This is a genomic window from Paenibacillus sp. 453mf (assembly GCF_900116105.1).
In the GTDB taxonomy this organism is placed as follows: Bacteria; Bacillota; Bacilli; order Paenibacillales; family Paenibacillaceae; genus Paenibacillus; species Paenibacillus provencensis.
In genome coordinates, this window is sequence record NZ_FPAC01000001.1 from 176,862 (window position 1) to 292,204 (window position 115,343).

Annotated in this window: 105 protein-coding genes, 1 pseudogene and 1 riboswitch (1 of these 107 only partly in view); of the genes and pseudogenes, 73 read left to right on the forward strand and 33 right to left on the reverse strand. The window is 44.7% G+C overall.

Going from position 1 to position 115,343, the window contains the following annotated elements; all coding sequences use genetic code 11:
* The 5 genes from BM415_RS24915 to BM415_RS00770 all read right to left on the reverse strand — a co-directional run.
* On the reverse strand, window positions 1-269 hold a 269-nt coding region (locus BM415_RS24915; RefSeq protein WP_211753644.1), incomplete at its 3' end, for a hypothetical protein.
* Window positions 270-356: 87 nt separating this feature from the next.
* Complete coding sequence (locus BM415_RS00755) at window positions 357-1,280, reverse strand: proline dehydrogenase family protein (RefSeq protein ID WP_091153548.1); 924 nt, start codon at window positions 1,278-1,280, stop codon at window positions 357-359.
* Between the two features lie 161 nt (window positions 1,281-1,441).
* Window positions 1,442-2,863 (reverse strand): aspartate ammonia-lyase, encoded by a 1,422-nt coding sequence (locus tag BM415_RS00760; protein ID WP_244533105.1) that lies wholly within the window; start codon window positions 2,861-2,863, stop codon window positions 1,442-1,444.
* Window positions 2,864-3,229: 366 nt separating this feature from the next.
* Window positions 3,230-4,216, reverse strand: coding sequence for a ring-cleaving dioxygenase (locus BM415_RS00765; RefSeq protein ID WP_091153551.1), 987 nt, complete (start codon window positions 4,214-4,216; stop codon window positions 3,230-3,232).
* Between the two features lie 61 nt (window positions 4,217-4,277).
* Window positions 4,278-4,724, reverse strand: coding sequence for a MarR family winged helix-turn-helix transcriptional regulator (locus tag BM415_RS00770; protein ID WP_091153552.1), 447 nt, complete (start codon window positions 4,722-4,724; stop codon window positions 4,278-4,280).
* A gap of 219 nt (window positions 4,725-4,943) precedes the next feature.
* Here BM415_RS00770 and BM415_RS00775 point away from each other — a divergent pair, with 219 nt between their 5' ends.
* From BM415_RS00775 to BM415_RS00840, 14 genes are all read left to right on the forward strand, one after another.
* Window positions 4,944-5,714 (forward strand): YwaF family protein, encoded by a 771-nt coding sequence (locus tag BM415_RS00775; RefSeq protein ID WP_244533106.1) that lies wholly within the window; start codon window positions 4,944-4,946, stop codon window positions 5,712-5,714.
* Between the two features lie 199 nt (window positions 5,715-5,913).
* Window positions 5,914-6,783 (forward strand): PHP domain-containing protein, encoded by an 870-nt coding sequence (locus BM415_RS00780; RefSeq protein WP_091153555.1) that lies wholly within the window; start codon window positions 5,914-5,916, stop codon window positions 6,781-6,783.
* 29 nt (window positions 6,784-6,812) lie between these two features.
* Window positions 6,813-7,514: a GntR family transcriptional regulator gene (locus BM415_RS00785; protein WP_091153557.1), complete on the forward strand. Its 702-nt coding sequence runs from the start codon at window positions 6,813-6,815 to the stop codon at window positions 7,512-7,514.
* A gap of 39 nt (window positions 7,515-7,553) precedes the next feature.
* Window positions 7,554-7,979, forward strand: coding sequence for a phosphonate C-P lyase system protein PhnG (phnG, locus tag BM415_RS00790; protein WP_091153560.1), 426 nt, complete (start codon window positions 7,554-7,556; stop codon window positions 7,977-7,979).
* Between the two features lie 12 nt (window positions 7,980-7,991).
* Window positions 7,992-8,588, forward strand: coding sequence for a phosphonate C-P lyase system protein PhnH (gene phnH, locus BM415_RS00795; protein WP_091153561.1), 597 nt, complete (start codon window positions 7,992-7,994; stop codon window positions 8,586-8,588).
* Entirely contained in the window at window positions 8,589-9,740 is a 1,152-nt protein-coding gene (locus BM415_RS00800) for a carbon-phosphorus lyase complex subunit PhnI (RefSeq protein ID WP_091153564.1), read from the forward strand.
* Window positions 9,733-10,593, forward strand: coding sequence for an alpha-D-ribose 1-methylphosphonate 5-phosphate C-P-lyase PhnJ (locus tag BM415_RS00805; RefSeq protein WP_091153566.1), 861 nt, complete (start codon window positions 9,733-9,735; stop codon window positions 10,591-10,593). The genes BM415_RS00800 and BM415_RS00805 overlap by 8 nt, the downstream gene beginning before the upstream one ends.
* A gap of 18 nt (window positions 10,594-10,611) precedes the next feature.
* The gene (locus tag BM415_RS00810) at window positions 10,612-11,457 is read left to right on the forward strand and encodes an ATP-binding cassette domain-containing protein (protein ID WP_091153568.1); all 846 of its coding nucleotides are present in this window, start codon (window positions 10,612-10,614) and stop codon (window positions 11,455-11,457) included.
* Window positions 11,458-11,511: 54 nt separating this feature from the next.
* The gene (gene phnM / locus BM415_RS00815; protein ID WP_091153570.1) at window positions 11,512-12,693 is read left to right on the forward strand and encodes a phosphonate metabolism protein PhnM; all 1,182 of its coding nucleotides are present in this window, start codon (window positions 11,512-11,514) and stop codon (window positions 12,691-12,693) included.
* An 80-nt stretch (window positions 12,694-12,773) separates the two neighbouring features.
* Window positions 12,774-13,484 (forward strand): phosphonate C-P lyase system protein PhnL, encoded by a 711-nt coding sequence (locus BM415_RS00820; RefSeq protein ID WP_091153572.1) that lies wholly within the window; start codon window positions 12,774-12,776, stop codon window positions 13,482-13,484.
* Window positions 13,485-13,651: 167 nt separating this feature from the next.
* Window positions 13,652-14,698: a PhnD/SsuA/transferrin family substrate-binding protein gene (locus tag BM415_RS00825; RefSeq protein WP_091153574.1), complete on the forward strand. Its 1,047-nt coding sequence runs from the start codon at window positions 13,652-13,654 to the stop codon at window positions 14,696-14,698.
* Window positions 14,699-14,744: 46 nt separating this feature from the next.
* Window positions 14,745-15,536, forward strand: coding sequence for a phosphonate ABC transporter ATP-binding protein (gene phnC / locus BM415_RS00830; protein ID WP_091153576.1), 792 nt, complete (start codon window positions 14,745-14,747; stop codon window positions 15,534-15,536).
* Window positions 15,526-16,311 carry a PhnE/PtxC family ABC transporter permease gene (locus BM415_RS00835; protein WP_091153578.1) on the forward strand — a complete coding sequence of 262 codons (786 nt, stop codon included), beginning with the start codon at window positions 15,526-15,528 and terminating at the stop codon, window positions 16,309-16,311. The genes phnC and BM415_RS00835 overlap by 11 nt, the downstream gene beginning before the upstream one ends.
* Window positions 16,312-16,313: 2 nt before the next feature.
* A complete protein-coding gene (locus BM415_RS00840) occupies window positions 16,314-17,168 on the forward strand; it encodes a PhnE/PtxC family ABC transporter permease (protein ID WP_091153581.1) in 855 nt (284 codons plus the stop codon).
* Between the two features lie 100 nt (window positions 17,169-17,268).
* On the opposite strand, the gene BM415_RS00845 is transcribed toward BM415_RS00840, so the two are convergent.
* From BM415_RS00845 to BM415_RS24920, 5 genes are all read right to left on the reverse strand, one after another.
* Window positions 17,269-18,060, reverse strand: coding sequence for an SDR family oxidoreductase (locus tag BM415_RS00845; protein WP_091153584.1), 792 nt, complete (start codon window positions 18,058-18,060; stop codon window positions 17,269-17,271).
* A 168-nt stretch (window positions 18,061-18,228) separates the two neighbouring features.
* On the reverse strand, window positions 18,229-18,504 hold the full coding sequence (locus BM415_RS00850; RefSeq protein WP_091153586.1) for a YqkE family protein: 276 nt from the start codon (window positions 18,502-18,504) through the stop codon (window positions 18,229-18,231).
* Window positions 18,505-18,896: 392 nt separating this feature from the next.
* Window positions 18,897-19,553: a peptidylprolyl isomerase gene (locus tag BM415_RS00855; RefSeq protein ID WP_091153589.1), complete on the reverse strand. Its 657-nt coding sequence runs from the start codon at window positions 19,551-19,553 to the stop codon at window positions 18,897-18,899.
* Window positions 19,554-19,740: 187 nt separating this feature from the next.
* Window positions 19,741-20,151 carry a hypothetical protein gene (locus BM415_RS00860; protein ID WP_091153591.1) on the reverse strand — a complete coding sequence of 137 codons (411 nt, stop codon included), beginning with the start codon at window positions 20,149-20,151 and terminating at the stop codon, window positions 19,741-19,743.
* Window positions 20,152-20,237: 86 nt separating this feature from the next.
* Entirely contained in the window at window positions 20,238-20,399 is a 162-nt protein-coding gene (locus BM415_RS24920; protein WP_170862326.1) for a hypothetical protein, read from the reverse strand.
* 161 nt (window positions 20,400-20,560) lie between these two features.
* On the opposite strand from BM415_RS24920, the gene BM415_RS00865 reads away from it, so the two are divergent.
* From BM415_RS00865 to BM415_RS00875, 3 genes are all read left to right on the forward strand, one after another.
* Window positions 20,561-20,914, forward strand: coding sequence for a hypothetical protein (locus tag BM415_RS00865; RefSeq protein ID WP_244533107.1), 354 nt, complete (start codon window positions 20,561-20,563; stop codon window positions 20,912-20,914).
* Window positions 20,915-20,944: 30 nt separating this feature from the next.
* Entirely contained in the window at window positions 20,945-22,834 is a 1,890-nt protein-coding gene (locus tag BM415_RS00870; RefSeq protein WP_091153593.1) for a sensor histidine kinase, read from the forward strand.
* A gap of 95 nt (window positions 22,835-22,929) precedes the next feature.
* Window positions 22,930-23,625, forward strand: a complete 696-nt coding sequence (locus tag BM415_RS00875; protein WP_091153595.1) for a hypothetical protein — start codon at window positions 22,930-22,932, stop codon at window positions 23,623-23,625.
* 141 nt (window positions 23,626-23,766) lie between these two features.
* Here the strand turns inward: BM415_RS00875 and BM415_RS00880 are convergent, their stop codons facing one another.
* Window positions 23,767-24,966: an acyltransferase gene (locus tag BM415_RS00880; RefSeq protein ID WP_091153598.1), complete on the reverse strand. Its 1,200-nt coding sequence runs from the start codon at window positions 24,964-24,966 to the stop codon at window positions 23,767-23,769.
* A 221-nt stretch (window positions 24,967-25,187) separates the two neighbouring features.
* Between BM415_RS00880 and BM415_RS00885 the strand changes: the two genes are divergently transcribed.
* The 8 genes from BM415_RS00885 to BM415_RS00920 all read left to right on the forward strand — a co-directional run bounded on the left by BM415_RS00885 (window position 25,188) and on the right by BM415_RS00920 (window position 35,356).
* Window positions 25,188-25,865 (forward strand): nitroreductase, encoded by a 678-nt coding sequence (locus BM415_RS00885; RefSeq protein ID WP_170862327.1) that lies wholly within the window; start codon window positions 25,188-25,190, stop codon window positions 25,863-25,865.
* Between the two features lie 146 nt (window positions 25,866-26,011).
* A complete protein-coding gene (locus BM415_RS00890; protein WP_091153602.1) occupies window positions 26,012-27,013 on the forward strand; it encodes a substrate-binding domain-containing protein in 1,002 nt (333 codons plus the stop codon).
* On the forward strand, window positions 27,003-28,862 hold the full coding sequence (locus tag BM415_RS00895; protein ID WP_244533108.1) for a cache domain-containing sensor histidine kinase: 1,860 nt from the start codon (window positions 27,003-27,005) through the stop codon (window positions 28,860-28,862). The genes BM415_RS00890 and BM415_RS00895 overlap by 11 nt, the downstream gene beginning before the upstream one ends.
* Window positions 28,859-30,064 (forward strand): response regulator transcription factor, encoded by a 1,206-nt coding sequence (locus BM415_RS00900; protein ID WP_091153605.1) that lies wholly within the window; start codon window positions 28,859-28,861, stop codon window positions 30,062-30,064. Before BM415_RS00895 ends, BM415_RS00900 begins: the two co-directional genes overlap by 4 nt.
* A 254-nt stretch (window positions 30,065-30,318) precedes the next feature.
* Window positions 30,319-31,404, forward strand: a complete 1,086-nt coding sequence (chvE, locus tag BM415_RS00905) for a multiple monosaccharide ABC transporter substrate-binding protein (protein ID WP_091153606.1) — start codon at window positions 30,319-30,321, stop codon at window positions 31,402-31,404.
* 36 nt (window positions 31,405-31,440) lie between these two features.
* Complete coding sequence (gene mmsA, locus BM415_RS00910) at window positions 31,441-32,991, forward strand: multiple monosaccharide ABC transporter ATP-binding protein (protein WP_091153608.1); 1,551 nt, start codon at window positions 31,441-31,443, stop codon at window positions 32,989-32,991.
* Window positions 32,984-34,147: a multiple monosaccharide ABC transporter permease gene (gene mmsB, locus BM415_RS00915; RefSeq protein WP_091153609.1), complete on the forward strand. Its 1,164-nt coding sequence runs from the start codon at window positions 32,984-32,986 to the stop codon at window positions 34,145-34,147. Before mmsA ends, mmsB begins: the two co-directional genes overlap by 8 nt.
* Before the next feature lie 405 nt (window positions 34,148-34,552).
* A complete protein-coding gene (locus BM415_RS00920) occupies window positions 34,553-35,356 on the forward strand; it encodes a C40 family peptidase (protein WP_091153612.1) in 804 nt (267 codons plus the stop codon).
* Window positions 35,357-35,408: 52 nt separating this feature from the next.
* Here BM415_RS00920 and BM415_RS00925 read toward each other — a convergent pair whose 3' ends face one another.
* Window positions 35,409-36,314 (reverse strand): ArsR/SmtB family transcription factor, encoded by a 906-nt coding sequence (locus tag BM415_RS00925; RefSeq protein ID WP_091153613.1) that lies wholly within the window; start codon window positions 36,312-36,314, stop codon window positions 35,409-35,411.
* Between the two features lie 198 nt (window positions 36,315-36,512).
* Here BM415_RS00925 and BM415_RS00930 point away from each other — a divergent pair, with 198 nt between their 5' ends.
* The 3 genes and pseudogenes from BM415_RS00930 to BM415_RS25390 form a co-directional block, all read left to right on the forward strand.
* The gene (locus tag BM415_RS00930) at window positions 36,513-38,027 is read left to right on the forward strand and encodes an arabinosylfuranosidase ArfA (RefSeq protein ID WP_091153616.1); all 1,515 of its coding nucleotides are present in this window, start codon (window positions 36,513-36,515) and stop codon (window positions 38,025-38,027) included.
* An 86-nt stretch (window positions 38,028-38,113) separates the two neighbouring features.
* Complete coding sequence (locus BM415_RS24615; RefSeq protein WP_139236932.1) at window positions 38,114-38,350, forward strand: hypothetical protein; 237 nt, start codon at window positions 38,114-38,116, stop codon at window positions 38,348-38,350.
* Window positions 38,351-38,495: 145 nt separating this feature from the next.
* Window positions 38,496-38,633: pseudogene (locus BM415_RS25390) on the forward strand (ABC transporter permease); the annotation flags it as partial.
* Between the two features lie 86 nt (window positions 38,634-38,719).
* On the opposite strand, the gene BM415_RS00940 reads toward BM415_RS25390, so the two are convergent.
* The 6 genes from BM415_RS00940 to BM415_RS00965 form a co-directional block, all read right to left on the reverse strand.
* Window positions 38,720-38,893 (reverse strand): hypothetical protein, encoded by a 174-nt coding sequence (locus BM415_RS00940; RefSeq protein WP_170862328.1) that lies wholly within the window; start codon window positions 38,891-38,893, stop codon window positions 38,720-38,722.
* 96 nt (window positions 38,894-38,989) lie between these two features.
* Window positions 38,990-39,814 (reverse strand): hypothetical protein, encoded by an 825-nt coding sequence (locus tag BM415_RS00945; RefSeq protein WP_091153617.1) that lies wholly within the window; start codon window positions 39,812-39,814, stop codon window positions 38,990-38,992.
* 217 nt (window positions 39,815-40,031) lie between these two features.
* Window positions 40,032-40,499: a hypothetical protein gene (locus BM415_RS00950; RefSeq protein WP_091153620.1), complete on the reverse strand. Its 468-nt coding sequence runs from the start codon at window positions 40,497-40,499 to the stop codon at window positions 40,032-40,034.
* A gap of 284 nt (window positions 40,500-40,783) precedes the next feature.
* Window positions 40,784-41,848: a WXG100 family type VII secretion target gene (locus BM415_RS00955; protein ID WP_091153622.1), complete on the reverse strand. Its 1,065-nt coding sequence runs from the start codon at window positions 41,846-41,848 to the stop codon at window positions 40,784-40,786.
* Between the two features lie 246 nt (window positions 41,849-42,094).
* The gene (locus BM415_RS00960; RefSeq protein ID WP_091153625.1) at window positions 42,095-43,891 is read right to left on the reverse strand and encodes an ABC transporter ATP-binding protein; all 1,797 of its coding nucleotides are present in this window, start codon (window positions 43,889-43,891) and stop codon (window positions 42,095-42,097) included.
* Window positions 43,881-45,626 (reverse strand): ABC transporter ATP-binding protein, encoded by a 1,746-nt coding sequence (locus BM415_RS00965; protein WP_091153627.1) that lies wholly within the window; start codon window positions 45,624-45,626, stop codon window positions 43,881-43,883. Before BM415_RS00965 ends, BM415_RS00960 begins: the two co-directional genes overlap by 11 nt.
* Window positions 45,627-46,031: 405 nt before the next feature.
* Here BM415_RS00965 and BM415_RS00970 point away from each other — a divergent pair, with 405 nt between their 5' ends.
* Window positions 46,032-46,949 carry an S-layer homology domain-containing protein gene (locus BM415_RS00970; RefSeq protein WP_091153629.1) on the forward strand — a complete coding sequence of 306 codons (918 nt, stop codon included), beginning with the start codon at window positions 46,032-46,034 and terminating at the stop codon, window positions 46,947-46,949.
* A gap of 189 nt (window positions 46,950-47,138) precedes the next feature.
* Complete coding sequence (locus BM415_RS00975) at window positions 47,139-48,080, forward strand: EcsC family protein (RefSeq protein ID WP_170862459.1); 942 nt, start codon at window positions 47,139-47,141, stop codon at window positions 48,078-48,080.
* A 126-nt stretch (window positions 48,081-48,206) separates the two neighbouring features.
* Here BM415_RS00975 and BM415_RS00980 read toward each other — a convergent pair whose 3' ends face one another.
* Complete coding sequence (locus BM415_RS00980; RefSeq protein WP_091153631.1) at window positions 48,207-48,800, reverse strand: NAD(P)H-dependent oxidoreductase; 594 nt, start codon at window positions 48,798-48,800, stop codon at window positions 48,207-48,209.
* A 126-nt stretch (window positions 48,801-48,926) separates the two neighbouring features.
* Here BM415_RS00980 and BM415_RS00985 point away from each other — a divergent pair, with 126 nt between their 5' ends.
* Complete coding sequence (locus BM415_RS00985; RefSeq protein ID WP_139236933.1) at window positions 48,927-49,946, forward strand: AraC family transcriptional regulator; 1,020 nt, start codon at window positions 48,927-48,929, stop codon at window positions 49,944-49,946.
* A gap of 84 nt (window positions 49,947-50,030) precedes the next feature.
* Window positions 50,031-50,204 (forward strand): hypothetical protein, encoded by a 174-nt coding sequence (locus BM415_RS24925; protein ID WP_170862329.1) that lies wholly within the window; start codon window positions 50,031-50,033, stop codon window positions 50,202-50,204.
* 100 nt (window positions 50,205-50,304) lie between these two features.
* Here BM415_RS24925 and BM415_RS00990 read toward each other — a convergent pair whose 3' ends face one another.
* The 7 genes from BM415_RS00990 to BM415_RS01020 all read right to left on the reverse strand — a co-directional run bounded on the left by BM415_RS00990 (window position 50,305) and on the right by BM415_RS01020 (window position 56,093).
* Window positions 50,305-51,570, reverse strand: a complete 1,266-nt coding sequence (locus tag BM415_RS00990) for an MFS transporter (RefSeq protein ID WP_091153635.1) — start codon at window positions 51,568-51,570, stop codon at window positions 50,305-50,307.
* 246 nt (window positions 51,571-51,816) lie between these two features.
* The gene (queF, locus tag BM415_RS00995) at window positions 51,817-52,314 is read right to left on the reverse strand and encodes a preQ(1) synthase (protein WP_090726156.1); all 498 of its coding nucleotides are present in this window, start codon (window positions 52,312-52,314) and stop codon (window positions 51,817-51,819) included.
* Window positions 52,315-52,525: 211 nt separating this feature from the next.
* Window positions 52,526-53,302 carry a 7-carboxy-7-deazaguanine synthase QueE gene (gene queE / locus BM415_RS01000; protein WP_091153638.1) on the reverse strand — a complete coding sequence of 259 codons (777 nt, stop codon included), beginning with the start codon at window positions 53,300-53,302 and terminating at the stop codon, window positions 52,526-52,528.
* On the reverse strand, window positions 53,295-53,789 hold the full coding sequence (queD, locus tag BM415_RS01005; protein ID WP_091153641.1) for a 6-carboxytetrahydropterin synthase QueD: 495 nt from the start codon (window positions 53,787-53,789) through the stop codon (window positions 53,295-53,297). Before queD ends, queE begins: the two co-directional genes overlap by 8 nt.
* Window positions 53,789-54,451 (reverse strand): 7-cyano-7-deazaguanine synthase QueC, encoded by a 663-nt coding sequence (queC, locus tag BM415_RS01010; protein ID WP_091153644.1) that lies wholly within the window; start codon window positions 54,449-54,451, stop codon window positions 53,789-53,791. Before queC ends, queD begins: the two co-directional genes overlap by 1 nt.
* A gap of 256 nt (window positions 54,452-54,707) precedes the next feature.
* Window positions 54,708-54,751, reverse strand: a riboswitch (PreQ1 riboswitch).
* A 133-nt stretch (window positions 54,752-54,884) separates the two neighbouring features.
* A complete protein-coding gene (locus BM415_RS01015) occupies window positions 54,885-55,589 on the reverse strand; it encodes an AIM24 family protein (RefSeq protein ID WP_091153646.1) in 705 nt (234 codons plus the stop codon).
* 63 nt (window positions 55,590-55,652) lie between these two features.
* Window positions 55,653-56,093, reverse strand: a complete 441-nt coding sequence (locus BM415_RS01020; protein ID WP_091153648.1) for an MreC domain-containing protein — start codon at window positions 56,091-56,093, stop codon at window positions 55,653-55,655.
* Window positions 56,094-56,390: 297 nt separating this feature from the next.
* Between BM415_RS01020 and BM415_RS24930 the strand changes: the two genes are divergently transcribed.
* From BM415_RS24930 to BM415_RS01030, 3 genes are all read left to right on the forward strand, one after another.
* On the forward strand, window positions 56,391-56,546 hold the full coding sequence (locus BM415_RS24930) for a hypothetical protein (RefSeq protein ID WP_170862330.1): 156 nt from the start codon (window positions 56,391-56,393) through the stop codon (window positions 56,544-56,546).
* 245 nt (window positions 56,547-56,791) lie between these two features.
* Window positions 56,792-57,556, forward strand: coding sequence for a hypothetical protein (locus BM415_RS01025; RefSeq protein WP_139236934.1), 765 nt, complete (start codon window positions 56,792-56,794; stop codon window positions 57,554-57,556).
* A gap of 233 nt (window positions 57,557-57,789) precedes the next feature.
* Window positions 57,790-58,794: a helix-turn-helix transcriptional regulator gene (locus tag BM415_RS01030; protein WP_091153652.1), complete on the forward strand. Its 1,005-nt coding sequence runs from the start codon at window positions 57,790-57,792 to the stop codon at window positions 58,792-58,794.
* 2 nt (window positions 58,795-58,796) lie between these two features.
* On the opposite strand, the gene BM415_RS01035 is transcribed toward BM415_RS01030, so the two are convergent.
* Window positions 58,797-59,468 carry a 3'-5' exonuclease gene (locus BM415_RS01035; RefSeq protein WP_091158962.1) on the reverse strand — a complete coding sequence of 224 codons (672 nt, stop codon included), beginning with the start codon at window positions 59,466-59,468 and terminating at the stop codon, window positions 58,797-58,799.
* Between the two features lie 490 nt (window positions 59,469-59,958).
* Between BM415_RS01035 and BM415_RS01045 the strand changes: the two genes are divergently transcribed.
* On the forward strand, window positions 59,959-61,701 hold the full coding sequence (locus BM415_RS01045) for a proline--tRNA ligase (protein WP_091153657.1): 1,743 nt from the start codon (window positions 59,959-59,961) through the stop codon (window positions 61,699-61,701).
* A gap of 444 nt (window positions 61,702-62,145) precedes the next feature.
* Here BM415_RS01045 and BM415_RS01050 read toward each other — a convergent pair whose 3' ends face one another.
* Window positions 62,146-63,975 carry a 5'-nucleotidase C-terminal domain-containing protein gene (locus BM415_RS01050; RefSeq protein ID WP_091153660.1) on the reverse strand — a complete coding sequence of 610 codons (1,830 nt, stop codon included), beginning with the start codon at window positions 63,973-63,975 and terminating at the stop codon, window positions 62,146-62,148.
* A 1,173-nt stretch (window positions 63,976-65,148) separates the two neighbouring features.
* On the opposite strand from BM415_RS01050, the gene BM415_RS01055 reads away from it, so the two are divergent.
* The 8 genes from BM415_RS01055 to BM415_RS01090 all read left to right on the forward strand — a co-directional run bounded on the left by BM415_RS01055 (window position 65,149) and on the right by BM415_RS01090 (window position 74,236).
* A complete protein-coding gene (locus BM415_RS01055) occupies window positions 65,149-66,138 on the forward strand; it encodes an ABC transporter ATP-binding protein (RefSeq protein ID WP_091153662.1) in 990 nt (329 codons plus the stop codon).
* Window positions 66,135-67,127, forward strand: coding sequence for an ABC transporter ATP-binding protein (locus BM415_RS01060; RefSeq protein ID WP_091153665.1), 993 nt, complete (start codon window positions 66,135-66,137; stop codon window positions 67,125-67,127). The genes BM415_RS01055 and BM415_RS01060 overlap by 4 nt, the downstream gene beginning before the upstream one ends.
* 19 nt (window positions 67,128-67,146) lie before the next feature.
* A complete protein-coding gene (locus tag BM415_RS01065; protein ID WP_091153667.1) occupies window positions 67,147-68,802 on the forward strand; it encodes an ABC transporter substrate-binding protein in 1,656 nt (551 codons plus the stop codon).
* 144 nt (window positions 68,803-68,946) lie between these two features.
* The gene (locus BM415_RS01070; protein WP_091158964.1) at window positions 68,947-69,951 is read left to right on the forward strand and encodes an ABC transporter permease; all 1,005 of its coding nucleotides are present in this window, start codon (window positions 68,947-68,949) and stop codon (window positions 69,949-69,951) included.
* A gap of 11 nt (window positions 69,952-69,962) precedes the next feature.
* Window positions 69,963-70,859 (forward strand): nickel transporter permease, encoded by an 897-nt coding sequence (gene nikC, locus BM415_RS01075; RefSeq protein ID WP_091153669.1) that lies wholly within the window; start codon window positions 69,963-69,965, stop codon window positions 70,857-70,859.
* Window positions 70,860-71,301: 442 nt separating this feature from the next.
* Complete coding sequence (gene dgt, locus BM415_RS01080; protein ID WP_091153671.1) at window positions 71,302-72,714, forward strand: deoxyguanosinetriphosphate triphosphohydrolase family protein; 1,413 nt, start codon at window positions 71,302-71,304, stop codon at window positions 72,712-72,714.
* A gap of 20 nt (window positions 72,715-72,734) precedes the next feature.
* The gene (locus tag BM415_RS01085) at window positions 72,735-73,676 is read left to right on the forward strand and encodes an MsnO8 family LLM class oxidoreductase (protein WP_170862331.1); all 942 of its coding nucleotides are present in this window, start codon (window positions 72,735-72,737) and stop codon (window positions 73,674-73,676) included.
* Between the two features lie 161 nt (window positions 73,677-73,837).
* Window positions 73,838-74,236 carry a hypothetical protein gene (locus tag BM415_RS01090; protein WP_091153674.1) on the forward strand — a complete coding sequence of 133 codons (399 nt, stop codon included), beginning with the start codon at window positions 73,838-73,840 and terminating at the stop codon, window positions 74,234-74,236.
* Here BM415_RS01090 and BM415_RS01095 read toward each other — a convergent pair.
* Together BM415_RS01095 and BM415_RS01100 are read right to left on the reverse strand one after the other, a co-directional pair.
* Window positions 74,224-75,279, reverse strand: coding sequence for a glycosyltransferase WbsX family protein (locus BM415_RS01095; protein WP_091153676.1), 1,056 nt, complete (start codon window positions 75,277-75,279; stop codon window positions 74,224-74,226). The genes BM415_RS01090 and BM415_RS01095 overlap by 13 nt on opposite strands.
* A 33-nt stretch (window positions 75,280-75,312) precedes the next feature.
* Complete coding sequence (locus BM415_RS01100) at window positions 75,313-76,527, reverse strand: glycosyltransferase family protein (RefSeq protein WP_091153678.1); 1,215 nt, start codon at window positions 76,525-76,527, stop codon at window positions 75,313-75,315.
* A 257-nt stretch (window positions 76,528-76,784) separates the two neighbouring features.
* Between BM415_RS01100 and BM415_RS01105 the strand changes: the two genes are divergently transcribed.
* On the forward strand, window positions 76,785-78,497 hold the full coding sequence (locus BM415_RS01105; protein WP_091153680.1) for a methyl-accepting chemotaxis protein: 1,713 nt from the start codon (window positions 76,785-76,787) through the stop codon (window positions 78,495-78,497).
* Between the two features lie 96 nt (window positions 78,498-78,593).
* A complete protein-coding gene (locus BM415_RS01110) occupies window positions 78,594-79,565 on the forward strand; it encodes a TRM11 family SAM-dependent methyltransferase (protein ID WP_091153682.1) in 972 nt (323 codons plus the stop codon).
* A 151-nt stretch (window positions 79,566-79,716) separates the two neighbouring features.
* Here BM415_RS01110 and BM415_RS01115 read toward each other — a convergent pair whose 3' ends face one another.
* The gene (locus BM415_RS01115; RefSeq protein WP_091153684.1) at window positions 79,717-80,673 is read right to left on the reverse strand and encodes a D-2-hydroxyacid dehydrogenase; all 957 of its coding nucleotides are present in this window, start codon (window positions 80,671-80,673) and stop codon (window positions 79,717-79,719) included.
* A 610-nt stretch (window positions 80,674-81,283) separates the two neighbouring features.
* Between BM415_RS01115 and thpR the strand changes: the two genes are divergently transcribed.
* The 3 genes from thpR (at window position 81,284) to BM415_RS01130 (ending at window position 83,875) form a co-directional block, all read left to right on the forward strand.
* Window positions 81,284-81,847 (forward strand): RNA 2',3'-cyclic phosphodiesterase, encoded by a 564-nt coding sequence (thpR, locus tag BM415_RS01120; protein WP_091153686.1) that lies wholly within the window; start codon window positions 81,284-81,286, stop codon window positions 81,845-81,847.
* 314 nt (window positions 81,848-82,161) lie between these two features.
* Window positions 82,162-83,061, forward strand: a complete 900-nt coding sequence (locus BM415_RS01125; protein ID WP_091153689.1) for a cell wall hydrolase — start codon at window positions 82,162-82,164, stop codon at window positions 83,059-83,061.
* 121 nt (window positions 83,062-83,182) lie between these two features.
* Window positions 83,183-83,875 (forward strand): metal-dependent hydrolase, encoded by a 693-nt coding sequence (locus BM415_RS01130; RefSeq protein ID WP_091153691.1) that lies wholly within the window; start codon window positions 83,183-83,185, stop codon window positions 83,873-83,875.
* 123 nt (window positions 83,876-83,998) lie between these two features.
* Here the strand turns inward: BM415_RS01130 and BM415_RS01135 are convergent, their stop codons facing one another.
* On the reverse strand, window positions 83,999-85,156 hold the full coding sequence (locus BM415_RS01135; RefSeq protein WP_091153697.1) for an MGDG synthase family glycosyltransferase: 1,158 nt from the start codon (window positions 85,154-85,156) through the stop codon (window positions 83,999-84,001).
* 242 nt (window positions 85,157-85,398) lie between these two features.
* Between BM415_RS01135 and BM415_RS01140 the strand changes: the two genes are divergently transcribed.
* The 4 genes from BM415_RS01140 to BM415_RS24935 all read left to right on the forward strand — a co-directional run bounded on the left by BM415_RS01140 (window position 85,399) and on the right by BM415_RS24935 (window position 93,979).
* Window positions 85,399-85,986 (forward strand): TetR/AcrR family transcriptional regulator, encoded by a 588-nt coding sequence (locus BM415_RS01140; protein ID WP_170862460.1) that lies wholly within the window; start codon window positions 85,399-85,401, stop codon window positions 85,984-85,986.
* A 169-nt stretch (window positions 85,987-86,155) separates the two neighbouring features.
* A complete protein-coding gene (locus BM415_RS01145) occupies window positions 86,156-88,447 on the forward strand; it encodes a YhgE/Pip domain-containing protein (protein ID WP_091153701.1) in 2,292 nt (763 codons plus the stop codon).
* 585 nt (window positions 88,448-89,032) lie between these two features.
* Window positions 89,033-93,628 carry a glutamate synthase large subunit gene (gene gltB / locus BM415_RS01150; RefSeq protein WP_091153704.1) on the forward strand — a complete coding sequence of 1,532 codons (4,596 nt, stop codon included), beginning with the start codon at window positions 89,033-89,035 and terminating at the stop codon, window positions 93,626-93,628.
* A gap of 204 nt (window positions 93,629-93,832) precedes the next feature.
* On the forward strand, window positions 93,833-93,979 hold the full coding sequence (locus tag BM415_RS24935; RefSeq protein ID WP_170862332.1) for a hypothetical protein: 147 nt from the start codon (window positions 93,833-93,835) through the stop codon (window positions 93,977-93,979).
* 243 nt (window positions 93,980-94,222) lie between these two features.
* Here the strand turns inward: BM415_RS24935 and BM415_RS01155 are convergent, their stop codons facing one another.
* On the reverse strand, window positions 94,223-94,594 hold the full coding sequence (locus BM415_RS01155; RefSeq protein ID WP_091153707.1) for a helix-turn-helix domain-containing protein: 372 nt from the start codon (window positions 94,592-94,594) through the stop codon (window positions 94,223-94,225).
* A gap of 222 nt (window positions 94,595-94,816) precedes the next feature.
* On the opposite strand from BM415_RS01155, the gene BM415_RS01160 reads away from it, so the two are divergent.
* From BM415_RS01160 to BM415_RS01260, 20 genes are all read left to right on the forward strand, one after another.
* Window positions 94,817-95,248, forward strand: coding sequence for a hypothetical protein (locus BM415_RS01160; RefSeq protein WP_091153709.1), 432 nt, complete (start codon window positions 94,817-94,819; stop codon window positions 95,246-95,248).
* A gap of 118 nt (window positions 95,249-95,366) precedes the next feature.
* Window positions 95,367-96,125, forward strand: coding sequence for a tyrosine-protein phosphatase (locus BM415_RS01165; RefSeq protein WP_091153712.1), 759 nt, complete (start codon window positions 95,367-95,369; stop codon window positions 96,123-96,125).
* Window positions 96,126-96,163: 38 nt separating this feature from the next.
* Complete coding sequence (locus tag BM415_RS01170) at window positions 96,164-96,913, forward strand: YveK family protein (protein ID WP_091153714.1); 750 nt, start codon at window positions 96,164-96,166, stop codon at window positions 96,911-96,913.
* Entirely contained in the window at window positions 96,894-97,583 is a 690-nt protein-coding gene (locus tag BM415_RS01175; protein WP_091153716.1) for a CpsD/CapB family tyrosine-protein kinase, read from the forward strand. The genes BM415_RS01170 and BM415_RS01175 overlap by 20 nt, the downstream gene beginning before the upstream one ends.
* 256 nt (window positions 97,584-97,839) lie before the next feature.
* Entirely contained in the window at window positions 97,840-98,748 is a 909-nt protein-coding gene (gene galU, locus BM415_RS01180) for a UTP--glucose-1-phosphate uridylyltransferase GalU (RefSeq protein WP_091153718.1), read from the forward strand.
* Window positions 98,749-98,792: 44 nt separating this feature from the next.
* A complete protein-coding gene (locus tag BM415_RS01185) occupies window positions 98,793-99,440 on the forward strand; it encodes a sugar transferase (RefSeq protein ID WP_244533241.1) in 648 nt (215 codons plus the stop codon).
* A 22-nt stretch (window positions 99,441-99,462) separates the two neighbouring features.
* Window positions 99,463-100,560 carry a glycosyltransferase family 4 protein gene (locus tag BM415_RS01190; protein ID WP_091153720.1) on the forward strand — a complete coding sequence of 366 codons (1,098 nt, stop codon included), beginning with the start codon at window positions 99,463-99,465 and terminating at the stop codon, window positions 100,558-100,560.
* A 40-nt stretch (window positions 100,561-100,600) separates the two neighbouring features.
* Window positions 100,601-102,706, forward strand: a complete 2,106-nt coding sequence (locus tag BM415_RS01195) for a DUF1972 domain-containing protein (protein ID WP_170862333.1) — start codon at window positions 100,601-100,603, stop codon at window positions 102,704-102,706.
* 3 nt (window positions 102,707-102,709) lie between these two features.
* Window positions 102,710-104,005, forward strand: a complete 1,296-nt coding sequence (locus BM415_RS01200) for an O-antigen ligase family protein (protein WP_091153725.1) — start codon at window positions 102,710-102,712, stop codon at window positions 104,003-104,005.
* Window positions 104,006-105,130 (forward strand): glycosyltransferase family 4 protein, encoded by a 1,125-nt coding sequence (locus BM415_RS01205; RefSeq protein ID WP_091153727.1) that lies wholly within the window; start codon window positions 104,006-104,008, stop codon window positions 105,128-105,130.
* A 2-nt stretch (window positions 105,131-105,132) separates the two neighbouring features.
* Entirely contained in the window at window positions 105,133-106,593 is a 1,461-nt protein-coding gene (locus tag BM415_RS01210; protein ID WP_091153730.1) for an MOP flippase family protein, read from the forward strand.
* A gap of 17 nt (window positions 106,594-106,610) precedes the next feature.
* On the forward strand, window positions 106,611-107,363 hold the full coding sequence (locus BM415_RS01215) for a sugar phosphate nucleotidyltransferase (protein ID WP_091153732.1): 753 nt from the start codon (window positions 106,611-106,613) through the stop codon (window positions 107,361-107,363).
* Between the two features lie 22 nt (window positions 107,364-107,385).
* Window positions 107,386-107,934 (forward strand): dTDP-4-dehydrorhamnose 3,5-epimerase, encoded by a 549-nt coding sequence (gene rfbC, locus BM415_RS01220; RefSeq protein WP_170862461.1) that lies wholly within the window; start codon window positions 107,386-107,388, stop codon window positions 107,932-107,934.
* Window positions 107,935-107,958: 24 nt separating this feature from the next.
* Window positions 107,959-108,972 (forward strand): dTDP-glucose 4,6-dehydratase, encoded by a 1,014-nt coding sequence (gene rfbB, locus BM415_RS01225; protein ID WP_091153737.1) that lies wholly within the window; start codon window positions 107,959-107,961, stop codon window positions 108,970-108,972.
* A gap of 31 nt (window positions 108,973-109,003) precedes the next feature.
* Window positions 109,004-110,374 carry a sugar phosphate nucleotidyltransferase gene (locus BM415_RS01230; RefSeq protein ID WP_091153739.1) on the forward strand — a complete coding sequence of 457 codons (1,371 nt, stop codon included), beginning with the start codon at window positions 109,004-109,006 and terminating at the stop codon, window positions 110,372-110,374.
* A gap of 18 nt (window positions 110,375-110,392) precedes the next feature.
* Window positions 110,393-111,727, forward strand: a complete 1,335-nt coding sequence (locus tag BM415_RS01235; protein WP_091153742.1) for a UDP-glucose dehydrogenase family protein — start codon at window positions 110,393-110,395, stop codon at window positions 111,725-111,727.
* A gap of 52 nt (window positions 111,728-111,779) precedes the next feature.
* Window positions 111,780-112,724, forward strand: a complete 945-nt coding sequence (locus BM415_RS01240; RefSeq protein ID WP_091153744.1) for an LCP family glycopolymer transferase — start codon at window positions 111,780-111,782, stop codon at window positions 112,722-112,724.
* A 577-nt stretch (window positions 112,725-113,301) separates the two neighbouring features.
* The gene (locus BM415_RS01250) at window positions 113,302-113,793 is read left to right on the forward strand and encodes a hypothetical protein (RefSeq protein ID WP_091153748.1); all 492 of its coding nucleotides are present in this window, start codon (window positions 113,302-113,304) and stop codon (window positions 113,791-113,793) included.
* 443 nt (window positions 113,794-114,236) lie between these two features.
* Window positions 114,237-114,614 (forward strand): hypothetical protein, encoded by a 378-nt coding sequence (locus BM415_RS01255; RefSeq protein WP_139236936.1) that lies wholly within the window; start codon window positions 114,237-114,239, stop codon window positions 114,612-114,614.
* Window positions 114,615-114,687: 73 nt separating this feature from the next.
* Window positions 114,688-115,343: the 5' portion of an ABC transporter ATP-binding protein gene (locus tag BM415_RS01260; RefSeq protein WP_091153752.1), read on the forward strand. 250 nt of this gene lie beyond the right edge of the window; 656 of the gene's 906 nt are visible here — the first part of the coding sequence; its start codon is at window positions 114,688-114,690; the stop codon falls past the right edge of the window.

Sequence of the window (115,343 nt, forward strand, 5' to 3'; positions counted from 1 at the left end):
CCAAGAACGATCGGACGAACATTCGCATACAGAGCCCTCCATGGCCAGCCGAACCAATCTTTCCACCTACAGAGCAGTCCCAGCAAGCCGTTCACATCAAAGAGTCCGATGAAGAAAGGCCATCGGACACCTAACGAGCCCTTCCCCCAAGAGAAGAATAGGGGAAGGGCTCTCAAATGCTGGCCAAAAGGCTCAGTAAGCGAAATGATTCGGTAGAAGCGCCAGCGTTCGTATTTGGATTGGAAAGAATACTGCATAGACAAATTCAAAAGCTTTCCAATCCAAGAACGATCGGACGAACATTCGCATACAGAGCCCCCACGGGCCAGCAAAATATAAGGTTTTCGCAATTATTCTCACCTGACCATATTCTTCAACACCAGCATTAAGTTGCCCGGCTTCTCCGCAAGTCTCCTCGTATAATACGGGTACCACATTGTCCCATATGGCACATAGCATCTCACCCGGTAACCTTCGGCAGCAAGCCGTTCTTGCTCCTGCATCCTCAGCCCGTAGAGCATCTGGAACTCAAATTTTTCCTTGGAAATTCCATGCTCCTCTGCATATCTCTTTGTAAATTGAATGATCCGATCATCATGCGAAGCAATTGCCGTATAAACGTCCTGATCCAAATGTAACTGAATGATGCGCTCAAACTGGTGGCGTACATCCTTTGCATTCTGATAAGCAATCGAAGCATCTTCCTTGTATGCACCTTTCACCAGACGTAGTGAAATATGACTCTGGATACAATCCAGTACATCTTGTTCTGTGCGAAATAGATAAGCCTGCACGACAGTGCCGACGTTGGTGAGTCCCGCTTGGTGGAGCCTTTTCACCATCTGAAGAGTGGCTTCGGTGTAAGGAGAATCCTCCATATCGATTCTGACAAAATTACGATGATACTTGGCCTCGCGAGCGACGGCCCGAATATTCTGGTAGCATGCTTCCGGATCAAGGGCGAGCCCCATTTGGGTTGGTTTCAAAGATACGTTGGATTTGACTTTCGCCTTAGATATCCCTTCGATTAGACGAAGGTACTCATCGCGGTAGACCGTCGCCTGATCCAGCTCCTTGATGCCCTCACCAAGATGATCCAGAGTAGCCATGATTCCAATCTCATTGAGTTTCTGTACTTCCGCAAGAGCCCCATTCAAATGCTCACTAGCAATAAATCGTCTTGCGAGCGATTGTCCGTATTTTATGGTAAGCCGTTCAACCCTTCTATTGCCGGCGATCGTAAGTAACGTTTTTCGATACAGCTCGTTCATGTTTAACATGGGCAATATCTCCCTTCTCTCCTTTCATATGTATGGAGAGAAGGGAGGTTAAATAACAATCCAATACGGAAAATAAGCCGTATTCTCGCAAGTGAGAACACGGCTTGTTCAATCTTGTCGTCCAATTCGTAGATCGTAGGAAGACGAGGCAAAGACTTGAATTAATTCATATGCAGGAAACGCTCTCCGGCAATACCCGGTGTCGTCATTTGTTCAGGATGTAGAATCTCATCCAGTTCCTCTAGCGTCAGCAGCCCGCGTTCCAGAATAATGGCCGTAATGGTTGAGCCTGTACGCAGAGCTTCCTTAATAACACCGGCAGCAACATCATAGCCGAGGTGTGGATTCAGTGCAGTAATCATGCTGAAGCTTTGATCCAGAACCTCTTTGATCCGTTTGCGGTTTGCCTCTAAATCCTTCACCAGGAAATCATGGAATGCACTCATCCCGTTATTCATTATTTTCAAGGATTGAAGCAGATTAAAGGCGATGACCGGTCCCATTACATTCAGCTCGAATTGCCCTGCTTCACAGGCCAGCGCAATGGTATGATCGTTACCGATGATTTGGAACGAAATCTGGTTCATTACCTCGGCCATGACTGGGTTCACCTTGCCAGGCATAATGGAGGAGCCTGGTTGTCGCGGCGGCAGGAGCAGCTCGGAGAATCCTGCTCTTGGTCCGGAAGCCATGAGGCGAATATCATTACAGATCTTGGACATGTTCACAGCGCATACCTTGAGTGCTGCCGAGAGTTCAAGATAACTGTCCGTATTTTGGGTTGCATCCACCAAATCTTCTGCTGTATAGAGGGGGAGTCCGGTGATTTGCGATAGATGGCTGGTTACCTTCTCTATATATTCCACTTTGGCGTTAAGACCTGTACCGACAGCGGTCGCTCCAAGGTTGATGGAGAGGAGGCGTTTGGTTGCATGATCCAACCGTTCAATATCACGGGAGAGGACTCTTGCATAAGCACCAAATTCTTGTCCAAGCTTAATCGGAACAGCATCCTGCAGATGAGTACGCCCGACTTTGACGACATCATCGAATTCCTTCTCTTTGCGTTTGAATCCCTCTGCAAGCTCCTTCATCGTACCCAGCAGATGCTCACTTAAGCGATACGCTGCGATTCGGAGGGCCGTAGGAATGGCATCATTGGTCGACTGGGACATATTTACATGATTGTTAGGATTGCAATGGAAGTAGTCGCCTTTGTTTTGATTAAGCAGCTCCAGGCCGCGGTTTGCGAGAACTTCATTCATATTCATATTGATCGAGGTGCCAGCACCGCCCTGAATGGAATCAACGATGAAATGATCAAGATGCTGGCCTTGCATGACTTCTTCCGCAGCGGTAATGATGGCACTGCCGATCGGCTGAGGAAGCATCTTCAAGTCCATGTTGGCAGCGGCGGCGGCTTTTTTGACAGCGGCTAATGCAGTGATCAATTCCTTTTCAATAGGAACTCCTGTGATCGGAAAATTCTCGACGGCGCGCATCGTTTGGATGCCATAGTAGGCATTTTCGGGGATGGCTTTTTCGCCGATAAAATCTTTTTCAGTTCTAATTAATCCTGACACTTTTATTCCCTCCAATAGGAAACGGTTATGATGTGCTTGTCGAGTGTACATCGCTGTTTTGCAAACAAGCACTACTAGTATACCTCAAAGCATCCAAGATTTTCACAAAAAAGCAATAGGGTTATATCTTTCCCCTATGTAGTATATGCAGATAAAGAGGAAATGGACAGGGGAGGCGTTTATCCGATTCGTGCAATTTGTCTACAGAGGGGAGACAGTTAAAATTAAGAAAAAAGGTGGAATCAACCACAGAACACATATGGTTAATTCCACCTAGTTAGAATCAACCATAGAACACATATGGTTAATTCCACCTAGTTAGAATCAACCATAGAACACATATGGTTAATTCCACCGGATAATATATTACGATTGTTTGGTATCGAGCGGTTTCAGCATACTCTCAATTACATTGCGTCTGTCCTCAAGGAAAGGGGGGAGGGCCAAAGATTCTCCCAGATGAAGAATGTCCTCATCCGTATCAAAGCCTGGGCCGTCCGTAGCCAGCTCAAACAGGATACGATTGCCTTCACGGAAATAGAGGGATCTGAAATAGAAACGATCAACAAATCCGGAATTCGGAAAGCCATAGCTGTTGATCCGCGGTATCCACGCCTTCAGCTGCTCTTCATTCTCTACGCGCAGAGCCACATGGTGGACACTTCCACGTCCTGGACGTTCAACAGGCAGATCCGTTCTTTCTTCAATATGAATCTCAGTACCGCTGCCCCCTTCACCAACCTCGTACACCTCAATATCCGGCTGCCCCGGAGTCGTGGAAGGATAGCTGCCTTTATGGCGGAAGCCCAGCACTTCAATCAGCACAGCTGCTGTATGCTCACCTTGCTCTACCGTCAGCTGTACCGGACCGAGCCCGACAATGGCATGCTCCTGAGGAATTACACTTTTCTCCCAAGGGACTCCACCGGCAACTCCTTCATTATGCTCATCGGAGACGAGAATGAGGCGCTGCTGTTCAAAATCGCGAAAAGCCAGTGTCTTGCGTCCAGCGCGCTCCACAATATCATCATGATCGACGTTGAGCTCCTCAAAACGCTGCTTCCAATAATCAAGGGAGGCATCGCTCGGCACCCGAAGGGAAGTAGCGGAAATACTGTTTGTCCCTGTGCGGGTCTGTCCCGCATTTGGCATTTCGAAGAAGGTCAGCTCCGTGCCCGGATTTCCTTTTTCATCACCGTAAAATAGATGGTACATCGAATTGTCGTCTTGATTTACCGTTTTTTTGATAAGGCGAAGGCCCAGGGTTTTGGTGTAAAATTCGAAATTCTCTGGTGCTTTGGCTGTAAGTGCAGATACGTGATGGATTCCTTTAATTGCAGCGAGTTCAGTCATAATAAGATAACCTCCTCATAATGGATATAAATTATACTAATGGATACATGCGAATTATCAGTTAGTCTTGCAGCTTCTTGAGCAGCTTAAGCAGCTCCTTGCGCTCGTCCTTGCTTAGTTTGCTGAATTGGGATGCTTGGAATTGCTCTTGTGCAGGTACAACCTCGTCATATAGTGTTCTTCCTTGATCAGTAAGCGATACATATTTTGTCTTCCATTCGGTTTCCCGCTGAATCAGACCTATTTCCTCCATTTTACTCAGCAGCTGAGTAATATTGCCTTTGGTGACAAGCAGCTTGTTTGCCAGCTCTTGCTGTGATAACCGTTCCTCGGTGCCCACCTGAACTAGGACGTCAAATTGAGCAGCTGATAAATTCCATGCCTTCAGATGCTGGTTATTCTCCCTGATGTTATGGTTATAGATACGGGATAGCCGGAACCATAGCAGCAGACCGAGCCGTTCCTCCGGTTTGGACAGGTGGGGAGGAGTGAAGTGTGCTTCATTCATCCGAGTTCCTCCTTCAAAGAAATTTGAGTTTAGAACTAAACTTATTAAGATCAGTTTATGATTAAACTGATAGAATGTCAACTGCTATTTTGCTGTGAACTTTAACTGGGACTTCAATGTCTATTTCAGTGATTGTCTTCTAATATCATGGCTTTTCATTCCCATAGAGATCCATTATGATCAAATAAACTCTATTCTCGAAAGAAAGAGGAGAGATCCTTGCATCGTGTTATTGCGAATTTATCCATCTTCAATCCTTATGATGCACCGAGGTTTGAATTCTTGTCCCTTGCTCATATAGGAGCGGTGACTTTCATAATGGTTCTGCTGCTTGTTATGCTTCTGTATCGACAGAAGCTGAAGCACTCCGAGTCGGCTCGAAAAAAGCTGCGCTATACGTTACTGGCCGTGCTGGTCCTGTCACAGCTGATGCTTGAAGCATGGTATCAGTTCTATGATCTGTGGGACCCTGTTTATACACTGCCACTGGAGCTATGCAGCATTACGCTTCTCCTATCTTGTGTTATGCTGGTGACCCGAAATCGAATGCTGTATATCCTTGTGTTCTATGCCGGAATCTGCGGTGCTCTGGCTGCACTAATGACACCTGATTTGATATACACGTTTCCTCATTTTCGTTTCATACAGTTCTTCATCGCCCATGGTGCAATTATCGCTGCTGCATTATACATGACCTGGATTGAGCAGATTAGACTGACAATAACCTCGGTTCCGCTCTCCATGCTGCTGCTTAACGTCATCGCGGGTATCGTGTGGTGCTTCAATCAATTGTTCGGGGCGAATTATATGTTCCTGTCGCACAAGCCGGAGTCACCTTCCATATTAGATATGCTTGGGCCTTATCCCTACTATATTCTCGTCGAAGAGCTGGTCGCGTTCGTGTTATTTGCCATGATGTACACCTTCTTCTTCTATATACCGTCACGAGCCACAAGCAAGACGGTAAGCGAGGATCAAGTAACTCTCTAAAAAAACAGGAAAACAATTCAATCCAAGGAAAACCCTGCTGATTTTAATGAAATCAGCAGGGTTTTTTGCTTGAAAATCCACAAAACTAACAAAACTTAACCTGCAGTTTACACTGCTTTGACCATGTGCACTTGGCATCAAGTTAGACTAGGTCCGTAGAGAGGTACAGAGAGATCATTAACAAATGGAGGTTCGCTTAATGAAGGTGGAACTGCACTGCCACACCCGGATTTCGGACGGATCCTGTACTTTTGAGGAAGTACTTGAGCTGGCTGAGCAAGAGCATGTCACATGCCTTGCAATAACGAATCATGACACAACGTCAGGCCTCAGTGAAATGGTCCTTCAAGGCACAGAAAAAGGAATAGAAATCATACCTGGCATTGAAATATCGGCCTACGATTTTACAAGAAATCGCCGGGTTCACATTTTGGGATACATGATTGATCCGGCTGACAGGGGCATCGCCGAGCTCTGCAATCCGCTGATAGAGCGGAGACATGAAGGCTGCAGGCGGGCAGTAAATCTTCTGGCGGCTAACGGATATCACATTACTTGGGAACAGGTGAAGGAGTATGCAGCAGGTGGAACCGGTGTCTATAAGCAGCATATCATGCATGCATTAATCGATGCGGGCTACACAGAATCCATATATGGCGGGCTGTACAAAACGTTGTTCTCCCGTGGAAGCAGCGGGGAAGCTCCCGGTCTTGCCTACATGCCGATGGAATATGTCAGCGCGAAGGATGCGGTAAGCACAATTCTGCAGGCAGGGGGAGTTCCGGTATTAGCTCATCCGGGTCAATATGACAGCTATGATATCGTTCCTGAGCTCGTATCTTACGGACTGCAAGGAATTGAAAGGCTGCATCCGCTGCATGGTCCAGAAGACGAGAAGCGAGTCATGATGCTTGCAGAAGAGCATGGACTATTTATGTCAGGCGGATCTGATTTTCATGGATTTTACGGCGAGAAGGAAGTACGACTTGGCAGCAAAAGTCCAGGGATGAATGCAGTAACGGCAATCAAGGCCAGCCAAAGGCATCTTCACAACTCAAGCTTGACCTGACTTTACGATGAACGGGAGGGAATGTCGGGATGTCTGATGAGATGGAAATTATGGATTATTTCGTTTCAAGCATACAGTCAGGAAGGTATGAGCCGCATGATAAGCTCCCGTCGGAGAATGAGATCGCAGACAGGATGAAGGTTCCCCGGATCACGGCTCGCAAAGCTTATCAGAGACTGCAGGAGCTGGGATATATCTACTCTATGCAAGGCAAGGGCAGCTTTGTCAGGGACAGGCATCAGCAGATTCCTCTTGTACTGAATTCGGATAAGAGCTTCAGTCAGAAGATGATCGAGATGGGCTTCGATTATGAGTCAAGAAATATACGATGCGAAAAAATTGTATTCAATCACAAAATCTATGAAATGCTTCAAGCCTCGGAGCAAGAGAATGTCTATAGAATAGACCGGCTCCGATTGATCGAGGGTCAACCGCTCGCCTTGCACAGCTCATACGTATCGGAGACCCGGTTTCCTGATATCGGACATGCCGGCAGAGAGCTCGGCTCCATCTTTCAATACTACAAGAGCAAAGGATATACAGCGTTTCAATCCCATCAGACACAATTAAGGCTGACTTATCCGAACAAGCAGGAGCGTGAGCTCTTGGAATGCTCCAGTCTGATCCCTTTGCTGGTGCTGGAATCTGCTTGCGCAGACAAGGAATCGGGACAAACGCTTGAATACAGCAAAATTATGTACAGGGGAGATTCATTTACTTATGTCATCTAATTCAGCCATGGCCGGCTTGAAGAGATTGGAGGCTTATATATGAAACGGAAGCAGAGGACAGAGATACTCATTAGCAGACCGCCTGTACTCATGAAGTCAATGGCGGATGAAATTGTAGGCAAATATGAGACAAGCATCATTGAAGAGCCGAACCCGGGACTTGTGATGGTGAAGGTGAGGGAGACAGCGAAGCAAAGTCTTTTTTACCTTGGTGAAGTACTGGTAACGGAATGTAAGGTTAAGGTAGGCGAATCCATCGGAATCGGACTCGTCAGAGGCGAGGAGAGCGAGGCGGCATATCATCTAGCAGTGATCGATGCCGCATATTCGGCAGGGCTGGATGAAACGGCGCATTGGGAAGCACTGCTACTGAAGGAACAGGAAATGCTTATCGAAGAGCGGGCCGAGAAGCGCCGTAGGCTGCTCACTACCAAGGTCGATTTTGACACAATGGATCAGGATTAAGGGGGAGCAGATATGCTGAATCAAGTTCATGACATACAACAAGCTTATCGAAAAGTAGTAGATGCATTATCGAGACCAGGTACAGTCCAGGATCTATCTGATGCTGCTCTTAAATTGGATCATAGAACAGACTGCTATGCTGTAACACTCGTGCTTGCGAGGATGCTTCTGGATACGGAAGTAACCTTTAAGATCATTGGTGAGGACGAGGAAGAGCTGACACAGTATATCAGCCGGTTAACCTATGCGAAACGTGCAGAAGTACACGATGCTGATTATATATTCGTTACACATACCGCAGCCCCCGGCAGCGTGTCTGAGGCACTGAAGCTCGCGAGAATTGGAGAAATGAATGATCCGCATTTATCGGCAACACTCATCGCCGAGCTGCCCAGCGTCGTCAGCGGCGAGCGGCGTTTACTTCGAGGGCCTGGAATCGATCAATATACGGTGTGCGAAATGCAGACCCTGACCATGGGGAACTGGGAGATGGTTCGGGCAGAACGAAATGCAGAGTTCCCACTTGGTGTCGATATGATATTCGCAGATGCTTCTCATCGCGTATTAGCTTTGCCAAGAACGACTCAAATGGAGCAGGAGGTGCATTAAATGGGTTACGTTGCAGTCAAGGGGGGCACGAAGGCAATTGAGGAGTCGCTTCGGCGCCTTCAATACGAACGAGTGAAGCGAGAACAGACGCTGTCCACCTCACATATTGAGGCCGGAATGCGGGGGCTCATAGATCAAGTGATGTCCGAGAGCAGCATGTACAGTGAATCCCTTGCAGCACTTGCCATTAAGCAGGCGGAGGGCAATCCCGAGGAGGCTGTATTTCTGCTCAGAGCTTACCGCTCGACACTGCCTCGCAAAGCCTACTCCCAGGTGGTCACATCAGATCAAATGCGGGTAGAGCGGAGAATATCGGCATCATTTAAGGACATTCCAGGGGGGCAGATTCTTGGAGCGACGACGGATTACTCCCACCGACTGCTCGACTTCGAATTGCGGGAAGAGACGGAAACCGACATTCGCGAATGGCTGGCTGCTTATTCTAAACAAGACGACGCTGATGGAGATGCTGTAGGAGCTTCAAAAAACATGGAGAGCGGTGCGCTTCCCAAAGTACTTGATTACCTTCGCCGGGAAGGTCTGATTCCGGAATGCCCGCTGGATCACACAGAGCCGGATGATGTGACACGGACCAGCCTGGCTTTTCCGGCAAGCCGCAGTGAGAAGCTGCAGATCTTATCACGGGGACAGACGGGGGCGGTAACTTCTCTTGCTTACGCGGTTATACGGGGCTACGGCATGGTACATCCAACCGTGGGCGAGCTGCGAGTAGGGTATCTCCCTGTTTATGTAAATAGTCCATTTGAGAGTGATGGAGACGAGGAGGATGCTTATTACATCGGAGATATCCAAGTTACAGAGGTTGAGATGCTCGTTCCGAGCACTGTAGATAAGGAGCACGGGAAGAAGGAGCTGGAGTTCGACTTTGGTTACGGATTATGCTACGGCCAGAACGAGACGAAGGCTATTGCGATGAGTATTTTGGACAAGAGTCTGGAGGCGGGTGACAAGTCCATTCCAACACAGAATGAAGAGTTCGTGCTCTATCATATCGATTCGGTAGAGTCAACCGGATTTATCTCTCATTTGAAAATGCCGCATTACGTCACATTCCAGTCCAAACTGAATGATGTGCGCAAGATCAGAAAGGCAGCTGAACCTAGCGCCGCAGAGGAGAATCAATATGCATAATGCCTATAATTTCGCCTTCCTAGATGAAGGATCCAAACGGGAAATTCGCCGGGCAACCTTGAAGGCGATTGCCATTCCGGGGTATCAGGTTCCATTTGCTTCAAGAGAGATGCCCATCGGACGGGGATGGGGAACCGGCGGATTACAGCTTACACTATCGCTTGTCGGTCAAGACGATAAGCTTAAAGTCATTGACCAAGGCTCGGATGAATCGGTCAACGCGGTCAGTATCAAGAAGCTGATTCAGAAGACGACCGGAATCCAGACTGTTGATGATACGGAAGATGCAACGTTGATACAATCACGTCACCGGGTACCAGAGGTGCCGCTTCAGGAAGGACAAATTCTTGTACTGCAGGTGCCTATGCCAGAACCGCTTCGTGCATACGAGTCTAGTGAGCTGCAAACGAAACGGCTTCACGGAGAGAAGGAGTACAGCGGAGCCTGGCTGATGTTGTTCGAGCAGATTATGAAGTATGGAGGTATATCAACCGGTGCCGATCATCCGGTTATGGTGCAGGATCGCTATGTGATGGCACCAAGCCCGATCCCTAAGTTCGATAATCCCAAGCTGAACAGCTCTGAGGCGCTCATCCTTCTCGGAGCGGGCAGAGAGAAGAAGATTTACGCCGTACCGCCTTACACTAGAGTGGAATCTCTGGATTTCGAAGATGTGCCGTTCGCTCCAGAGAGCTTCAGCGGTATCCAATGTGCTCAGTGCGGAGCTGAGCATGTGTTTATGGATGAGCTGTACGATGCGGAGGCAGAGACGACTTATTACCAGTGTAACGATACCAGTTACTGCATGGCTAGAGTAAATGAGCAGAGCTCATCTATGGAAGAAAAACGCTAATGAAGAGGGGTGAGAGTTATGCATGCTTCAGATGAGCCTATTTTGAAAATACGAGATTTGAACAAGCAGTTTGGTACAGGATGCCCAAGATGCAGTAATCCGGCTGACAGACAGCTGGACCGAAACTATTGCCCCGTCTGCGGGACCGTGTATTCCTGCCGGGACGTAAGCTTTGATCTGTATCCAGGAGAAGTGCTGGGGATCGTTGGGGAGAGCGGCAGCGGGAAATCGACGCTGATGAAATGTCTGTACTTTGATCAGGACGTCACCAGCGGGGAAGCCATACTAAACGTGTACAAGGACGGTTCGATTAATTTGTTCGAGGAGTCTTCCCAGCAAAAAAGATACATTCGCAACCAGCTGATGGGCAAGGTGTACCAGAACCCGGTGCTGGGGCTGCGCCTGCGGTTCTCTTCAATCGGCAACATTGCCGAGAAGATGATTGCGGCAGGAAGCCGCCATGTGCAGGCGATGGAAGAACGCGGGAGCGAGCTGCTCACGAAGGTTCATATTCCTGTATATCGCATGAAGGAAGCACCGGAGAACTTCTCTGGTGGAATGCAGCAGAGAGTCCAGATTGCGAAGGCATTGTCAAACAATCCACCGATACTTCTGCTTGATGAAGTGACTACCGGTCTTGATTTGTCCGTGCAGGCAAGTGTGCTTGATCTGATCAAGCATTTGCAGAGAGAGCTGAATATCAGCATCCTGCTGGTATCCCATGATCTTGGAGTCATTCGCATGCTGGCCGACCGCACCCTCGTTATGCTGGATGGGCAGATTATTGAACAGGGCTTAACGGATCAAATTCTGGAGGATCCTCAGCATGCTTATACACAGCAGCTTGTTCACTCGTTATTGTAAGGATCGTAAGGAGATTAAGAATCGTGATGAAAAATGGGGAAGGGAGTCGTTCCTATGTATGTGATTACAGGTGGAATTATTGTGACAGAGGAGGCTCTTCTGGAGGGCTATGACCTTCTGATCGAACACGGGCGGATTGCAGGAATGGTTCCTGCGGGGGAGGAAGCACACCGATCCGATGCGGAGATTATTGATGCGAAGGGCGGTTATGTCACACCGGGCATGATTGACATTCATTCCGATTACATTGAGCATATGACAGCACCGCGCCCAACGTCGCTGATCCATTTTGGCCTGAGCCTGAGGGAAACAGAGAAGGAGCTTATCTCGCATGGCATCACGACGATGTATCATTCACTCTCTATCTTCAAATCGGCGGATTACAAGTACCGCCCGATCCGTGAGCCGGAGAATGTGCGCAAGCTGCTCGAGCTGATTAATCAGACCCACTATGAGAAGCATTTGATTCGGCATCGGTTCCACGCCCGCTTTGAGATCGATAATCTCAACCAGGTAGATAATCTAAAAACCTACATTAAAGAGGATAAAGTACATCTGGTCTCCTTTATGGATCACACACCTGGTCAAGGACAATACAGGGACCTGGAGGTATATAAGACAACGATTCGCGGCTACGATGATGTGACGGACGAAGGACTGAGCGTGCTGATTGCCAATCATCAGACGAAGGAGAAATTAACGGTTGAGAGTATTAGAGAGATTGCAGAACTAGCGGCCTCGCGAGGCATTGCTATTGCGTCACATGACGACGACTCGCTGGACAAGCTGGAGCTGGTACAGAGCTTCGGAACGACCATCAGTGAATTCCCGATCACGCTTGAAATTGCACGTGAGGCAAAGAACAGGGGAATGTTCACTATCGCTGGTGCACCCAATGTCATATTGGGCGGATCTCACAGCGGAAATCTGTCAGCACAGGAGGCAATAAGCGAAGGGGTTATTGATGTACTATGCAGCGACTATTATCCGGCTTCAATGCTGCATGCGGTCTTCCAATTGGCGAGTGAGCTGGACCGGGATCTTGCAGAGATGTTTAAGCTTGTCACCCTTAATCCCGCCAAGGCGGTTCATATTGATGAAGAGGTCGGCTCCATCAAGATTGGTAAAAAAGCGGACCTTCTTATCGTCGAACGTCTTGAGCCGGATCAGTTCCCAGTGATTACGACAGTCTTCGTCGATGGCAAGCTGATTCAGCAGACAAACTACAGAATTTAAATAGACGGCGAAAGGTATCACGAAAGACCTGGGTTTCAGGTCCATCGGATCTATTGCAAGTGAACAAGGAGGATGAAGAGATGACACAACACCTGCTGTCTATTGAAGGAATGTCAAAATCCTTTACGCTGCATCATATGAACCAGCAGATTACAGCACTTCATAACATTAACCTGCATGTGAAGGAAGGGGAATTCGTTGGCATTACCGGAAAAAGCGGAAGCGGGAAATCGACGATTCTAAGATGTATCTACAGAACCTATCTGCCTGGGACAGGAGAAATCTGGTATGATTCAGCCCAATTTGGCAGGATCAACCTGGCTTCCGTATCCGAAAGAATGATCAGCCAGCTTCGCCGATCCGAGATCGGCTATGTGTCCCAGTTCCTGAACGTGATGCCCCGAACCTCTGCGAAGCAGCTAGTTCGTGAGGCAGTGCTTGAGATGGGACATGATTCGGAGTATGCCGAAGCAGAAGCAGTGAAGATGCTGACGCACTTCGAGCTGGATGAGGGGCTCTGGAACAGCTATCCGGCAACCTTCTCCGGAGGTGAGAAGCTGAGACTGAACATCGCAAGAGCGATGGTAAAGCGCCCCCGGCTTCTGCTCTTGGATGAGCCGACGGCAAGTCTCGATGAAGCCTCAAAGCTTAGAGTGAAGATGCTGATTGAGCAGCTGATGCAGGAAGGGACGACGATGCTGGGTATTTTTCATGACCTGGAATTTATGGACAGTCTTTGCACCAGGGAGTACAGAATTACAGATGGCACCTTCCAAGACGCCTTGAATTAATCCATTGTTTAACACGGGGTTGATAAACATCCTATGTTAAATCCCTATCATATTAATCTGATGGAAAAAATCGAGATTTGTTTTAAAATTGCCCGAACATTCTCAAAATATATGACTTTTATACTAGATTGTGTATGGCTATAGTATTTATTCCGGGAGGGTATAAGATGAAGAAATCGTTAGCTATTGTATTGATTCTATCACTGATCGTAGTCTTGGCAGGATGCGGAAACGGGGGAGAGGGTGCTTCTGCAGATTCCAAGGACACGCTGACTTTTGTGTGGTATCCCAATGAATCCGGCGCTGATCTTAAGGATGCCAGGGAAGAGTTCGGAAGAATTATAGAGGAAGCAACCGGCAAGAAAGTAGAGCATCAAACGACAACAGACTATATCATTGCCATCGAGGCGATCACGAATGGAAATGCGGATCTTGGTTTTATGGGGCCTCAAGGCTATATCGAGGCTCACACCAAGAATGAAAAGGTACTGCCTTTAGTCGTTCCAAGCGGAGAGTCGGGTACGCTAGAGGATGCTGTGTACTACAGCTGGCTGAGTGTCAAAAAAGGACAAGAAGAAGCTTATAAGAGCGGCGATCAATTCACTATTGATGGAATTGCCGGCAAGAAGTTTTCCTTCGTATCCAATTCTTCAACTTCCGGATTCAAAGTTCCATCCTCTGGCATTATTACGTATTTCAGCGGCCAGGAACAATATAAGGATTTGACCGAGGAAGATTTGCTGATGGGTGGAGATGATCAGTTTTTCCAAGAAGTTCTGTTTGGCGGCTCCCATCAGGGCTCAGCAGTGAACTTGCTTACAGGAAAAGCAGATGTAGCTGCGTTCTGTGATACATGTGTGTCCAACTACGTGGAGCTTACGGAAGGTGAAGCGAATAAGCCAGGTGCCGTATATACCGTAAAAGACGATGCAGCTGAGCCGTTCAATACACTTCCAGGAGAGCAATTTTCACTAATTTCTGTAACGCCAGTCCTTAATTCGCCTTTTGTGGTGAATACAGATACGGTTAGTGAAGAGGATATTGCCAAGCTTGAGGAGCTCTTTACTTCAGATGAAGTGACGAACAATGAGAAGATATTCCTTCCTGTGGAATCTGAAGCTTCCGGTTTGTTCAAGAAGAAGTCAGGGGATGAGAAATTCCTGCCAGTGGAAGATGAGTGGTTTAATCCAATTCGGGAGCTGTCAGGTCTGTAATTGATAATCAAGGAATGCAAGTTGAGGGTTAGGAGGCAGCACAGCTATGACGAAGTTACTTCAGCTGAATGAGGTGCACAAGCAATATGGCCAAGATACCAAAGCACTGACCGATGTGAATTTCACCGTGAATACCGGAGAATTCGTATCGATTATCGGTCCTTCTGGAGCAGGGAAATCGACTCTTCTTCGATGTATTAATCGAATGATCGATTCAAGCAGTGGAGAGATTATGTTTGATGGGCAGAATGTAAACCGTCTTAAGAAGAGTGAATTAAAACAGCTTAGAACCCGAATCGGCATGATTTTTCAGCATTATAATCTTGTGGAACGTTTAAGCGTCATTGAGAATGTGCTGCATGGCAGGCTTGGCTATAAGTCAACTTTCGCAGGTATTCTAGGAATTTATTCTGAGGAAGAGAAGAGACAGGCGTATGCCATATTGAAGATGCTTGGATTGGAACAACAAATCTACAAGCGCTGCGATCAGCTAAGCGGCGGGCAGAAGCAGAGAGTAGGCATCGCACGTGCACTCATTCAGGACCCAAAACTGTTGTTATGTGATGAACCGATTGCTTCACTTGATCCGAATGCATCCCAGACTATTATGGAGCATCTTCGCAGTATTTGTTCTTCAATGGGGATTACGGTGCTTGTCAATCTTCACCAGGTAGATGTCGCTCTGAAATATTCGGACCGAATCATCGGGGTCAACAAGGGTGAGATCGTATATGATGGCTTACCTGCTGGAGTTGGAACTGCAGAGCTTCAACTCATATATGGATCAAGGCTTACGGAGTATATGTCGGCTGACGGAGGAAGTCAGCATGCAGGCTAATTTCTTTGCCCGAAAAAGAAGAAACTCCCTATTCTACTGTGCCTTGATTCTTGTCCTTACCATTTGCGCGATCGTCATCACCGAATATGATGTGGTCAAAGGCTTCACCTCGGTGCCTAAGGCAGCAGAATGGGCAGTATCCAACTTCTATCCAAACGCGGAAGCGATGGACAAGCTGCCCGACATTATTGCCTCACTGCTTGAGACACTGCTCGTGTCTATCGCGGCAACGACCATTGCTGCAGGCTTTGCTCTGTTCTTCGCGATCATGGGGTCGCAGACAACCGGAGGGGACGGTGTACTCAGCTTCATCGGCCGCTCAGTTGCCACTTTGTTTCGGAATATTGATGTCGCAGCTTGGTCGATGATCCTGCTTCTATCCTTTGGTCAGAGTGTGCTTACTGGATATTTCGCCTTGTTCTTCGGTTCCTTCGGGTTCTTGACGAGGGCTTTTATCGAATCCATTGATGAAGTCAGCAACAGCTCTGTTGAGGCACTGCGTGCAACGGGGGCCAGTTTTTTATGTATCATTTTCAAATCGGTGATTCCCTCCAGCATACCGCAAATGATCAGCTGGATTCTGTTTACCGTCGAGACGAATATTCGAAATGCAACACTTATCGGTATTCTGACAGGAACAGGGATCGGCTTCTTGTTCAGTCTATATTACAAGAGTCTGAATTACAGCTCCGCCTCACTCGTCGTCCTGGTCATCGTTGCAACGATCCTACTGATTGAGACGATATCGAATTATGTGAGGAGGGTTATTCTGTAATCATGGAACATTCTTCTTATGAGCTTGGAAAAGGCACAGATTCGGTACCTCAGAAGCGAATCAAGGCGAAGCCCTTCAACAAATCGTCCTTTGTCATATCAACAACACTTGTTATGCTGCTGATTCTTACCATTTACGGATTTCTGACGTTTGATTATAAGGATCTTCAGTTCTGGGATGCGGTTCTCTCGACAGGGGAGACGATCAGAACGATGTTCCTGGAACCGCAGATGAATCATTTTACATTTGGCGAAGCACTGAAGCAGGTCAGCATCACGCTCGGACTCGCCTTCCTGACGACGATCTTTGGCGGAGTTATCGCCTTGTTCCTGGCACTGCTTGCAGCAAGAAATTTAAGCACGAAGACGGCATCTGTTGTGGTAAAGGCCATCGTATCTTTTATCCGGGCAGTTCCGACCGTGTTGTGGGTATTAATATTTGCTGTCGCTGCAGGGCTTGGAGGGGTTGCTGCTGTAATCGGGATGACGTTCCACTCCGTCAGCTACTTGGTCAAGGCCTTCTCAGAGTCGTTTGAGGAGCTGGATAAAGGGGTAATAGAAGCCCTGAAGGCGAGTGGGGCCGGCTGGTGGAAGATCGTATTTCAGGCGGTTATTCCTTCCTCCATGTCGTACTTGATCTCTTGGACCTTTATGCGCTTCGAGATTAATTTTGCTGTTGCTGTCGCAATGGGCGCAGCCGCTGGGGCTGGTGGTATTGGCTTCGACATGTTTATGGCCAGCAGCTTCTATTATGATGTGAGAGAGGTCGGATTTATTACGTATCTAATTCTGGCATTCGCGATCATACTTGAACTCGTTGCAACACAGATTAAAAAGAGATTGAAGGTTCGTACTTGAGATACTCAAAAGCTTAAGATGCAAGTCTTATATCAAACAAGAACCTCCATATTCGTTCCTACTTGAGGAGCATGGAGGTTCTTTCATATGCCTTGCCTTGTTATCCGCGAAGCAGAGATTCTGCTCCATCGATATAGACCTCGGTACCGGAAATGTGGGAGGCTTCATCTGAAGCAAGGAACAAGACCAGGGAAGCGACTTGGTCAGGCTTGCCTGACTTGCCGGCCAACGGCTGATCTCCTTCAGGGAATTCGACCGGAATTTGAACCTGATCGAGATCCTCAGAGCGCTCCGTCTTGGAATCGATATTCGTGTCAATAGCCCCCGGGTGAACGGAGTTGACCCGAATTTTATATCTAGCCAGCTCTAGTGCGGCCATTTTCATAAATGCAGTCTGACCGGCCTTGGTTGATGCATAAGCGGAGAAGCCGATATTAGAGAATACGCGGTTACCATTGATGGAACTGTTAATAATGATGCTTCCGCCATTCTCCTTCATGTGAGGTATTGCATATTTTACCGTGGCGAACGTACCTCTCATGTTAATGCACATCGTTTGGTCCCAATCTTCAATTTCCATCGTTTCAATCGGCGCCATTTTTCCGTTTACACCGGCGTTGGCGAAGACAACATCAACTCGTCCTGCTCGTTCTGCAACGGTGTTAATCGCGTGCTTCACCATCTCGGGCTTCGCGATGTCGCATTCAATAACATCAGCAGTTCCGCCGTTTTGCTCAATCATGCTTTTGGTTTCTTCTGCTCTTTCGACGGTACGATCCAGCATAAACACGTGAGCGCCTTCCTCTGCTAAGCGAATTGCAGCTGCTTGCCCTATGCCGGAACCTCCCCCGGTCACAATGGCAATCTTATTCTCAAATCGAAGATTCGGCATAACGATTCCTCCCTAATCCATAATCTATTATTCGTGAAGCTTTCTAACGTAGAAATACCCCTGCCAGAGGTAGGTTGAATCATGGGGAAGAGGGGGAGTGCAATATTATGCAGAATCCCCAAGTACAGGACTTGTCTTTACAGGTCAGTACTTGGGGATTCTGTCATTTTATTTATATTTGTGCCAATCGAGTTTGCTGTTCTCTAGAAGATATTCAAAATTGTTATCGAGTTTTTTTTGCTCCGCTTTTTTCTTCTCTTCTGCTATACGGCGAGCTTCTTCCTGGCGTGCAGCATCGGCTGCCTTAATCTCCTTGGCCTGTGCCTTGAGCTTACCGAGCACTTCATCGCTCAGTATGTCCTTTAGCGTCGCTGCTCCGGATTCTTCACGGCTCGAAGTACGGTTAGACGACTGCCTGGACTGTGTGTTTCTTTTTTTGACCATGATGATCCCTCCGTTTCATCGTAGCAAAATTATAACAGGTAAACATGGTCCATTGGAAGTATAAGTCGCATTAATGTTGAATAGGAATAAATTAATGATAGCGCTTTCTAAAAATTGGTGTAATATAAAGTAGAGGAAGAAATAAGCGAACTAGAGTATATAGCTCATTTTGAACACCGATACTACGACTAATTAAACAGTGAAGGGGTCGTTGCTATTGGAACTAAACACGCAGCTATTAAAAGGGTTAATGTGGGGCATCCTGCTCAGTGTTCCGCTCTGGATTTCGATAATGGGATGGATTAGATTAATATGGTAATTGTTTTGCACAATAAATGGCGTACGTAATAAAGACCGGACAATCGAAGGAGTCCGGTCTTTTGCTGTTGCTTCTATTCAATCTTCTCCGGTTCCGGGTAATCGACACCCAGCGTGTCTACAGTAACCTTAGTCATCACGGGCGGATCTGCCGGCCGGTCGTTCTGGTCTCGTTCAAGATTGGCAATTTCATCGACGACGTCCAGCCCTTCGGTCACTTTACCGAAAGCGGCATAAAGATTATCCAGATGCTCTGAATCAGCTTGTACAATAAAAAATTGGGATCCAGCGGAATCAAGGTCATTCGACCGGGCCATGGATACGACACCGCGGACATGCAGCAGATGGTTCTTCACCCCGTTGCTTGTAAACTCGCCTTTGATGCTGTAACCAGGACCGCCGGTCCCTGTTCCTTCAGGATCGCCGCCCTGTATCATAAAGTTCGGGATAACCCGATGAAAGATCGTTCCATCGTAAAAGCCGCTGTTTGCAAGGGAAATGAAATTGTTCACCGTATTCGGAGCAATTTCCGGGTAGAGTTCCATTACGATCTGCTTGCCATTTGACAGCTCAAGGGTAGCAACCGGATGAGACTTCTCAGGGTCAGGAACACCAATCCCTCCAAACTCAAGCTCGTCATTCTCTGCAGTATCCTTTCCACATCCTGTCAGAATTACGACAAGCGCAGTCAGGAGAAAGAGGAATTTGAAGCCTTTGGATCTGAACAACATGCTGTTTCCTCCTTGATATAGTTTGAATATGTTCTCATCATACCTTTTTTTTATCCGTTTAGAAATATTCAGACGAAATGACACGAAAATGTCATAGCTCAACGTGGCTCAAATGTGTACACAAAAAAACAAGCTGCTGCAATAAGACAAGGCAACAACTTGTTAGTCTAATCTATTGGTTTAACATTCATTTCTCCGAATCGCCGCCGGCTCCATTAATGAGATCAGTGCCATGCATGGCATCAGGGTCTGGAGCAGCGGGATCAACCGGGCTGTTTGCTTCGATATCATCTGCATCAGGTACGGACGTGAGGTCGGGCTCGCTGGAACGGACAATCACATCCTGCCTGTCCATGAAATCCTCATCGGCTGCAAACTCAATGGAGGAGGAGCTGCGCACATCCTGCATCGTTTCCTTTTGAACAGTTTCGGCATCAAGCGGTGTCGTATCTTCATCAAGGCTTATGGTTTGTTCTGTATACGTGTTTACATAATCTAAATCATCTTCAGGTACGGTATTCAGCGGGTCCGGCTCCTGCAGGGATCTGTAACGGTCATAGGCAAAATCCGCTTCACTAGTATGAGGCTTATTATCCATTCCTTATCTCTCCTTTAAGTCTTATATAACTTTATAGTAATTCATAGCAGTTCGTAGCAGATCATAATTACAGATAGAGTGTCCAATTAGAACATGGGGAATACAAATTTAACGAGAAAGTATAGGAATCCAAAAAATAGGATGATGTAGGCTGCATATTTTATAAATGTAGATGCGACTAAGCTGGAATCGGATTTTTTCTGGACATCCTTGTGCTCGACTTCCACATTTCGTTGCGAGTTATTCATTTTTTATATCCTCCTTCATAAATGTGATGGGAGTCAATCGTACTTGCCTATTTCTTAAACCCGGCTTTCGATCTCGAATCAATTGGGTAGAAGGAATATGGTTTCGAAAACTGCTTTTTCGCTATAAAATATAGAGAGTCAGTAGGAATGGAGGAAGACAGGTGATGGAATGGTTTACATTCTCGAATATGATCGCATCTATTAAGGTCGGTCAAAAAGCATCTACACCTGGTTACTCACGGACAGTCATTCGTAAACCTGATGGGCTATATTGGTCTTCAGGCTTATGGAAGGGCAGGGTTGTGGAGATCAAGGACTACCTATTCTCAGATATATGGACCATTTACGAGGATGAGGAGAGTCTGATCTGGCTTGAATATCGGGAGGAAGTAGAACAGAAAGAACAAGAAATGATCAAGAATCAGTATGAAGCAGAGCAGGAGCGACTTCGGGATGAGCGCGAGAATAGTATTGTAGATAACAATAAAGTGTGGAAAAATAAGGATGTGTATTAATTTTATTTTATCGAGTCTTGAGGTGTTCTAATGAGGATCGGGCCCAGAGTATCGGCGGCTATCATCTTGTGTTTACTAGGGGTACTCTTCATCCTGCCGCAAGCAGTCTTGCACGCAGAGGAGAAGGATATACAGAAATTGTCGCGGGACATGCTCTGGTTTAATGACAGTGTGAACGTCAGCTATGAGGAGCTGATGGGGGGAGATTATAAGTGGACAACGATTGACGACGGCTATTTACCCGATGATAAGGATCCATCTATAGCTCACGCGGCATGGACCCGAATCAAGCTGCCAGCCGATCTGGATGAGAGTTCGGGAATTCTGTTTGAATATATTTATGGACAGCAGATTGATATTTATATCGATGAAGAGCTTGTATTAAGACAAACCAATCATTATCCGTTTGATCGAAATCATCTTCTGCTGCCTCTGGATCAAGAGGATTCAGGCAAGACCGTGTACATCTGGACACACAGCAGCGATCGAACTGTAGGATTAAGCGAGGACGCATGGGCAGGATATTATAAGGATTTAATCGGCATGTATCTGAGGGATGGTATATCTTCTGCCCTAATTGGAGGTATCTTGCTCCTGCTTGCGATCATTATTGTGGTAACCTGCATCTTTATGACCCGGGTCAACACCAGACAGTGGTCCTCAATGACGGGAGTCATCATATGCTTCGGGCTGGTTATCTTGTTGTATTCACCGGCTTTATACACGCTGTATCCTGACTATAGCGGTATTCTGGTCACTAGCTTCGAAGCCAGCTTAATTCTGCTGCTGCCACTGCTAGCCTATTGTTTTGAACAGATGATCGGCCCTGGACCTGGCGGACTAATTAACAAACTGTGGAAATCCATGCTGATATACATAGTATTTTGTATGCTTGTTAATGTCGTCAATGCGTTAACGGGAGATGTCATATATCCGTTTTATGAATTTCTGACCCGGCCTGTGTTTGGCGTTGCGTTTATTGTTGAGCTTATTTTGCTGACCTATTTTACAATTCAGGAGGCGCTTAAGGGGAATCGTAAAGCCCATTTGCTATCATACGGGTCTGGAATACTTACAGTCACTGCCGTTGTCGAATGGATTCTATATTATACCTTGAATTGGTATGACTTCTGGATGATCAAGTGGGGAATGCTGGCATTCACGGTCTCTCTTGTGATCATCAAGACGAATCCCTTATGGGACAAGCATGAGCAAGTGGAGCTGTATACGAAAGAGCTTGAAGTATTCAATAACGAGCTGCAGCGCTCGGAAAAGATCAAGATAATAAGCGAATTAGCCGCTTCTGTCGCACATGAGGTGCGAAATCCCCTTCAGGTAACCCGCGGATTTCTGCAGCTGATGAGCAAGCAGGAGAATTTGAGGAATCGAAGATATGTCAGTATCGCTATTGAGGAGCTTGATCGGGCATCCGAGATTATCAATGATTTTCTAACCTTCGCGAAACCGGAATTTGATCAGATCAGGCTTATTAATCTCGCGGAAGAATTTAATCACATTGAAGGTGTGCTGATCCCGATGGCGAATCTAGAGGGCTGTGTCATTACGATGGATGTACCTGAGAACCTATGGGTTCGGGGGAACACCTCCAAGTTTAAGCAAGCGTTTATTAATATTCTCAAGAACAGCATAGAGGCCATTCAAGGCAATGGCGAGGTTAGAGTCAAGGCTTATTCCAGAGGCAAGGAAATTTTTATTCATGTACAGGATACCGGAATAGGCATGGATGAGCAGGAGCTGATGAGACTTGGTGAACCCTATTTCTCCAATAAAACGAAGGGCACAGGGCTTGGCATGATGGTGACGTTCCGGATTATTGAGGCAATGGATGGAAATATAGAATATAGCAGCGAGAAGGGGATTGGAACAGAGGCCGTTATTCGTTTTCCTTCGGGTACTTGAGCTTGAAGTTCAAGTGTAATGGATAAAAAAGGGTGTGTTCGTCCACACTAACGAAGTGCATACAATTCATTGCAGCTAGAAAGGTGGACAAACACATGAACAAATATATTTCGCGCATCGCTTCTGCCGCACTCCTGATTTCGATCATGATGGGCTATGGAGAACAGGCTGGGGCACAGGAAACGAAGACGCCGGATCCGGTATTTACCGAGTTTGAGGTAGATGCCAATTGCGGGCAAGGTCATCGCCTCTATTTCATGGATGAGACAGCCAAGATTCTGAATATGGATCTCAAGGAACTGGCATCCCAAATGGAACAAGGCAAGACCATTGCAAGCATTGCCCGGTCGAAGGGAATGACAGACAAGCAGCTCGAGAAGAAGCTTATTCCTGCAATTGATAAGCGGGTGGATGCCGCGGTAAAAGAAGGCTGTCTGACGAAAGAACAAGGCGCGTCTATGAAATCGAATATTCATGCACGGCTCACCAAAGTCATCAATACACCGCTTAGTGAGCTTCGTAAACGGCATGCACATCATGGTAAAGGACATTCCCGCCTAAATCGCGAGGAAATTGCCAAATTCCTCGGACTGACGCCGGATCAGCTCAATCAAGAGCTTCGGAAAGGTAAGTCGCTCGCTGAAATCGCCAAATCAAAAGGCGTATCGGAGAAGCAGCTGGTGGATAAATTGAAGGAAGAATTAACACCTGATTTGGAGAAGTTTATCCATCAGAAGATCCAGATCGATGGGGCGCCGGGAAAAGAAGCCCTCAAGCATGATCAGAGCTAGAAGCGGACCGATGTCGCCGCTATAGCTGCGAATTTAGAGAATTCAATCGTTGTGCATACTAAAAAATCCCCTTCGAGCAGAGCTTGTCCATTATGACAAGCTGCAGCTTGAAGGGGTTTTTATATATGAAAGATCTTTACGTCAGAGTACAGCACCTTCTGCCGGGACCGTATTGTTCTTGTCCTTAGCGGTCTTGTTCTTTGGTCTGCGCGCAAGACCTACCAGATATCTTGATCCAGGCAGCTTGGATAAACCGAAGCTGATGAGCAGCGAGACGATGACGGTAAGCAGGAAAGTAATCATCGTTACCGGCAAATGATAACCGGACAGCTCCATCGGTCTAGTGAAGTATGCGATGCCGTAGATGACCATGGCATGGACGAGATAACCGCCGTATGAATATCTTCCGATCCACGTAAACAGCTTGCGGAAACGGCTCTGCGGCGAGATCACGAGCATGAATCCATACAGCAGAAACATCTGCGTCAGAATCAGAGCAAAGGTCTGGGGCTTCAGATAAGTTGATATGTTCAAGTTCATAACATCGGATGAACCTCGAAGCACATCGTATGCCAGCAAGGTGAATAATGCGATGGACAAGAGAGCCGTCCAGGGCATGATTTTGAGTATCCATCTTCGAAACGATTCAAGCATGAAGGCAACCAAAGCACCCAGTATAAAATAAAAGAAATACATAATAAATGAATAGGATCTGTACCCAAGCAGTGTTTGTGTTAGTCCGCCTGCTTCTGACGCCCAGGTTCCCATCTCGTAATATGACAGGTATAACAGATAAGCGTAGGCGACGCCAGTGAGTACGATAATGGTGATAACCGTACGTTTCTGCCTCTTCGGATCAAGAGGCGCCAGTTTGCTCTGTAGAAACAGAGCGGCTTTCCGGAATAGTGGAAACAGCAGGTAGAACTGGAACACCATGATAACGAACCACAGCTGATAACCGGCTTGAGGAACAAACCATTCACTTACAAGGCTTGTCCATGTGTCTGCACTCAGCCAGTTTGTACCAGCCGTCAGTCTAACACTCAGCCAGTATAGAACCGTCCATAACAGGAACGGCACATAAATATCTCCGAATCTTTTGCGGATAAAGCTCGGATATTGCAGCTTCTTCTCATAATTATAGAACAGCAATACAGCGGACAGGAACACAAACGTCGGCGTTCCGAACCTTGTCAAATGATACACAAACATCAGCATGGTGGAATCAGGTGCCAATATATCTGCCCGGTATATATATTCCGCGAGGCTGTGCTGCATGACAATCGCCAGGAAGGCCAGTCCCCGTAGGGGTGTCAGCTCCTCGATTCTAGTTTTTTTCAAAGGTAGATAACCTCCTATAGTTGTTTTACGATGATAAGAGGGCAAGCGATAATGTCATATTGTAACGAATCAACATTAAGAATTGATGAAATGACGAACAACATGAGCAAGTATACTACAACTCGTGCCTGCGTGTGCTTGTAATTATTGTCTCTATATATTATCGTTCATGAAGAATCGTAATTCCAGATATATAGAATAGGAATGGAGGAGAATCAATAGTGAATCACCCTGTAGAGAGTAAGAACCTGTTCCAGAGACGGAAGTCTCACCGCAAATTTGACAAGAATCTGCCTATTCCGCAAACGACGCTTGAGAATATATTAACGGATGCACTGCGTGCTCCATCCTGGTCGAATACCCAGCCTTGGGAAGTATTTGTTGCTGCAGGCAGCACATTGGAAGAGATCAGGGAAGCATATTTAGCTGCATTTGATCGTTCTGAGCCATATAATACAGATGTTCCTGTACCGAAGGAATGGCCTGAATATATGCAGGAACGCAGCATCCGTAACAGCATACATATGTTTGAGTGCATGGGGATCGATCGTGAGGATGAGAAGGCAAGAGAATTGAATCGGCGCAATAACATTTCGTTTTTTGATGGAACAGCCCTTGTCATCATCTGCCAGGAACGATCGCTTACGGATTGGTCCACCATGGATCTGGGCACCTTTGCCGGATATCTTGTACTCGCCGCTGAGCATCATGAGGTTCAAAGCGTTCCAGCCTTCAACTCGATTGCTTATCCACAAATTCTTAGAGAGAAGCTATCGATTCCGGATCATCTGATTCTGCGCTCTGGTGTCGTTCTTGGCTATGCTGTCGAGGACAGTCCCTATAATGAGCATACATCAGAGAGAGAAGCGCTTCACCAAATGGTTCATTTCTTGAACTAGGTTCGTGAGTATGTTTCGTAGTAAAAGACCCTCAGCGATGGGGGTCTTTTGTCAAGAAGTTCACAGTAGTGACACTTCGTTTTATAATGATTATTGAAAGCGGTTTATATGCTGGCAGTGGAAGGGATAGGGGAGGCGTAGCTACATTGAAGAAGATGATGCTGATCTATACGCTTTTAATATTCGCATTTTTGGTTTATATATTTCAATATATGACTGAGGACAACGGCAATAGCGGATTTGAAAGTAATGGACTTCGAGGGGAAACGTCAGAGCGTTATGTGATGGTCACCTTCCAATCCGGATCTGAGTACTGGAAGAGTGTGCTTAAGGGCTTTGAGGATGCAGCAGATGCTTTGAATGTGTCTATTGAATATAGAGGCGCAACCGAATACGACCTTGAGGAGCAGATTATGGTGCTGGACCAGGTGATTGCCAAGAAACCGGCAGGCATTGCCATCTCTGCTATAGATACGGATGGGCTAGATGGTGCTATCGACCGCGCGATTGATGAGAACATCCCGGTGGTGCTGTTTGATTCAGGCGCACCGAACAGTAAAGCCTACTCGTTCCTGGCAACGAATAATTACAACGCAGGAGCGACAGCAGCAGCTCAGATGGCGAAGCTGACGGGAAGAGAGGGACAGGTAGCGATCGTGACTGTGCCGGGACAGCACAATCATACGGAGCGGATTCAAGGCTTCAAGGATACGCTGGAGAGCACCTATCCGATGATGGAGGTTGTCGAAACGGTCAATGGAAAAGGGAATGCGGAGGATTCGGAGCTAGAGACGCAGGCGTTGCTTAAGAAGTACCCGGATCTTGCTGGAGTATTTGTTAGCGAGGCAGCAAGCGGTGTTGGTGTCGCTGAGGCGGTTCAGCATCATGCGAGCCCGGTTCAGATCGTGAGCTTTGATACGAATAAAGCAACGCTTGATCTGATCAAGGAAGGTGTCATTGCCGCCAGCATCGCGCAGGGAACATGGAATATGGGCTACTGGTCCTTACAATATTTATTTCATCTTCATCATGATCTGACGATTCCGGCACCTTCTGCGACAGAAGAGGTGTCACCGGTTCCAGTCCAGGTCGATACAGGCATCAATGTCGTTACCAGACAAAATGTGGAGCAGTATTATGCGAAATGAGCGCAGGTCTATACGGTTATGGAACCGGCTTCAATTCAGTCAAATGCCTCTGCGTTATCAGCTCTCCATTCTTTTTGTACTGATTGGTATCGTTCCTGCACTTGGTCTCGGACTGATCGTCAATTGGACAGTGGATCGAATTGTGGAAAGGCAGGTCGAAGATAATACACTGCAGCTGATCGGCAAAGTGAATCAGTCGCTCGACAAGTCCATCGAGAATTTGCAGAACATCACCTATCTCACCGAATTTGATGAGGATGTTCAGCAGTTTATTGATGGTGATCCCGAAGCAAGAGAGCGAGTGAAGAGCTCAGGAAGTATTCAAGCTTTTTTGCAGGGGTTTACGACCCTTCATCCCGATATTGCAGGTATTATGATTATTAATAAAGAAGGCGAATATATAAGCAACGAAATGTACGCTGTAGAAGATACAGATCTGACAGAAGAGAGATGGTATCAGGATGCCGTGGATCAGAAAGGGATATTTACGGTCATCGGGCATCCTGGAGAGCGGAGAGTGACTACACATGTGAACTATACGCCGGATGAAGTAGTTTCAGTATCCAGAGCTTTGGTTGATCCGGAGACGAGGGAGAATAGAGGTGTTATTCTGATTGACCTGAAGCTATTCTCGATCTCTGGCATTGCAAGGGATGTCACTCTTGGTAAAGATGGATATTTAATGATCCAGGATCAGGAGGGGAATAAAATTTACGCACCGGATCAGTCGATCATTACTCAGCTGGAGAGCTCCTGGTTTGAGGATGCTTCGTATGGAACCTTTACGAAACAAGTCGGAGATCAGAACTTTCAGTTTCAATACCAGACCTCTTCTTACACAGGCTGGCGTACCATCGGAGTATTTAATACAGGAGATTCGGCATTTGCCGTAAGAGAAATTCATTTTTATGTGATTTGCTATTTATTTATTGTGTGCATGTTTGGATTAACGGCAGCCTACATGCTGTCACAGTCGATCTCAAGACCGATTCATCACCTGATGAGCCTGATGCAAAAAGCGGAAAAAGGCGATATGACGCTGCGTAATCTCGGGAACCGGGGGGATGAGGTCGGGATGCTCGGTGTCAGCTTCAACCGTATGCTGCAGGAGATCAAGAAGCTGATGGCGATAAACCGGAGAAAAGAAAAACAGAAGCAGGCAGCCGAGCTGCGCAGTCTTACCGCACACATCAAGCCGCACTTTTTGTATAACACATTGGATACCATCCACTGGATGGCGCGTAAGCAGGGAGCGGAGGATGTGTCCGAAATGGTGAAATCGTTATCCCGATTATTTCGGATCGGACTCAGCAAGGGAAGCAGCATGATCCCGGTGTCGGAAGAGATGGATCATATCAGCAGCTATTTGCAGATCCAGAAGACCCGCTATCGGGACCGGCTGAACTGCCAGATTGAGCTGCAGGAGGAGGCCAGAAGATTCTATGTGGTCAAGCTGATCATGCAGCCGATCGTTGAGAATGCGATCTATCATGGCATTAAGGCTAGGCGCGGTGCAGGCATCATTCGAATTCAGGTGGAACAGCAAACCGATTATCTTCTGATTACGATCACAGATAATGGTGCGGGCATGGACGAGGATCGGCTTCAGCAGATGAGAGAGAAGCTTGCAAGTCCCTTGATCACCATAGATAAGCAGCATGAAGAGGTGGAGTCACAGAAGAGCTACGGACTGTTAAATGTGCAGGCCCGGATTCAGCTCGCATTCGGAACAGACTATGGCGTGCAGCTGGACAGCACGCTGGGAGAAGGAACGACGGTCACGATTAGACATCCATTGTTGACCGAGCCGCAAGTCATGGCTGACCACGAACAGGAGGAGGAGCTATGAACAATCCATATCAAGTATTGATTGCGGATGATGAGCCCATCATTCGTGAAGGAATCAGCGAGTCGGTAGACTGGGCTTCTCTTGGAATGGAAGTAATCGGACTTGCAGAAGACGGAGCAGAAGCGCTGGAGCTTGCCTTAGAGCGAGGAGCCGATCTTGTGCTTGTGGATATGAATATGCCGATCATGAACGGCATCTCATTTATTCAGGCGCTTCGAGAGCAGAAGCAGGAATGCAGATGCATTATCATTACAGGATATGATGAATTCAGTTATGCCCAGCAAGCGATTCGGCTGGGTGTTGAGGAATATATATTGAAGCCGGTTGAACCTGAAGAGCTTATGAAGGTGCTGCAGCGAATCAAGACCTCACTGGATGATGAACAGCTAGAGAAGGAAAAACAGGAATCTGCCAGGGAGCATCTTCGTAAGAGAAGAGAGGTGCTGCGAGAGCAGCTGGGACAGGAATGGGTGCAGGGCAGACTGAATGAAGACGAAATTAGAATACAGCTCAGCTTGCTCTCGCTTCCTGCTGCTTCTCCCGCAAGCTGTGTTGTGATCCGTTGGCCGGAGGCAAGCATGCCGAATACAATATTAAAGGAAGGCGATCGTCAGCTGTATCTCTATGCGGTCAAGAACATTGTTGAAGAGCTGATTGGCACCTCTGAAGCGCTTGTGTTTAGAAATGCAGCAGATCTGGTCGTGGGCATCAGCTGGAGCAGGTTCACCCCAGAGCTGCTTATTAAAATCGAGGAGGCGGCAAAGGAGAATCTGGGCGTAACGATTCACACAGCTTACGAAGAGGTTGGAGCGAAGACGGAACTACTGCAAGCATATAACCTGTGCAAGGAATGCATTTATCAGGAGGCTTCGCTATCTCCGCTCGTGCGAAGAGCCCGGCAATACTTGCAGGAGCATTATCATAATCACTCTTTGACACTGGAGCTGGTTGCTTCTGAGCTGGGAGTTTCGCCTGTGTACTTGAGTCGCATGCTGAAGAAGGAGCTCGGAGATTCATTTATTTCCTTACTGACAGGGATACGAATTCACAAAGCGATACAACTGCTGAATAGCAGCAGTCTTGCCATACATGAGATTGCAGATCATATCGGATATGAGAGTCAGCATTACTTCAGTACTGCATTCAAGAAGGTCATTGGCATTTCCCCGAATAAATATCGCAAGGGTGGGGGCTTTGTTTAGAAGATAATTAGCGCATTTATTATAGTTCCTATCCTTAAAAAGCGCCGCAAGGCGTTTTTTTGCTGTCTGGAGACTCATGTCGGTATATTGCCAAGAAAGGTTTGATTTTTATAAAAACGGTTGGAAATGTGCAAAGACGTTTCAAGAAGGGATGAGATATCATTATAGAAGAAACAAGGGATCAATGGATATGAAAGCGCTCACTATAGAAGCTTTAATCCAGGCACAATCGTACAAGCGAAAGGGTGGAACCGATGAAGAAAGCATTAACCTATCTTCTTCTCTTCGTGCTCGTTATCTCTTTGAGTGCATGTAATCTTGCGGAGACGACAAGCGGCAGTGAGAGTCAGGGCTATGTCGGCATAGCAATGCCAACGAAATCGGCGGAGAGATGGGTAGCCGATGGAAATAACATGGTGAAGCTGTTTGAAGAGAAAGGCTTCAAGACCGATCTGCAATACGCAGAGGATGTGGTGGAGAATCAGATTGCACAAATCGAGAACATGATTACTAAAGGCGTGGATGTGATTGTAATTGCATCCGTTGACGGGAATACATTGACTGATGTGATCAGCAAGGCTCATGACCAAGGCATTCGTGTCATAGCTTATGACCGATTAATTCGTAATACGGAGCATCTGTCCTATTATGCTACGTTTGATAATTTCCAAGTGGGTGTACTTCAGGGTTCTTATATAGAAGAGAAGCTGGGTCTGAAGGAAGGCGAGGGACCGTTTAATATCGAGCTGTTTGGCGGATCACCGGACGATAACAATGCTTACTTCTTCTTTGACGGCGCCATGTCGATCCTGCAGCCGTATATTGACTCCGGTCAGCTGGTTATACGAAGCAATCAGAATTCAATGAGTCAAATCGCTACGCTGAGATGGGATGGAGCGGAAGCACAGAAGCGGATGGATAATTTGATCAGTGCGCACTACTCGAATGAGCGGATTGATGCAATTCTGGCTCCTGCCGATTCGATAAGCCTTGGCATCATTTCTTCCCTGAAAGGTGTAGGGTACGGAAGCTCGAATAATCCAATGCCTGTGATTACCGGGCAGGATGCAGAGCTGTCCTCCATTAAATCTATCGTCAGAGGAGAGCAGACACAAACCATTTTTAAGGATACTCGCCAGCTGGCGAAGCGAACGGTCGCAATGGTTGAAAGCGTTCTCTCTGGAACGGAAGCAGAAGTGAATGATACGGAGAGCTACGATAATGGAAAAATCGTCGTGCCATCTTACCTGCTTGAGCCGGTATCTGTGGATGCGACAAATCTGGAGGAAGTGGTTATTGATTCCGGATATTACACCAAAGAAGAAGTTGGGCTCGAATAGAATGACTGTTAACTTTTGATGCGGGAAGGTGAAATCATGGCTGAATATATACTTGAAATGCGCGGGATTACAAAGGAATTTCCAGGTGTCAAAGCACTGGAGAATGTAAACCTGAAGGTGAAGGCAGGCGAGATTCATTCCTTATGTGGTGAGAATGGTGCCGGCAAATCAACACTTATGAAGGTTTTGAGCGGGGTGTATCCTCACGGTTCATATGAGGGGGATATCTTATTTGAAGATCAGGTATGTGAATTCAAAACGATCAAGGACAGCGAGGAGAAAGGAATCGTCATCATCCATCAGGAGCTCGCGCTTATCCCATACTTGTCCATTGCCGAGAACATATTTCTGGGTAACGAACGGGCGAACAAAGGGGTGATCAATTGGCAGGAGACGATAACGAAGACCTCCGAGCTTCTGAAGGAAGTGGGGCTGGATGAGAATCCTAACACGCTCGTTACGAATATCGGTGTCGGCAAACAACAGCTTGTCGAGATTGCGAAGGCGCTGTCCAAGAAGGTTAAGCTTCTTATTCTGGATGAACCGACAGCAGCGCTTAATGAGACTGACAGTCAAAATTTGCTCAGATTGATGCTGGAGTTCAAGAAGCAGGGTATCGCTTGTATTCTCATTTCACATAAGCTGAACGAAGTATCCGAGGTATCGGATTCCGTTACGATTTTGCGAGATGGCAAGACGATCGAAACGCTGGATATGAAATCGAAGGATATGACCGAGGACCGAATCATCCGCGGCATGGTTGGCCGTGATCTAACAGATCGTTATCCGGAACGCAAGCCAAATATTGGTGAAGTCATGCTTGAAGTCAAGGACTGGACAGTATATCACGAGCATCATGCTGATCGCAAAGTACTGGATAGAGTCAACTTAAATGTACGACGCGGAGAAATTGTAGGTATTGCCGGTCTCATGGGAGCCGGACGAACCGAGCTTGCCATGAGTATGTTTGGTAAGGCATATGGACAGAAAATCTCAGGCGAGCTGCGCAAGGACGGAAAGATTATTTACAATAACACAATTAATCAGGCGATTGATAATGGATTTGCCTATGTAACTGAGGATCGCAAAGACTATGGACTCGTACTGATCCAGGATATTAAGCGAAACATTTCATTAACCGGGATTAACAAGCTGCAGAAGGCTTCTGTTATTAATGAGAATGAAGAGGTGATCGTTGCGGAGCAAATGCGCAAACGACTTAAGATTAAAACGAACAGCATCCACCAGGAGGTTCAGAACCTTAGCGGTGGTAATCAGCAGAAGGTTGTGCTGAGCAAATGGATCTATTCCGAGCCGGATATTCTCATACTCGATGAGCCTACAAGAGGAATTGATGTAGGGGCTAAATTTGAAATCTACTCGATTATTCAGGAGCTGGCGAATGAAGGGAAGGCCATTATCGTTATCTCTTCAGAGCTTCCTGAGATACTCGGCATCTGTGACCGAATCTTCGTTATGAATGCAGGAAGGATCACAGGTGAAGTGGATCGGAGTGAAGCGAATCAAGAGCTGTTGATGAAATACATGACGAAAACGACCAGATCGGGAGGGCATAACAATGGATAACTTAATGCATCTGCTCAGAAATAATATTCGCCAGTACGGCATGATTATAGCATTGATACTCATTATGATCTTGTTCGGCGTCCTTAGCGGAGGACTGTTATTTGAACCGATCAACATTACGAACCTCATCTTGCAAAACAGCTATATTCTCGTCCTTGCCATTGGTATGGTACTGGTCATCATCACAGGGCATATTGACTTGTCCGTAGGTTCCGTAGCTGCCCTTGTTGGTGCTTGTGCGGCAATTATGATGGTAGATATGAATCTGCATCCGGTCGTAGCGGTCATTCTATCGCTTCTACTCGGAGCGCTGATCGGCGCATGGCAGGGCTTCTGGATTGCTTACGTCCGCATACCTGCCTTTATCGTTACACTTGCAGGGATGCTCTTGTTCCGTGGTCTTACTATGATTGTATTGGAAGGTCAGTCCATTTCTCCTCTCCCGGAAGGCTTCCAGAAGATTAGTGCAGGCTTCATTCCGGACTTCGGGAATGCAGGGACGAATCTGGTAGCGATCCTTGCAGGTATTATTGTAACCGTACTTTACATTATTAATGAAGTGAAGGCTCGCAAAAATCAGCAGAAGTATAAATTTGAGACGAGTTCTACACCGCTCTTTATAATGAAAATGGTGCTTATTGCTATCGTCGTTAACGTATTTTTCGTAGCGCTTGCCAGCTACGCTGGTATTCCGAATATCCTGGTACTGCTTGCCGTACTTATCGTAGGTTATTCCTTTGTCATGAATAAGACGGTTATGGGACGTCATATCTATGCGGTTGGTGGTAATGAGAAGGCAGCAGGCCTGTCCGGGGTAAAAACGAAGAAGGTTACCTTCTGGGTATTTGTTAACATGGGTGTACTTGCAGCCATCTCTGGTTTGATCTTTACCGCAAGACTGAATGCGGCAATTCCAAGAGCGGGCACAAACTTTGAGCTTGATGCTATCGCGGCTGCCTTTATCGGCGGAGCTTCCGCATCAGGGGGAATCGGAACCGTATTTGGCGCCATTATCGGCGGACTGGTTATGGGTGTACTGAATAACGGGATGTCACTGATCGGGCTCGGTATCGACTGGCAGCAAGGGATCAAAGGTCTTGTACTGTTGTTAGCTGTAGCGTTTGATATTTACAACAAGAACAAGCGATCTGCCTAATCTGTAAACGATTTAAAAGGTTACAAAAAGGTTAAAAAATAAAAACAAAATTTATTGACGGATATAATATCCAACGTGAATACTAGTAAGTTTATCCAATTCATAAAACAGCCTTTTATTTCATAGGTCTATATACCTATTTAATTAAAGGCTGTTTTTCTTGTTTTATAATATTTTTATGCTGATTTATAAGGATTTTTAGCTTTGAAAAATATAGAATGGATATTAGAAAGTCTACTTTTCTGGTTCATTACAATGGTCATATAGACCTATATTGAAGGTGAGTCGATCAGGGCTAAAGTCCGATGATTTAGCTTGCTTGCCTGTCCTACAATGGGGACAGTTGATGGCAAGGCGATGCCATGAGGAATTAACAAAACCTAAAACTTCAGGAGGTTCTACAACATGAAGGTTACAAAAAAGATACTAACTGCAGCAATTGCATCCACATTGATGTTCGGCTCAGTGAGCATGCCTGTATTCTCAAGCCAGGCTTATGCAGCTACAACGACAAAGGAAGTTATCTACGGTGTTAACCTCAGAGAGGAAGCAACAACTTCTTCATCTGTCATTCGTATGCTGAAAAAGGGAGAAACCGTGTCCGTTCTTGGAACATCTGGATCCAGCTGGCTTAAAGTTAAAGATACAAAAGGAAATACAGGATACATTTCTTCTTCTTCTAAATATACAAAAACAGTAAGCGGAAGCAGCTCCTCTAACGGAAGCAGCTCCTCTAGCGGTGACAGCGTCTCTGCAAACAGCACTAGCTCAGCTACTGTGGAAAAAGTGATCGATGCAGGTGCGAAGTACCTTGGAACGCCTTATGAGTTCGGCGCACCACGCAGCAGCACGAAGACGTTTGACTGTTCTTCTTTTGTAAGACGAGCATTCATGGATGGCGCTGGGATTACGCTTCCGGCGGATTCCCGTCAACAAGGAACTTATGTTAAGAACAAAGGTAATGCGAAATCCAGCATTTCTTCTCTGAAACGTGGAGACCTGATGTTCTTCATGTCTTACAAAGGCTCGAGCAAGTCTTCTTATTCCGGAATCAACAAGAGCTCAGCAAGAATTACGCATGTCGCTATTTACCTGGGTAACGGCAAAATGCTTCATACGTATTCTACTGAATCCGGCGGTGTAAAAGTGGATACCTTCGAAGGCAAGCATTGGGAATACCGCTTCCTGTATGGCGGAAGCGCACTTTAATATAAGTTATTTAAGACAAGCCTCTTCCTAGCGGAAGAGGCTTTTTTTGAATTCAGTGGTAAAGCCTCAGAATGATATTCTGATTATAATTACCGAAGCCTTCACCGTACAATGTTAATCCCCCGACATGCTGCGCGTCCTGTTCAACAGCGAGACGGAAGGTCCATTGATTACGTTCTATCGGTATATCCTGGATGGTCATACCTGACATGCGCTGTCCATCAATAAACGTAGCCTTGTTCGTGATACGAATGACCTTCAAGAGTCCGTATTGATTCACCTCATCCTGCCACCACTCCGGTGTGAAGATACCTCTGCCATGTCCCGAGTCTCCAGGACTTGTCCATATTCCGAGCGGTATGCCGTTTAGGGTGAAGGAAATGTCAGAAGGCCAGTTGGGATTAACGCCTGGTGCCTCAGAACCGATCTCAAATGATATTTCAATCTCTGTTATTTGCTCGTTCTGCAGCAAGTAATTGGGAATCTTATATTCTACATAACCACGGCCAAACCATAGGATGTGTGCATTCACACGTTCTGGATCGAGAAAATAACGCGGATCATCATATTGTCCAATGACTTTCTCTGTCGTTGACAAACCACAAGTCGGATACACTTCAAACTCGGTATAATGTCCGATAGGAATAGAGGTCTCCTTATACTTGCGGGCAAGCTGTTGAACCTTTTTCGGCATCATAATCTCAATCCAATCGACAGCCAGGGAATTGATCTTATGCGTACCGCCATCCTTGCGAATCATCTTGGATTCAACAATGCCCACCTCTTGCAGTTTGCGGACATGGCTGGTTACTATCGCGCTGCTTAATTCAAGATGGGCAGCAAGCTCTTTAATATTCATAGGCTGCTCTGCCAGTAGCCGGATAATGGATAGCCGTACACCGCTCGCTAACGCTTCGTACAGAGGAAGCCATTTATCTTCAGCATTTGCTCTTATCATAAGTTCTATTCGCTCCTGAATCAGTTGATTTATACTTATCTATTATTATAGGATTAATGATTAAATAAATTCAATAAAATTTTGTGAAATTCAAAAATGTTATTGCAATTAAGTTTTATTTGGATTTTAATAAAAGAGGGAATTATGATTTGCTTGAAGGATTAATGATTAAATTAATTTAAGGAGTTGGCATAATTCATGGCAGATAAGGCAAAGATGATCGTTGACAAAGATTTCCGAATTGCAGAAGTGGACAAAAGAATTTATGGCTCTTTTATTGAGCATTTAGGCCGTGCGGTATATGGAGGCATTTACGAACCAGGTCATGAGACTGCAGATGAAGCTGGTTTGCGTCAGGATGTAATGGGACTTATCCAAGATCTTCAGGTTCCGATTGTCCGTTATCCAGGGGGGAATTTTGTATCCGGTTACAATTGGGAAGACAGTGTGGGTCCGAAGGAAGATCGCAAGCGCCGTCTGGAGCTGGCATGGCGTACAGTGGAAACCAATGAGTTTGGCTTCAATGAATTTGTGGATTGGGCGAAGAAGGCCAATACTGAGGTCATGATGGCAGTTAACCTGGGTACACGTGGAGTCGACGCTGCCCGCAATATTGTGGAGTACAGCAATCATCCTTCCGGCTCATACTACAGTGATCTGCGTATCAAGCATGGCTACAAAGACCCGCATAACGTGAAGACTTGGTGTCTTGGTAACGAGATGGACGGTCCTTGGCAGATTGGTCATAAAACAGCAGAAGAATACGGAAGAGTAGCGCTTGAGGCTGCCAAAGTTATGAAGTGGGTAGACCCGACCATTGAACTTGTTGCCTGCGGAAGCTCCAGTATTCATATGAAGACCTTCCCAGAGTGGGAAGCGACTGTGCTTGATCATACATATGATCATGTGGAGTACTTATCCCTGCATCAATATTACGGTAATCGCGACCAGGATTCTGCGTTGTTCCTGGCGAGATCTCTTGAAATGGATCAGTTTATTGAGACTGTGACTGCAACCTGTGATTATATTAAAGCGAAGAAGCGCAGCAAGAAGAAAATGCTCCTCTCCTTTGATGAATGGAACGTATGGTTCCACTCTAATGAGAACGACAGCAAGATGGAGCCATGGCAGATCGCTCCTCCACAGCTTGAGGATGTATATAACCATGAGGATGCACTGCTTGTTGGCTGCATGCTGATCAGCTTGCTCAAGCATTCCGACCGTGTGAGAATGGCTTGTCTCGCTCAGCTTGTCAACGTCATTGCTCCAATTATGACAGAGAATGGCGGGGCTGCTTGGAAGCAGACAATCTACTACCCTTATCTGCACACTTCTATTTACGGTCGGGGTCAAGCACTTGTACCGCTGATTCAATCTCCTAAATACGATACGAAGGAAATTACGGATGTACCTTATCTTGAAGCGCTCGCGATCCATAATGAAGAGGCAGAAGAAGTTACCGTCTTTGCTGTAAACCGTCATCTCGATGAGTCCTTGCCGGTGGAAGTGGATCTGCGCAGCTTCGGCAATTGTCAGATCATCGAGCATATTGTGCTCGAAAGTGATGATCTGAAGGCAGTGAATACAGCTGCTCAGCCAGACCGGGTTGCTCCGCATAAGAACGGAAATGCAGTTGTAGATGGTACGACGGTATCTGCACAGCTGGGTAAGGCGAGCTGGAATGTCATTCGGTTGAAGGTGAGTGCGAAGTAAGTGTTGAGGTTTAGAAAGTGAGTGAGGGAGGAGGGCGCTAGCGCGATGGGCGCTGGTAATCCAGCTAAGATCGCTGCGAGGTGAATGTGGGTTCGGATCGTAAGTTGTCTGCTGATTCCCGGATTAGACGCCAGGCAAGGAAGGAATCAGCAGACAAAAAACGAGCGCTGTCGCTTCCTCTCTCCACATTCATCTCTCCGCTAATCGCTGGAGGGAAACCTCAAAGCATCTTCGTATCCCCTTTTATGGGGGCGTGGGTGGGGGCCAGAGTCGCAAGTATGCGAAGCTCTGGCCTTTTTTTGTTCGTCGGTGCTGCGAGGTGAATGTGGGTTCGGCATGCATGATGCGGTAAGGTAGAGCTGATCATCGTATGGCATCTGTTGTCTCTCATCTATGAACCGGAGATTTTGCCTGGTCCGCTCTATACGCTGCAGGGCGGATACGAGCTCTTGATGGATGGCACACTGTTTCTTCCGCACGGACTGGATCTTTGTTGGGCTATTGTGCCTGGGACTTATGGGATTTATTACGGACAGAATCGTAGGACTTATTGGACGAAAACTTCTCTCCCGGTACGGGGTTGTCAGCTCCAACGCTCTGCGATAGGTAACGGTGTAAAAAAGCTTCCCGGCACTATTTACGCCGAGAAGCTTTATTTTGTATAGAGAAGATCTCTGTTCAGCTCTATTTAACTACAGATTCGGATCTTGCTCCAGATTGTTATTTTGGGATGAAGGCTGCTTCTCAAACACATGAGCTGCTTCTTCAGCAGAAAATTCAGTGTCATTCTCTCCAGGTACCGGCAGCTTGTTCAGCTTCGTGGAGTTGACCTCGGCTTTTGTAGCTTGGTTCTTTGATTTGCTCATCAGTAACACACCTCCTCCCGTCATCAGCATCAACAAGTATTTTTTCAAGTGGACCTGAATTTTATACCTGTTCATGCATTTGAAGGGAGGTTACCTTCAGGAATTAAACTGCTCAATCATCTGCTGCAGCTGATGACGGAAGTTGTTCTCTCCCGAACGTTCGACGGTGATGAGTGCTTCCTTGTCCTTGTCCAGCTGTGTGTCGTAGATGCTCCAGAAGTAGTTGTTCGTATGGAGGAGAAGCAGGATCTTCTCGGCAGCTGGCAGTTCTTCCTCTGAGTAATTCATGATGCTTAGATTGTCCAGACTCCTACCGGATGCTTGAAATTCAGAGCACCAGGACCGGATCACTTCATGCTGCGAATCTTGAATTGCCCATTCCTTCAGCAAGCGCTCTACTTGCTCTTCCGAAGGATTCTCGATCAGTTGATTCCAGCCTGATTCAGGCAACTGGAAGCTTGTAGCATTTTCCGATGGAAACTTGCGATTCTGTCCCACATAAAGGCGATATATCTCTTCTTCCCATTCACTCGGTTCTGTCCAGGTAAAGAGGTGGATACGCTGATCAATAGACAGATGATAGAGGTACGGATCACCGGATTCCGTTCCTTTATGAATGGTCAGTACTTTCTCCTGCCCATCCCAATCCGTGTATCCGCGCAGCATGCTCCGGCTCTTTGCAAAATGAACAAGCATATCCAGGAGCTCTGGTACAAATTCAATTTCATTTTCTTCCATACGAGTGATAAGGCCTTTGGATAGAAGGCTGTGTGATGCTGCTCTCAGCACAAGCTCCCATTCGTTCTCTTTAAGTTCACCATACATCGGTTTCATTAGGCCGGCTGCGACGTCATCTGCGCCCAAGGAAGCGAGTGCGAAACCAAATTCTTCGATTGATAACGTAATTAATGGTTTGTCCATAAGATCTCCTTCTGAATATATGGATTGAATTTAGGTGGTTGGTTGATTCTTAATTTAAGGGTTTAGCACAGGATTGCTGCTGTGGAGTAATAAATAATTTAAAAGGACTAGGTGCAAAACAGCAAATTTGCGATTATAAGTAATCACTGTCATGATAATGCTGTCTCCATAATATATAGGACAGTTTTTAATGGGTTCAAACTTTTGGAGTGGTACATTATTTCTTGTGTTTGTTAAGATTCCAGGCGGAGCGCAGCTCTTTTAGTACCTCTATGTCCTTGTCCTTCAACAGACTGTAAGTATAAATTCTCTGTTCGGACTGATCGTTCAGTACAAGAAGAAAGTGAGAGGGTACAGGGAACAAAAATTTATTCATTTTCCCCTCGATGCTCTCAAGCTTCTTGATCCGATTCCAAGGAATGGTGTGATTATCGTTTAACACAATGCCTTCATGATTATAGGAAAATAAACTATTACTGCCGATTGTTCTGACTGCGCTCCAGTAGAAATGAGGGCCCATAAACCAAAAACTAAGGAAAGCACCAGAAGCATAATAGATTCTAAAGAGGGTGCTATGCCTTCCATTAACTACTTCCCAGGTAAGAAATAAACCTACAATAATAAATAAGAAGCAGATAAGAGTGTTGCGGATAGCGGTTTTGCGTTCAAAGGTTACTGAAGTCATGGTAGTATACTGCCTCCAAAAGGTTATTTGCTTAGTCCGTTTACTCACTTCATTCCTTATTTCACAGCTTAAGCAAGATGTCCCACGGAAAAATTGAACCGATTGTATCTTCCATTGGCGCTAATTGAAGATTATTTCATGTGTTTATTTCGATTCCAGTTGAAACGAAGCTCTTTAAGCACATTTGCTTCCTTGCTTCTAAGCAGATTATTGGTAACTATTTTAATTTCACCATATATAGCATAGCTGTCTTGCGGGTTTCGTCATCGATGTCTTCCCAAACATCATTTAAACAGTCCGCTGACCCACTTGATTCCTTTCTCGGCAGCCTGTGCAAGATGTCCCCCCGCAACCGAACCGATTGTGCCTCCAATATATGCGCCTACTGCAGCGCCAGCAGGTCCAAGTACGGATCCGGCTGCTCCGCCGAGCACTGCACCTGCCCCAGCTGCAGCAGATTTAATTACGACATTGGAAGCAGATACGGCGATATCCGTACCGGTAAGGGTTCCTGCTTTAATTTTTGCAGCGGTTTTAATCCCTTCATCCACGACATTCAGACCTACGTTAATCGGGAACAGTCTCTTACCTATCATTTTAGGAATTGCGGATATCTTCATGCCGTACTGCCCTTTTTGTACCCCGGCTACGACATTGCGAGTCCACTGAGGGAAGCTGCTCGCTTTACTGAAGCCGAGCCCAAGCTTACCCATTTTCAAGGTTCCCGCCAGCTTGTCGAAGCCTTTAAGTCCCTTCATGACAATACCGGGATTTCGGAACTGCTTATCCATTCGGCGTGCCAGGTTGTTCAGAAATGCATTAGAGCTCTTGCCATTTACCCACTTGGCGTTATGGACGACCGCCCGGGTAGGGTTCTTTGAGCTGCGCTTAAAATCTACCGTCTTGGTCAGCACAAGAGTGCTTGCCAGTATACTGTACATGCCGGTTCCTGCGAGCGCCAAGTTCCCGCGTATTCCGTTGGCTGTATTCCATGTTTCCGTTCCTTGATCAAATAGGCTGGATAGGGTTTCCTTTGCTTTTTGCCCTTGCGAACTACCATCCGTATGTATTCCGTTGCCTGCTGTCTGATCTGTTTCAGCAAATTTAACAGCAATGGAGCGAAGTTCTGTTCCAATGGATGCAACAGAAGTTGTAAAACTCTCCATTTGTCCACGAGCGACCTGAAATTCTTGAAAAAAACGTTCTTGTGTAATGCCAGCCCATCTGCTCTGCAAAGACAGAATCTGTCCGTTCAGGTTAGAGATCATACTGCTAGTGAGCGTAGAAGCTTGAGCAAATTGCTGTGATATTTCCTGGATCCGTTCAGGAGGGACAACAATTCTAGTCACCTTGTTCACCTCGTTCGTATAGTTGGTTCTTACTTATATGGAAGCTTAGAAGTCTTTAACTTGGTATATATACCCATTAATTGTAATGTCAGAAACGTTTAATTGGCAACGAAAGTCGGATAAAACAGGACTTTTGTAAGAAGCCCGTGACAAGGAACTGCAACCAAAGTCCATCTTTTTGCATTATGAACAAAAAGCCGAACAGGCAGAAAAACTACCCGTCGGCTTAATTGTTAAATCGTGTATTCATCCTACATCATTATGCGTATGTTCCTTGGAGGTCGTGCCGGATTCCAGGGCGTGATCGTACAGCTCCCTGTAGTAGCCGCCATGCCGCATAAGCTCTGGATGGGTGCCAGACTCGACAATAGAGCCATCCTTCATAACCAGAATACGGTCTGCATGCATCACGGTGGACAGCCGGTGCGCGATGACAATCGTCGTTCTTCCTTCGGAGACGGATTCGAGTGCAGACTGGACCAGCTGCTCGGTATGAGAGTCGAGATTCGCTGTCGCTTCATCGAGTATAAGGATGCGAGGCTTGAATACAACGATTCTGGCGAAGGAGATCAGCTGTCTTTCTCCGGCAGACAGTCCGCTTCCTCGCTCTGACAAATGCGTATCATAGCCCTCTGGTAATCTTGAGATCATCAGATCTGCACCTACATAGCTGCACGCCTTGATCACTTCTTCCCGGCTGATCTCCTCACGGAACATCCGCACATTGTCAATGATCGATCCCGAGAAGAGGAAGGGCTCCTGTTGAATGAGACCGACAATCCGGTGGAGGGTCTGCTGTGGCAGCCTCCGGATATCGATATCATCGATTTGAATGCTGCCCTCCGTTACATCGTAGAAACGGTTTAACAGAGAGATGACGGTGCTCTTGCCCGCACCGGTTGTTCCTACGACACCAATCATTTCTCCAGGTGGTATCGTAAGATTCAATTGATGGATGATCGGCTGGTCAGCTAAATATCCAAAGGATACATGGTTGAATGAGATCTTGCCCCTCACTTGTTCCGGTGTCAGGCTTACTGTATCGTCATCCTTCGGATCTGGAATTTCCGGCTCTGTACTGAGAATGCTCCATATCCGTTCCATAGATACGGTCGTGGACTGGAACGTATTCCATTGCATCGTGATTTGGTTAATCGGCTGAAAAAACTGACGGATATAGCTGATAAAGGCATACAGCACCCCGACTTCAATAGATTTGCCGAGCACAGCCTGCCCGCCCAGCCAAACCATTAATACAAGAGCGATGTTGCCCAGTATATCAAATGTCCGGTTAAAGATGACGTTGGAGCGAACTTGGCGGATATTGGCCGAGTAGTAGTTCGCATTCTGTTCATTAAACTGCTTCAGCTGCTCCTTCTCCTGATGAAATGCTTGAATCAGGAACATCCCAGACAGGTTCTCTGCGATAAAGGCGACAAGTCTGGACAGCCGGGTTCTCGCTTGCTGATACGTCTCCTTCAAATAATTGCGGAAGAGGACGGCAACGATAGCGATGACCGGAAGTACAGCCAAGGAGTAGGCGGCAAGTGTAACATCCAGCTGGAACATAAAAAAGATAATCATAATGAGCATCATGCCGTCACGAATCAGACTAAGCAGTACCTGTGTGAAGAATTGGCTGATGGTCTCGGTATCACTGGATACATTCGTCACCAGGCTTCCGCTGTGTCTGCGGTCAAAGAAGGACATTGACATTCTTGTGATATGCTTGAACAAATCTTTGCGCAGCGAGGCGACAATGCTCTGTCCGGTGAATTGGAGCAGATTGTTCTGTATATACGTGAAGATGAAGCTGATAATGGACAGAACCAAGTATAGTACGGCAATGTATATGAGAAAACGAAGCTCGGTATTTCCGATCGCGAGATGATCATCAATGGCGATCTTGATCAGGTAAGGCTGAGAGAGCTCGGCGGCGATGCCGAGCAGTGAACAGAAGAAGATGAGTACAAACTTCATACGGTGCGGCCGGCCATAGCTCAATATTTCACGGAATGCACTCCGATTCGGTTTAGATGCCATGATTTAACCCCTCCTCCTGAATGCGGGCAAGTGAGGCATATTGTCCGCTCAGCGACATGAGCTGCCGATGGCTGCCTTGCTCCACAATTCGTCCTTCCTCCAGAACAATGATGAGATCGGCATGCTTAACTGCGCTGATCCGGTGAGAAATGATGAGCGTGGATTTATTTTTCCGTTCCTTCTTCAAGCTGTTCAATATGCCTGTTTCCGTTACGGCATCGACAGCACTCATACTATCATCCAGAATCAGCAAGGGCGCCTTCTTCATCAGACCTCTCGCAAGACTCGTGCGCTGACGTTGTCCTCCGGATAAGGTGACTCCGCGTTCTCCGAGAGGGGTATCAAATCGTTTCGGAAACCGAATGATATTATCAAAGATCATCGCCTGCTTCGCCGGCCCTTCAACTTCAGTCTGGGATGCGCTGCGGTCGCTGAAGGCAATGTTATCCCGAATGGTCGTGCTGAACAGGAAGCCATCTTGTGGAACGTAAGACAATTTGGAACGAAGACTCTCAAGCTTTAATTGCCTGATATCGAGACCGCTAATAAAAATGGTGTTTGCAGGCGGCTCATAGACGCGCAGCAGTAGTTTGACAAGTGTACTCTTGCCACTGCCTGTTCGGCCCACAATGCCGATGGTTTTGCCAGCCGGAAGGACGAGATTGATATTATGCAGCGCGTGTTCCTTACTTCCAGGATATTTGAAGGATAAGTCCTTAATCGTTATATCTTCGACCTTGCTTAGCGGAAAGGCATCCGGCACTTCTCTGACATCCGGGATTTCAGCCAGCAGATTGTTCACCCGGTCGAGCGATGCGCTGGACCGCTGCATCATATTGATCACATTTCCGATTTGCTGAAGGGGGCCCATAATCATGCGCAGATACAGGGTTAGAGCCACAAAGCTTCCCAAACTGATTGTATTCTGGATCGTCATGTAACCGCCGATAACAATAGAGGTGACTAGAGAAACAGCGCCGAGCAGTGGCAGAAGGGCTTGAAACAAGGAGGACAGTCTTACGAGCCGCAGCTGCTTATCTCGAATCGCATCGACAAATGCACCGAATCGGGTCTGCTGCGTCTCTTCTATGGCAAAGGTCTTGGTTACCCGAATCCCGCCCAGCTGCTCTTCAGCGGATTCGGTCATGGATGCAAGCGCTTCCTGGACATGCTTGGATCTTTCGCGGATCCGTGGTCCGAAGTAGACGACGAGAACAGGAATGGCAAGCAGCGGACCGATGCTGATCGCAATCAACGTTAGCGGAATACCGTCAATCATCATCATAACGATACAGGACAGGAGCAGAAAGACCGCGTTCGTTGTCTGGTTAATCCCATTCGAGATCGCTTCACGTACAGAGGTTACATCGTTCATCACATAGCTGAGCAGCTTACCTGTACCTTGCTTGGCAAAATATTTCTCGCTCAGCTCTGAGAATTTGCCGAACAGCTTCTCGCGAGTGACGTACTCGAATCTGCGTCCGAGCCGCATAATCATAAATTGGCCCAGGCCAAACAGCGCATTATAAGACACGGCTATGAGGAGTAGCTGCAGGCTGTAGTAAATAATCTTTTCCATGGTAAGCGTTTGAAGCTGCAGTTCATCTGTGAAATTACCAACGACACGGGGAAGCAGAGCCTGATCAATATTTGAGATGATGATCAGCAGGATGGCAGCGAGGTAGGAAGGCCAGTGAGAACCGACATAATGGCGAAGCATACTTCGATCTTGCATAGGGTAGGTCATCTCCTTGGCTATTATTTTCGTCAAACACGGCAAGAAAAGGGCAGATGCCTTTTTTATCAAAAAAAAGCATACATGCCCCTTACCTACATAAACGTTCTGTTCGCATTCATAAACCGAAGCAATTTTCACAATTCATTAAAACAGATAATTTAATCAAACCGGTGAACAATATACATTTATTCTTATGCATAACACGTTCGTTGTCAAACCATGAAATATGCAAATTTCAGTGGAAATAATTTGTGAGAGGGATGGAGAGACTTCAAATTAAGGTTAATTAAGGATATGGAGCAAAGAAGCAGGGGGAAGTGAAACATTTTCGAGCAGGGGCTCGTTTAGAGTGTAAATAGAGATGGAAAATATAAATTGATTACTGATGGAGGCAGATTACAAATGAAGCGTAGAACAATCAAAGCATCCGTAGCTGCAATGAGTATCGCGATGGCATTGGGTGGAGCATCCGCTTATGCCTTTGATGATGTCAGCTCGAAGGAGCAGTTAAGTCTGTTAGATTCACTTCGAAGCAAAGGGATTGTGAGTGGGGTAACGAACCAGTTGTTTCATCCAGACCAGCGATTAACTGAGGCTCAAGGTATTCAAATGATTGTAAATGCTTATGATCTGGATGATCAAGCGAATGAAGAAGCGAATGCTGAAGCAGCACGCTGGTATGATGGAGCAGTGTCTGCCGCCACAGCACACGGCTTGTCCATTCCTGAGCAATTTGATGCCAATAACAGCTTGACGAGAGAAGTCTTTGCCCAGCTGCTGTATGAAGGCCTGAATACGACAGGAACGTATCCTACAATTCTCAGGTACAACTTCATTGCCGACGGTGACAAGATCAACAAGAACTATGAGAGCTCTATTCAAACCTTGCTGAATATGAATATCGTTAGCCTGAACGAGAAGGATGAATTCAGACCTGATGAGGAGCTGACCCGAATGGAGGCTGCGGAAATGGTATTTAACGCACTGGAAGTTGTGGATCGTTATGGTAACGGCGGGGGTTCTGCGGAACAACCGGGAACAGATATTCCGGGGAGCGGGCAGCAAGCCTATGTACCTGAAGTGACTTCCCAAACCGTCGATGAGAAGACGATTAAGGTTAAGCTCAGCATGGAGCTGCCAAATCCGGGCTATGGACTTGAGATCAAGAAGGTAGAGCTTGGGAAGGACGGCAAAGCGATTATTAAGTATCAGATCATCCAGCCAGACCCGGACAAGATGTATCCTCAGGTCATTACGGAGCGTACAGCGGAAACGAATATCCCATCCGGATATACTCCGCTCGTCGAACCTTTTTCATAAGAATGGTTCCTGAATAGAGAGGAAGCCGCGGATTTTATTCCGGGCTTCTTTTTTTGTTAGGATATTATAGACAAAACTATCCCCTTCGTTGAGGAATCAAGAGAAATGCATCCATTCAATATTCTAATTCGTATACATGTTGTAAAATTCAAGAGAAACAAAAAGAAGGAGAACGACATCATAATGAAGATGGAACATGCCGATGAACTCAAGAACCAGCTGGCTGACATAGAGAAATGGGAGAAGGAGCAGAAGGATATCTTTTTCTGGGAGAAGCTGGGCCGTCTGCCCTTTGTCATGCTGGATAAGATGACACCGAAGATTATTCGCGACAAGCTGGGAGACGTCTTGAATGAAATGGGTACTTTTATTCAGAATGGCGGCAAATTTCTAGTTAACAAAAAAACGGTGCTTCGCCGGATCGATAAAATACTGCAAGGGGAAGGACAGGAAAGTTCAGCTAATGAAGTGAAGAAAGGCAGCGTGAAGACGCTGTTCAAGCAGCTGAGTACGGCCGCTTCAAGCGTCACTGCAAGTGTAACGGGCAAAGGCAGGCAGCAGGAGGTCGCTGACAATGATGAAGCCAATTCCATTTCGCTTGAACAGGTGTCACATCTCCCTGTCCTGCTGATGGACCAGGTAGCAGATGACATTATCTCGGAGCGCGTAAAGTTTGCAGCAGCAAGCGGCGCAGCCACCGGAGTAGGCGGATTTATTACAATGGCTGCGGACATGACGTTGGTTCTCGGAAATTCACTCAAGACACTCCAAGAGATCGCCATCTGTTACGGCTACGATCCAAATGATCCCATGGAGCGAGTATTTGTGCTCAAATGTCTTCAGTTCGCTTCAGCCGATATCGTCGGAAAGAAAGCGATCTTGACAGAGCTGGCGACCTTCGACGAGGAGCACACGAATGCCGAGGTCATATCCCAGATCCAGGGCTGGCGCGAGGTGGTCAATACGTATCGGGACAGTCTTGGCTGGAAGCAGCTGTTTCAGATGATTCCAATTGCAGGGATTGTATTTGGCTCCATCAGCAATAAGGGAACGCTGTCCGATGTGTCCGAAGCAGGGAAGATGCTGTACAAGAAGCGCCGCTTGCTTCAACGATTGGCAGAGCTTGAGTAGAGCATAGCGCTCAGTCTTAGAGAAACCTTGCATAAGCAGTAGATAAGTGCATACGCCATGTGAACCAAGCAAGATGTTAGTCGTATCGCTGCTCGATGATTAACACAACTTATTTTTCTGTAAATGTCAGGCAAGCTTGGCTCCGAGCTTGTAGATTCGATGGAGCCACTGCTGCCTCTTATCATTAGTCGATGTTTTAACCGGACCAATCTCGGTAATTTTGCGGGTCTTGATCCCGCAATAACCGAAGATGCCTTGTGTGACAACGCGATGACCTGCCCTTCCATTTACAAGCCGGTAATACAAGGATGGAGTATCCATCGTGACAATAAGATGGGCTGTCTTGCCCGTAAGAAGCTTATCCCAGAGAAGACTATTCGGACGCTGCAGATAGGCATAACGGGGTAGAAGTATCCGATCAAAGAAACCTTTGAGCAGTGCTGGCATGCTGCCCCACCACAGGGGGTAGATCAGGACAATGTGATCTGATTGCTTGATAACTTCCTGGGCATACAGCAGGTCAGGTTCAAGCTCGGTGCGTTGTCTGTATCCGTATTTCAGGTTGGGGTTAAAGCTCAGCTTGCCGAGCTCAAGCAAGTGAACGGTCGCCCCTTTCTCCATGGCTCCCTTCATATAAGTTTGAGCGAGTGCGGTGCAGTAGCTGTCACCGTCGGGATGGCCCAGTATAATTGTAATTACGGGTGATTGAGATTTATTCATATTATTGAGTTCCTCCTAATGTCACATGAATGATAAATATTCTTTGATTCTCATCATATAGGAAAAACGGGTTTATTCTTATGATCTATAACGCAGAATTCATGTTCTGTTCTGTATATTTGGGAGGTGGAGGAGATCGTCGATTACGGCATATCGATTACGATGCTATATACCATGATCAAGACCGTTTCTTTATCCGGTTATGATGTGGACACTTTTTTTCGGGACAATGGTCTGGACCCAAGACTGCTCCAGGAGCCGGAAGCACGTATTGGAGCGGAGCAGCATGTGAAGCTGGCAGGTGCAGCGGCTGAGCTGCTGGAGGATGAGTATTTTGGACTTCATCAGGGTCCTCAAATGGAGATGGCGGATCTGGGAGTGCTGGGGTATACGATGCTGCACTCAGGGACCATTGCGGAATGTATTAAGGCCTATCAAAGATATTATGCGACCGTCTGCAGCGGATATAATATACGGCTCTCTCGACAGGATTCAGAGGCTGAACTCATCTTATCGCTGGAAGAGCTGTCCTATCCACCATCAAGACATTGTGTAGACGATATGGTAAGCTCGCTTGTTCATATTATGACCCGGCTTAGCGGCAGAGCCATCAAATTCAGTAAGATAACGCTCATGCATTCGGCACCGGACAGTGGAGAGGAATATAGGAAAGTGTTAGGTGTACAGCCAGAGTTTAATAAGGATCATACGAGTCTTTGCTTTCCTCAGGAAGTACTAGAATATCCGGTAATTTATGCCGATGCCAGGCTTGCCGGATGGTTTGAAGAGCGGGCTTCGGATGTACTTCTTAAGCTGAAGGCCGGCCGTCACTTTACGGATGAGCTCACCAGATGGATCATGGAGCAGCTGCGAGTCAGGCTCCCGGGCATATCGGATGCTGCAGCGCATTATCATATGAGCACGAGAACGCTTCAGGCCAAGCTCCAGCAGGAGAATACGACATACACACGGCTAGTGAATGATATTCGTAAGGAGCTTGCACTTAGGTACCTTAAGGAACCGGGACAGTCGATTGCTGACATTGCTTATTTGCTTCATTTTTCGGAGGATAGTGCTTTTCAGCATGCTTTCAAAAAGTGGACAGGGCTCGCTCCAGGACAATATCGCACAAGTAGTGTAAAGTGACTTGCTGATGCAACTTTTGATATTACTCTGCGTAATAAGGGTATTACTAACTAGTTAGACTCTTGATTGCAGGAGGCACATCGAGTGATGAATCGTAATGGAGCAGGATATCTCTATATTCCAATAGGTCTCGTTGTCATCTTTTTTATAGTAACGGCAGAAATCCCTTCACCATTCATAGTCATAGGCATTATTTTTATCATTGTACATCTACTAATTTCTATACTGGTAAAGAAGCAGAATTCAAGCAGGAAATAGCACATATAAAATAGACTCAGCTATAAAGAACAGCGCCCGGAGATTATCCTGAGCGCTGTTCTTTATTATTATGAAGGGAAATAATGAGACTTCGACTTCCTTAGGATGCCGTATGATCCGTCCAGGATGCGAGACGTTTGTCGGTTGGCAATAGGAAGGTGAGCACACCCAGCAGCGGCATAAAGCTGCAGACGAACATAACCGTGTTAATTCCTGCTGCGTCGATCCAGTTGCCAAGGACCAGTGATCCGAGTCCCCCGAGTCCAAAGGCAAGACCCGTGATCATACCGGATACGGTTCCGATCCTGCCGGGCACGAGCATTTGGGCATAGACGACGGTGACGGAGAAGCTGGATAGCATGATAAATCCGATGATGGTCAGCAGTACTCCCGTCCAGAACAGATTCGCATAAGGCAGAATCAATGCAAGCGGAGAGGCCAGCGCCATAGAAGCGAGAATGACATTACGCTTACCGAAACGGTCTGCCAGTGGTCCGCCCAAGAAGGTACCCACCGCACCTGCCCCCAGGAACAGGAAGATAAAAATTTGTGCATCTTCGGTCGACAGAGCAAAGGCATCCTTCAGGAAGAAGGCATAATAGCTGCCGATGGATGAAATATACCAGGACCGTACAAATACGAGCAGAACCAGCACGACAAAGGCGTAGATAACCTTGTTCTTCACTGCCGGATTCATGATGCCGGCAGCTGCCTTTTTCTTGGCGTAGCCTGCGCTTCGAAGTGTCCTTCCGTACCATCCCGCGATGTAGATCTGAACGGCAATTCCGACCGCTGCCAGAGCGGCGAAGCCAAGGGAGCCCATGAGACCAAAAGGAATGAATACCCAACGGGTCAGAAGCGGTGCAAGCGACTGGCCGGCGTTGCCTCCAACCTGAAAGATGGATTGAGCCAAACCGCGGCGATTGCCTGCCGCCATATGGGACACCTTGGAGCCTTCGGGATGGAAGGCAGCCGAGCCTAGCCCGACCATGATAACTGCAAGCAGGATCGCCAGATAACTATCGGCAAAGGCGAGAAAGATCATGCCTGAGCAGGTAAAAGCCATGCCGATCGGAAGTAGTGCCGGCGTTGGCCTCTTATCCGAGAAATAACCTACCACGGGCTGCATGATCGAAGCGGTAATGTTCAGGGCGAACGCAATCCACCCCATCTGACTGTAGCTGATCCCCATGTTATCCTGCAGTACCGGGAAGATGGCGGGGATGACGGATTGTACCGAATCATTAAGCAGATGCACAAGACCAATTGCAATCAGAATGGGGAATATCGTAGCCTGCGGATCACTGCCGGGTCGCGGCAGCACCCGCGTGCCTGACCCGCTTTTTGTTAACGAGTTGAGTGACATGTGATGATCTCCTTTGAAGTGTAGGGAACAAAGGATGCCTATGTAGGAAGTTACGAGTCCCCTGGATAATGTAAACCGAAAGCTTCTAAGATTCTCTCATCATATGTTAAAAATTACTTAACCTGCAATACCGGAATTACGGTAAAAAGCAAAAGGAGCCGCTTCACTGCAAAGTGAAACGGCTCCTTACACCGGTTAGCTTGGAATCTCTCTTTAATGGAATCAATTTTATAACTCAAATTGATTTTAGCGGTTATCGATTTTTTCCGGGTACATATCGTGCTGGAACAAGCGCTGTGTGGCAAGCTCTTCATACTTGGTTCCCGGACGGCCATAGTTGCAATAGGGATCGATGGAAATTCCGCCTCTTGGTGTAAATTTACCCCATACTTCAATGTAACGCGGGTCCATCAATTTAATGAGGTCGTTCATAATGATGTTGACTACATCCTCATGAAAATCTCCGTGATTGCGGAAGCTGAACAGATACAGCTTCAGTGATTTGCTCTCGACCATTTTAATGTCTGGAATGTAGCTGATGTAGATGGTCGCGAAGTCAGGCTGGCCTGTAATTGGGCACAGGCTGGTGAACTCCGGGCTGTTGAATTTCACGAAGTAATCCCTGTAAGGATGCTTGTTATCGAAGGTCTCCAGAATGTCAGGGTCATACTCAAAATTGTATTTCGTTCCTTGATTGCCAAGCAGGGTAATATCCTGCAGTTCATCGGATTGGCGTCCGGCCATGGGTATCATTCTCCTTGTGTGCGGAATAATTCGTATAAAAGCGTTCGGTTTTTGGCTGAATCACTCTGGTTGACTACGTCAAAAGTCGTTCTTCATCCAAAAACCTCACTGCGTATTCTGAAAATTGCTTCCGCTTTATTTTTGTGTGCTGGGTGCGCTGCTTGCTGATATTCCGCTCGCAGGCCCGGTGCAAAATCCTTAATAGATAGTGCTACACTCCGCGCTTATTACCCCACACCAACGTGTGCAGCTGCGGGAGTACTCTCACCTCATTCATATCAGGCAGCTCCATCGTTCGGTCAATCAGCCATTCATAACGATGCAGTAGGGAAGAGACATGATTGTCAACGTCACCGGTGACATCCGGGTTACCTGTTTGCAAGTACATGGATACTTCCGGGTAGCGTTTATGCACCTCACGCGCATACTCCAGATCCTTCTCATCAAATATGACGACTTTGAGACTGTAGGCCTTGTCACTCGTACGATTTGCAAGACGCTGTACAATCTCATCAAGCTTCTGCCAGTCAGTCGTCATCCCTGAGCTTGGCGGCTTCGGTGATAACGTTACTTCATTAATATCTAGCAGCCAATCCTGCCATCTGGAGCCTTGGGTCTCGACGGCAGTCCGAATGCCTCTAGCTTGAAGCAGCTTCACCAGCTCTCCAATCTGAGGCAGTAATGCCGGATTCCCTCCGGATATGGTCACGTGAGAGAAACGGTTACCAGCAATAGTTGTTAGCTCACTCCAGATGTCCTCACTGCTGAGCTGACGAATCTGATCCTTGGCACTGCCATCCCAGGTAAATGCCGAGTCGCACCAGGAGCAGCGGTAATCACAGCCGGCGGTTCTGACGAACATCGTTTTTTGGCCAATGACCATTCCTTCCCCTTGAATTGTAGGCCCAAATATTTCTAACACGGGGATTGGACGACTCACGGGAGATATCCGCTCGGTTTGCGCTGACGCTAAATCTGTGCTACTCATCAAGCATCCACTCCCGTCTGACTTCCGCATAACTGGTCGGTGTCTCGAATAGTCTCACGAATTCGGTCCGTCCGCCTTCGATTTGCGATTGGTATGGCTCGCTCTGCAGAGCAGCCTCCATTTGTTCATAGATCCATACGACCATATTTTCCGCTGTTGTGTTCATGGCAGGCAGCGTTTCATTCAAATACTGATGATCGAGATAGCCTTCAATTTGAGTCTTCCAAATTTCTTTGACATCACCGAAATCCACGGTAATCCCGGTTTCACCAGGAATGCCGCTGATGCCGAAGACGACCTTATAGGTATGGCCATGCAGGTTCTTGCATTTTCCCTCATAGCAGTGCAGATGATGCGCCGCGTCAAAGGTAAACTCCTTGCTGATAAGGACCCGCTTCCGGTGGTAGCGGAGCTGCTCTTGCTGAATGTCCTCACCTATGCGCTGCAGCCGTTCTACAATCCGAAATGTGCCGGGTTCTGGTTTCATCACTGTACACCGCCTCGTTTAGTCAAATATTCATCAAGTCCAGCTTTGCGCAGCTTGCATGCAGGGCATTCTCCACAGCCATCGCCTTTAATGCCGTTGTAGCAGGTTAATGTCCGCTCGCGAACGTAGTCAAACGCACCCAGCTCATCCGAGAGCGCCCACGTTTCTGCTTTATTTAGCCACATGAGCGGAGTATGAATGACAAATTCATAGTCCATAGCCAGATTAAGCGTGACGTTCAGCGATTTGACGAACACATCACGGCAATCTGGATAGCCGCTGAAATCTGTTTCGCACACCCCTGTAATAATATGACGTGCGCCTTTTTGCTTAGCCATTACTGCCGCGAAGCTTAGGAACAGATGATTTCTGCCGTCTACAAAAGTACTCGGAAGCTGTCCGTCTTCCTGCGTAATCTCGATGTCACTGCGTGTGAGCGCATTCGGGGAGAGCTGGTTCAACAGGCTCATATCTAGCACGGTTTGCTCTACGCCAAGATCGCGGGCGATATCTGCGGCCACCTCGATCTCCAGCTTGTGCCGCTGTCCGTAGTCAAAGGTGACGACTTCCACTTCAGCAAAATGCTGCTTCGCCCAGAACAGGCAGGTGGTGCTATCTTGACCGCCGCTGAATACGACGATTGCTTTTTCATTTTTAAACATAAAAAAACCTCTCCATCTTCTAGAATTTGCGTGCCGTAAATACAGTACGCTTCAAAGGAAGAAAAGAAAGGTTCCCTAACTCGTTCAACAAAAAACAGGCCTCTGCTCTGCTGGCAGGGCTCTTATATAGATTGACGATTCAAGATGATAGGCATAAGAAAACAAACAATCCGGGTAACTCTAACCAAGGTGTATCGCAGCAATCCGCCAGTAGAGTTATAGGCCCAGACAGTATATTTAAAGTTCATCTTTGACAATCTTTATAGTTTTTTATAGAGGGAGTTCGCGAACCTCTCCCATGGATCTCATCCATGGATTTCAATTTTCAGTTGTCATAATAACGAAAGAGTACCCATTGAGCAGTACTCCAGTAAGTATTATAGCAGAAAAAACAAACATTAGAAGTTATTTTTCATTATCAACATTTTACAAACTATTTGATCCATACATTGCCAAAGGGCAGCATTTCGCGCATCAGCCGCTTGAAGAAGCCCTCGTCGTTTATATCATCCTCCAGCTTCTGATTCTCCCGGCCAGCCTGAAACAGAACGGTGCCATGTCCCGTCATCTTCCAGTGGTAATTCATATGCTGACTGGCAAGATGATTGCCGTACACTGTGAGCTCCAGCTTCGCGTTCTCCGGATAGGCAATGATGCTGCCTGCATCGACATACAATGGAGCGGTTGGATGGAGCTCTTGTTCACATACCTGGCCTTGGGTTAGGATACCGATCGTTCCCTTGCCGGAGAACTTCATCTTGATCGCATCCCGAGTAATGAGCATGTTCTTCAGCTTGAGAATCCGGGTCTGCATTTCAATCCCATCACTATAGAATAGTAAATGCCGAAAATCATACAGCAGATCGCTGTGCTCATCAAGGTCGATTCTTTTCATCGTAATACCCGGAGGAAGGGCACATACAAACTGGCACGGCCCGGTCATTTCAGAGCGAATCAGCTTTCGTTTGCGGTACATGCCCTGAATGTTCGTGAAACGATCGTTCCGACCGCTTGACGGCCCCCGATAAGCAACGATCTGCTGAGGATGGAGGATATGAAGCTTGTCATGTTCCGTCAGCGAAAAAGTCGCTGCTTGTCCGGTTAAGCCCGGGGCATCCATACTTTGTGAAATTTGCATTGGACGAGATAATCTCCTCTATTCGATTGATAGTCATTGTGTTAGCTGTGATCCTGCCAGGATCTAGCGTCTTGAAGCTCGGCGCATTCGGAACCGAATGACTCTGATGAGGATAAAATACCCGATGATGAGCAGGACAGCAGCAATAGCCGTATTGATGACTTTTTGCTGCGTAGCCTTACGGTCAGCCTCAGCCTGCTGCATCTGTGAAACCAGCTGATTCAGGTTGTCATTCTGCTTCATGAGCTCCTCGTTCTGTTTGATCAGGTCTTCGTTTCTCTCTTGGAAGGCCTCCATGTTCTGCTTGGCGCTGTTCAGCTCATTCATTGTCTGCTCGTAGCTTTGCTGTAATTGATTGACTTCCTCAGGGAGCTTAGAGTACTGCTCGTAACCGTTATATAGATTCTCCCAAAACCCGGCATGTGTTCGGGTGTCTGATATGAATAGAGTGATACTGTATAGGATTATCGTGAGAAGAGACAGCTTCATTCCTGTGTTTCTCATACAATTCACCACCTTAATTTCAGAATACATACAAGTGGTTGTTACCCGCTGTGAGTGTAGCAAAATCTGTTATTTTATACGGGATTATTATATTAATTGTTTCATATTTCACCATAGTTTGCTAATGAAAAGTTTGTAACGTTCTTGTTTAGTCTGGTGAATGAGAGGGTAAGTAGAAGAAGGAAGGATACGAACGTTCAGCTCATCATAGTCTGTTCCATGATTGCCTATGATTTTATGCGAAACAACATATATAACAAATGAGGACACAAGGAAAATAGAAGGAGAACGATAACAATGATGAACAATCAGATGGAGAAAGAAGCACACAAAACGATTATGATTACGGTAAACGGAGAACCGGTAGGAAGCGGATATGTATTTGACGGCTATACATTTGCTCCGATTGATAACGAGCAATTGAATACCGAAGATCATATATTGACGGTGTAATGAACACGAATAAATTCCTCGAGACAAGCGAAGTCATATTATAGAATCGAACAAGTGACATATACCATGTTATAAACCGCTAATCTTAGAGATTAGTGGTTTTTGTCGTATCAAGTCGAATTAAAAAAGCCGGAAAGCGTAAAGTCACATTTTTTTGCAATATTTTATACCGAACATATGTTCCGTGACAATCTGTTGTCGATTTGTCCTGTTAGTATTAAGAAAAGCCTTACAGGGGAGGAGAAATGATGAGTTCGATATTGGACGTATTTTGTACCTGGAATCGTGAAGTAATTTCTGTCTCTGGAGAAAATTCACTGTATTTGCTGATTGAGTGGCGCAGCGGTCCTCCTGCAAAGAGACAATCCAAGATCATGCCGAAGCTCTTATATCGTGATGTGGAGCTGCTGCTTAAACCGGAAGAAGGAGTCACTATTAAAGAGATACACGGAGCAAGAGCCAAGGAAACGGATGCAGGCTGGGTATTGCAAATGGGAAGCGCTTATAAAGGGAAAACCAAAACATTGCTTCTTGAGCTTGCAGTGTCTTCACAGTCTGCCGGCAAAAAATCAGTATGCTCCGCATACTGGAGTGCCTTCAAGTTGAAGCAGGAGCAGCGTGTTCTCTTGCGCAGGGAACAAATATATCTGCAAATTTCGGCTCACTTGGGGCTCATGAACAAGCAGCCTGATCCGAGAGTCCAAAAATATGTAAAGCTGAGTGAAACGACAGGAATCATGAAGCAGGCATTGCGTGCTTTTGAAAGAGGAAGAAACGAAGCCGGCTGCGGGATCATTAAGCGGCATACGGATGAGCTGCTGATTATGGCCGTCAGATCCGGAGATTTAGAATATTATCGTGAAGCCCAGATTCTGATTCAATTAGGCGAATATTATGAAATGACATACGAGAAGTTAAATGATGAAAATATAGACACGGTCAGAGACTCATCCGGCACCTATTATCTTGAAGAAGATGATGAAGATTTTATCGAGAAGCAAGCAAAATAATGAGATCCGAAGACGAACAATGATAGAACGATGCCTTCAGTTGTCTGCAGCGTTTATTATCGTATGAAGATATACATAATGAAATAAAGGGTAATAACCGATATAAGTCTAAAGTACTATGTGAAAGGATGACGATAAGGATTTACCTAGATAGAATGGACTATATGGAGGAAAGGTTTTATCACATGAGTTCATTTTAAAATGTTAAATTTATCGTTGCAGGAGGATATCGCATGACAGAGCGACTTATTCGATTAATGCGCATTATTACCTTGGTACAAGCGAAGCCTGGTATCTTGGCCAGAGAGCTTGCTGAACGCTGTGAGACGACCGAGCGCACAATCTATAGAGATATGGATGCTCTTAGTGCGATGCATATTCCGGTTGTAAATATGGGGCATGGCCGGGGATATCAATTTATTAGCCGATTTGCTCTTTATCCGCTGAATTGGACGGAGGAAGAAAATGCAGCCTTTGCTAAAGTCGCGGAGGAGATGGATCAGATTAAACCGATCCTGCCCTCCGCTTTTGAAAGTGCTTATGAGAAGGTGATGGCTGCAAGCCTGAAGAAGAACAACGAGCGAGTAGAATGGGCCGAGCAATTTGTAGCGGTTATGAAGCTTGGAGCCGGTTATGACAGCGAGCAGGATGAGAAGGTGCTCGTGTCCATCGTTCAAGCTTGTGTATATCAGAATACGATGGAAGTGACTTACTCATCGCCAGCGGAAGATACAGAGGGGTATATAGATGCCGGATCGGGAGACAGATTAAGAATAGATCCCTATTATCTGCTTCCGAAGGACCATCATTTTTATGTAATCGGTCATTGTCATCATACGAATCGTGTTGAAGCGCTGCGGATGAGCTGTATCAGAGAGGCAGAAGTAATGACACTGACATTCCGGCGCGAAGCGGCGGAACTGCAATCGTTTTTTAAAGAAACATGGTCTGTACATAGAGGTCATGAGCACACTACATACAAGGTTCGATTTAAGCCGCATGCTGCAGATCGGGTCAGAAGAAGTGAAATGTTAGTACAACCTGTGATGATAGAAGAGCCAGAAGGAAGCCTGCTTCTAGAGGTTATCTTAAATGATCACAAGGAGTTCATGGACTGGCTTGTCCAATATGGATCAGATGCTGAAATTCTCGAGCCCCCGCAGTGTCGAAATGAGTTGCGAGAGAGGCTCAAGACTTGGCTGGCGTTATATGAGAATGAGGGTGGCATAGAGGCTTAATCTTACGAATCGGACGATCCCAGCAATTTTGCCAGATCTCCAAATGGATTGTGCTTGTCTTCATCTCCGCTGGAATATACGAGCTTGGATTTGGTTCCTTCCTCTTCGGCTGCATTATTCAGCTCCAGTTCTAGTTGATTGAAATGATGGATGAATACTTTGGCTGTATTGAGAGCGTCATCCAGTGCCCGGTGCTGAGTTCCGTCAAATTCGATACCGCATAACATAAGGGCTTGACTAAGACCAAGCTGGCGTGGGCCGCCTTCTTTACGGAGGGCGCGGGAGATTTGTTTTTGTACATCGTTATGATTAATGATCCAGTCGACCTTCAATTGATGCGTACGGCAATGGGATACGAACTTGCTCTTATCATCCGGGCCCCATGAGCATAGATAGTAGGATTCAGGAAGCCAGTTAATGAATTCTTTGACTGCTTCGGGGAACAGCGGAGCTGCGTCGATATCCTTTTGCGTAATGCCTGTAAACTGGATGGTGTCCGCAGAGAGCACCGATTTATTAGAAGGTCTTACAAACGTATGGAATGTATCGATTACAGCCAGTGTGCCGTCTTCACCCACGGGAGCTACCTTAACTGCACCGATATCAATAATTTCAGATGTGTAGCGTGTGCTTCGACTAACGGTAAATTCCAAATCATAAATAATATAATTCAACATGATCAATAACTCCTTTCTGCTGCAAGATGAGGCCTGTACTCATTACTATATTACCTTTTAGATGCAAGCCTGTCAGCGTATTTTCTTTCCACTTTGTGATTAGAATGCAAGAAGTGAGCACGATATATGGAAAAGGATTGACAATAATCAGTAAATCTATTATTCTGCTCTTTAAAATGTGAACAGCGATGAATAAGGACATGGTATAATGCTTAAGCCTCCTGTCAGAGAAGAGATCCGTTAGTGCTGAAAGATCTCCAGGTCAGCTTCTTATACTCCTACCTTGGAGCTGCATGTGGATACGATAGCTTGTTGTATTCATCTGCCGGGTGATCGGCACGTTAAGCCGAAGTAGAGGATCTCGCTTGAAGGAAGGGCTTGCCCCTGTCTATTCGAGCAAGATTAAAATTAGGGTGGTACCACGACACTTTCGTCCCTGACGAGAGTGTCTTTTTTGCGTTTATTACACACAAGGAGGATCATAGGTATGAAACAAAGTCAGCTGCTCGCCCCAACTTTAAGAGAAGCGCCTGCAGAAGCGGAGATCAGAAGTCATAAACTGCTGCTTCGATCAGGAATGATAAGACAAACGGCTTCCGGAGTGTACAGCTTCTTACCGCTGGGGAGAAGAGTACTTCTTAAGATCGAGCGAATTATTCGAGAAGAAATGGACGGTATTGGTGCACAAGAGACCTTGCTGCCCTCCTTGCAGCCGCTTGAGCTATGGGATGAATCCGGGAGATCAGCCGATTATGGACCAGAGCTGATGAGATTAAATGATAGGCATGAACGTCCTTTCGCACTGGGTCCCACACATGAAGAAGTAATTACATCACTTGTACGTGATAATGTACAGAGTTACCGCCAGCTGCCCGTTACGCTCTATCAGATCAGTACGAAATATCGGGATGAAAGGAGACCACGATTTGGCGTACTCCGCGGCCGGGAGTTTACGATGAAGGATGCCTATTCGTTCTCGTCGAATTATGAGGATTTGGATACGACATATGCGGCAATGGCTCAAGCTTATTCCCGTATATTTACACGCTTGGGTCTGAGATTCAAGCAAGTTGAAGCTGATGCCGGGACGATTGGAGGCAGTGGCGAGACCCATGAATATATGGCACTTGCAGACATAGGCGAAGATACCATTGTCTCCTGTACTCATTGCGAATATGCAGCCAATTTGGAGAAGGCGAGGTATGGAATAACTCCGATTCACGATGGAAATCAAGTTCTAGATGAGAAGCAGCATAGAACTACGGCTAAGGTGAAGGTACACACGCCGGGTATGAAGACCATTGGCGAAATTACACAGTTTTTGCAAACCACACCTCAGGATGTAATCAAGACCTTGCTATATGTTGCTGATGGCAGGCCTGTCGCAGTGCTTATTCGCGGCGACCATGAGGTCAATGAGATTAAACTGCAGAAGGTCCTTGGAGCACAGCACCTTGAACTCATGCCGGAAGAAATGAGCAGAGAGCTTAGTCTGCCTGTTGGATATCTGGGTCCGTATGACCTTTCCATGAAAGTCATTGCAGACCATACAGTCACGAAGATGAGAACAAGTGTGACGGGTGCTGGCGAGAAGGACTATCATTATGTTCAGTCCGTTCCCGGCCTGGATTTCACATGGGATGAAGTTCATGATGTGCGAAATGCGGCAGACGGTGATACTTGTCCCTCATGCGGAGCAGCACTTTCCTTCGAGCGAGGGATCGAAGTCGGTCATATATTCAAATTAGGCACAAAATATAGTGATGCAATGGGTGCTTCTGTCCTGGATCGAGAAGGGAAGCCGCAGGTTCCTGTTATGGGGTGTTATGGAATTGGAGTATCGCGTCTAGTAGGAGCAGTAGCAGAGCAATATGCTGAGGACGGGATCATGCACTGGCCTGCGGCGATTGCCCCCTATCATGTGCATATTATTCCTGTATCAAGTAAGGATTCGGCCCAGATGGAGCTTGCTGATGAAATGGAGAACGCCTTGTCTCAGCTGGGGCTTGAAATCTTGGTCGATGATCGCAATGAACGGCCAGGAGTCAAATTCAAGGATGCCGATTTGTTCGGGATACCGCTAAGAATTATCATAGGAAGAGATGCTGCCAACGGACGAGCGGAATGCAAACTCTATACCGATACGTATCCTGAAGGAAGTCTGGAATCCAGCCTTTCTCAAGCGGAAATTATCGATCTGGCGAAGCAGCATATTATATCTAATTTGTGATAGTCGAATTGGTTAATATAATATATTCGATTCTACAAAGTTTGACCCTGCCATATATCCTAAACTTGATATAGAGGGAATCTATTATTTTTGTTGCTAAGCATTAAATAGCTAGAGTCAGAGAAAAGTCCTGAACTTATGTTCAGGACTTTTCTGACTTTTATGAATGGCTCCAAGCTTAGATAAGAAACTAATGTCGTATGATATTCTTCGTCTAACTTATCTCGTGGGTTTGCTAAGATGAGTATACAATGTTTAGTGTGACTTAGTACCTATTCGGTACATAAATAATTACATATGCCACACTGGTTTCACTCCTAAATAATTACTATATAACTATAATATCGGACTTTTATTTAGAATATTAATAGTTATTTTGAATTTTTGTAGAATTTTTAGGATTTAATATAGAATCCATGACTATTGATCTATCTGACAAGTTTCTTATGAAGCGGAAGGCAGCTTCAATGTCTGGCCAGGATATATCCAGTGCGCATTTTTAATCTTGTTGAGCTTTTGGATCGTCTGCCATGTTGTACCGTGCTTTTTCGAGATCGAGTAGAGCGTATCACCGGATTTAACGACATAAACTTTTGGCTTCTCGACCGAAGGCGTTGTTGGTTTCACTGGTGTTGCCGGCTTGGTCGTTGTATCGGGTTGTTCCTCTTCAACGGGTGCTTCAGGTGCAGGTGTCTCTTCTACAGGCGTAGTTACTGTAGGAGCTGCAGCTTCCGCAATTCGTCCGTCTGTATTTACCGCTGCATTTCCGAGCTTCTGCAAATGTGTAATTAATGCTTCGTCCAGAGAACCGTACATACCGGCTTGAGCGTACTTGGTAAACATTTCGTATTCATCACCGCCGACTGCAGTGAAATCATTCGTAGCCAGCATATAAGTTGCTTCAGGATCGATAGGCTCGTTGCCTACCATTACGGAGTGCACACGGTTTCCAGGTTCTTTGGATGGATCAATCTTGAAGCTGAAACCGGATATCTGTGGGAAACCGCCGCTGGCTTCAGGGTAGCTTTTTACTCCATTCTCAAGAGCAGCAATGACGTCTTCGCCTTTAACATTCAAAGTAACGATCTGATTGCCAAACGGCAGAACGGTAATAACCTCGCCTTTGGTCACTTCGCCCTTCTCAATAGAAGCACGAATTCCACCGCCGTTGGTAAGAGCAATATCAGCACCGGAAACTTCACGGAGTGCATCCGCGATCAGATCGCCAAGATTCGTCTCTCCAGCGCGAACCTTCTCACGTGTGCCTTCCAGATCTGTGGTAATGGTGGCAACGACTTCATCCAGAATTGGCGCTTGATCTTCTGTAACAGAAGCAACAATTGCGGCTACTTCCTCATTAGGAGCAATACCAGCGGCTTCCGCTTCATCAATCAAGGTTGCTTTCTTGGAGACGACTTTGCCTTCGTCTACCCATAGATCAACGACGCCGACATAATTCGTATATTCGCCAGCGCTCGCAACCAGTGTTCCATTATCTGCAACAAGTCCATCCTCAAGCACCGTGTGGCTGTGCCCGTCGATATAGATATCAATGCCGTCAACTTCGTCTAGAATGTCAAAGGTGTTGTCCACATCTGAATCATCCTGACCGATGTGTGCAAGCATAACGACAACATCCACTTCATCACGAATTTCATCTACATATTTCTGTGCTTCATCGGAAGGATCGGTAAAATCGATCTCCTCCACGTTCTTAGGATTTGTCTTATAGGCGGTCTCTGGAGTTGTCAATCCAATAATACCGATCTTCACTCCATCTACTTCTTTAATAATGTATGGCTCGTACAGGCTTGTCCCATCTTTTTTGAGTCTCACGTTAGCACTGATCGTTGGAAAATTGAGCTTGTCAGTCAGTGTTATAAGATGTTCCCAGCCATAATTGAATTCATGATTTCCGGGAACGAAGGCATCATAGCCCATCTCGTTCATGACTTTGATAATGCTCTCTCCATTGACCAGAGTAGCGAAGGTCGTCCCATGTACTGCGTCACCTGCATCCAGAAACAGGGTGTTTGGGTTCTCAGCACGGTATTTGTCGAAGATCCCTGCCACTTTGGCATAGCCCATATTCGGTGAAGACTCTACCGCACGGGCATGTGAATCATTGGTATGTACAAGTGTGATGTGTGTCCCGCTGTTGTCTGGTGTAGAGACAGCCGCGGTTGTTTCTGAAGCGGCACTGGCTAATCCTAAAGAACTAAATAATAGTGCAGTAGCTGCAGCTGAAGATAATGCTGTTTTCCATTTAAACATAGATGGTCAACCCTCCCAAAAATTTAACTTAAGCACATTCTATCAAAGAAATTAAATATAATCTTCATTATTTATGTAAAATATCTGCCGCTAATATGACGCGAGGGTCTGTTTTTCGCAAATTGTTACAAAATAGCCCATAAGTTGAACCGATTTCAACATACCTTGAGTGATTCAGACGTGTTTTTCTACATTTCACTTCATAACGTCTACCATATTATCCCTTTGCAGCTAGTTCCTATTCTGTGTTTCAGCATTCATACGACGAAGCAGGTATGGGATTAATCTCCGTCTGGGGACGGGGTCCATTTCATACTTGTGGTTCAGACCCTGAACCGACGATGAGCAGCTGCATTACAGGTACAATGAGATCAAATAAAGGGATAGGGAGAGGATCGCTGATGAGAGACGAAATAATGATAAACATGGTGCGTATGGAGGAGCTTAAGATTCAATTTCTAGGACATGAGCCGCAGTCTTCAATACGTAATCAATGGTTAGAGAGATTGCCGTCGGCAGCTAAGATCCAAAAGACCCGCATGTTACTTGCTATCTCAAGCCTATTCAGAAGGAAGTAAGGATCAGGATCGGATTATTAAAGAAGCAGGCGACATAAAATAACATACAGAGGCGAATCTTCCTGTTAAGAGGGATCATTCGCCTTATTTAGGTTAAATCAAAGTCAGAATACATTACATTAAAAATAAATTATAGAAAATCATGATAGAAAACCTATTGAAATTTACCAATATTTGCTGTAAAGTATGGACAACTTATCACACTTTACCCTGCTCGCAAGATATTTCTTAAATTTAAACCTCACTATGTCAAACAAAGAGACATACTCCGATTTCGATTCTAAACATCTAGAACTTCTCACTTAATTCTAGACAATTCTTAATGACGGTACTTCACTCACTTAAGCTTTTTGTTTCCCGTTTTCGTTTTAATCTGATGGGCATACACTGTAATTCATTATCGCTATACCCTCCCTTCACTTTACTGAGGTATGGAAAAGGATTTGCCAGATTGTTATTTGACCTAAGCTCAATTCATACAATGGTCACACTTGCTTCATAGCATTCACACTTGCATAGGTGATTACGGCATCTTGCCGCTCACATAGATCTAACCTGCTCACTTATACTTTCATTCAAAAAAGAGGGGATCATCATGAGTGAACCTGTACTTCGAATTGAGAATTTGAAGACAAGCTTTATGACAAGCAAGGGGGAGGTGCCTGCTGTGGATGGCGTTGATCTTGCTCTCTATCCTGGTGAGGTTGTTGGTCTTGTCGGAGAGTCGGGCTGCGGTAAGAGCATGACCTCCTTATCGGTCCTCCGACTTGTGCCAAGCCCTCCAGGAAAAATTGTGGAAGGAGCCATCTATCTCAAAGGACGTGATCTTGTTCCGCTAAAGGAAAAGGAGATGTGCCGTATTCGCGGCAAGACCATCTCTATGATTTTTCAAGAGCCAATGACATCCTTGAATCCGCTCTTTACCATTGGGCAGCAGATGATGGAGACCCTTCGTCTTCATGAGCGCATCAGCCGTAAGGAGGCCATGAGTAAGGCAGTCAGTCTGCTTGCCGATGTCGGAATCTCTCGTCCTAATAAGATGATCAGCCAGTATCCGCATGAATTATCTGGCGGTATGCGACAGCGGGTCATGATCGCGATGGCCATCTCTTGCAACCCGGAAGTGTTGATTGCAGATGAACCGACAACAGCGCTTGATGTAACAATTCAGGCCCAAATTCTCGATTTGATTCGTGCAAGGAATAAGAAGCACGGTACGGCCGTGCTGATGATTACTCACGATTTGGGCGTAGTGGCTGAGATGTGTAATCGGGTTGCGGTCATGTATGCAGGCAAGGTTGTCGAGCAGGGAAGCGTAAGGGACATTTTTAGCCGGCCTCAGCACCCGTACACTCAAGGCTTGATTCGCTCTGTTCCGCGGCTTGCCGATTCCCGGGACCGGCTATACTCCATCCCGGGACAAGTGCCTGTTATGAGCAACCAGATGAAGGGGTGTCGTTTCTCTTCCCGCTGTCCTCATGTAATGGAGATTTGTACAGAGCAGCTGCCTGAGCTTGTGGAACGAAGCACAGGACATTCCAGCCGGTGCTGGCTGGAGGAGCTTCCACAGGAGGATGCCATATGACCGAGCCTTTACTGAATGTCACCAGTCTGAAGAAATACTATCCCATCCGCAGAGGAGTGCTCGGAAGATTCAGTAAGCATCAGGAGCTAGTGAAGGCGGTGGATGGCCTGTCCTTTAAAGTGAACCGGGGGGAAACCTTCGGTATTGTAGGAGAAAGCGGCTGCGGCAAATCTACGGCCGGCCGCTCGCTGCTTCGACTCATTGAACCTACCGAAGGCAGCATCCGCTTTGACGGAGTCGAGCTTACGGAGCTGGATGAGGAAGGCATGCGGCGGAAGAGGAGAGAGATGCAGATCGTATTTCAAGATCCGTATTCTTCCCTTGATCCTCGTCATTCGGTTGGCCGAATTCTAGAGGAACCGCTCAAGGTGCACGGCATTGGACAAGCTGCAGAGCGCGAAGAACGCGTACGTGAGCTCATTGATGTCGTGGGGCTGAACAAGTCTCATATGCAGCGCTATCCTCATCAATTCTCAGGCGGGCAGCGTCAGCGTATTGGTATTGCGAGAGCGCTCGCCTTGCAGCCGAAGCTTATTTTGCTGGATGAACCCGTATCCGCACTTGATGTCTCCATTCAATCGCAGGTCGTCAACCTACTGCAGGATCTTCAGGAGCAGTTTGCTCTTACGTATATATTTATAGCCCATGATCTTAGTGTCGTGAAGCATATTTGCGACAAGGTGGCTGTGATGTACTTGGGGCGGATTGTAGAACTTGCAGATAAGAAGGAGCTGTTTGACAATCCACAGCATCCCTATACGAAGGCGCTCTTATCATCTGTTCCAGAACCCGATCCTTTCTTGAAGAAGGAACGGATTGTACTCACCGGCGAAGTGCCGAGTCCGACGAATGCGCCTCAAGGCTGCGCTTTTCATACACGTTGTCCTTATGTAATGCCCGTATGCCGGGAAGAACGACCGGCTTTACTTGAGACGGACAGCAGACATTTTACGGCCTGCCACTTATATGCAGAATCAATTGAATCATAAACATAGGGGGAAATGGTAGATGAGAAGTCGTAAGCATCAGCGAGTATTAGGGTTTGTATTTGCGGTCATGATCATGATTACAGGCTGCAGTGGAGGGGGAGGAAGTACCACTGACCCAGGGAATTCCCCAGAACCAGAAGCATCTGAAGGAACACCGGCTGCAGAAATACAGACGGAGCTTGTGATGGGAAGAGGGGGCGATTCTGTTGCGCTCGATCCGTCAATTGTTACGGATGGAGAATCACTGAAGATTACACAGCAGATATTCGATACCCTTCTCGGGTATAAACCGGGAACGACGGAGGTTGAAGGAGAGCTGGCCGATAGCTGGGAAGTATCCACTGATGGGTTGAAATATGTATTCAACCTGAGACCAGACATCAAATTCCATGACGGTACAGAGTTTAATGCAGAGGCCGTTGTCTTCAACTTCACCCGCTGGAACGATCCGAACAGTGAGTTCAAATTTGAAGGGGATTCGTATGATTACTACGATTCCATGTTTGGCCCGGATGGAAGCCGGATCATCAAGGAAGTGAAGGCTATAGATCATCTGACCGTTGAATTTACATTAAACAATCCACAAGCTCCATTCCTGCAAAATATTGCGATGCCTTCCTTCGGTATTGCGAGCCCAACAGCGATTCAGGAGAAAAAGGAGAACTTCAAGAGCGAGCCGGTCGGAACCGGACCGTTCGTCTTCAAGGAGTGGAAACGGAACGATTCAATTACCCTTGAGAAGAATGCCGAGTATTGGAAGGAAGGCTTCCCTAAGCTTGAGAGAGTCATTGTTCGCTCCATACCTGATAACACGGCCAGATTTAATGCATTGCAGAACGGTGAAATCGACCTGATGGAAGATTTGAGTCCAGATCACCTGCCAACGCTTGAGAGCAACAGTGAGCTGCAGAAGATTGAACGGCCGCCATTTAACGTAGCCTATCTGGGCTTTAACTTTAACAAGGAGCCGTTTAATGATCCGAAGGTGAGAATAGCGCTGAGCCATGCAGTTAATAAGCAGGGAATTATCGATGCCTTCTTCTCCGGTCAAGCAGTACCGGCCGTGAATCCGATGCCGCCGACATTGTGGGGCTATAATGACGAGATTCAGGACTATGAATACGATCTGGAAAAAGCAAAGCAGCTGCTTGCTGAAGCCGGTTATCCTGACGGTCTTCCAGGAGAATATACCTTCTATGCGATGCCTGTGCCGCGTCCGTACATGCCGGATGGAAGAAAAGTGGCGGAGGTAATCCAGGCGGATTTTGAACAGATCGGCGTAAAGGTAAATATTGAGTCACCAGAGTGGGCGACTTATCTCGATGATCTGCAGGCAGGTGAGAAGGAGGATATCTTCATGCTGGGATGGACTGGAGACAATGGTGATCCAGACAACTTCATCTACACGCTTCTGGACAAGGATGCCATTCCAAGCAATAACTACACCTACTATTCAAGTGATGAGCTGCATACTATCCTGGTCGAAGCACAGCAAGAGACAGATCAGACTAAGCGTGAAGAGCTGTATAAGCAGGCCCAGGTTATTATAAAAGAGGATGCGCCATGGGTACCTCTCGTGCATACGACACCGCTGCTTGCAGCCACAGCCAATCTCAAGGGACTTGTACTTGCGCCGACAGGCAGTGAATCGTATGAATCGATCTATTTCGAATGAGGAGCTCAATCGCTCGGGTAGGATGATGAAGTTTGAATAGCGATGAAGGCTAAAATAGCATAGCCCACGGCCGCAGTTTACTGCGGCTTGTTCTTCTTCTCTCTTTATATAACAATCCAAATTGACTACAGGCAGGTGAGAGATATCGGTACATATATTGTCAAAAGACTTTTAGTCCTTATTCCTGTGCTGCTGGGGATGACGATTATCGTATTCTCGATTATTCACGCGATCCCCGGAGACCCTGCGGAGACTATCTTGGGCGAAAAGGCGACAGAACAATCCAAGCAGGCGCTGCGCGATCAACTCGGGCTCGACAAACCATGGTTAGAGCAATATTTTGCTTACTTGAGTGAACTTGTACGCGGTGATCTTGGGGAGTCCATCCGTACCAAAATTCCTATTGCCCAGGAAATTGTCCCTTATCTGATGGCAACGCTGGAGCTTGCTCTGGCAAGTATGATCTTTGCAGTCGTCATTGGCGTGAATGCAGGGATCATCAGTGCTTGGCGGCACAATTCCTGGTTTGACTACATCTGTATGGTCATTGCATTAGTAGGGGTGTCCATGCCGATCTTCTGGCTTGGTCTTATGGAGCAGTGGTTATTTGCTAATGAATTGAAGTGGCTGCCTTCAAGCGGTCGGATGAATGTACGAGATCCCATCGAGTCTGTGACCGGTCTATATGTCATTGATGCGATGATATCCGGACGTTCTGATCAAGTATGGACTGCAGTGAAGCATCTGATCTTGCCGAGCATTGCGCTGGGAACCATTCCGATGGCCGTCATTGCCCGAATGACACGCTCCAGCATGCTTGAGGTCATGAGCTCCGACTATATCCGAACAGCGAGAGCGAAGGGCATGAGACAGTTCTTCGTCGTATACAAGCATGCGCTGAAGAATGCTTTTATCCCTGTGCTAACGGTCATTGGGCTGCAAATGGGAATGCTGCTTGGCGGAGCTGTGCTAACAGAGACGATCTTTGCCTGGCCGGGTGTCGGCAGGTACATCTATGATGCGATCAGCTTCCGTGATTATCCTGTCATCCAATCCGGGATTCTGATCATTGCTTTTATCTACATTCTGATCAATCTGATCGTTGACCTCTTGTATGCGGCGGTTGATCCTCGAATCCAGTACAAATAGGAGGGACGGATATGGGACAAGTCAGTTTAGACAGCGGTAAAGCCGGAGTTGAGGCAGCTGAAGAAGTATCCGGTCCTTGGCGTGATGCGCTTCGGGGAATTCTTCATCACAAAATGGCAGTGGCAGGGCTCATCATTCTAGTGTTTTTTATAGGCGTCGCGATATTCGCGCCTCTGCTTACTCCCTATGATTATAAAGAACAGGTGCTGGCTGACCGGCTTAAACCTCCATCTGCTGAGCATTGGTTTGGTACCGATGATCTGGGCCGTGACGTATTTACCCGTGTAGTGTTTGGGGCGCGGATTTCCCTATGGGTGGGCTTTGCCTCGGTTATCGGTTCCATTGTCGTAGGGACCATGCTCGGCATTATTGCAGGATATTATGGAAGATGGCTGGATATGCTGATCTCCCGTCTGTTTGATATCCTGCTTGCTTTTCCAGGCATACTGCTCGCGATTGCCATCGTTGCCATTCTGGGGCCTTCCTTATTTAATGCGCTGGTGGCCATCGCCATCGTCAACATTCCGACCTATGGAAGACTTGTCAGGGCGAGAGTGCTTTCTTTGAAGCAAGAAGAGTACATTACAGCAGCGAAGTCGATTGGCATGAAAAATGGGAGCATCCTCATAAGTCATGTCCTTCCGAATAGTCTTACCCCCATTATCGTGCAAGGCACGCTCGGAATTGGAACAGGGATTCTGGAAGCTGCTGCACTTGGATTTCTGGGAATGGGGGCGCAGCCTCCTTCTCCGGAGTGGGGGAAGATGCTGTCGGATTCGAGACAATTTATCCAGACGGCACCTTGGACTCTGATTTTTCCAGGCGTATCCATCATGCTGACGGTGCTTGGGTTTAATCTATTGGGAGATGGGATGCGGGATGTTCTAGATCCGAAGATGCGCAGATAAGGATTACAGCTCTTAATTCTGTAACAGATGAAAATAGTAATCTGAAATACAAGTTAAAATACAATTTGAAATAAGCCGCCTCTCGTATAGAGAAGTGGCTTATTTCTTTCTATAAGCATCAAATATAGTGGAAGAAGTTGTGGCTGGAGCTAGTGAAACTATACGCATTGGGGTTATACTTGAAACAATTTTATAAATAAAATCTTCTCTTCATTCATTATTGTACAATTGTAGAATTCTTGGAATTGGAGTTATGGTGAATCCATTTCATAACTCATTAAAAAGGTTAATTTGAAACTATATAGACAAACTACACCGTTATGATCTATATATATTCTTGATTACAGCAGCTAAAGGCATTATGAAAATGATTCGGGTAATAAATAAGATCAGAGACATGATCCTCATACATGTGGAACGTTCAAATAATTGGAGGAGTTATATGGAGAAGCTGAGAGAACATAGACGATATGCTGAAGTTAATAAATCAGAAGGATCACGGGCGACGTATGAACGCGACTATTCCCGTCTTATCCATTCACCAACCTTTCGAAGATTGCAGGGCAAATCTCAGGTGTTTGGAGCCGGAACGGGGGACTATTATCGGACACGTCTGACACATTCACTTGAGGTCGCCCAGATTGCGCGCGAAGCGGCCAAAAGTCTCTTAAGACGCTACCCTGATGTCGAAGAGCTTCGTGCCGATAATCCTGGACTCGTCATTGATCCGGAGGTCGTCGAATGCGCCTCGATCGCCCATGATTTTGGACATCCCCCGTTCGGTCATAAAGGTGAGGAAGTACTGGACAGTATTTTGAATGACCTGATCGAGGATAAGGTCTTGTCGATCGTAGATCCCAGTGGAACAGGGAAGTCTTCGACCCATCAGTATCGAACCGTAGAAGAGACGATGCGCCGTAAATACGAGCATTTTGAAGGGAATGCCCATAACTTCAGGCTGATTATGTTCCTGGAGAAGCGGGAGAATATTGATGGGCTTAATCTCTCGGATGCGGTGCTTCTGGGTATCAATAAATATCCTTATCCCGGCACGGAGAATAAGAAGGGCATGTACCATCATGAATGGAGCTATATCAAGGAAATACGCAGCGAATGGGGCATCCCGACAGGTCAGAAGACCTTGGAAGCCCAGCTGATGGATCTATGTGATGACATTGCGTATTCCGCGCATGATCTGGAAGACGGGATCAAAGCTGGGAAGATCGAGGTGCATGAACACTTCCTGCATGATCCTTACGTCAAACGGCTTATTGTGGACAAGATTATGACATTGGATGATCCCTTCTGGTTGGGGTGGATGCCTGAGAAAATAGAACCCAAAGTAGATGAAGTGCTGAACGAATTCTTGCGAATCTGGAATGAGAAGCTTCCTGGTTGTGATCATGACTACTCACGAACTCGGCGGGAGGTCAAAGCGTATTGGGTCAGCGCATTCGTAGCCGCTCTCGGAATAATCGATACAGGGGACTGGAAGAAGGTGACCTTCATGAAGGAAGGGAAGGAAGACCTGGACATGCTTCGTACAGTGAGCGTGCTGAAGAGCTTTGCATGGGTGACGATGATCAAGGATCTAAGGGTACAGCGTCTGCAAAAAAGAAGCGAGTGGATTATCCGCAGGCTCTGGCACGCCTTCAATGATCCGGTTACTTCGAAGGCTATTATTCCAACAGATTGGCTGCAGCGGTATGAGAAGGATCAAGCTCGTCCCAATCCCATATGGACCTGGGAACATATGATTATCGATTATATTGCTGGGATGACGGATGCTTTTGCCGAGAAGATTTATAATGAACTCTATGGATTGAAGGTCGGCTCCATTTATGACTTGGATTAAATAGATAAGGAGATAACATCATGATGGAAGCGAAGCGAATTGAACTCGGCATACTCGATCTTGTGCCAAGCCTCATGGACAGCTCAGCGGAAGAGGCAATCCGCCGATCGGCTCAGCTGGCTATCGAAGGGGAACGTCTCGGATATTCGAGGTACTGGACTTCTGAGCATCATAATCTGCCAGGGATTGAATCGGCAAGTCCGGAAGTGCTGCTATCCCATATCGGGGCTCGTACCCGTCATATAAAGCTCGGTTCAGGAGCGGTATTGCTGCCCTATCATCATCCGATCCTAGTGGCAGAAAAATATAATATGCTCTCTACCCTGTACCCTGGGCGCATCGAGCTTGGCGTTGGCCGTGCTCCCGGCGGATCTGCACATCTATCCATGGCTCTAGCAGGTAATTTTCTGCAGAAGGTTGTGGAATATCCGGATCGAGTCAAGGATCTGCAGCAGCTTCTTCAAGGGGAGTATACCTATGAGGGGGAAGCAATTGCTGCAAAGCCAGTCCCGGTCAATCGTCCCAGTCTCTGGATGCTCGGCACGAATGTAAAAAGCGCAGAATATGCAGCAAGTCTAGGAACAGGCTATGTATTTGGACAATTTATGAGTGAGCTCGACGGGGTAGAGATGATCGAGAGATATACAGCGAATTTTGTTTCTCCAAAAAGCATGGACAGCCCCCAGGCATTTATCGCAGTCAGTGTCATATGTGCCCCTACGACGGAAGAAGCCCATTCCTGGAAGGAAGAGGCTTCAGTCCATCAGGAGAAGTCATCTCGCAGCCTTCCTGCTACTGAATTTCCGGTCATTGTTGGGAACCCGAAGGAGGTAAGAGATGAGCTGATCAAGCTGAGTGAGCGTACGCAGTCCAGCAGTCTGCTGATTGCAACACGAGCTGCCAGTTACGAGCAGAGACTGGTTTCATATCAATTGTTGGCGGAAGCTATGCTGCTCTCCTGAGAACTGATAGGCAAGATTGACATTTTAGACAATTTATCATTCTGACAGTTTTGCATAAATCCTAATTCTATGTAAATGTACATTTAATTGTACTTTTGCTATATAGCAAAAGACGTCCATTTACATAGAATGTATAGTAAGAAGGAAGGAGTGATAGAATTATGCCGACTTTTGATCAGGTTCTTGTGACCGGTAATCAAACGATTCTTGGTCAGCTTCAGGTAAACGGAAATTCAACCATCGGAAATTTAGATATCGCGGGCAGTATGAGTGTATGGGGCGGCGGCATCTTTGTGGATGATAGTGCAACGATCCAAGGAAATCTGGGTGCAGGTCTAAATATCAGCGCAGGCCAGAATGTGGTGGCTGGATCCCGGCTCATGTCCATGGGAACACCAATCGTTCCGCCGGTAACGCCAACCATTGTTTCGCACCGATTTTATCCGGCCACCTTACCGACGCAGCCTGGACTCATGCTTAAGGGAACAGATGGCTTGAATTATATGATCATTGTGGATACCAGCAGCGGACTCCCTACACTTGCCATTCATGGCGCGTAATTAAGAAGCGCTGTTCTGACAGCCTCCAAATAGGCAAAGCCATGGTCTTTGTCCGGCTCTAGATAAGTCCCCTCTGCCCATTCATTCCACGCATTGACAAACAGAAATGAAGAACCATATACCTTATCTGCCCGCTCTATTTGTCTGCTTAAATAGTAAGCAAACTTCTCCGGACTGGACCCGATGCAGCTCTGTCCCTTGTATCCTCTGCGTGGGGTATTATCCCAATTCACATAAGCACCAGGTAGGATTTGCTCTCCACTTCGATGAGGAGATCGGGACAAGATCATTTCCCAGGCACCATCATAGTCAAACACCAGGTGCTCGTTCTCCTTCTTTTTTACCTTGCTCCATAACCCTTGAGTATGTGTATGCGCAAAGGTATAATGCGGTTCAAATTCAACGCTCGCTTCAAATCCAGCTTGATTCGGTATATCAAACCCGCCGAGCGTCTGTACAAAATAGATGCCGGGAAGCCCATTTTGTACAGCGAGCTTGTTCCAGTACTTCAACATTTCCTCACATCGCGGAATCAGACCCGGACGATAGATAACAAATAAAGGCTTATTATCAATACGAATGTACCTCTTGTCATTAAATACCTTAAGCAGCTCATAGAAATGTTTAGTCCAATCGTCTTCATCTCCGTAATCCTGATGCATGAGGACTTCATTATTACTGCCATCCCATCTGCGGGTCCACGGTTCATTGGCCCAGGAGAGACAGAAGGGGAAGTCAGGAGTTTTTGACTGTAACATAGCTTCAAGCGGCTTTTCAAGCAGACGTTTTCCTTTGAACCAATAGTGGTAATAGCAAAAACCGTAGATGCCATAAAATCGGGCTAAGCTCGCCTGCCATTCACGGACCGAAGGATCCATCAAATTATAGTAATAGTTTTTCAATGGCTCTTTTGGCTGTTTGTGATTCGGATACAGCGGTCTAGCTTTTTGTGTGTTCGTCCATTCCGTAAAGCCTTCTCCCCACCACAGATCATTCTCAGGGATTGGATGAAATTGAGGTAAATAATAAGCGATCAGCTTCATGCAGGGACACCGCCTAATCCTGAGTATGGTTAGTTAAAGATGGTTCAACTGCTGGATTAGTTTCATAGCTGCCTGAAGATAGGAATAGTCGTATTTGCTGCTATAGAGAGCTCTTGAAGCAATCATTCTTTTATCATCAGTGTTCTCGCTGTAGTATTGCAGCTTGGAGCCAAGCTGTTCGGGATTGCGGTAGATGATAATATCCTCGCCAGGCTTCATCAGCTCGTGAATTTCCGGAGAGTTTTCCACGATTTGAAATACGCCGCATGCCGCGATCTCATACAATTGACGAGGTGCAGCGTCCCAATGCACGATCATATTCGCTCCGTTGTAGTACGCACTGATCATCGTCTCGCTATCGGCCTGACAAGTCTCAATCTGATCCACTGGCTCCCAGTTTTGGCCTAATGCACGTACTTTCTTTCCCTCAAATCTATGGCGAATGGCATGAATATAGGGGAGACGTTCCTCTGAATAATTCCCAACAATGAGTAGATCGGAGTGGAATTCCGGCTGTGGTCGATGAGGCTTGTAAATCATCGGATCGGCACTATATGGCATAACGATAATATTTTTATAACCGTATCTCTCATATATAGGATGGTGCAGCATGTTTTGTGTGATGACAAGGCTCCAGTCATGGTATGCAGAATGTATATATTCGCATGGTTCATAAGGGTCATTTAACCAGATGGCTGTTTTTGTATAAATGGATTGGGGTACGAGTTCAGGCGTGATGGATTGTGCGGCTTGATTACCGATACATAGTAAGAGATCTGGCCGATAAGTCGACAGACTATCATGAAGATTCTCATTGATCTTTAGAATGAGGACTTCTTTAACCAGCATGCGCAGCGAGTCTGCAATCAGGCTTTCCACTGAAGGAGTAAACTGCTCCGTTAAGGGGATCAGAAGTGCGAGTCGCATGGATTTGGCCGTTCTGGAATCAGGGAGCTGGAAGTTTGATACAGGCTGACTCTGTGGCGCTATAAGTCCTTGATTCGAGCGCGTTAAATCCTCATGAGAGGTCTCCATGGGAGGAGGAAGCACGAACATAGGAGCTGTCGATGTGGCGTTGGATTTGCCTTGAATTATGTCTAGCAAGCTTTCTTGAGATTTGCTGTTGGATTTATTTAAAGATTTACTCTGGGATTTACTCAGAGGTTTACTCTGCCTCTTATTAGAAGGGATCTTGTTACGCGCAGCAGCAGTGCTTCGGATTTCTGATTTTTTTTCTTTTTTTCTCATAGTCGACCCGATCCTTAATCGTCAGATTTATTCTAGTCTATGATGTCAGCCCCGTATGTTTCAGGACAATAACCCAAGCCGTGATAAAAAGGGCTCTCAAAGCACTTAAAAATATACATAGCTGAAAATCTTATATTTTGAAAGCTGCTTACCGAAATAAAAATAAGGAGGAATCCATTTCATCGTTCCAATAAGTTATGGAATGGCTTCAGGTTACAAAACAATGAGCTTTGTATAGCTGCACAGGGGGAGAAAAGGTGTTTAAATTAAAGAGCATCAGGCAAAGAATATCGGTTGTAATGGTACCGCTGCTTATCTATGTCATCGCAATAGGAATCATTACATTGACACTGCTGGGAGCGATGGAAAAGAACACGACGAGCATTACGAGAAACTGGATGCCGTCCATCAGTAAAATTGATGATTTAATCTTTACGACTGAACATATCCAATCCTTGAGCTACAGTTACTTCTTGGCTTCCGTCTTCGATCAGGAGAACAAAGCGGCTGTTGCCAAGGAACGTACAGATTACATACGACAGCTTACAGCTGAAAGACAGGCTTATGGCTCGCTAATTACAACGGATACAGAAAGGGAATACTATAATTCCTTCTCTGCGGCTTGGGAGGAATATTTCAAGATCAATACCCAAGCAATGAATCGAAGCGATGCGAATGATATTGAGCTGGCTTATGAAGTGCTCATGAAGGGTACCGCTTCATTCGACAGAATGCAGAGTGAGCTGATGTCTCTGTCGGCTTTTATTAAGGAGCAAGCAGACCTGTCAGCCCAAGAGCTTGAAGATAGTGCGAGAACATCAGAGACCGTACTCTCTATCGGGATTGCCTTTATTTTGGTGATGACGATTATCAGTACTTACTCGCTGATTAAGACATTGGTCACTCCGATCAAACAGATTGAGAACAATGTTAAAGCGATTGCCGAGGGTGATCTGTCTGTAGAGGATATCAAGCGAGACCTGGAGGATGAGCTGACTACGCTTGGACAAGGCATTAACCAAATGAAAGCAGGTCTAGTCCAGATTGTAAATCGGATCAAGGACTCTTCAGAGATCATTGGCGTGCAGAGTACACACCTGGCAGCAACTTCCGAAGAAGTGAAGATCGGCAGTCAGCAGATTGCCTTATCCATGGAGGAATCGGCCAAAGCCGTGGAGAGCCAGGCAGAAACAGCACAGTCATCTGCCAGAACGGTTGAACGATTGAATGAGCATATTCAGGACCATGCAGCCAAAGGAGAGCAGCTTAGAGGGATGTCCGAGCTAGTTCTTGAACAAGGCACACTTGGTAAAGAAACAATGAGTAAGTCTATTGAACAGATGAGACAAATTGCAAGCCGGGTATCCATATCCATGGAGCAGGTGAATAAGCTGGATCAATCCAACGAGAACATTTACCAGCTGCTGCATGTCATTCGTGATATTGCGAAACAGACGAACCTCCTGTCCTTGAATGCTTCCATTGAAGCAGCGAGAGCGGGGGAACATGGGAAGGGCTTCGCTGTCGTAGCCGAAGAGGTACGGACACTATCGGAGGATGTGTCACAGGCAGTAGGCCAAATCAACGAGCTAACGGAAACGATTCAGCAGGAATCCAAATCTGTCGTTCAATCGCTGCAAAGTGGTGTAGAGGAGACAAGAAGAGGGACAGCACAGATGGAAGCCGTGAATGGAGCCTTCAACCAGATTACGAACTCTGTGCATCAGATGGTTGATGTCATTCAAGAGATTTCAATGGGGCTGTCTGAAATGGAAGAGCTCAGTGGACAAATGAACGATTTCAGTCAAATGATATCTGCTATTTCTCAGCAATCCGCAGCCAGTGTGGAGGAAGTGTCTGCTTCTGCAGAAGAACAGTCGGGTTCCCTCGAAGGTGTGGCAGAGAATATTCAGCAGCTTAAGAAGCTGTCTGAAGAGCTGCTCGCTTCGGTATCGGCGCTTCGAGTATAATAGGAGCGTAATGGACACTGTGAATGAGAGCAGCCTTGTTATTCAACATTGTGACTGCTGTATTCACTATTCAGAAGGGAATTGCTGAGATTGTTAATGACGCATACACTCAATAAAGAACATCATCCTACAGATTTGCTATACACTTATGCCTGTCACGAAAGTGAACAGGCTCTTTGTCATTTGGAGCTGCAGCGGCTTCTGGGCATAAGTATACCGCCAGAGCAAGCTTATCTTCGTTCCAGTCGCCTCATCGATCCGTCACGAAGTCCGTTCATCAAGCTGCGTCTCGAGGTCCTGGCTGAGAATAAGGAGTTCCTCGGGCTGCTTGCAGATATCGATTCACTTGCGCTTCAAGTACCGCAGGATTGTACCTTTAAAGTTGTATATATTAAGGAAGGCGTTCCCTATTCGTATGATGAACAACGGAAGCTTGAGCGCAGGGCAGGGGAGCGCATTACAGGGACCGCCAAAATGAAGGATCCTGATATAACCTATGGGTTGATGCAATTGGAGAATACATGGGTATTAGGTGTCGTTCGGTATGCAGAGCCGATATGGCTGCAGCATAAGAATAAGCCATATAATTATTCGACAGGACTCAGCTCACGAATGGCAAGAGCAATAGTCAATGTGGCAGCTCCTGAAGGGGACGCGGTCTCCATAATTGATCCTTGCTGCGGTATGGGAAATGTATTGATCGAAGCTCTTTCGATGGGAATCGCGATTCGAGGCAATGATCTGAATCCACTGGCGATTCGGGGGGCGAGAGTCAATCTGCAGTATTATGGTTACGACTCCCGTCTTGTCACCTTAGGAGACATGAATGATCTAACCGGTCATGCCGACCGTGCCGTACTTGATCTACCCTACAATCTGTGCTCCGTATTGTCTATGGAGGAGCAGCTAGGAATGCTTCGGAGTCTCGGGAGACTTGCTGATGAGGCCGTCATTATTAGTACGGAGCCACTAGAGGAGCAGTTGAACATGTCAGGATGGAAGATTCAGCATCACCTCCAGGTCACGAAGGGGACATTCATTCGAGATATATGGTTGTGTGAACATTAAGGTTAAGCAGTAACCTATTAAAATGAAGTGAAAGTCATATAAGGTCTGGTCCTCAGCTGCTGTATACGGCAGAGAGGAGCAGACCTTATGTTATATTACGATTAAACGAATGAATGAAGCTAATGAAACCTATTATCCATCTTCAGGATGGTTAATAGGAACGGCTGTAATCTACCAAATTACGTGGTAGATCCTCATTCTTCACATACGCCTTCAAATTTTCAAGGAAGACTTCGAAGGCACGTTCGGAATAATGCGGCGTGCTGCCGGCAAAATGCGGAGTGATCAGAACATTGTCCATTCCCCACAGTGGATGATCGGCTGGCAGCGGCTCTTCCTCGAAAACATCGAGCGCTGCAGCGGAGAGCTTCTTCTCTTCTAATGCCTTAACCAGAGCAGAAGTTTGAACCGTTGCACCTCGCCCTACATTAACAAAGCAAGCACCTGTCTTCATTGCGCCAAAAGTCTGTTCGTTGAATAGATGCTTCGTATCCTCCGTAAGAGGAAGGATGTTAATTATGTAATCTCCCTCAGACAAGACTTCCTCCAGCTGTTCCATCTTTACCATTTTGCTTACATGAGGGGCAGGCTTGCCGGATTTGCGGACACCAACAACATTCATACCGAAAGCTTCTGCCAGTCTGGCTGTTGCGGTTCCAATCTCCCCTACACCCGCGATAACAATAGTCTTGCCATGAAGTTCACTCATAGCGGTATCGGTTGAGTCCCAGTTCCGACTTGCTTGATTCAGAATCGCTTGCTTCAGCATGCGGGACATAGACAGCAGCATACCGAACACCATCTCTGAGATCGGTATGGCATGAATTCCACTTGTGTTCGTCAGCAGAATATTTCGTTTACCCAGCTCTGCCTGAGGAAGAGAATCGACTCCAGCAGACCAGGTTTGAACCCATTTCAATTTACTGTCCGGATCAAGCAGCGTATCCGCATGGTTTCGGGCCCAGCCTACCAATATTTCCGCGTTCTTCAGGATGGAAGAATCCAGTTCCTTGGCCTTGCCTATTGTGAGTTTGTAATCAGGGGCTATTTCTTGAACTAGCTGTTGCTGTGACTCTGTAAATGCATGTAAGCTTACAATACTGCTCATATCTAGATCTCCTCCTGCTACCATAATAGCTCTAGTGTAGCAGTGTTGAGCCAAGTGGGCAATTGTAACTCAGTTCGATAGGATGTGGGTATATAATAATGAATACTCCTATAGGAAGCCGGAGTACTCTCGGCGGCTCTTGATAGAAGAAGTTCACTCGAAGCTGAAAAGTGAAGATGTTTCCGTAATAAGTGTAATATTATGTATAAGTGTTATATATTGGTAGTAGCGTGGGTAAGAAGATGAGTTCTGTATACTTATTTGACATGAACGGTGACATTGAATTCATTATGCTATTGAATACATATTATATAGTAGGAAAAAAATTTTAACGTTGAATATGCAAGAAGACATTTGTTGCTGCATTCTATTTGGTACGGCAGAGTGCTCGTTTCTTTACATAGGATCAGATGGATAAGGAAATGATGAATTAGAGGGAAGACAGATAATTTAAACCAATTGTTTTGGTGTAAAATAGGCTGTAAGTCATATGTTTCCATGGAAAATATACCTAATTAACTGAAATTAGTACCTGGTACTAGTACTAGGATATTGTTATTATATTCTGGTGAATAATGGTTGTAAAAAAACATAAAGTGAGGTTAATCATATGTCACATAACAAGGCACGTCTCTTTACCGCTATCCGGATCCCGGATGCGTTGAAAAATAAGCTCCATCATTGGATGGAGCATCACAAGGGCCAGCTTCCTTTTCGAAATAGGACTCATCAAGATGATTATCATATTACCTTGCAGTTCTTGGGCGATACGGAGCCAGCTCTCATTGACAAGCTGCATGAGTCTTTGCAGGAAGCGGCCAATCAAGTACAGCCCTTTCCGCTCAAGATTGGGGAGCCGGGCGTTTTTGGTTCCAAAGAGGTACCGAGAGTATTGTGGAGAGGGGTGGAAGGTGAATTGGACAGCCTTTTTTCACTACAACAGTCCATCGTACAATCAACCATACCTCTAGGGTTTGTACCTGAGGATCGGCCCTATCGCCCGCATATTACAACAGCTCGTAAATTCAATCAGGAGCTTCGCCGCTCCTTTAATCTGGATGAGCTTGCGGATGGAGCTTGGGATGATACCTGGATGGTGGAAGAATTTGTGCTATATAAGACCAATATGGGACAGAAGCCGATGTATGAAATGATAGGAAATTACGTTTTATAATGCATAAATTCATAGACTCCTTAATATGGTAATCTATAACCATTTATAGCTTTTACAACCATAAAAAAGATATAATTTGAGATAAAAAAAATAAAGTTCACAAAAATTATATTTTTTCATTTAGTATTTTTTGGGATCAGGTGTTCGGGTGTGAAAAAGCTTGATAGATCAACGGAATTTTTGATGTGGACAAGCATTCGGACATCGTACTTTTCCCTGTTGTAGAGACTACATTTGTTATATTCTCTGTTATTCAAACCTTGCATTTTTGGTTACAGTTAAGTAGAATTGTGCCGATATAACAGGAGGTCATTATGAATACAAATAGAGAGATTCGCTGGGTAGCACCTCTGATGATCGTGCTGCTAGTTTTTATATTGGGGGCCAGCCTTATTGTTAAGGCTGTTGAAGTATATGGGGATAGTGCAACGAAGGAGACGCCGGAGACGGCAAAGTCCGCTCCTGCTGATGAGGAGGCAGATCACATTCGCAGGACAAGCTCTGAAGGGGACGGAGCAGCTGCTGCGAAATCCATGACAAAGACATCTGCAAGTCATGAAATTACAAACCAATTGGTGACGGCGGTAGGCACACCGCGCATTGCCACTGACTATATTTCGATCAAGGCAGCTGAACATTTGGAAGCTCAGGCTCTCAAAGAACAGCAGCAAGCCGAGAAAGAGAGGAAGCTGGCGGCTATACAGAAGCAACAGAAGCTGGAGGAGCAGAAAGCTCTTGCCCGACTATCCGCTGAAGAAATGAAAACAACTCCCCCCGAAACGATATTCTTTACCCGTACGGAATTATTAACTCAGGCAGATAAAGACAAATCGACCTGGGACTACCCCGTGACGGATAAGGAACTGCTGATGCTGCAAAAAATTGTGATGGCAGAAGCAGAAGGTGAACCGTACGAAGGCAAAGTAGCTGTAGCTAATGTTGTCTTAAACCGGCTGCGGTCAGCCAATTATCCCGATACCATTAAGGATGTTATATACCAGAAATATCAATTCAGTCCTGTTGCGAACGGCCGTATGGACCGTGTGACGCCTAACGAGGACGCTATTCAAGCTGTAAACGAAGCCATGCACGGACGCAAGGAAGTACCGGATGATACGCTCTATTTCTTATCTATTACCCTGGCTGACGATCTTACTGTACACCATTCTCAAGAAAAGGTGAAAACGATTGGTCACCATACCTTTTATAAATAGGCAGAATCAATTTCATAATACCTTTTTAACGATTTATGGAATTGATTCAACAAGTGTTATAATGGATATGATATGTCCGTTATTACACGGGGTATAACCTATGCTTAGGAGGTAGTAATCTATGAAAATCACGTACTATGGTCATTCTTGTTTATTGGTTGAGGCTGAAGGCAAACGGGTCATTATCGATCCCTTTCTAACAGGAAACCCGAAGGCAACGATTGCCCCGGAAGATGTCAAAGTGGATGCAGTGCTGTTGACTCATGCACACTCGGATCATTTTGGTGATACCCTTGCGATAGCTAGAGAGAATGATTGCCCGGTCGTTGCCGTATACGAGCTGGCTGATTATTGCCAGAAACAAGGTGTGAAGGCACATCACATGAATACAGGAGGCAGCCATCAGTTTGACGGGTTCAAGGTGAAGTTTACGCTGGCATTCCACAGTTCGTCCCTCGATATGGATGGGAAGCCTGTTTATTTGGGACAACCTGCAGGCATTCTGCTGACGATGGGCGGCAAGACGCTGTATCATGCAGGAGACACGGCTTTATTTGGCGACATGCGTATTATTGGAGAATTGAACAATATAGACATAGCTGCGCTTCCGATCGGCGATGGTTTGACGATGGGCCCGGAGGATGCAGTAATTGCAGCCACCTGGATCCGCACGAAACAGGTGATTCCAATTCACTACAATACGTTCCCAGCGCTTGAGCAGGATCCGAACCAATTCGGTCAGCTTCTGAGCAAGGAGAGCCAAAAGGAGATCGAGGCTGTTATACTAGAGCCGGGAGCGAGCACATCACTGTAACTTGTAATACAGACGAGTAATAGATCTGAGGATATAATAAGAGCTGCATTTGCGTAATTCGCCGATCTTGGACGAATGGGCATGCAGCTCTTTTTTGGATATGGTATGGAATTGGATGGCGAGTTAGCGGGAAGCATATTGCATAACCGGAGTGCGGCGGCTCGAGCTCTGCATAAGCAGCTCATGAACGGTTCTTGTGCAGGCCTCTGGCTGATATTCATTCAGCCTGGCATCAGCACCACTCGCTGCAATGCCGTTCGCATGTAGATGATGTAATCTCGAGAATTGCTGATGAAGTACATACGAGTTCTTAAGAACAGCGCCATATCCGGATTTTACAAAATAATCGCAATTCTCTTCCTCCTGCCCGGGCAGCGGGGGAGCAAACAGCATAGGCAGTCCCTTGGCCAGTCCTTCTGTACAGGTCATGCCGCCCGGCTTGGTCACGAGAAGGTCCGAAGCATCCATTAATTTGCTTACCTTGCGTGTGTAGCCTATGATATGAATATCTGGGTGCTGGAACATGGCAGATTCCCTTAATCGCTCAGCCAGCTTCTCATTGTTGCCGACACAGAATACGAGCTGAATCTTACCCTTCCAGGAAGCAATGTCCTCCATGAACTGGTCCTGAAGCGGCAGCCCCCAGCCTCCCCCCATAATCATGACAGTAGGGATATTTCTCAGTCCAAGCTCTTCTCGGACCGCATCCTTCGGCTGCTTGTTCCAGAAGTCAGGATGAACCGGTATGCCGGTAATTCGAATTCGCTGGGAATCTACGTTTCTCTCAAGCAGCATTCTCTCAACCTTGGGCGACGAGACGAGGTATTGATTGACCTCAGGACTGATCCAGGTCCCATGGGCATCGTAATCTGTGATTAAGGTATACAGCGGAATGTCTAGTCCAAGCCGCTTTAATCTGGAAATAACCGCATTCGGAAAAGGGTGCGTGCAAATAATGACATCCGGGTTCAGCTGTGTCAGCACCTTCTTGGCGTGGTTGTAAAATAGCCGGTGAAGCGCGAGTCTTCGAAATCCGGTCAAGCTTCGGTTATAATTTGTTCGATAAATTAGTCCGATCAGCCCGGGGCTCATCGTGATCGTTCTACGATAGGCACCCAGAATGAATGGGGCTACCGTGGGATTCAGAATTTTGCCAAGCTCAATGACACGTGCATTCACATGTGGGTATAGAATTTTAAGCCCCTTCTCAATGGCGTGTGCTGCTTGTGTATGTCCGGTACCGAACCCTTCTGACAGCAAGAGCACTCTCTTCTTCTTCATACATTCACCTATTTCATAAAATGAGATTTTGCTATTCGGTATGTATACAGATCTCTAAATCATATGACGAAACTGCAGTAATAAAACCCTGCAATACATTAAACGGATTTGGCACAGAATAAGTCTCAAAAAATGTGATTTTTCTTGCTAAAAAGAAATAAAAGTGTTAAAGTTGGTTTTGACTAAGTGACTAAAAATGAATTTCGGTCAATAATGAATATAACAAAGAGGGAGGAGACATGTTGGCACAGGTAGATCGCCGCAAACTCATAGTTCAGGCCGCAGCCCAGTCCTTTGCTCTATTTGGTTATAAAGCGACGACGATGGATCAGGTAGCTAAGATCGCAAATGTCGGGAAAGGCACGATTTATACTTTTTTTACGAATAAAGAAGAGCTGTTCGATGAAATATTGCATGATGTTATTCGGGAGATGAAGGAGCTAGCAGAACGGGAGCTTGATTCTGAACAGACTTTTATTACGAATTTATATCGTATTCTTGATGCCCTATTAGAGTTCAGGAAGCAGCATGAGCTGCTCATCAAGTTGTCTCAAGAAGTCAGAGAATTCGGAACGGCGCAGGCGAAGGCCGGTCATGAGAAAGTAGAAGCTGTCATTACAGGGTATTTGGAGAAGCAGCTTCATACCGCAATGGACAAAGGTGAAATTAAGCCATGTGATCCGAAGGTCGTAGCTTTTATTATGTTCAAGCTGTATATTGCGCTCACTTCAGACTGGAATCGCACCAATGAACCGCTAAGCAAGGAAGAGATCAAGCAATATCTACAGTTGTTTCTTGTAAACGGCCTGTCGCAGGAAGCGGTAGGATAGCTCAGCAGTGATGGCCGGTATTCACACAGCATGGAAGTGGAGGCCGGCTTGTTCATATTCAGCTTATCAAGGTCAAACATCTCTGGTACAGAAATGTTTATTTTTTTCAAATGAAATGACCGAATGGGGATTTCGGTCAAATAGTGCAATGGAGAAGGAGTAAGGCGAAATGAAATCATTATCTGTTTTTGCTAAAGATTTACTCAGGGCTGTCAAGAATCCCAAAAAACTGATTCCGATCATTGCGGTGATCTGTATTCCGATTCTGTACACAGGGATCTATTTGACAGCCTTCTGGGATCCGTACAATCATCTGGAAAGGCTGCCGATTGCCGTGGTTAATGAGGATAAGGGGGCCGATTTTGAAGGCGAGAGTCTGACGATCGGTCAGGATTTGATAGAAGAGCTGAAGGAGGACCCCGAGTTCGACTGGCAGTTTGTCAATAATGAGGAAGCTCAGGAGGGGATCGATAACAATAAGTATTACATGAAGATTACCATTCCTGAGGATTTCTCGGCTCGAGCTACGACACTGCTCGATGACAAACCAAGTCCAGCCGAACTGGTCTATGAACCGAACGGAACCTATAACTTTGTCGGGGCTCAGATCGGCAATACGGCGATCAAAGAAATCAGTAAGCAAGTATCCTCCGCTGTAACGGAATCGTATACGGAAACTTTGCTGGATAAGTTCTCTGAAGCATCCGATGGCTTTGGAGAAGCAGGAGATGGAGCGAGGGATATTAACGAAGGAGCAGTTAAGCTGGATGACGGGGCTGTGACACTCCAGGATAATCTGAAGAAGCTGACGGAGGGCACCTTGGAGCTGCAACAAGGAATGGATCCTCTGGCGGACGGAGTGAAGACATTAAATGACGGAGCAGCACAGCTTCACACCGGAGCCAATGAACTGTCGACCGGTTTGAACCAGCTCGTCACGGCAGAAGGCCAGCTGAGAGAAGGAACCGGGAAATTGCAGAACGGCGCTGTGGAATTGCAGGATGGCATTGCTTCATCGAGAGATGGCGCGGCATCGCTGAGCGAAGGTCTTACTTCTGCGGAGCAAGGAGCCAGTGTACTGAACGAAGGCTTGCAGGAGGCGAAGCAGGGAAGTGCGCAGCTAAGCAGCGGACTCTCTGCTGCGGAAGAGGCAAGTGGCCAGCTGGCAGCCGGGTCAGAGACCCTTGCGGCGGGACTTCAGCAATTGGCCGAGTCTAATCCGGAGCTTGCCGCGAGTCCAGAAGTGAAGAAGCTCCTTGCAGCAAGTCAGTCACTGGCGGAAGGAGCGGGTCAGCTTCATGCCGCTGACCAGCAGCTGCTCAGCGGTGCTCAGGCGTTGGATCAAGGGAATGAGAAGCTTGCAGCGGGTGCGCAGCAGCTTCTCTCGGGACACAAGGAGCTTGCCTCTGGAGCCTCTGCCTTGGCAGCCGGTCAAGAACAGCTGCTTGCAGGTGCAGATACTTTGGTACAAGGTCAAGAAGAGCTGAACTCCAACTTGGCATTGTTTGGTGAGAAGCTGTCAGAGGCTGCTAGCGGTGGTCAATCTCTGAGCGTGGGAGCATCAGAGCTGTACACCGGAACGGGAACACTGCTTAGCAGTATTGGAGAATTGACGGGTGGCGTTACCACACTGGCAGATGGCTCAGCTCAGCTGACCGATGGCGCGGGTCAGCTTCATAACGGGCTCAGTGAAATTAAGGATGGCTCGAGTGAGCTGTCAACCAAATTAAAGGATGCAGCGTCGGATACCGCTGAGCTGCACCGAACAGATGATGTGGTCAGCATGTTTGCTGAGCCTGTCCAAACAATCGAAGATGAGACCAGAGGGGTAGCCAATTACGGTACAGGTCTCACTCCATATTTCATGTCGATCGGCTTGTTTGTCGGGGCACTGATTACGACCATTATTCTGAACATGAGAGAAACAAGCGTACCGGGTGCTGGCCCGTGGAGCAGGTTCATAAGTCGGTTCCTTGCCTTTGGCGGAATGAGCGTGCTGCAGGCTGTGATCCTGGCGACCTTCATGCTGTACGGCTTGAAGCTTGAAGTCGCGAGTGTACCGCTGTTCTACACCTTCTCGATTATTGTAGGCTTTACTTCCATGATGATCGTTCAGGCGCTAGTTACCTGGCTTGATCTGGTAGGGCGCTATCTAGTCATCGTGCTGCTCGTATTCCAGCTGGCGACAAGCGGCGGTACGTTCCCGCTTGAGCTGCTGCCAGACTGGATGAAGCCGATCAGTGCACTACTGCCAATGTATCATAGCGTGATCGGATACAAAGGAGTCATTATGAGCGGCAACTTCGATCTCATGTGGGATAAGGCTGTCTTACTCGGAATCTATGCCGGTATCTCTCTGCTGCTGACGCTGTTCTATTTCCTGTGGAGCGGCCGCAGAAGAGCAGAAGCTTCTGTTGCAGAAGATTCCCAGCAGAATAACGGAGAAGTTGTCACTGTGTAAACTGTGTAATCTGACTATAAGCAGAATTTATCAACAAAGCTGTGTCCTAATTAACATGGGATGCGGCTTTGTTTTATGTTGACCGTTGATCTGGCAAAGTGGCTGTTATCTGGATGAATCCACTCATGGTAGCAGCAGGGGACAAATGATAGGGCTTACGTAGAAGGATTGTACAAATTTTTAGATAAAAGCTCCATTCAAATGTGACATGCGAGAGGAAATAATAAAAAACAATATAAACATGAGGGACCAATCAATGCATCTTATTTGTATTAGGAATGAATAATTATCCAAAAATATGTTGGTAATAAACGTCGATACGCTAAAGCTGTAATGCAAGATATTAATTATCAAACCTATAGAAATTTTGAATTGCGCTGATGTAAGGTCGATGTTAAAATGATAGAACTATACTTATAAACGGTTCTACCTTATGTTTATGCACAATCAGCTGGCAGCGGGAGCCTGAGCGGATCTTAAACAAGTTTGTTACGGCGCTGTCATCCAAGTGTTGCTTGTCCCATCGTTAAGTCACTTTTGTCACGGATGTTCACAAAATTTTTCGTAATAGAAAGGTTGCGTTCCATGAGACAGACTGGATTACCTCCTAAACAGGGTTTATACGACCCTCAGTTCGAAAAAGACGCTTGCGGTATGGGCTTTGTAGCTAACATCAAAGGCGTGCCTTCCCATGATATTGTCAGTCAATCCCTGACGATGCTGAGCAATATGGAGCATCGTGGTGGACAGGGAAGTGAGCCGAATTCCGGTGACGGAGCCGGTATTCTGATTCAGCTTCCACATCGTTTTTTTGCAGAAGAGGCTGTGCGCCTTGGCTTTGCCCTTCCTGAACCGGGTCATTACGGAGTTGGTATGATCTTTACCTCTAATGATGAAGACGTTCGTAATGAGCACCTTGCGATTCTGAAACAGATTGTACAGGAAGAAGGACAAGAGTTCTTAGGAATTCGTGAAGTTCCGACGTATGACGAGATGCTGGGTAAATCTGCTCTGGCCGCGAAGCCTTATGTATGTCAAGCATTTATCGGCCGTGCTGAAGGAATCCAGAATGAGCTTGAATTTGAACGGAAGCTGTATGTTATTCGCCGCCGGGCAGAGCAGGCAATTCGTTACTCCGATCAGGTGAAGGATGCAAATTCCTTCTATATCCCGAGTATGTCCTGCCGCAAGATTGTATACAAAGGGATGCTGACCACCGAGCAAGTAGGCCAGTTCTATCTTGATCTTAAGGATGAGCGTGTTGAATCTGCGATGGCTCTGCTGCACTCCCGTTTCAGTACGAATACGTTTCCGAGCTGGGAGAGAGCGCATCCGTATCGTTTCATGATTCATAATGGTGAGATTAATACGATGCGCGGTAACGTGAACTGGATGCATGCACGTCAGTCGCTGTTTGAGAGTGAAATTTTTGGAGACGACCTGTCCAAAGTCAGACCGGTCATTAACCCGGACGGTTCTGATACGGCCATGTTTGATAATACACTCGAATTTCTGTATTTGAGCGGACGCTCCCTGCCTCATGTGGCCATGATGATGGTTCCAGAGCCTTGGAGCAATGATGAAGGAATGGATGCCGAGAAGAAGGCATTCTATGAATACCACAGCACACTAATGGAGCCATGGGATGGACCTGCCGCTATGGCCTTTACGGACGGTGTGCAGATTGGTGCCATCCTGGACCGGAACGGACTTCGTCCTGCACGTTACTATGTAACCAAGGATGACCGTATTGTTCTCTCCTCTGAAGTGGGTGTGCTTGATATTGCACCTGAGGATATCTTGTACAAGGACAGACTGCGTCCTGGACGTATGCTGCTTGTTGATACCAGAGAAGGACGTATTATTTCGGACAGTGAAGTGAAGGCACAGATCGCTTCAGAAGAGCCGTATCAGGAATGGCTGAACGAGCATCTGGTGGATCTGCATGAGCTTCCTGATGCTCCTGAGCTTCCGGAGCCGAAGCATGATAACATAAATCAGCTTCAGCTGGCATTCGGTTATACCTTCGAGGAGCTGCGCAAAGTAATTGAGCCGATGGCATCCACAGGCATGGAAGCAACAGGCTCCATGGGCTATGATGCACCGCTTGCGATTTTGTCGGATCGTCCTCAAAGACTCTATAACTATTTTAAACAAATGTTTGCCCAAGTAACCAACCCGCCGATTGATGCGATTCGTGAAGAGATCGTAACATCGACGCTGACGACCATTGGATCAGAGCGTAACCTGCTTATTCCGGAACCCGAGAGCGCAAGACAAATCCGTTTAGCGACTCCGATCTTATCCAATGAAGAATTTGCTAAGATTCGTCATATCCGCAGACCAGGCTTCCGTTCCATGACTATTCCGATCTTCTTCCCAGCGAAGGAAGGAGCCGAAGGTCTGAAGAAAGCGATGGACGTCCTGTTTGAAGCAGCGGACCGGGTTATTGAGAAAGGGCATAATATACTCATCCTGTCCGACCGCGGCATGGATGCGGAGAATGCAGCTATTCCAGCACTGCTGGCCGTATCGGGTCTGCATCACCATCTCATTCGTCAAGGGACACGGACCAAAGTCAGCATCCTGCTGGAATCCGGAGAACCTCGTGAGGTGCACCATTATGCGGTGCTTCTCGGCTACGGCGTAAGTGCAGTGAATCCTTACCTCGCATTCGAGACATTGGATGATATGATTCAGCAAGGCATGCTGCGCGGCATCTCTCATGACAAAGCCGTGAAGAATTATATTAAAGCAGCGACCAAAGGGGTCGTTAAGATTCTGTCGAAGATGGGAATCTCGACGATTCAATCTTACCGCGGGGCTCAGATTTTTGAGGCTGTCGGTTTGAATAGTGAATTTGTAGACCGTTACTTTACATGGACACCTTCTCGTATCGGCGGAATCGGTATCGAGGAAGTGACAGAAGAAGCACTTGTGCATCATAACCGCGCGTTTACGGACAAAGACGGTAACGATAAAGTGCTGGACTCCGGTGGTGAATATCAATGGCGTAATGACGGAGAGGATCACCTCTTCACACCGCAGACCATTCACACCCTGCAGCACGCAGTTAGAACAGGAGATTATAATCTCTATAAGAAATATGCGAAGCTGGTTCAAGGCGAGAATGAGAAGAAGCTGACGATCCGCTCTCTTCTGAAGCTGAAGCCAAATGGTGAAGCGATCCCACTGTCCGAAGTGGAATCGGCAGAGTCCATTATGCGTCGTTTCAAGACAGGTGCAATGTCCTTCGGTTCCATCAGCAAAGAGGCGCATGAAGATCTGGCGATTGCAATGAACCGCATCGGCGGCAAGAGCAATACCGGTGAAGGCGGGGAAGACCCGGCTCGCTTCACGCCTGACGCGAACGGAGACTCACGCCGCAGCTCGATTAAGCAGGTTGCATCCGGACGTTTTGGTGTAACTTCGAACTATCTTGTGAATGCCGATGAGATCCAGATTAAGATGGCTCAAGGGGCAAAGCCGGGTGAGGGAGGCCAGCTTCCGGGTCGTAAAGTTTATCCATGGGTAGCTGAAGTCCGCGGCTCGACACCAGGTGTCGGCCTGATTTCTCCACCACCGCATCACGATATTTATTCGATCGAGGATCTGGCAGAGCTGATCTATGACTTGAAGAATGCGAATCCAAGAGCAGATATTAATGTCAAGCTCGTATCTGAGGCTGGTGTAGGAACGATTGCTGCCGGTGTAGCCAAAGGCCGTGCCGATGTCATCCATATCAGTGGATATGATGGCGGAACAGGTGCTTCGCCTCAAGGCTCGATAAGACATGCGGGTATGCCTTGGGAGCTTGGCCTTGCAGAGACGCATCAGACGCTCATGCTGAACAATCTGCGTGATCGTGTGGTCATCGAGACAGACGGCAAGATGCTGAACGGCCGTGATCTCGTTGTCGCTGCACTGCTTGGCGCAGAAGAATACGGCTTCTCTACAGCACCACTTGTCGCCTTGGGCTGTATTATGATGCGTGTATGTCAGATGGATACCTGCCCAGTAGGGGTAGCTACTCAGAATCCTCAGCTTCGCAAGAACTACATGGGTGATCCGGCTCATGTCGTGAACTTCATGCGTTTCATCGCGGATGATACTCGTGAGCTGATGGCTGAGCTTGGCTTCCGAACGATCGACGAGATGGTTGGACGTACAGATTGTCTGGATGCTGAGATCGCAGCTACACACTGGAAGAAGAAGGGCGTTGATCTCTCCGCACTGCTGCATGTAGCGGATGCTGAGAATTCTGCTCGAACTCGTATCCAGAAGCAAAATCACGGGCTAGAAGAGACGCTTGATATGCAGAAGCTGGTTCCACTGGCTTCGCCTGCAATTGAATCCGGCAAGCTGGTTGAAGCCGTGCTTCCGATTACGAACGTGAACCGTGCAGTCGGAACGATTCTTGGCAGCGAAGTGACGCGCAAATATGGCGCAGCTGGACTGCCAGAGGATACGATTCAATTCAAATTCGTTGGTTCTGCAGGCCAGAGCTTTGGGGCCTTTGTACCTAAGGGAATGACCCTCACCGTTGAAGGGGACTCCAATGACTACGTGGGTAAAGGTCTCTCAGGCGGTAAATTGATCGTGAAGCCATCTCCAAGCGCTACCTTTGCTGCCGAGGATAATATTATTATCGGGAATACAGCATTGTATGGAGCGACCAGTGGTGAAGCGTACATCAACGGGATTGCCGGTGAACGGTTTGCAGTCCGTAATTCAGGAGCACGCGTTGTTGTAGAAGGCGTGGGTGACCATGGCTGTGAATACATGACAGGCGGACGTGTTGTTATCTTGGGCGGAACAGGCCGCAACTTCGGAGCCGGTATGTCTGGCGGTATCGCATACGTATATGATCCGGAAGGAACCATCCTGTCACGCGTTAACCTTGAAATGGTACTGCTTGAGCGTGTGGAAGATTCGGCAGAGGAAGAAGATCTGCGTGGATTGATCAGCCGCCATGTTCAGTACACAGGCAGCAGCCGGGGCGAGCAGATTCTCGGAAACTGGCAGCAGGAAGTCGGTAACTTCGTGCGTATCATTCCTAAAGACTTCAAGCGTATGCTTGAACAGATTGAGAAGGTACAGGCAGAGGGACTTACAGGAGATGCGGCATTGCTTGCAGCATTTGAAGCTAATATGCGTGAACTGGCACGTGCTGGTCAGTAATTAATTTATAAATAAACAGGACTTTATAGCAGGACCTTCACTTCAGAAGGACGCTATAAAGTCCTATTTTTTTATTCGACAAAATTAGAACCTCTAAAACCTGACATTCCGCCATGAGACGACAACATTACTAGGAAATATTTCGTATAATAGGTCTAGTTAATTTAACATACATATAAAATGGTATAGGAGAGGTTGTCCGGTATGAACATGGATTATCCAAGCAGGAGCAATGATCAACCGATGAACCAGAACAACCCGAGGAAACCGCTTGATATCGTGGATGTTTTGAAGCAATGTGGCATTGATCCGAAGAAGTGGCAATCTCTTGTTTCCCCTCAAGATCGCTAAGATGGCTATAAGGCAGAGATTAGCACAGACATATTAGAGCTGTGAATACATTACTTAGGTCTCAAGTTCATGTCGCAGCTTACTAATGTTGGTATTTGCTAGGTGGATAACTTACCTCTGTGAAACTGGCATAAGAGATATATTGAACATAAAAAAAGGTCCCTCACATCGAGGGACTACAGTCAAGAATCTACAATAATAATTATAAATATGGGACTAAATAATCAGACACTAGAACAGACATCAGGAGTCCATATTACGCTCCATCCGTACGAAGGCGATGAATCTTCGTGCTTCTTCCTCTGACAACGGCTTGCCGTCAATCATGAGCTCGAATTTATTCAGTACCTCCCGATCGGAGAGCTCTAGTGCATCAACGAATCCTCTTACATCCTCATCGAGCACCATCTCCGGTTGACTTGTTCTTCCTAGCAGATAATCGACAGATACATTGAAGGTATCTGCAAGCCTGGTGAGGGTCTCAAAATCCGGCTTGCGCCTTCCCTTCTCATAATGAGACAGTGAAGCTCTCGTAATCTCAAGCACATTGGATAGTTCCTCTTGAGTCATTCCCCTTTTTTCTCTTAATTCTGCAATGCGATGTCCGTAATCCATCTATTTTTATTCCTCCTGGTTACTAAATGAACGTTTACCGAATCTAGCTGTCTTCGTCATATTAAATACGATGAGTCCAAAAATCTATTGACACGATACGATTTGTATCGTAAATTGGATACAACAAGGTTACAAATTGTATCATTTTATCGTACATTTCTATCCTTGACCCCGATTCCTTCATTCATACCTGGGAATAACTATGTTAAGGGATGGAAGTCTATGAAACAGGTCAGAAGTCAGGGTATTAACGCAAGTATGTATATTCACAAGTATGAAGAGCAAGTCATTAACAGCAGGAGCCGTCCCATTGTTATTCTTGGATTGAATCAGAAGACCATTCACTTCTTAAGCGATCTCATCATTCCTCCTGTATCTGAGCTTCTCGTAGGGCTGGAACTGGAAGGTCAGAAGAACAATGTCATTCATCTCGATTGTACATTGCAGTGGAAGCAGGAGTTAGGAAGTTTCACACTTTATTTTGCTAAGTTACATATTCATGAAGAGCACAGACTATATATATATAGTCAGTTGAATCAGATGATTTATCAGCTGCAGTATCCGGTTCATTCTTATTTCCAGAAGCAGCCGGAAGCTTGGACATTAGCCCGAGACATGCCCTATCCGTATTCACGGATTAATACTCAAGCTTAGCCTATGTATAACGCCATTTTACTATATTTATCTAGTTCCTGCATTAGTTCTTTGACCCCATATAAATGTGTGAAACATATTTTGATGAGGGGGGACATAGTATTGAGGGTGCACGCTTATGATTGAAATTCATTGTCACATCTTGCCTGGTCTGGATGATGGACCAACATCGATGGTTCGCTCACTGGCTATGGCACAAGCTGCTGTTGCAGCAGGGATCACCGAGGTTATTGCTACCCCGCATCACTTGAATGTGAGTCACGATAATCCGAGTCATCAAGTAGAAGAAGCCGTACAGTTGTTTAACTTGGAACTCAGGGAACATAACATTCCTTTGCAAGTTCGCTCGGGTCAGGAGATTCGAATTCACCCCAGACTTATCGATCTGTTGAATAATGAGGAGCTTCTTACCTTGGCTTCAAGTAAATATATGCTGCTGGAGTTGCCGAGCCGAGAGGTGCCTTCGTTCTTTCCCAACCTGCTTCACGAACTGAAGGTCCGGAATATCATACCTATCATTGCTCATCCAGAGCGTAATGCCGTCTTCCTGCGAGAGCCTGAATTACTCAGGCAATATATGAGTCAAGGTGCACTGTGTCAGATCACCGCTCAATCGTTCCTAGGGCTTTTCGGTCGAAAAGTTCAGAAATGGTGTTTTCATTTTTGCAAACAAAATGGGTTTCATTTCATTTCATCAGACGCACATGATATACAACGTCGCAATTTTGCACTCCAAGCTGCGTATGATCAACTCGAAGCAAGATTCGGGTCCGATTTGGTCGAGAAGTTGCAGACTAACGCACGAAGAGTATGGGATGACAGATTAGTAGAGCTTGCAGAGCCAGTCAACACACGGCGCAGGTTACTGCTATGGTGAGACTTTTGCGCGCTACAAGAATGAAGGAGGAATAGATTTTGGAACTCAAGGAGTACATGAGTATTTTACGGAAAAGGATTTGGCTGATAGCCGTGATAGTAATAATTGCATGTTTAGGTTCTGCTGTTAAAACTTATATGACTACAGCACTTTACAATGCAGAAGCAAAACTAATTGTAAACCAGGCATATGATCGCCAAGGTACAAATATGTTGGATTACAATTTAATACAAACCAATATTATGGTCATAAATTCCTATACCGAAATTATAAAGTCTTCTGCGATCCTTGATGAGGTGCTTAATGCATATCCTGATCTTGAGTATACACCAGAACAATTAGCTTCCATGATAACTGTATCCTCTGCAAATGAATCACAAGTAATGAATCTATCAGTACAGGCTACTTCATACGAAAAGGCAGCTAAGACTGCTAATGCGGTTGCAAGGATATTTGAGAAAGAAATTCCCTCTATCATGCAAGTCGATAACGTTACGATTCTTAGTCAAGCTCCATTAGAAAGAGATGCCGCTCCAATCAATATTAATCCAGTAATGAGTATACTCATAAGTTTTGTTGTAGGATTGATGCTTTCAGTCGGGCTTGTGTTTTTGCTTGAATATCTTGATGACACTTTTAAAACAGAAGAAGAACTTGAAAGAGAATTGGGATTACCCGTCATTGCGGTCATTGCAAAAATAAAAAAAGAAGATGTAAAACAATCTATTCATACAACATCATCACATGGGCAGGTAGGTGAGGGTACATATGCCACGATCAACCAATAATTCTCATAATCTTGTAACTGCGACTAATCCAAAGGCTCCTATTTCAGAGGCCTATAGAACCTTACGGACAAACGTACAATTTTCAGCTATAGATGAACAAATCAAAGTCCTTATGGTAGCATCCGCTCATTCAGGAGAAGGAAAAACTACAACAGTTAGCAATTTGGCTGTTACGTATGCTCAAGAAGGTAAAAAGGTCTTGTTAATAGATACAGATTTACGTAAACCATCTATACATCAAGTGTTTAGAGTGTCTAATCATGCTGGGTTATCAAGTGCACTTGCTGGTCAGTATCTTGTCCAAGAGGTATTGCAAAAAACTTCTCTTTATAATTTGGACGTTTTGCCATCAGGTCCAATTCCACCTAACCCATCTGAGATGCTAGGTTCAAAAAAAATGGTGACCTTGTTGGAAGAATTAAAGAAGACATATGAAATGATTTTGTTTGATACTCCTCCTGTTTTGGCAGTAACTGATGCCATGATTGTAAGTTCCTTATGTGACGGTGTCATTATGGTAGTTGGCTCTAGAAAAGTCAAGAAAGAACTCGTTAAAAAAGCAAAATCTCGTTTAGAACATGTTAATTCTAGATTGTTAGGCGTTGTATTTAATAACTTGCAATTAGACAAGAATCAATCCAGTTATATCAGTTATTACGGTGAAAAATAATAAAAACTAAAATTTTTAGGTAATGTCTACTATACCTCTATCATTGTAGGCACTCGGTTACACTGTGGGATTCACTGATTGTGAAACCTTAGACGTAAATCGTCAATGGTGTGATGTGAGGAAGGGTTGAATGCCCTATTATGAAATTGAAAGTAAGAATTGTATCGCTTACATTTTACTTACACTAGTAAACGGTACAACTCGTGCTTTTAAGTCAATCCACACTAATATAAGAAGAAGGATAGGGTGATGATGTATGAAAAAAGTTAAAAAAGCCATCATTCCTGCGGCAGGATTAGGTACAAGATTTTTGCCTGCGACAAAGGCAATGCCGAAGGAAATGTTACCAATCGTTGACAAGCCAACTATTCAATACATCATTGAAGAAGCAGTAGCATCAGGTATAGAAGATATCATTATTGTTACAGGTAAGGGAAAAAGAGCTATAGAGGATCATTTTGATAATGCATTTGAACTGGAACATACTTTACAAATTAAAGGAAAATTTGAATTGCTTGAAGAGGTTCGCAAATCATCCAATGTTGATATTCATTACATAAGACAAAAGGAACCAAAAGGACTTGGTCATGCGGTGTGGTGTGCTCGAAATTTTATAGGGGATGAGCCTTTTGCAGTATTGTTAGGTGATGATATTGTCGTCGCTGATGTTCCTTGTACAAAACAACTAATTAATCAGTACGATTTATTAGGAAAATCTATCGTAGGAGTTCGGTCAGTAAATTATGAAGATACAGATCGATATGGAATTATTGACCCTCTTAGTACAGATGGGAGATTATGTGCAGTTAATCGATTCGTGGAAAAACCCTTAATTGGCGAAGCGCCTTCTAATCTTGCGATCATGGGACGATATATCCTGAATCCTGAGATTTTTGACTACTTAGATGATCAAGAAATTGGAACGCATGGAGAAATTCAATTAACTGATGCAATTCAACGATTAAATGAAGCAGAGGGAGTCTATGCTTACGATTTTGAAGGAATTCGTCATGATGTTGGTGAAAAATTAGGCTTTATTCTAACTTCTATTGACTTTGCTCTGAAAAATGTAGAGCTTAGAATCCCAATATTAAAAGCATTAGGTGAAATACTCGAGAGAGAATCAGTTGAAGCACTAGCAATCGGTGGAGGTGAATTCGAGTGAGCTCCAATCCGCAAACGAATGAAGGGGAGTTAGCTCTAGAGGCAATTGTTTATGAAGGTAATAATGTAGAATTACAAGAGACAAATACAACGTATCTAATTATGAAAAGATTAACTGATGTAATTGCGTCGTTATTTGGCATCATAATACTCATTCCGGTGTTCTTGCTAATAGGAATATTGATTAAAATTGAGGACCCTAGAGGTCCTATTTTTTTTAAACAAATACGGATAGGAAAAAATGAAAAAGAATTTTATATGTATAAATTCAGATCCATGGTACACAATGCAGAGGATTTATTGGAAGGACTACTTGAACAGAATGAGATAAGTGGTGCCATGTTTAAAATGAGAAACGATCCGAGAATAACAAAGATAGGTAAGTTTATTAGGAAAACAAGTTTAGATGAGCTTCCGCAGTTATGGAATGTTTTAAAGGGTGAAATGAGTATGGTAGGTCCTCGCCCTCCTTTACCGAGAGAGGTTGCAGATTACTCTTTATATGACAAACAAAGGTTATATGTTATTCCAGGTTGTACAGGTTTATGGCAAGTATCTGGTCGAAATAATCTTGGATTTAAAGAGATGGTTGAACTTGATCTTAAATATATTCGTAATCGAAGGTATTGGTATGACATAAAGATTATTTTCAAAACTATAAGATTAATATTCGGTGCTAAGGATGCATTTTAAATAGTTGCAATGGAGGTTAGGGATGAGAATAGGAGTAGATGTTCATGTTTTAGCAGGCAAATTTCAAGGCAGTAGGACATACCTGCTGAATCTTTATAATGAAGTATTAAAGCATGGACAAGAGGAAAAATTTTATTTTTTCGGTCATTGGTCAAGTGATTACCCATATGGATCAAATGTTAATTATGTAAACTTTAAATCTCTCTCCAAGATAAAAAGGCTTACCTATGAAACAAGTCCATTATTAAAAAATAATAAGATTGATCTCTACCACACCACTTATATTTCTCCTATTATCACGCCTTGTGAGACTGTGGTAACTATTCACGATGTTTTATTTGAAACTCACCCTCAGTACTTTACGAAGAAAGAAGTAATAAGAAACAAAATATTAGTGAAGAACTCTGCAATTAGAGCAAAGCAAATTCATACAGTTTCACAATACTCTAAAGATAAAATAATCGAATTATATAATGTTCCTGAGGATAAGGTCAAAATCGTTCCAAATGGTGTGGATATTTCGAAATTCTCAGCTGATAACAAGTTAATCTCCAAAGAGATAGTACTAAAAGAATTTGGAGTTGAAAACTATATCCTGACCGTTGGTAGGATTGAACCGAGGAAAAATCATGTAGCTCTATTAAAAGCATACAAAATTCTAAAAGATAAAAATAAAAACAAAGGTAAGTTAGTTATTGTTGGAAAGCCAGATTTCGGTTTTAAGGAGTTCTTCAACTACATTGAACTAAATGGACTAAAGGAAGATGTGGTAATCCTCAATTCTGTTGACGATAATAATTTACCACATTTGTATAAGGCTGCGGAGATGTTTATATATCCAACCTTTGCAGAAGGTTTTGGAATACCACCTATCGAGGCTATGGCCAGTGGAGTCCCTGTTATTTCTTCCAATTTAACAGCTATCCCTGAAGTTATAGGTGATGCGGGGATATTAATAAATCCAAATAACGAGCACGATATTTATGAGCAGATTGTTAGGATCTCAGAAGATAGTGGTCTTCAAAATGATTTGATAAGAAGAGGGTTAAACCAATCAAAATTATGGAGTTGGCAAAATTCTGCATCAGCATACAAAAATGCATTAGATGAAATAAGCTGATATTTTTAATCAAAAATAATCTATAATGAAAGGTAAAAATATGAGCGATTATAGTAAGAAACGTGTTGCTTTCTGTGGTACAAGAGGGTTGCCAGCTAATTATGGCGGCTTCGAGACAGCAGTGGATGAGATAAGTAAGCGTATGGTTTCCCAAGGTTACGAGTGCACCATTTTTTGTAGGGGAGTAGAGACCAGAAAACAAGAATATGAAGGTCGAATCTTAAAATTTGTAAAAGGGAGTAAAAATAGTAAACTTGATACATTTTTTTCGTCTCTACAAACTGCTAGATACTTATACAAAAACAGACGAGATTTCGATTATATTTTATGGTTCAATAACGCAAACTTACCTGGGATTTTACTATCATTGATGATTGGATTACCTGTAGCTGTGAATACTGATGGTTTGGAATGGAGGCGAGCTAAGTGGTCTCCACCATTCAAACTTTATTATTTCTTATCTTCATTAATTATATCTTTGTTTGTAAAGGTGCTTATCTCTGATTCTCGTTCTATACAAGAATATTATAAGTCAGTCTTTAGAAAAGAAACTGAGTTTATTCCTTATGGAGTTCCAGAGAAAGTGGAATTTGGTTTTGAGGATGTACCTCAAAAAGTGTTAGATAAATACAATGTTGTGTCCAATAAGTATTTTTTACAAATAACAAGGTTTGAACCGGATAATCTACCGCTTGAAATTATTACTTCTTTTAAAGCATCTAAGTTATATGAACAAGGATACAAATTTGTGCTAGTCGGTTACAAACATGACTCGGATTACGTCTCTAAGATATTACAAATGTCAGGTACGAACGGCATAGAAGTACATCCAGCCAATTACGATCCCAAAGAACTATTTATTTTAAGGAAAAATGCTTTTTGTTACCTTCATGGAAATTCGGTTGGAGGAACTAATCCAGCACTTTTGGAAGCAATGCAAAGTTGTAAACGAGTATTAGCAATTGACGGTCCTTTTTCTAGAGAGGTACTAGGAAATAATGGCATGTTATTTAAAATAGATAATTTATTTGAAATGTTTGTTCAAGTTCTTTCAATGGAAGAACAGAGCATAGAAATGTCTAAAAGATTGAAAACTAGTTATGATTGGGATGCTGTCAGCGATGCTTATATAAACTTAACAGAAAAAAGAGCTTCCAATTATTTTGTTCATTATAACGACTCTCCGGAGAAAAAAGTTGGAATTATATTGGTCAACTATAATGGATATGAGGATACCTTAAGTTGCATAGACTCTCTCATGGAAATGAGCTACCTTAACAAGAAGATTTATTTGGTTGACAATTGCTCACCAGATCACTCAGGTAAAAAACTTCAAGAATACTACAGTTCGTATTCTACATCTACAATAGAAGTTATTCTTTTGAATTATAATTCTGGATTTTCTGGTGGCAACAACCCAGCTATAAAAATGGCAATGTCTGAAGGTTGCGAATTTATATGGCTACTGAATAATGATACGATTGTTGATAAGAATGCATTAAGGAATTTATCATTAACATTAGATAAAAATCCGAATGTTGGAATGGTTGGATCAAAAATTTATTTTTATGAGTCAAATAAAATATGGTATGCAGGAGGAGGGATCAATAAATTAGCTTTAATTTCTCATAGAGGAGCAGATGTAGAAGATACCAAGGGATATTTATATAATAATTCTTGCATAACTGATTACATTACGGGATGTAGCCTGTTAACAAGAGCAACCTTGATTGAAGAGATAGGTTTGTTAGATGAGGATTTCTTTTTATATTATGAAGATACTGAATATAGTGTAAGGGCACGTAGGGCTGGATGGAAATTGTTATATGAGCCAAACTCAATCCTATGGCACAAAGTTAGTGCTTCTACTGGAAGTAACTTTAGAGATCATGCGCCTATCTTGGATTACTACGATATTAGAAATAATGTATTTTTTATACGTAAGTGCTATCCCAGAAGCCAACGTTTTTTACCTTATTGTGGAGTTTTTATAAAAATAGTAAAAAAACATGTTCGATTGTTAGTTAGACCAGAAACAAGGAAATTAGAAAAATTAAAACAAATCTATAAAGGTATATATGATGCTGCAGTGTATAAGAGGCATAATACTGTGGTGAAAACAGATGCACCATATTTAGAGGAATGATACATGATGATAATAACAGGTGAACAAGTAAAGGCTAGCAAGAACATAGCCTTTTCTTTTTTGTCTATAGTGTTGATATTTTTAATATTTAGTTTAATGAATAGCCCTCCTTATCAAGCTGTATCATACTTTAAATTGATTGATAGTCCTATCGGAGCTATTTCTGTAAGTAAGTTCTTGATATTATTTTCATTTGTATTGCTTTTATTATCGATGATTGTTACTAATAGTAAGTATTATATTGCATTAAATGATTGTTTGGTGTACTTAATAACCTGTATGATTTTAATAAATATTACAATTATTTCGAAAGCGGCTTTCTTAATTTTTACTATTGTTATTCCTTATTTTATTGGAAGAATGGTAGTTAATTTACAATTAGAACATATTATCTTCAAAAGTTTAAAAGTGGCTGGTGTTCTGCAGAGTATATTAGTAGTTTATTCTACCTTTTTCAATCCAGTTATTATTCCATTACAGAATGAAATGTTATTTAGGGAATTTGGAAGTGGTTTGGACGGGAGTGTTTTTTCAGTTAGAGCGAGTGGAACAATTGGTCATCCCGTTGTATTGGCAGCAGTCCTGTTACCATCATTTATATGTTGGATCTATGAGCTGTTTAAATCAGTTAATGGTTCTAACACGAAAAGTACACTTATTAATCTCATTTTTTCAGCAGTACTGTCTTATAGCATTTTCTTAACATACTCAAGAGGAACTTGGATATCTGCTATGATTGTTGTTATCTTATTACTGTTCAAGTTCAGAATTTTAAAAAAACTTGGAACAATAATTTTAATATTAATAATGTTAGTATTATTAGCTACTTCACCAATCACTAGTGATATTATTAATAGGTTATTGTTAATAAATAGCAATGACGGATCATTTTCGCATAGATTATATATGTTTAAGTGGACATGGGAAGAAGTTATCAGGTCAGTGTCTTCATTTTTGTTTGGTTATGGGTCGGGTGGAAGCAGTGATAGGTTAATCATTAATCCTCCTCCTGATGGATTTTTAGCAATTGACAATGCGTATTTAACATTTTTACATGAGTTTGGATTGGTTGGTTTATTAATTATATTCATAATTTTGTTTAGAAGTATATTTCATAGTGAATCTTCACACAGTTGGATTGTTTTTGTGATTCTAGGTCAGGTATTCAATGGTTTTACTTTTGATGTTAGCTACTGGGAACAAGCAGGTGCATTGATGTGGCTAGTTATTGGTCTATCTTCTGTTAATTTTAATAGAAGAAAACAAAATTTAAACCAAGATCTTAAGGTGGCTAGGTGAATGATGAGTAGGTTATACATTCTACATGAAAATGGTGCACCGCGGCATTTCGAATCGCTTTTTCATCTTAATAAAGAACAAGGGCTATATGATGAGATTGTACAGGTTGAATTTACTTTCCTAAGACAATTGATAAAAGGAATAGTAAGAAGGCGGCCTGAGTTTCTTTTGAAAGGGATAAAAAATTTCTGGGTTATCCTAACATTAATCTTTAGTAAAAATAAGCATTTAATAATTGGAGCAGCTCCTTATGATGCATTTATTTACTTGCTTTATATACTTAAACTAAATCATCAAGTGACTTATTATTCATCCTGGCCATATTGGAATAAAGAGCGCTATCCTAAAAAGATCCGAAGTAATCTTCAATTCAGATTGTGGGAGAAATTTTTGGAGGACATTAATGTCGTAGGGGTTACAGACCATGTCACTAGAGGTCTATCTAATTATACCTCATCAACTACAGTGATTCCCCATTGTGTTGATCCGAATATTTTTAGATACCAGGAAAGTTCTAAAGATAGAACAGTTTTTAGAGTTCTTTATGTAGGGAGATTGATCCAAGACAAAGGGATCCGAGACATCATTGAAATGATAAACAGTCTTAAAAGAGAGCGAAATTTAGAGTGGTGGTTTGTTGGAAGCGGTGAATTAAGCAAAGAAATAGAAGAGATCTCCCAATCGAGTAGCAATGTTAAATTTTTTGGTCAAATCAAGGAACAAGCAAAGCTTAGTGAAATATATAATGCTTGTGATGTGTTATTATTGCCCTCTAAACCATCTAGTAATTGGGAAGAATTGTTCGGGATTGTTATTATTGAAGCAATGTCATGTGGTGTAATTCCAATATCTTCGGATGCTGTCGGACCGAGAACGATAATAGAGCATGGCAAAAATGGGTATATTCTCAGTTCTCCAATGGTTGTTGAAGATGCTCTAAATTTGATCTTAGAGGTTAAGAATAATGCTAAACTTTGGGAGCAATTATCTTACGAGGCTTTAAAGACAGTAACTCAAAAATATACTATTGACATAACATCTGATTTATGGAGTATTGCCTTGAATAAATTACATTCTGAACTTAATGCCCACAAAAATTATAAACAAAGTAAATTAGGTGGATAAATATGTCATTAAAACAAGCGGGCATAAATGCATCCAAATGGAGTAGTACTGCTACAATATTAATTACTTTAATCCAATTAATTCAGTTAGGAGTTCTATCAAGGCTTTTAACAGCGACAGATTATGGATTAATGGGTATTGTTACAGTCATTGTTGGATTTGCACAAATATATACAGATGCTGGCATTTCTAATGCGATTATGCATCATAAAGATATGGAACAAAGACAGCTCTCCAGCTTGTATTATTTGAATGTTGCTTCGGGAATTATAGTATTATTTCTCGTTGTAATTTTATCTCCATTGATAGCTGGATTTTATAGTGAGCCTGGTCTTATTGAACCATTAATATGGATCTCATTGGTGTTTGCTGTAATTCCAATTGGTCAGCAATTTCAAATTCTATTCCAGAAGGAACTTGAATTTAACAAGTTAGCCATTTTTGATATAACAGCAACAATAACAGGGTTTATCGTTGCTGTTATAAGTGCCATTGCAGGCTCTGGAGTTCTCGCATTGGTGTGGGGGCAATTGACTAACTCGTCTGTGAAATCCTTGCTATTGTTTCTATTTGGAATCAGAAGATGGCCATTATTAGCACACTTCAAATTTAATGAAACTCGGAAGTTTCTAAGCTTTGGATTTTATCAAATGGCTGAAAAAACAGTTCATTTTATTAGTACCAACTTGCCAAATATAATAATAGGACGATTTTTTGGTATAGAAGCGCTTGGATATTATACTTTTGCATTTCAGATAATTATCATACCAATACAGAAGATTGTTCCTATATTCACTCAAATTTCGCTTCCATTATTCGCGAAAGTTCATGAAGACCAAGAAAGATTAAAACGAGGTTATCTTAAAGTCATGCAGTTTTTAGGCTTGATTAACTTCCCAATCTATCTTGGTCTTATTGTTGTTTCACCGGAATTTATTCCGATTGTATTTGGACAAAAGTGGATAGATAGTACTCCCATCGTACAGATACTATGTGGAATGGGGTTGTTAAGATCGACAATCAGTCCTATCAGTTCGTTATTCATTGCAAAAGGCCGAGCTGATCTTAGTTTTCGTTGGACATGTATAACAATGATATTTATAATACCTGGCATCGTAATAGGGGGAATCATTAACGGTGTAATAGGGATAGCCATCGGATATCTTTTGGCTCAATGCTTCTTAGTGATTTTAAATTACTTATATTCTATAAGGAAGTTACTTGGTCCGTGTCTGAAAGATTATTTTACAAGTTTTATGAATCCTTTTATTTTGAGTTTAATAATGGCTGCCCTGGTATTTGTACTTCAGATATTTGTAAATGAGGCAGATTATCTTAGTTTAGCAAGTCAAGTATTTATTGGAGTAATAAGCTATTGTGCTATAAATTTTCTTTTAAATCGAGATGTTGTGTTAGAAGTAGTGAGTGCTGTATTCAAAAAAAGCCAAAAAGTAGCATTATAAAAAAAGGAGTGTTGAAAATGAAAGGGATTATTTTAGCTGGTGGTACAGGGTCAAGACTTTATCCTCTAACAAAAGTAACAAATAAGCATCTGCTTCCTGTTGGAAAGTATCCAATGATATATCACTCAATAGGGAAATTAAAAGAAGCAGATATCCATGATATTCTTATCGTAACAGGTCGTGATCACATGGGAGATGTTGTGAATTTACTTGGAAGTGGTTATGAATTCGGGGTTACATTTACTTACAAAGTTCAGGATCAAGCAGGAGGAATTGCTCAGGCTCTAGGTCTTGCTGAGAATTTCGCAAGAGGGGAGTCCATGGTAGTTATTCTTGGAGATAATGTATTCTCTGACGATTTAACTGAATATGTTTCTAATTTCAGAAAACAAGGCGCTGGCGCGAAAGTTTTGTTACAAAAAGTTGAAGATCCCGAGAGATACGGTGTTGCTGAACTTGAAGGTAATACAATTATGTCTATAGAAGAGAAGCCGAAACTCCCCAAAAGTCCATATGCTGTAACGGGCGTATATATGTATGATTCAGAAGTATTTGATATAGTGCGGACATTAAAGCCTTCGGGTAGAGGGGAATTAGAAATAACAGATGTAAATAATGCTTATATTGAAAAAGGTTTGCTAACGTACGATATCTTGAATGGATGGTGGACTGATGCAGGAACACATGATTCTCTTTCGTATGCGAATGAATTAATGAATAAACAAGAACTTGATTTAACTTTTGGAAAGATTGCAACTGCAACAAAATAGACTAAGATGTGGAGTGGGAATGTTGAAAGTAGTTGAAACTAATATTCCAGATGTTCTAATCATTGAAACCTCGGTGTTTGGAGATCACCGGGGTTATTTTACTGAGACTTACAACAAACAAAACTTCACTGAAGCCGGCATTACTCACGAGTTTATTCAAGACAATCAGTCTTTTTCAGCGGAGGCAGGCACGATCCGTGGTCTTCATTATCAACTTAAAAACGCTGCACAAACAAAGCTAGTAAGAGTTATTAGTGGAGCGATCTATGATGTTGCAGTTGATATACGTAAATCTTCACCTACTTATGGAAATTGGGTAGGGGTTATTTTGAGTGAAAGTAATAAACGGCAATTACTGATACCCAAAGGATTTGCACACGGATTCTGTACAATTGTGCCAAATACATTAGTTCAATATAAAGTAGATGCTTTATATTCTAAAGAAAACGATAGAGGAATTATATGGTCAGACAAAGATTTAAATATCGATTGGCCAATGTCCAAGGTTATATTATCGGATAAAGATCAGGTCCATCCTTCTTTTAATAACGCAGACAATGATTTTATTTAAATGAAATTTAAAGGGGATAAAAATATGAAGCTTTTAGTAACGGGTGGAGCAGGCTTTATTGGGAGTAACTTTATACATTATATGCTTAAAACCTATAGTGAAATATCAATTATAAACTTGGATAAATTAACTTATGCAGGTAATCTAGAAAATTTAAAAGATGTTGAAGACAATCCGAGTTACACTTTTATTCAAGGAGATATTGCAGATAATAATTTAATCAAAAAAATCGTTGCAGTGCATAATATTCAGGTTATTGTAAACTTTGCAGCAGAATCACATGTGGATCGAAGTATCTCGGACCCATCAATATTTGTTCAAACCAATGTTTTAGGTACTCTTTCTTTGTTGGAAGCGGCAAGAGAATGTAATATACAAAAATTTGTACAAATATCTACCGATGAAGTGTACGGTTCTCTTGGAGACACAGGCTATTTCACTGAGCAAACACCTTTAGCACCAAATAGTCCTTATTCTGCAAGTAAAGCAAGTGGTGATTTATTAGTTAGAGCTTATCACGAAACTTATGGGCTTAACACTAACATAACTCGTTGTTCAAATAATTATGGACCTTTTCATTTTCCTGAAAAATTAATTCCTCTTATGATTACAAATGCATTAGAAGATAAACCATTGCCTGTATATGGAGATGGGAAAAATGTGAGAGATTGGTTGCATGTATCTGATCATGCTTCAGCGATTGATCTAGTAATCAATAAGGGAAGAGCAGGGGAAGTTTATAATATAGGAGGACATAACGAGCGATGCAATATAGATATTGTAAATCTTATACTTGAACACTTACAGAAATCTGATGAATTGATTAGATATGTCGAAGATCGTAAAGGGCATGACAGAAGGTATGCTATTGACCCGACTAAGATAGTTGAAGAACTAGGTTGGCAGCCTAAATATACGTTTGATATTGGAATTAAAGAAACAATTGAATGGTATCTAAATAATTATGCATGGTGGGAACGAATTAAATCTGGTCAGTATATGGAATACTATAAATCTCAATACGCTACTAGAGTATAGCCTATAGCTTTGTTTTGTGGGAGGGATATATTTGAAGCTAATCCTTTTATCTGGAGGATCAGGGAAGCGGCTTTGGCCATTATCTAATGATGCTCGCTCCAAGCAATTTTTAAGGATTTTAGATTCACCTGGTGGATCAAAGGAATCTATGGTGCAGAGAGTATGGAGGCAAATCAAGAGCGCAGGACTCGAAGATAATGCATACATCGCAACTAGTTATAGTCAAGTTGAGATCATCTCTAATCAACTTGGAAATAATATTAATTTAGTCGTAGAACCAGAGAGAAGAGATACTTTTCCGGCAATAGCTCTTGCAGCCACATACTTATACAGCATTGAAGGTATATCTTTAGATGAAACAATTGCTGTTCTACCAGTAGATCCATTTGTACAAGAAGATTTCTTTAATGTAGTAAAAAAGTTGGATGATGTACTAAAAATATCCGATGCAGACCTCGCACTTATTGGTGTTAAACCAACATATCCGTCTGAAAAATATGGATACATTATTCCTGACATTAAGGAAAAAGATTATTCGTTTGATCATATGAGTGTAAAACAATTTGTTGAGAAACCCCATAAATCCAAAGCAGAGGCTATGATAAGTCAAAATGCATTTTGGAATTGCGGGGTTTTTGCTTTTAAATTAGATTATTTAATTAATATACTTATTGATCTGGAGTTGCCTATCCAGTATGAAGCTATGCTAAAACAATACAATATACTTCCTGCTATCAGCTTTGATTATAAAGTAGTTGAGAAGGCCAACAATATTGTAGTTACTGCTTATGATGGTTATTGGAAGGATCTTGGAACTTGGAATACATTGACTGATGAGATGTCTAATTATATTGAAGGAAGAGGTTATATATCAGAAGATTCCTCTAATACACATCTAATTAATGAATTGAATTTGCCTGTTACCATTCTTGGGCTTTCTAACATTGTAGTGGCGACTAGTGCAGACGGAATACTTGTGAGTGACAAGGAAGCAAGTCCTAAAATTAAGGATGTTCTAAAAGGTGATAATTCGAGGCCAATGTATGAAGAACGACGATGGGGAACGTACCAAGTATTGGATTATACAAAAAATAGTCAAGGAGAACAAGTACTCACTAAACGTATATGTATTAAATCAGGTAACAATTTAAGTTATCAGTATCATAATTTTCGAGATGAAATGTGGACTATTATTTCAGGAGAGGGTGAATTAGTTCTAGACGATCATCTTCAGACCTTGAAACAAGGTGATTTAGTTCGTATTCCATCAAAAGTTCTTCACAGTGTTAAAGCTAAGACAGATTTAGAAATCATAGAAGTTCAGATGGGAACTAACTTGATAGAAGAGGACATAGTTAGAGTGAAGACGGACTGGGCAGATATTGTTGCACATTGCCTGTGAAAATGAGGAGGACTCACAATGAAAATTGCGGTTATTGGAACAGGGTATGTTGGGTTGGTATCTGGAGTATGCTTCTCTGAGATCGGAAACCAAGTAATATGTGTAGATAATAATCCATCCAAGGTTGAAATGTTGGAACGAGGAGAAGTTCCGATTTATGAGCCGGGACTAAAAGAACTTATAGATAAAAACAAGACAGCCGGAAGGCTGTCTTTTACGTTTGATACGACATATGCTGTTCAAAACTCAGATATTGTTTTGCTAGCTGTTGGCACTCCTTCCTTACCAAACGGAGAGGCCAATTTAAGCTATATCGAGCAAGCAGCTAAAGAAGTTGGCACAGCATTAAATGGATTTAAAATAATCGCTACAAAAAGTACGGTTCCAGTTGGAACAAACGAACATATTGAGCGAATCATTAAACTGAACAGTAGCCACTCATTTTCAATTGCATCTATTCCTGAATTTTTAAGAGAAGGATCAGCAATTCACGACACAATGAATCCAGATCGTATTGTATTGGGTTCAGCTAATCAGGAGACACTTAATACTTTAATTGAGCTTCACAAGCCGCTTACATCCAACATTATTACTACTGATATTAGATCTGCAGAAATGATTAAATACGCTTCAAATGCTTTTTTGGCGACAAAAATATCATTTATCAATGAGATTGCGAATATCTGTGAGAAGGTTGGAGCAGATGTAACTCGTGTAGCGGAAGGAATGGGTTATGATCGGCGAATTGGAGGTTCCTTCCTGCAGGCAGGTATTGGCTATGGAGGGTCATGCTTTCCCAAAGATACACAGGCACTAATCCAAATCGCAGGGAATGTTGATTATGAGTTTAAGTTACTAAAATCGGTAGTAGAAGTAAATAAAGATCAACGCTTTAATATTATCCGTAAGCTTCACGATGCCCTGGGTTCCTTGTCCGGCAAGAAAATTGCAATTTGGGGGTTGGCTTTTAAGCCAAATACAGATGATGTACGGGATGCGCCAGCAATTGAAATTATTCAAGAACTTATTAAATTGGGTGCTAAAGTGAATGCCTATGATCCTGTTGCTACGGCTAACTTTCAGAGGGAAGTTAATCATGATCATATCTACTGGTGCAATGACCCATTAGAAGCTGCTATGGGAAGTGATGCCCTTTGTTTGTTAACAGAGTGGCCGGAGTTCGCTGAAATCGAGTTACCGCATTTAGCTTCAATATTAGCACGGCCTGTTCTTATAGATGGTAGAAATGTTTACAATCCTGATAAAGTAAAGGAAGCAGAGTTTATTTATTATTCTGTAGGTCGTCCTCATTCCGCAAATATATCCGATTCTTATACTGAAGCTATGTCCTAAAGGACATAGCTTCTTTTTTTGTTTTTCACTAGGATTGAAGGGATATGACAATATGAAGCGATGGTTAAAAATAACAATAAGTACTGCCTCTTTATTTATCGTTCTAGGTGTAGGATATGGCTGGTATCTTTATAAAACTGTTCAATCTACCGCAGACGAAATTTATGAACCTAGAGAACCATCTGTAGCTGTAACATATATTGAAGGGGGGCAACAGTCTTCCCAAAATCAGCCTGCCGAAAAAATTAAAAAAGAAGAATCATTTTCCGTATTATTACTCGGAGTGGATGAACGTCAGAATGACGTTGGCCGTTCAGATACATTAGTTTTGCTTACAGTAAATCCTGCTGATAAGTCTATTCTTATGTTCAATATTCCAAGAGATACTCGAACAGAAATTGTTGGAAAAGGGTATGAAGATAAAATAAACCATGCCTATGCTTTTGGAGGAGTAAATATGTCTATTCAAACAGTAGAGAAGTTTTTAGATAATTCGATTGATTATTATGTCAAATTAAATATGGAAGGGTTTACAGAGATTATAGATTTATTAGGCGGTGTAGAAGTAAATAATCCATTTGAATTTAACATCGACGGAGTGGTTTTTGAAGAGGGCATTATCAGGCTTATGGGCGAAGAAGCGCTACTATATTCACGTATGCGGTATGATGATCCTCGAGGTGATCTTGGGCGGAATTCAAGACAACAGGAAATCATTAAGCAGCTGATGAAGAACGCTCTTCAAATCTCTAGCGTGACTAAAATTCAGTCGATACTGAATGAGGTGGGGAGTAATGTGAAGACCGATATAACATTTGACGACATGAAGAAATTTCTGACCGATTATAGCAGGAATTTAGGCAATATTGAAACCGTTGAAATACAAGGCCGAGGTGAAAAGATGAATGGGATCTATTATTATATTGTAGATGAGCAAGAAAGAAGTCGAATACACGAGTTGATGAAAAAGCATTTACAGAAAGATCAGCAGCATTGAGCAGGACTGAGATTAAAAGATCCCGAAAAAAAAGAAATCAACGGAAGTTGCTTCTAACCTGCATAATTTTAATTTGGGCGTTATTCATATTGTATATGTCGACTAGATCTTATCAACAACAAAGTATTCGGCCAATTCTAACAAGTATTTCGCATCATTTGCAAATCAATGTTACGCTCCCGAACATCAATATTCACTACGCTAACAAAATTTATTCCCTTCAGAATAATCCATATGGATTTATCGAATTTGTCTTTCGCAAATGTGCCCATGTATTTGTATATGGTGTCTTGACTGTACTGACGCACCTCTTTATCCGCAAAGTTTGGAAAGATAACTTGATTAGTTATATTCTCCCATTAGGATTAATTCTGATCATTGCGTGCCTAGATGAAACTATTCAAAGATACTCAGAAAATCGTACTTCTTCTTCATATGATGTAGTCCTTGATTTTTCAGGAGGCTGCTTGGCTCTTTTATTAACTATGATGATAAGATGGTTCCTTCAAAAGCGTAGGTCTAAAAGCTCCTCCTCTCTCATACCTTGAGTTACAAGGGACAAGAGGGGAGGGGCTTTATGCTGCGCAAAAAACGGAGGAATACCTTATTAAAATTGGTCAGTACACTTATAGTAATTGGGTTAGTAGTTCTACTGTTTTTTAGTTTTCGAGGAGTTTTGCAATCAAGCAAGGAAGAAGAAGCTGTCAGTGTTGTGAATGAGTTTTATACATACGAACAGGAAGGGGATTTTGGCAGCTCATGGGAGTTGTTTCATTCTCAGATGAAAGAGAAATACAAGAAGCCAGATTATGTACAGACAAGAGCCCATGTATTTATGCAGCATTTTGGTACAAACACATTTAAGTATGAGTTATCCAAACCAGAGAGAAATTACGATATACAACTAGTTGAAGGGAAAGAGACATTAGGAGAAGTCTTTATGATTACTGTATCTCAAACTTATTATTCATCCTTTGGTAATTTTAAAATTGTCCAACCTGTGTATGTTACGGAGGAATCAGGGGAATGGCGTCTGTTATGGTCCTTCCAAAAATCGGAGGAATTCTAAAAGGCTTTCTTTCACAAGTCTATTTTCCAACAAATGTTTGTACAATATAGTAAGTCAACAGTGGAGCTCCTACAATAACGACTAATGGTGCTGCTGAAATACTTTTTACAACGGTTCTTTTAAATTTTCTGATGGATTTCCTCATTTTAATCTCTCTTATCAATATATTTATACATATTGTATCATTCAATCTATGCGTTTGTGAATCATACTATTTTCTCTGTTTTCAGAAAATCCTTTAAACAAAGCGTTTTCCCGCCCTATTCCTGGTTAATTATCTAATAACCCTCAAAAATTCTTGACAAAAATATGGGACTACATTATGTTCAAGATACAATTTGTATCGAAAAGAATCGATTTATGCGATTGATTGAACGAGTGTCCCTGCGGTTGGTTTCACAGGCACTGAAACTATCTGTCTTTATGAATGGAGGACGGCTGAAGTGATTATGACGAGTCGATTTTATTGTGTCGCCTGTGGGAGGATATTGTCGGTAGACACGAAATATCCAATGGAGTCGAGAGGAATAGAAGAGGCCAAAGTCTCAGGTAGTCTATCATATGAACAGTCCATTTCCAGGATGAAAGACCTTCCCCATATCATACTCAATCAGGTCTTCCGGACCGGATTTTACAGAAATGAAATGCCGCTGGGCTATTGCCTCTGCTGCCAGAAGGGTGAGCAAGCGGAGGAAGAGCACCAGGAAGCCGCTCCTGCCACGGAGGAGGATCATTCGGAGCCTCAAGCAGAGCGTGAGGTACAGAATTGCTTCATTCCAGCAAATACGCGGGACAGGTTCTCACAAATTATGTTACACTAGGCTCGAAGTCTATGAGTGAGAATCCTTGTTCGAATTCCCATTCGAACATTACCAAAAGGGAGTGAGCATTTACATGCACCAGGAACCTGTCGTTCGTATGCAAGGTGTAAGTAAGGTCATTTCTTCCCGCCATCTCGTGCAAGACCTGACTCTGGATATATATCCAGGCCAGGTCTTTGGTTTTTTAGGACCCAATGGCGCGGGGAAGACGACCACGATCCGCATGATGGTAGGCTTGATGTCCATTAGCAGCGGGGATATCTTCATTGCTGGACACAGCGTGAAGACCCAGTTTGAGGATGCCATCCGTGAGGTTGGCGCCATTGTGGAGAATCCGGAGATGTACAAGTTCCTGACAGGCTACCAGAACCTGGTTCATTTTGCCCGGATGTCACCAGGAGTGACTAGAGAGCGAATTCAGGAAGCAATTGAGCTTGTTGGTCTCAGTGACCGGATACATGACAAGGTCAAGACATATTCTCTTGGCATGCGTCAGCGGCTTGGCGTAGCACAAGCCATTCTGCATCGTCCGAAGCTGCTCATTCTGGACGAACCTACGAATGGGTTAGACCCGCAGGGCATTCGGGAGCTCAGAGATTATTTGCGCAAGCTCACGCTTACGGAAGGGGCGACAGTCTTCGTATCCAGTCATTTGCTGTCCGAGATGGAGCTGATGTGTGATACGGTAGCGGTCATCCAGGGTGGGAAGCTGATTGATGTCCGGCAGCT

Coding starts and splice junctions, on each gene's coding strand:
- BM415_RS00755 (WP_091153548.1), bottom strand. CDS start 1,280: ATGTTAAACATGAACGAGCTGTATCGAAAAACGTTACTTACGATCGCC.
- BM415_RS00765 (WP_091153551.1), bottom strand. CDS start 4,216: ATGACTGAACTCGCTGCAATTAAAGGAATCCATCACGTATCTGCACTT.
- BM415_RS00770 (WP_091153552.1), bottom strand. CDS start 4,724: ATGAATGAAGCACACTTCACTCCTCCCCACCTGTCCAAACCGGAGGAA.
- BM415_RS00780 (WP_091153555.1), top strand. CDS start 5,914: ATGAAGGTGGAACTGCACTGCCACACCCGGATTTCGGACGGATCCTGT.
- BM415_RS00785 (WP_091153557.1), top strand. CDS start 6,813: ATGTCTGATGAGATGGAAATTATGGATTATTTCGTTTCAAGCATACAG.
- phnG (WP_091153560.1), top strand. CDS start 7,554: ATGAAACGGAAGCAGAGGACAGAGATACTCATTAGCAGACCGCCTGTA.
- phnH (WP_091153561.1), top strand. CDS start 7,992: ATGCTGAATCAAGTTCATGACATACAACAAGCTTATCGAAAAGTAGTA.
- BM415_RS00800 (WP_091153564.1), top strand. CDS start 8,589: ATGGGTTACGTTGCAGTCAAGGGGGGCACGAAGGCAATTGAGGAGTCG.
- BM415_RS00805 (WP_091153566.1), top strand. CDS start 9,733: ATGCATAATGCCTATAATTTCGCCTTCCTAGATGAAGGATCCAAACGG.
- BM415_RS00810 (WP_091153568.1), top strand. CDS start 10,612: ATGCATGCTTCAGATGAGCCTATTTTGAAAATACGAGATTTGAACAAG.
- phnM (WP_091153570.1), top strand. CDS start 11,512: ATGTATGTGATTACAGGTGGAATTATTGTGACAGAGGAGGCTCTTCTG.
- BM415_RS00820 (WP_091153572.1), top strand. CDS start 12,774: ATGACACAACACCTGCTGTCTATTGAAGGAATGTCAAAATCCTTTACG.
- BM415_RS00825 (WP_091153574.1), top strand. CDS start 13,652: ATGAAGAAATCGTTAGCTATTGTATTGATTCTATCACTGATCGTAGTC.
- phnC (WP_091153576.1), top strand. CDS start 14,745: ATGACGAAGTTACTTCAGCTGAATGAGGTGCACAAGCAATATGGCCAA.
- BM415_RS00835 (WP_091153578.1), top strand. CDS start 15,526: ATGCAGGCTAATTTCTTTGCCCGAAAAAGAAGAAACTCCCTATTCTAC.
- BM415_RS00840 (WP_091153581.1), top strand. CDS start 16,314: ATGGAACATTCTTCTTATGAGCTTGGAAAAGGCACAGATTCGGTACCT.
- BM415_RS00845 (WP_091153584.1), bottom strand. CDS start 18,060: ATGCCGAATCTTCGATTTGAGAATAAGATTGCCATTGTGACCGGGGGA.
- BM415_RS00850 (WP_091153586.1), bottom strand. CDS start 18,504: ATGGTCAAAAAAAGAAACACACAGTCCAGGCAGTCGTCTAACCGTACT.
- BM415_RS00855 (WP_091153589.1), bottom strand. CDS start 19,553: ATGTTGTTCAGATCCAAAGGCTTCAAATTCCTCTTTCTCCTGACTGCG.
- BM415_RS00860 (WP_091153591.1), bottom strand. CDS start 20,151: ATGGATAATAAGCCTCATACTAGTGAAGCGGATTTTGCCTATGACCGT.
- BM415_RS24920 (WP_170862326.1), bottom strand. CDS start 20,399: ATGAATAACTCGCAACGAAATGTGGAAGTCGAGCACAAGGATGTCCAG.
- BM415_RS00870 (WP_091153593.1), top strand. CDS start 20,945: ATGAGGATCGGGCCCAGAGTATCGGCGGCTATCATCTTGTGTTTACTA.
- BM415_RS00875 (WP_091153595.1), top strand. CDS start 22,930: ATGAACAAATATATTTCGCGCATCGCTTCTGCCGCACTCCTGATTTCG.
- BM415_RS00895 (WP_244533108.1), top strand. CDS start 27,003: ATGCGAAATGAGCGCAGGTCTATACGGTTATGGAACCGGCTTCAATTC.
- BM415_RS00900 (WP_091153605.1), top strand. CDS start 28,859: ATGAACAATCCATATCAAGTATTGATTGCGGATGATGAGCCCATCATT.
- chvE (WP_091153606.1), top strand. CDS start 30,319: ATGAAGAAAGCATTAACCTATCTTCTTCTCTTCGTGCTCGTTATCTCT.
- mmsA (WP_091153608.1), top strand. CDS start 31,441: ATGGCTGAATATATACTTGAAATGCGCGGGATTACAAAGGAATTTCCA.
- mmsB (WP_091153609.1), top strand. CDS start 32,984: ATGGATAACTTAATGCATCTGCTCAGAAATAATATTCGCCAGTACGGC.
- BM415_RS00920 (WP_091153612.1), top strand. CDS start 34,553: ATGAAGGTTACAAAAAAGATACTAACTGCAGCAATTGCATCCACATTG.
- BM415_RS00925 (WP_091153613.1), bottom strand. CDS start 36,314: ATGATAAGAGCAAATGCTGAAGATAAATGGCTTCCTCTGTACGAAGCG.
- BM415_RS00930 (WP_091153616.1), top strand. CDS start 36,513: ATGGCAGATAAGGCAAAGATGATCGTTGACAAAGATTTCCGAATTGCA.
- BM415_RS00940 (WP_170862328.1), bottom strand. CDS start 38,893: ATGAGCAAATCAAAGAACCAAGCTACAAAAGCCGAGGTCAACTCCACG.
- BM415_RS00945 (WP_091153617.1), bottom strand. CDS start 39,814: ATGGACAAACCATTAATTACGTTATCAATCGAAGAATTTGGTTTCGCA.
- BM415_RS00950 (WP_091153620.1), bottom strand. CDS start 40,499: ATGACTTCAGTAACCTTTGAACGCAAAACCGCTATCCGCAACACTCTT.
- BM415_RS00960 (WP_091153625.1), bottom strand. CDS start 43,891: ATGGCATCTAAACCGAATCGGAGTGCATTCCGTGAAATATTGAGCTAT.
- BM415_RS00965 (WP_091153627.1), bottom strand. CDS start 45,626: ATGCAAGATCGAAGTATGCTTCGCCATTATGTCGGTTCTCACTGGCCT.
- BM415_RS00970 (WP_091153629.1), top strand. CDS start 46,032: ATGAAGCGTAGAACAATCAAAGCATCCGTAGCTGCAATGAGTATCGCG.
- BM415_RS00975 (WP_170862459.1), top strand. CDS start 47,139: ATGGAACATGCCGATGAACTCAAGAACCAGCTGGCTGACATAGAGAAA.
- BM415_RS00980 (WP_091153631.1), bottom strand. CDS start 48,800: ATGAATAAATCTCAATCACCCGTAATTACAATTATACTGGGCCATCCC.
- BM415_RS00990 (WP_091153635.1), bottom strand. CDS start 51,570: ATGTCACTCAACTCGTTAACAAAAAGCGGGTCAGGCACGCGGGTGCTG.
- queF (WP_090726156.1), bottom strand. CDS start 52,314: ATGGCCGGACGCCAATCCGATGAACTGCAGGATATTACCCTGCTTGGC.
- queE (WP_091153638.1), bottom strand. CDS start 53,302: ATGAGTAGCACAGATTTAGCGTCAGCGCAAACCGAGCGGATATCTCCC.
- queD (WP_091153641.1), bottom strand. CDS start 53,789: ATGAAACCAGAACCCGGCACATTTCGGATTGTAGAACGGCTGCAGCGC.
- queC (WP_091153644.1), bottom strand. CDS start 54,451: ATGTTTAAAAATGAAAAAGCAATCGTCGTATTCAGCGGCGGTCAAGAT.
- BM415_RS01015 (WP_091153646.1), bottom strand. CDS start 55,589: ATGCAAATTTCACAAAGTATGGATGCCCCGGGCTTAACCGGACAAGCA.
- BM415_RS01020 (WP_091153648.1), bottom strand. CDS start 56,093: ATGAGAAACACAGGAATGAAGCTGTCTCTTCTCACGATAATCCTATAC.
- BM415_RS24930 (WP_170862330.1), top strand. CDS start 56,391: ATGATGAACAATCAGATGGAGAAAGAAGCACACAAAACGATTATGATT.
- BM415_RS01025 (WP_139236934.1), top strand. CDS start 56,792: ATGATGAGTTCGATATTGGACGTATTTTGTACCTGGAATCGTGAAGTA.
- BM415_RS01030 (WP_091153652.1), top strand. CDS start 57,790: ATGACAGAGCGACTTATTCGATTAATGCGCATTATTACCTTGGTACAA.
- BM415_RS01045 (WP_091153657.1), top strand. CDS start 59,959: ATGAAACAAAGTCAGCTGCTCGCCCCAACTTTAAGAGAAGCGCCTGCA.
- BM415_RS01050 (WP_091153660.1), bottom strand. CDS start 63,975: ATGTTTAAATGGAAAACAGCATTATCTTCAGCTGCAGCTACTGCACTA.
- BM415_RS01055 (WP_091153662.1), top strand. CDS start 65,149: ATGAGTGAACCTGTACTTCGAATTGAGAATTTGAAGACAAGCTTTATG.
- BM415_RS01060 (WP_091153665.1), top strand. CDS start 66,135: ATGACCGAGCCTTTACTGAATGTCACCAGTCTGAAGAAATACTATCCC.
- BM415_RS01065 (WP_091153667.1), top strand. CDS start 67,147: ATGAGAAGTCGTAAGCATCAGCGAGTATTAGGGTTTGTATTTGCGGTC.
- nikC (WP_091153669.1), top strand. CDS start 69,963: ATGGGACAAGTCAGTTTAGACAGCGGTAAAGCCGGAGTTGAGGCAGCT.
- dgt (WP_091153671.1), top strand. CDS start 71,302: ATGGAGAAGCTGAGAGAACATAGACGATATGCTGAAGTTAATAAATCA.
- BM415_RS01085 (WP_170862331.1), top strand. CDS start 72,735: ATGATGGAAGCGAAGCGAATTGAACTCGGCATACTCGATCTTGTGCCA.
- BM415_RS01090 (WP_091153674.1), top strand. CDS start 73,838: ATGCCGACTTTTGATCAGGTTCTTGTGACCGGTAATCAAACGATTCTT.
- BM415_RS01095 (WP_091153676.1), bottom strand. CDS start 75,279: ATGAAGCTGATCGCTTATTATTTACCTCAATTTCATCCAATCCCTGAG.
- BM415_RS01100 (WP_091153678.1), bottom strand. CDS start 76,527: ATGAGAAAAAAAGAAAAAAAATCAGAAATCCGAAGCACTGCTGCTGCG.
- BM415_RS01110 (WP_091153682.1), top strand. CDS start 78,594: ATGACGCATACACTCAATAAAGAACATCATCCTACAGATTTGCTATAC.
- BM415_RS01115 (WP_091153684.1), bottom strand. CDS start 80,673: ATGAGCAGTATTGTAAGCTTACATGCATTTACAGAGTCACAGCAACAG.
- thpR (WP_091153686.1), top strand. CDS start 81,284: ATGTCACATAACAAGGCACGTCTCTTTACCGCTATCCGGATCCCGGAT.
- BM415_RS01125 (WP_091153689.1), top strand. CDS start 82,162: ATGAATACAAATAGAGAGATTCGCTGGGTAGCACCTCTGATGATCGTG.
- BM415_RS01130 (WP_091153691.1), top strand. CDS start 83,183: ATGAAAATCACGTACTATGGTCATTCTTGTTTATTGGTTGAGGCTGAA.
- BM415_RS01135 (WP_091153697.1), bottom strand. CDS start 85,156: ATGAAGAAGAAGAGAGTGCTCTTGCTGTCAGAAGGGTTCGGTACCGGA.
- BM415_RS01145 (WP_091153701.1), top strand. CDS start 86,156: ATGAAATCATTATCTGTTTTTGCTAAAGATTTACTCAGGGCTGTCAAG.
- gltB (WP_091153704.1), top strand. CDS start 89,033: ATGAGACAGACTGGATTACCTCCTAAACAGGGTTTATACGACCCTCAG.
- BM415_RS24935 (WP_170862332.1), top strand. CDS start 93,833: ATGAACATGGATTATCCAAGCAGGAGCAATGATCAACCGATGAACCAG.
- BM415_RS01155 (WP_091153707.1), bottom strand. CDS start 94,594: ATGGATTACGGACATCGCATTGCAGAATTAAGAGAAAAAAGGGGAATG.
- BM415_RS01160 (WP_091153709.1), top strand. CDS start 94,817: ATGAAACAGGTCAGAAGTCAGGGTATTAACGCAAGTATGTATATTCAC.
- BM415_RS01165 (WP_091153712.1), top strand. CDS start 95,367: ATGATTGAAATTCATTGTCACATCTTGCCTGGTCTGGATGATGGACCA.
- BM415_RS01175 (WP_091153716.1), top strand. CDS start 96,894: ATGCCACGATCAACCAATAATTCTCATAATCTTGTAACTGCGACTAAT.
- galU (WP_091153718.1), top strand. CDS start 97,840: ATGAAAAAAGTTAAAAAAGCCATCATTCCTGCGGCAGGATTAGGTACA.
- BM415_RS01190 (WP_091153720.1), top strand. CDS start 99,463: ATGAGAATAGGAGTAGATGTTCATGTTTTAGCAGGCAAATTTCAAGGC.
- BM415_RS01195 (WP_170862333.1), top strand. CDS start 100,601: ATGAGCGATTATAGTAAGAAACGTGTTGCTTTCTGTGGTACAAGAGGG.
- BM415_RS01200 (WP_091153725.1), top strand. CDS start 102,710: ATGATGATAATAACAGGTGAACAAGTAAAGGCTAGCAAGAACATAGCC.
- BM415_RS01205 (WP_091153727.1), top strand. CDS start 104,006: ATGATGAGTAGGTTATACATTCTACATGAAAATGGTGCACCGCGGCAT.
- BM415_RS01210 (WP_091153730.1), top strand. CDS start 105,133: ATGTCATTAAAACAAGCGGGCATAAATGCATCCAAATGGAGTAGTACT.
- BM415_RS01215 (WP_091153732.1), top strand. CDS start 106,611: ATGAAAGGGATTATTTTAGCTGGTGGTACAGGGTCAAGACTTTATCCT.
- rfbB (WP_091153737.1), top strand. CDS start 107,959: ATGAAGCTTTTAGTAACGGGTGGAGCAGGCTTTATTGGGAGTAACTTT.
- BM415_RS01235 (WP_091153742.1), top strand. CDS start 110,393: ATGAAAATTGCGGTTATTGGAACAGGGTATGTTGGGTTGGTATCTGGA.
- BM415_RS01240 (WP_091153744.1), top strand. CDS start 111,780: ATGAAGCGATGGTTAAAAATAACAATAAGTACTGCCTCTTTATTTATC.
- BM415_RS01250 (WP_091153748.1), top strand. CDS start 113,302: ATGCTGCGCAAAAAACGGAGGAATACCTTATTAAAATTGGTCAGTACA.